This is a genomic window from Halorientalis marina (assembly GCF_023028345.1).
GTDB lineage: Archaea > Halobacteriota > Halobacteria > Halobacteriales > Haloarculaceae > Halorientalis > Halorientalis marina.
This window is the reverse complement of record NZ_CP095487.1, coordinates 108596-216627: the sequence shown is the minus strand read 5'-3', so window position 1 is coordinate 216627 and position 108032 is coordinate 108596. Positions and strand designations below refer to the sequence as shown.

At 68.6% G+C, this 108032-nt stretch carries 117 protein-coding genes (2 of these 117 running past the window's edge); 56 read left to right on the top strand and 61 right to left on the bottom strand.

Features of this window, described 5'->3' with window-relative positions; translation table 11 throughout:
* Nucleotides 1-1735, bottom strand: the 5' portion of a protein-coding gene (argS, locus tag MUG96_RS01200) for an arginine--tRNA ligase (RefSeq protein ID WP_246985763.1). Its footprint begins 23 nt before the window's first position; the window shows 1735 of its 1758 coding nt (coding positions 1-1735); its start codon is at nt 1733-1735; the stop codon falls past the left edge of the window.
* An 81-nt stretch (nt 1736-1816) separates the two neighbouring features.
* Here argS and MUG96_RS01195 point away from each other — a divergent pair, with 81 nt between their 5' ends.
* Entirely contained in the window at nt 1817-3364 is a 1548-nt protein-coding gene (locus tag MUG96_RS01195) for an extracellular solute-binding protein (RefSeq protein WP_246985762.1), read from the top strand.
* 3 nt (nt 3365-3367) lie between these two features.
* Here the strand turns inward: MUG96_RS01195 and MUG96_RS01190 are convergent, their stop codons facing one another.
* The gene (locus MUG96_RS01190) at nt 3368-3868 is read right to left on the bottom strand and encodes an HTH domain-containing protein (protein ID WP_246985761.1); all 501 of its coding nucleotides are present in this window, start codon (nt 3866-3868) and stop codon (nt 3368-3370) included.
* Between the two features lie 188 nt (nt 3869-4056).
* Here MUG96_RS01190 and twy1 point away from each other — a divergent pair, with 188 nt between their 5' ends.
* The 4 genes from twy1 (at nt 4057) to ribB (ending at nt 7388) form a co-directional block, all read left to right on the top strand.
* Complete coding sequence (gene twy1 / locus MUG96_RS01185) at nt 4057-5052, top strand: 4-demethylwyosine synthase TYW1 (protein WP_246985760.1); 996 nt, start codon at nt 4057-4059, stop codon at nt 5050-5052.
* Nucleotides 5053-5221: 169 nt separating this feature from the next.
* On the top strand, nt 5222-5821 hold the full coding sequence (locus MUG96_RS01180; RefSeq protein ID WP_246985759.1) for a DJ-1/PfpI family protein: 600 nt from the start codon (nt 5222-5224) through the stop codon (nt 5819-5821).
* Between the two features lie 207 nt (nt 5822-6028).
* Nucleotides 6029-6730: a DUF120 domain-containing protein gene (locus MUG96_RS01175; RefSeq protein WP_246985758.1), complete on the top strand. Its 702-nt coding sequence runs from the start codon at nt 6029-6031 to the stop codon at nt 6728-6730.
* A complete protein-coding gene (ribB, locus tag MUG96_RS01170; protein ID WP_246985757.1) occupies nt 6714-7388 on the top strand; it encodes a 3,4-dihydroxy-2-butanone-4-phosphate synthase in 675 nt (224 codons plus the stop codon). The genes MUG96_RS01175 and ribB overlap by 17 nt, the downstream gene beginning before the upstream one ends.
* Nucleotides 7389-7404: 16 nt before the next feature.
* Here the strand turns inward: ribB and MUG96_RS01165 are convergent, their stop codons facing one another.
* Complete coding sequence (locus tag MUG96_RS01165; protein WP_246985755.1) at nt 7405-7806, bottom strand: hypothetical protein; 402 nt, start codon at nt 7804-7806, stop codon at nt 7405-7407.
* Nucleotides 7807-7953: 147 nt separating this feature from the next.
* Between MUG96_RS01165 and MUG96_RS01160 the strand changes: the two genes are divergently transcribed.
* Nucleotides 7954-8151: a hypothetical protein gene (locus MUG96_RS01160; RefSeq protein WP_246985753.1), complete on the top strand. Its 198-nt coding sequence runs from the start codon at nt 7954-7956 to the stop codon at nt 8149-8151.
* On the opposite strand, the gene MUG96_RS01155 is transcribed toward MUG96_RS01160, so the two are convergent.
* The 4 genes from MUG96_RS01155 to MUG96_RS01140 form a co-directional block, all read right to left on the bottom strand.
* Nucleotides 8148-8840: a TMEM165/GDT1 family protein gene (locus tag MUG96_RS01155; protein WP_246985751.1), complete on the bottom strand. Its 693-nt coding sequence runs from the start codon at nt 8838-8840 to the stop codon at nt 8148-8150. The two genes, MUG96_RS01160 and MUG96_RS01155, sit on opposite strands and share 4 nt — an antisense overlap.
* Nucleotides 8833-9567, bottom strand: a complete 735-nt coding sequence (locus MUG96_RS01150; protein ID WP_246985749.1) for a metal-dependent transcriptional regulator — start codon at nt 9565-9567, stop codon at nt 8833-8835. The genes MUG96_RS01155 and MUG96_RS01150 overlap by 8 nt, the downstream gene beginning before the upstream one ends.
* A 200-nt stretch (nt 9568-9767) precedes the next feature.
* Nucleotides 9768-10004, bottom strand: coding sequence for a hypothetical protein (locus tag MUG96_RS01145; protein WP_246985747.1), 237 nt, complete (start codon nt 10002-10004; stop codon nt 9768-9770).
* Between the two features lie 226 nt (nt 10005-10230).
* Nucleotides 10231-10518, bottom strand: a complete 288-nt coding sequence (locus MUG96_RS01140; RefSeq protein WP_246985745.1) for a hypothetical protein — start codon at nt 10516-10518, stop codon at nt 10231-10233.
* Nucleotides 10519-10689: 171 nt separating this feature from the next.
* Here MUG96_RS01140 and MUG96_RS01135 point away from each other — a divergent pair, with 171 nt between their 5' ends.
* On the top strand, nt 10690-11535 hold the full coding sequence (locus MUG96_RS01135; RefSeq protein WP_246985743.1) for a cytochrome c oxidase subunit 3: 846 nt from the start codon (nt 10690-10692) through the stop codon (nt 11533-11535).
* A gap of 48 nt (nt 11536-11583) precedes the next feature.
* A complete protein-coding gene (locus MUG96_RS01130; RefSeq protein WP_246985742.1) occupies nt 11584-12111 on the top strand; it encodes a PKD domain-containing protein in 528 nt (175 codons plus the stop codon).
* A 39-nt stretch (nt 12112-12150) separates the two neighbouring features.
* Here MUG96_RS01130 and MUG96_RS01125 read toward each other — a convergent pair whose 3' ends face one another.
* Nucleotides 12151-12666, bottom strand: coding sequence for a DUF7979 domain-containing protein (locus MUG96_RS01125; RefSeq protein WP_246985740.1), 516 nt, complete (start codon nt 12664-12666; stop codon nt 12151-12153).
* Entirely contained in the window at nt 12663-14939 is a 2277-nt protein-coding gene (locus MUG96_RS01120) for a DUF6789 family protein (RefSeq protein WP_308220112.1), read from the bottom strand. The genes MUG96_RS01125 and MUG96_RS01120 overlap by 4 nt, the downstream gene beginning before the upstream one ends.
* A 153-nt stretch (nt 14940-15092) precedes the next feature.
* On the opposite strand from MUG96_RS01120, the gene coxB reads away from it, so the two are divergent.
* Nucleotides 15093-15827: a cytochrome c oxidase subunit II gene (gene coxB / locus MUG96_RS01115; protein ID WP_246985738.1), complete on the top strand. Its 735-nt coding sequence runs from the start codon at nt 15093-15095 to the stop codon at nt 15825-15827.
* Between the two features lie 19 nt (nt 15828-15846).
* On the opposite strand, the gene MUG96_RS01110 is transcribed toward coxB, so the two are convergent.
* From MUG96_RS01110 to MUG96_RS01095, 4 genes are all read right to left on the bottom strand, one after another.
* Complete coding sequence (locus MUG96_RS01110) at nt 15847-16194, bottom strand: thioredoxin family protein (RefSeq protein ID WP_246985736.1); 348 nt, start codon at nt 16192-16194, stop codon at nt 15847-15849.
* A gap of 67 nt (nt 16195-16261) precedes the next feature.
* A complete protein-coding gene (locus MUG96_RS01105; RefSeq protein WP_246985734.1) occupies nt 16262-16966 on the bottom strand; it encodes an energy-coupling factor transporter transmembrane component T family protein in 705 nt (234 codons plus the stop codon).
* Entirely contained in the window at nt 16960-17658 is a 699-nt protein-coding gene (locus MUG96_RS01100) for an energy-coupling factor ABC transporter ATP-binding protein (protein ID WP_246985732.1), read from the bottom strand. Before MUG96_RS01100 ends, MUG96_RS01105 begins: the two co-directional genes overlap by 7 nt.
* Complete coding sequence (locus MUG96_RS01095; protein WP_246985730.1) at nt 17658-18239, bottom strand: biotin transporter BioY; 582 nt, start codon at nt 18237-18239, stop codon at nt 17658-17660. The genes MUG96_RS01100 and MUG96_RS01095 overlap by 1 nt, the downstream gene beginning before the upstream one ends.
* A 158-nt stretch (nt 18240-18397) precedes the next feature.
* Here MUG96_RS01095 and MUG96_RS01090 point away from each other — a divergent pair, with 158 nt between their 5' ends.
* Nucleotides 18398-18922 (top strand): hypothetical protein, encoded by a 525-nt coding sequence (locus MUG96_RS01090; RefSeq protein WP_246985729.1) that lies wholly within the window; start codon nt 18398-18400, stop codon nt 18920-18922.
* A gap of 60 nt (nt 18923-18982) precedes the next feature.
* Here MUG96_RS01090 and MUG96_RS01085 read toward each other — a convergent pair whose 3' ends face one another.
* Nucleotides 18983-19399, bottom strand: coding sequence for a hypothetical protein (locus tag MUG96_RS01085; protein ID WP_246985727.1), 417 nt, complete (start codon nt 19397-19399; stop codon nt 18983-18985).
* Nucleotides 19400-19760: 361 nt separating this feature from the next.
* On the opposite strand from MUG96_RS01085, the gene MUG96_RS01080 reads away from it, so the two are divergent.
* The 4 genes from MUG96_RS01080 (at nt 19761) to MUG96_RS01065 (ending at nt 24181) form a co-directional block, all read left to right on the top strand.
* A complete protein-coding gene (locus MUG96_RS01080) occupies nt 19761-20849 on the top strand; it encodes a Brp/Blh family beta-carotene 15,15'-dioxygenase (RefSeq protein ID WP_246985725.1) in 1089 nt (362 codons plus the stop codon).
* A gap of 44 nt (nt 20850-20893) precedes the next feature.
* Nucleotides 20894-22450, top strand: coding sequence for a bifunctional phytoene desaturase/3,4-desaturase (gene crtID, locus MUG96_RS01075; RefSeq protein WP_246985723.1), 1557 nt, complete (start codon nt 20894-20896; stop codon nt 22448-22450).
* A 48-nt stretch (nt 22451-22498) separates the two neighbouring features.
* Entirely contained in the window at nt 22499-23101 is a 603-nt protein-coding gene (locus MUG96_RS01070; RefSeq protein WP_246985721.1) for an IMP cyclohydrolase, read from the top strand.
* Between the two features lie 420 nt (nt 23102-23521).
* Entirely contained in the window at nt 23522-24181 is a 660-nt protein-coding gene (locus MUG96_RS01065) for a metallophosphoesterase family protein (RefSeq protein ID WP_246985719.1), read from the top strand.
* Between the two features lie 23 nt (nt 24182-24204).
* On the opposite strand, the gene MUG96_RS01060 is transcribed toward MUG96_RS01065, so the two are convergent.
* The gene (locus MUG96_RS01060) at nt 24205-24684 is read right to left on the bottom strand and encodes a pyridoxamine 5'-phosphate oxidase family protein (protein WP_246985717.1); all 480 of its coding nucleotides are present in this window, start codon (nt 24682-24684) and stop codon (nt 24205-24207) included.
* A 59-nt stretch (nt 24685-24743) separates the two neighbouring features.
* Nucleotides 24744-25934, bottom strand: coding sequence for an aspartate kinase (locus MUG96_RS01055; RefSeq protein WP_246985715.1), 1191 nt, complete (start codon nt 25932-25934; stop codon nt 24744-24746).
* A gap of 190 nt (nt 25935-26124) precedes the next feature.
* Here MUG96_RS01055 and MUG96_RS01050 point away from each other — a divergent pair, with 190 nt between their 5' ends.
* Nucleotides 26125-26544, top strand: a complete 420-nt coding sequence (locus tag MUG96_RS01050; RefSeq protein ID WP_246985713.1) for a hypothetical protein — start codon at nt 26125-26127, stop codon at nt 26542-26544.
* Nucleotides 26545-26566: 22 nt separating this feature from the next.
* On the opposite strand, the gene MUG96_RS01045 is transcribed toward MUG96_RS01050, so the two are convergent.
* Together MUG96_RS01045 and MUG96_RS01040 are read right to left on the bottom strand one after the other, a co-directional pair.
* Nucleotides 26567-26908 (bottom strand): DUF7344 domain-containing protein, encoded by a 342-nt coding sequence (locus tag MUG96_RS01045; protein WP_246985711.1) that lies wholly within the window; start codon nt 26906-26908, stop codon nt 26567-26569.
* 78 nt (nt 26909-26986) lie between these two features.
* Nucleotides 26987-28633, bottom strand: coding sequence for a DNA-directed DNA polymerase II small subunit (locus MUG96_RS01040; protein WP_246985709.1), 1647 nt, complete (start codon nt 28631-28633; stop codon nt 26987-26989).
* A 179-nt stretch (nt 28634-28812) separates the two neighbouring features.
* Between MUG96_RS01040 and MUG96_RS01035 the strand changes: the two genes are divergently transcribed.
* The gene (locus tag MUG96_RS01035) at nt 28813-29499 is read left to right on the top strand and encodes a S26 family signal peptidase (RefSeq protein ID WP_246985707.1); all 687 of its coding nucleotides are present in this window, start codon (nt 28813-28815) and stop codon (nt 29497-29499) included.
* Nucleotides 29500-29505: 6 nt separating this feature from the next.
* On the opposite strand, the gene MUG96_RS01030 is transcribed toward MUG96_RS01035, so the two are convergent.
* On the bottom strand, nt 29506-31053 hold the full coding sequence (locus tag MUG96_RS01030; RefSeq protein ID WP_373222126.1) for a Cdc6/Cdc18 family protein: 1548 nt from the start codon (nt 31051-31053) through the stop codon (nt 29506-29508).
* 1394 nt (nt 31054-32447) lie between these two features.
* On the opposite strand from MUG96_RS01030, the gene dipA reads away from it, so the two are divergent.
* The 4 genes from dipA (at nt 32448) to MUG96_RS24080 (ending at nt 34465) form a co-directional block, all read left to right on the top strand.
* The gene (gene dipA, locus MUG96_RS01025; protein ID WP_246985705.1) at nt 32448-33089 is read left to right on the top strand and encodes a divisome-positioning GTPase DipA; all 642 of its coding nucleotides are present in this window, start codon (nt 32448-32450) and stop codon (nt 33087-33089) included.
* A gap of 6 nt (nt 33090-33095) precedes the next feature.
* Complete coding sequence (dipB, locus tag MUG96_RS01020) at nt 33096-33479, top strand: divisome-positioning protein B (RefSeq protein WP_246985704.1); 384 nt, start codon at nt 33096-33098, stop codon at nt 33477-33479.
* Nucleotides 33479-34210, top strand: coding sequence for an OapC/ArvC family zinc-ribbon domain-containing protein (locus MUG96_RS01015; protein WP_246985703.1), 732 nt, complete (start codon nt 33479-33481; stop codon nt 34208-34210). Before dipB ends, MUG96_RS01015 begins: the two co-directional genes overlap by 1 nt.
* 123 nt (nt 34211-34333) lie before the next feature.
* Complete coding sequence (locus tag MUG96_RS24080; protein ID WP_256465415.1) at nt 34334-34465, top strand: hypothetical protein; 132 nt, start codon at nt 34334-34336, stop codon at nt 34463-34465.
* A 70-nt stretch (nt 34466-34535) separates the two neighbouring features.
* On the opposite strand, the gene mdh is transcribed toward MUG96_RS24080, so the two are convergent.
* Nucleotides 34536-35450 carry a malate dehydrogenase gene (gene mdh / locus MUG96_RS01010; RefSeq protein WP_246985702.1) on the bottom strand — a complete coding sequence of 305 codons (915 nt, stop codon included), beginning with the start codon at nt 35448-35450 and terminating at the stop codon, nt 34536-34538.
* 152 nt (nt 35451-35602) lie between these two features.
* On the opposite strand from mdh, the gene MUG96_RS01005 reads away from it, so the two are divergent.
* Complete coding sequence (locus MUG96_RS01005; protein ID WP_246985701.1) at nt 35603-36343, top strand: Sjogren's syndrome/scleroderma autoantigen 1 family protein; 741 nt, start codon at nt 35603-35605, stop codon at nt 36341-36343.
* Nucleotides 36344-36730: 387 nt separating this feature from the next.
* On the opposite strand, the gene MUG96_RS01000 is transcribed toward MUG96_RS01005, so the two are convergent.
* Nucleotides 36731-39373: a DEAD/DEAH box helicase gene (locus tag MUG96_RS01000; RefSeq protein WP_246985700.1), complete on the bottom strand. Its 2643-nt coding sequence runs from the start codon at nt 39371-39373 to the stop codon at nt 36731-36733.
* Between the two features lie 285 nt (nt 39374-39658).
* On the opposite strand from MUG96_RS01000, the gene MUG96_RS00995 reads away from it, so the two are divergent.
* Nucleotides 39659-39823, top strand: coding sequence for a hypothetical protein (locus MUG96_RS00995; RefSeq protein WP_246985699.1), 165 nt, complete (start codon nt 39659-39661; stop codon nt 39821-39823).
* A 206-nt stretch (nt 39824-40029) separates the two neighbouring features.
* Here MUG96_RS00995 and MUG96_RS00990 read toward each other — a convergent pair whose 3' ends face one another.
* Genes MUG96_RS00990 through MUG96_RS00980 form a run of 3 tightly spaced genes read right to left on the bottom strand, consistent with a single transcriptional unit; the run spans nt 40030 to nt 43249 of the window.
* Nucleotides 40030-40608 (bottom strand): diacylglycerol/polyprenol kinase family protein, encoded by a 579-nt coding sequence (locus MUG96_RS00990; RefSeq protein WP_246985698.1) that lies wholly within the window; start codon nt 40606-40608, stop codon nt 40030-40032.
* The gene (gene glyS, locus MUG96_RS00985) at nt 40608-42404 is read right to left on the bottom strand and encodes a glycine--tRNA ligase (protein ID WP_246985696.1); all 1797 of its coding nucleotides are present in this window, start codon (nt 42402-42404) and stop codon (nt 40608-40610) included. Before glyS ends, MUG96_RS00990 begins: the two co-directional genes overlap by 1 nt.
* Nucleotides 42401-43249, bottom strand: coding sequence for a CBS domain-containing protein (locus MUG96_RS00980; RefSeq protein WP_246985694.1), 849 nt, complete (start codon nt 43247-43249; stop codon nt 42401-42403). Before MUG96_RS00980 ends, glyS begins: the two co-directional genes overlap by 4 nt.
* Before the next feature lie 214 nt (nt 43250-43463).
* Between MUG96_RS00980 and MUG96_RS00975 the strand changes: the two genes are divergently transcribed.
* The 6 genes from MUG96_RS00975 to glmM all read left to right on the top strand — a co-directional run bounded on the left by MUG96_RS00975 (nt 43464) and on the right by glmM (nt 52749).
* Nucleotides 43464-43619, top strand: a complete 156-nt coding sequence (locus MUG96_RS00975) for a DUF7556 family protein (RefSeq protein WP_246985692.1) — start codon at nt 43464-43466, stop codon at nt 43617-43619.
* 84 nt (nt 43620-43703) lie between these two features.
* The gene (locus tag MUG96_RS00970) at nt 43704-44126 is read left to right on the top strand and encodes a PPC domain-containing DNA-binding protein (RefSeq protein WP_246985690.1); all 423 of its coding nucleotides are present in this window, start codon (nt 43704-43706) and stop codon (nt 44124-44126) included.
* On the top strand, nt 44127-49820 hold the full coding sequence (gene polC / locus MUG96_RS00965) for a DNA polymerase II large subunit (protein ID WP_246985688.1): 5694 nt from the start codon (nt 44127-44129) through the stop codon (nt 49818-49820).
* A gap of 302 nt (nt 49821-50122) precedes the next feature.
* Nucleotides 50123-50416: a DUF7130 family rubredoxin-like protein gene (locus MUG96_RS00960; protein WP_246985686.1), complete on the top strand. Its 294-nt coding sequence runs from the start codon at nt 50123-50125 to the stop codon at nt 50414-50416.
* A gap of 2 nt (nt 50417-50418) precedes the next feature.
* A complete protein-coding gene (locus MUG96_RS00955) occupies nt 50419-51309 on the top strand; it encodes a ketopantoate reductase family protein (protein WP_246985684.1) in 891 nt (296 codons plus the stop codon).
* An 84-nt stretch (nt 51310-51393) separates the two neighbouring features.
* Nucleotides 51394-52749, top strand: coding sequence for a phosphoglucosamine mutase (gene glmM, locus MUG96_RS00950; RefSeq protein ID WP_246988724.1), 1356 nt, complete (start codon nt 51394-51396; stop codon nt 52747-52749).
* Here glmM and MUG96_RS00945 read toward each other — a convergent pair.
* Together MUG96_RS00945 and hisI are read right to left on the bottom strand one after the other, a co-directional pair.
* The gene (locus MUG96_RS00945) at nt 52746-53882 is read right to left on the bottom strand and encodes a DUF7118 family protein (RefSeq protein WP_246985682.1); all 1137 of its coding nucleotides are present in this window, start codon (nt 53880-53882) and stop codon (nt 52746-52748) included. The genes glmM and MUG96_RS00945 overlap by 4 nt on opposite strands.
* 8 nt (nt 53883-53890) lie before the next feature.
* Nucleotides 53891-54262 carry a phosphoribosyl-AMP cyclohydrolase gene (gene hisI, locus MUG96_RS00940; RefSeq protein ID WP_246985681.1) on the bottom strand — a complete coding sequence of 124 codons (372 nt, stop codon included), beginning with the start codon at nt 54260-54262 and terminating at the stop codon, nt 53891-53893.
* 200 nt (nt 54263-54462) lie between these two features.
* Between hisI and MUG96_RS00935 the strand changes: the two genes are divergently transcribed.
* Both MUG96_RS00935 and MUG96_RS00930 read left to right on the top strand, forming a co-directional pair.
* Entirely contained in the window at nt 54463-55008 is a 546-nt protein-coding gene (locus MUG96_RS00935; RefSeq protein WP_246985679.1) for a hypothetical protein, read from the top strand.
* A 40-nt stretch (nt 55009-55048) separates the two neighbouring features.
* Nucleotides 55049-55279: a hypothetical protein gene (locus MUG96_RS00930; protein WP_246985677.1), complete on the top strand. Its 231-nt coding sequence runs from the start codon at nt 55049-55051 to the stop codon at nt 55277-55279.
* Here MUG96_RS00930 and MUG96_RS00925 read toward each other — a convergent pair.
* The 3 genes from MUG96_RS00925 to MUG96_RS00915 form a co-directional block, all read right to left on the bottom strand.
* A complete protein-coding gene (locus MUG96_RS00925; protein WP_246985675.1) occupies nt 55276-56355 on the bottom strand; it encodes an A24 family peptidase in 1080 nt (359 codons plus the stop codon). The two genes, MUG96_RS00930 and MUG96_RS00925, sit on opposite strands and share 4 nt — an antisense overlap.
* Before the next feature lie 52 nt (nt 56356-56407).
* Complete coding sequence (fer, locus tag MUG96_RS00920) at nt 56408-56797, bottom strand: ferredoxin Fer (protein WP_246985673.1); 390 nt, start codon at nt 56795-56797, stop codon at nt 56408-56410.
* Between the two features lie 118 nt (nt 56798-56915).
* Nucleotides 56916-58112, bottom strand: coding sequence for an inorganic phosphate transporter (locus MUG96_RS00915; RefSeq protein WP_246985671.1), 1197 nt, complete (start codon nt 58110-58112; stop codon nt 56916-56918).
* 106 nt (nt 58113-58218) lie between these two features.
* Here MUG96_RS00915 and hisA point away from each other — a divergent pair, with 106 nt between their 5' ends.
* On the top strand, nt 58219-58995 hold the full coding sequence (gene hisA / locus MUG96_RS00910) for a 1-(5-phosphoribosyl)-5-[(5-phosphoribosylamino)methylideneamino]imidazole-4-carboxamide isomerase (RefSeq protein WP_246985669.1): 777 nt from the start codon (nt 58219-58221) through the stop codon (nt 58993-58995).
* 36 nt (nt 58996-59031) lie between these two features.
* On the opposite strand, the gene MUG96_RS00905 is transcribed toward hisA, so the two are convergent.
* Nucleotides 59032-59214 carry a hypothetical protein gene (locus tag MUG96_RS00905; RefSeq protein ID WP_246985667.1) on the bottom strand — a complete coding sequence of 61 codons (183 nt, stop codon included), beginning with the start codon at nt 59212-59214 and terminating at the stop codon, nt 59032-59034.
* A gap of 154 nt (nt 59215-59368) precedes the next feature.
* On the opposite strand from MUG96_RS00905, the gene hisB reads away from it, so the two are divergent.
* Nucleotides 59369-59956 (top strand): imidazoleglycerol-phosphate dehydratase HisB, encoded by a 588-nt coding sequence (hisB, locus tag MUG96_RS00900; protein ID WP_246985666.1) that lies wholly within the window; start codon nt 59369-59371, stop codon nt 59954-59956.
* Here hisB and MUG96_RS00895 read toward each other — a convergent pair.
* A complete protein-coding gene (locus MUG96_RS00895) occupies nt 59953-60348 on the bottom strand; it encodes an acyl-CoA thioesterase (RefSeq protein WP_246985664.1) in 396 nt (131 codons plus the stop codon). The genes hisB and MUG96_RS00895 overlap by 4 nt on opposite strands.
* 100 nt (nt 60349-60448) lie before the next feature.
* Here MUG96_RS00895 and trpY point away from each other — a divergent pair, with 100 nt between their 5' ends.
* Together trpY and MUG96_RS00885 are read left to right on the top strand one after the other, a co-directional pair.
* A complete protein-coding gene (gene trpY, locus MUG96_RS00890; protein WP_246985662.1) occupies nt 60449-60952 on the top strand; it encodes a TrpY family transcription regulator in 504 nt (167 codons plus the stop codon).
* 2 nt (nt 60953-60954) lie between these two features.
* Complete coding sequence (locus MUG96_RS00885) at nt 60955-61332, top strand: 2Fe-2S iron-sulfur cluster-binding protein (RefSeq protein WP_373222026.1); 378 nt, start codon at nt 60955-60957, stop codon at nt 61330-61332.
* Nucleotide 61333: 1 nt separating this feature from the next.
* On the opposite strand, the gene MUG96_RS00880 is transcribed toward MUG96_RS00885, so the two are convergent.
* Nucleotides 61334-62713 (bottom strand): ATPase domain-containing protein, encoded by a 1380-nt coding sequence (locus tag MUG96_RS00880; protein ID WP_246985660.1) that lies wholly within the window; start codon nt 62711-62713, stop codon nt 61334-61336.
* Between the two features lie 82 nt (nt 62714-62795).
* Between MUG96_RS00880 and MUG96_RS00875 the strand changes: the two genes are divergently transcribed.
* Entirely contained in the window at nt 62796-63395 is a 600-nt protein-coding gene (locus tag MUG96_RS00875; RefSeq protein ID WP_246985658.1) for an IMPACT family protein, read from the top strand.
* Here MUG96_RS00875 and MUG96_RS00870 read toward each other — a convergent pair.
* The 3 genes from MUG96_RS00870 to MUG96_RS00860 form a co-directional block, all read right to left on the bottom strand.
* The gene (locus MUG96_RS00870; RefSeq protein WP_246985656.1) at nt 63392-64372 is read right to left on the bottom strand and encodes a TAXI family TRAP transporter solute-binding subunit; all 981 of its coding nucleotides are present in this window, start codon (nt 64370-64372) and stop codon (nt 63392-63394) included. The two genes, MUG96_RS00875 and MUG96_RS00870, sit on opposite strands and share 4 nt — an antisense overlap.
* A gap of 178 nt (nt 64373-64550) precedes the next feature.
* The gene (gene upp / locus MUG96_RS00865) at nt 64551-65231 is read right to left on the bottom strand and encodes a uracil phosphoribosyltransferase (protein WP_246985654.1); all 681 of its coding nucleotides are present in this window, start codon (nt 65229-65231) and stop codon (nt 64551-64553) included.
* Between the two features lie 120 nt (nt 65232-65351).
* Nucleotides 65352-66038, bottom strand: a complete 687-nt coding sequence (locus MUG96_RS00860; RefSeq protein WP_246985653.1) for a type 1 glutamine amidotransferase domain-containing protein — start codon at nt 66036-66038, stop codon at nt 65352-65354.
* A 113-nt stretch (nt 66039-66151) separates the two neighbouring features.
* Between MUG96_RS00860 and MUG96_RS00855 the strand changes: the two genes are divergently transcribed.
* A complete protein-coding gene (locus tag MUG96_RS00855) occupies nt 66152-66892 on the top strand; it encodes a DUF5828 family protein (protein WP_246985651.1) in 741 nt (246 codons plus the stop codon).
* Nucleotides 66893-66921: 29 nt separating this feature from the next.
* On the opposite strand, the gene MUG96_RS00850 is transcribed toward MUG96_RS00855, so the two are convergent.
* Entirely contained in the window at nt 66922-67068 is a 147-nt protein-coding gene (locus MUG96_RS00850) for an FmdB family zinc ribbon protein (protein ID WP_246985649.1), read from the bottom strand.
* 238 nt (nt 67069-67306) lie between these two features.
* Here MUG96_RS00850 and MUG96_RS00845 point away from each other — a divergent pair, with 238 nt between their 5' ends.
* Nucleotides 67307-68491, top strand: coding sequence for an inorganic phosphate transporter (locus MUG96_RS00845; RefSeq protein WP_246985648.1), 1185 nt, complete (start codon nt 67307-67309; stop codon nt 68489-68491).
* On the opposite strand, the gene MUG96_RS00840 is transcribed toward MUG96_RS00845, so the two are convergent.
* Both MUG96_RS00840 and MUG96_RS00835 read right to left on the bottom strand, forming a co-directional pair.
* Nucleotides 68488-69339, bottom strand: coding sequence for a phosphatase PAP2 family protein (locus MUG96_RS00840; RefSeq protein ID WP_246985646.1), 852 nt, complete (start codon nt 69337-69339; stop codon nt 68488-68490). The two genes, MUG96_RS00845 and MUG96_RS00840, sit on opposite strands and share 4 nt — an antisense overlap.
* Before the next feature lie 78 nt (nt 69340-69417).
* Nucleotides 69418-70836 (bottom strand): hemolysin family protein, encoded by a 1419-nt coding sequence (locus tag MUG96_RS00835; RefSeq protein WP_246985644.1) that lies wholly within the window; start codon nt 70834-70836, stop codon nt 69418-69420.
* Nucleotides 70837-71054: 218 nt separating this feature from the next.
* Between MUG96_RS00835 and MUG96_RS00830 the strand changes: the two genes are divergently transcribed.
* The 4 genes from MUG96_RS00830 to MUG96_RS00815 all read left to right on the top strand — a co-directional run bounded on the left by MUG96_RS00830 (nt 71055) and on the right by MUG96_RS00815 (nt 73072).
* Nucleotides 71055-71330 (top strand): glutathione S-transferase N-terminal domain-containing protein, encoded by a 276-nt coding sequence (locus MUG96_RS00830; RefSeq protein ID WP_246985642.1) that lies wholly within the window; start codon nt 71055-71057, stop codon nt 71328-71330.
* Nucleotides 71330-71923 carry a redoxin domain-containing protein gene (locus tag MUG96_RS00825; protein ID WP_246985640.1) on the top strand — a complete coding sequence of 198 codons (594 nt, stop codon included), beginning with the start codon at nt 71330-71332 and terminating at the stop codon, nt 71921-71923. The genes MUG96_RS00830 and MUG96_RS00825 overlap by 1 nt, the downstream gene beginning before the upstream one ends.
* A gap of 34 nt (nt 71924-71957) precedes the next feature.
* A complete protein-coding gene (locus MUG96_RS00820) occupies nt 71958-72545 on the top strand; it encodes an L-threonylcarbamoyladenylate synthase (RefSeq protein WP_246985638.1) in 588 nt (195 codons plus the stop codon).
* 104 nt (nt 72546-72649) lie between these two features.
* Nucleotides 72650-73072, top strand: a complete 423-nt coding sequence (locus tag MUG96_RS00815; protein WP_246985636.1) for a CBS domain-containing protein — start codon at nt 72650-72652, stop codon at nt 73070-73072.
* Between the two features lie 142 nt (nt 73073-73214).
* On the opposite strand, the gene citZ is transcribed toward MUG96_RS00815, so the two are convergent.
* Entirely contained in the window at nt 73215-74351 is a 1137-nt protein-coding gene (citZ, locus tag MUG96_RS00810; protein ID WP_246985634.1) for a citrate synthase, read from the bottom strand.
* A gap of 269 nt (nt 74352-74620) precedes the next feature.
* On the opposite strand from citZ, the gene MUG96_RS00805 reads away from it, so the two are divergent.
* Entirely contained in the window at nt 74621-75868 is a 1248-nt protein-coding gene (locus MUG96_RS00805; protein ID WP_246985632.1) for a potassium channel family protein, read from the top strand.
* Here MUG96_RS00805 and MUG96_RS00800 read toward each other — a convergent pair.
* The gene (locus tag MUG96_RS00800) at nt 75865-76200 is read right to left on the bottom strand and encodes a DUF7536 family protein (RefSeq protein WP_246985631.1); all 336 of its coding nucleotides are present in this window, start codon (nt 76198-76200) and stop codon (nt 75865-75867) included. The genes MUG96_RS00805 and MUG96_RS00800 overlap by 4 nt on opposite strands.
* Nucleotides 76201-76393: 193 nt before the next feature.
* Here MUG96_RS00800 and MUG96_RS00795 point away from each other — a divergent pair, with 193 nt between their 5' ends.
* The gene (locus MUG96_RS00795; protein ID WP_246985629.1) at nt 76394-77350 is read left to right on the top strand and encodes a succinylglutamate desuccinylase/aspartoacylase family protein; all 957 of its coding nucleotides are present in this window, start codon (nt 76394-76396) and stop codon (nt 77348-77350) included.
* Nucleotides 77351-77611: 261 nt separating this feature from the next.
* Here the strand turns inward: MUG96_RS00795 and MUG96_RS00790 are convergent, their stop codons facing one another.
* Nucleotides 77612-79030 (bottom strand): tRNA(Ile)(2)-agmatinylcytidine synthase, encoded by a 1419-nt coding sequence (locus MUG96_RS00790; protein WP_246985627.1) that lies wholly within the window; start codon nt 79028-79030, stop codon nt 77612-77614.
* A 146-nt stretch (nt 79031-79176) separates the two neighbouring features.
* Here MUG96_RS00790 and MUG96_RS00785 point away from each other — a divergent pair, with 146 nt between their 5' ends.
* On the top strand, nt 79177-80148 hold the full coding sequence (locus MUG96_RS00785; RefSeq protein WP_246985625.1) for a transcriptional regulator: 972 nt from the start codon (nt 79177-79179) through the stop codon (nt 80146-80148).
* 461 nt (nt 80149-80609) lie between these two features.
* Here MUG96_RS00785 and MUG96_RS00780 read toward each other — a convergent pair whose 3' ends face one another.
* From MUG96_RS00780 to MUG96_RS00740, 9 genes are all read right to left on the bottom strand, one after another.
* Nucleotides 80610-80861 (bottom strand): glutathione S-transferase N-terminal domain-containing protein, encoded by a 252-nt coding sequence (locus MUG96_RS00780; RefSeq protein ID WP_246985623.1) that lies wholly within the window; start codon nt 80859-80861, stop codon nt 80610-80612.
* Nucleotides 80862-80927: 66 nt separating this feature from the next.
* Entirely contained in the window at nt 80928-81470 is a 543-nt protein-coding gene (gene pyrE, locus MUG96_RS00775; RefSeq protein ID WP_246985621.1) for an orotate phosphoribosyltransferase, read from the bottom strand.
* A 55-nt stretch (nt 81471-81525) separates the two neighbouring features.
* Nucleotides 81526-82554, bottom strand: coding sequence for a lysylphosphatidylglycerol synthase transmembrane domain-containing protein (locus tag MUG96_RS00770; RefSeq protein WP_246985619.1), 1029 nt, complete (start codon nt 82552-82554; stop codon nt 81526-81528).
* 12 nt (nt 82555-82566) lie between these two features.
* Nucleotides 82567-84102: a sulfatase gene (locus tag MUG96_RS00765; protein ID WP_246985617.1), complete on the bottom strand. Its 1536-nt coding sequence runs from the start codon at nt 84100-84102 to the stop codon at nt 82567-82569.
* Nucleotides 84103-84225: 123 nt separating this feature from the next.
* On the bottom strand, nt 84226-84597 hold the full coding sequence (locus MUG96_RS00760) for a NifU family protein (RefSeq protein WP_246985615.1): 372 nt from the start codon (nt 84595-84597) through the stop codon (nt 84226-84228).
* A gap of 84 nt (nt 84598-84681) precedes the next feature.
* Complete coding sequence (locus MUG96_RS00755) at nt 84682-85080, bottom strand: RidA family protein (protein ID WP_246985613.1); 399 nt, start codon at nt 85078-85080, stop codon at nt 84682-84684.
* Nucleotides 85081-85119: 39 nt separating this feature from the next.
* Nucleotides 85120-85437, bottom strand: coding sequence for a DUF5783 family protein (locus tag MUG96_RS00750; RefSeq protein ID WP_246985611.1), 318 nt, complete (start codon nt 85435-85437; stop codon nt 85120-85122).
* Nucleotides 85438-85473: 36 nt separating this feature from the next.
* Complete coding sequence (locus tag MUG96_RS00745; protein ID WP_246985610.1) at nt 85474-85773, bottom strand: hypothetical protein; 300 nt, start codon at nt 85771-85773, stop codon at nt 85474-85476.
* Nucleotides 85739-86359: a hypothetical protein gene (locus MUG96_RS00740; RefSeq protein ID WP_246985609.1), complete on the bottom strand. Its 621-nt coding sequence runs from the start codon at nt 86357-86359 to the stop codon at nt 85739-85741. Before MUG96_RS00740 ends, MUG96_RS00745 begins: the two co-directional genes overlap by 35 nt.
* A 100-nt stretch (nt 86360-86459) precedes the next feature.
* On the opposite strand from MUG96_RS00740, the gene MUG96_RS00735 reads away from it, so the two are divergent.
* Nucleotides 86460-86753, top strand: coding sequence for a hypothetical protein (locus MUG96_RS00735; protein ID WP_246985608.1), 294 nt, complete (start codon nt 86460-86462; stop codon nt 86751-86753).
* A 241-nt stretch (nt 86754-86994) separates the two neighbouring features.
* On the opposite strand, the gene MUG96_RS00730 is transcribed toward MUG96_RS00735, so the two are convergent.
* Nucleotides 86995-87750, bottom strand: coding sequence for a crotonase/enoyl-CoA hydratase family protein (locus tag MUG96_RS00730; RefSeq protein WP_246985607.1), 756 nt, complete (start codon nt 87748-87750; stop codon nt 86995-86997).
* Between the two features lie 227 nt (nt 87751-87977).
* On the opposite strand from MUG96_RS00730, the gene MUG96_RS00725 reads away from it, so the two are divergent.
* Nucleotides 87978-88658, top strand: a complete 681-nt coding sequence (locus tag MUG96_RS00725) for a TVP38/TMEM64 family protein (protein WP_246985606.1) — start codon at nt 87978-87980, stop codon at nt 88656-88658.
* 5 nt (nt 88659-88663) lie between these two features.
* On the opposite strand, the gene recJ is transcribed toward MUG96_RS00725, so the two are convergent.
* A complete protein-coding gene (gene recJ, locus MUG96_RS00720; protein ID WP_246985605.1) occupies nt 88664-90175 on the bottom strand; it encodes a RecJ family nuclease in 1512 nt (503 codons plus the stop codon).
* 256 nt (nt 90176-90431) lie between these two features.
* Nucleotides 90432-90722 carry a hypothetical protein gene (locus MUG96_RS00715; RefSeq protein WP_246985603.1) on the bottom strand — a complete coding sequence of 97 codons (291 nt, stop codon included), beginning with the start codon at nt 90720-90722 and terminating at the stop codon, nt 90432-90434.
* A gap of 103 nt (nt 90723-90825) precedes the next feature.
* Here MUG96_RS00715 and MUG96_RS00710 point away from each other — a divergent pair, with 103 nt between their 5' ends.
* A complete protein-coding gene (locus MUG96_RS00710) occupies nt 90826-91461 on the top strand; it encodes an IS6 family transposase (RefSeq protein ID WP_246985601.1) in 636 nt (211 codons plus the stop codon).
* Between the two features lie 98 nt (nt 91462-91559).
* Here the strand turns inward: MUG96_RS00710 and MUG96_RS00705 are convergent, their stop codons facing one another.
* The 3 genes from MUG96_RS00705 to hemC are packed head-to-tail and all read right to left on the bottom strand — an operon-like array spanning nt 91560 to nt 94314.
* Complete coding sequence (locus MUG96_RS00705) at nt 91560-92297, bottom strand: uroporphyrinogen-III synthase (protein WP_246985599.1); 738 nt, start codon at nt 92295-92297, stop codon at nt 91560-91562.
* Complete coding sequence (gene cobA, locus MUG96_RS00700) at nt 92294-93142, bottom strand: uroporphyrinogen-III C-methyltransferase (RefSeq protein ID WP_246985597.1); 849 nt, start codon at nt 93140-93142, stop codon at nt 92294-92296. Before cobA ends, MUG96_RS00705 begins: the two co-directional genes overlap by 4 nt.
* Entirely contained in the window at nt 93139-94314 is a 1176-nt protein-coding gene (hemC, locus tag MUG96_RS00695) for a hydroxymethylbilane synthase (protein ID WP_246985595.1), read from the bottom strand. Before hemC ends, cobA begins: the two co-directional genes overlap by 4 nt.
* A gap of 114 nt (nt 94315-94428) precedes the next feature.
* On the opposite strand from hemC, the gene MUG96_RS00690 reads away from it, so the two are divergent.
* The gene (locus MUG96_RS00690) at nt 94429-96093 is read left to right on the top strand and encodes a sensor histidine kinase (protein ID WP_246985593.1); all 1665 of its coding nucleotides are present in this window, start codon (nt 94429-94431) and stop codon (nt 96091-96093) included.
* Nucleotide 96094: 1 nt separating this feature from the next.
* On the opposite strand, the gene MUG96_RS00685 is transcribed toward MUG96_RS00690, so the two are convergent.
* A complete protein-coding gene (locus MUG96_RS00685) occupies nt 96095-96643 on the bottom strand; it encodes a CDP-2,3-bis-(O-geranylgeranyl)-sn-glycerol synthase (RefSeq protein WP_246985592.1) in 549 nt (182 codons plus the stop codon).
* A gap of 157 nt (nt 96644-96800) precedes the next feature.
* On the opposite strand from MUG96_RS00685, the gene MUG96_RS00680 reads away from it, so the two are divergent.
* Nucleotides 96801-97475: a DUF502 domain-containing protein gene (locus tag MUG96_RS00680; RefSeq protein WP_246985591.1), complete on the top strand. Its 675-nt coding sequence runs from the start codon at nt 96801-96803 to the stop codon at nt 97473-97475.
* A 1-nt stretch (nt 97476) separates the two neighbouring features.
* On the opposite strand, the gene MUG96_RS00675 is transcribed toward MUG96_RS00680, so the two are convergent.
* Both MUG96_RS00675 and MUG96_RS00670 read right to left on the bottom strand, forming a co-directional pair.
* A complete protein-coding gene (locus tag MUG96_RS00675) occupies nt 97477-97698 on the bottom strand; it encodes a hypothetical protein (protein WP_246985590.1) in 222 nt (73 codons plus the stop codon).
* Between the two features lie 174 nt (nt 97699-97872).
* Nucleotides 97873-98802 carry a branched-chain amino acid transaminase gene (locus MUG96_RS00670; protein WP_246985589.1) on the bottom strand — a complete coding sequence of 310 codons (930 nt, stop codon included), beginning with the start codon at nt 98800-98802 and terminating at the stop codon, nt 97873-97875.
* Nucleotides 98803-99089: 287 nt separating this feature from the next.
* On the opposite strand from MUG96_RS00670, the gene MUG96_RS00665 reads away from it, so the two are divergent.
* Nucleotides 99090-99575 (top strand): Lrp/AsnC family transcriptional regulator, encoded by a 486-nt coding sequence (locus MUG96_RS00665; RefSeq protein ID WP_246985588.1) that lies wholly within the window; start codon nt 99090-99092, stop codon nt 99573-99575.
* Here the strand turns inward: MUG96_RS00665 and MUG96_RS00660 are convergent.
* Nucleotides 99572-100588, bottom strand: a complete 1017-nt coding sequence (locus MUG96_RS00660) for an amidohydrolase family protein (protein ID WP_246985586.1) — start codon at nt 100586-100588, stop codon at nt 99572-99574. The two genes, MUG96_RS00665 and MUG96_RS00660, sit on opposite strands and share 4 nt — an antisense overlap.
* 147 nt (nt 100589-100735) lie before the next feature.
* Between MUG96_RS00660 and MUG96_RS00655 the strand changes: the two genes are divergently transcribed.
* The 6 genes from MUG96_RS00655 to MUG96_RS00630 all read left to right on the top strand — a co-directional run bounded on the left by MUG96_RS00655 (nt 100736) and on the right by MUG96_RS00630 (nt 107635).
* On the top strand, nt 100736-101413 hold the full coding sequence (locus MUG96_RS00655; RefSeq protein ID WP_246985584.1) for a carbonic anhydrase: 678 nt from the start codon (nt 100736-100738) through the stop codon (nt 101411-101413).
* A 189-nt stretch (nt 101414-101602) separates the two neighbouring features.
* Nucleotides 101603-103090 (top strand): proton-conducting transporter transmembrane domain-containing protein, encoded by a 1488-nt coding sequence (locus MUG96_RS00650; RefSeq protein WP_246985583.1) that lies wholly within the window; start codon nt 101603-101605, stop codon nt 103088-103090.
* Nucleotides 103080-105494 carry a DUF2309 domain-containing protein gene (locus MUG96_RS00645; RefSeq protein WP_246985582.1) on the top strand — a complete coding sequence of 805 codons (2415 nt, stop codon included), beginning with the start codon at nt 103080-103082 and terminating at the stop codon, nt 105492-105494. Before MUG96_RS00650 ends, MUG96_RS00645 begins: the two co-directional genes overlap by 11 nt.
* 315 nt (nt 105495-105809) lie before the next feature.
* Nucleotides 105810-106067 (top strand): DdfA family disk-determining factor, encoded by a 258-nt coding sequence (ddfA, locus tag MUG96_RS00640; protein ID WP_256465413.1) that lies wholly within the window; start codon nt 105810-105812, stop codon nt 106065-106067.
* A gap of 62 nt (nt 106068-106129) precedes the next feature.
* Nucleotides 106130-106324 carry a hypothetical protein gene (locus MUG96_RS00635; protein ID WP_246985580.1) on the top strand — a complete coding sequence of 65 codons (195 nt, stop codon included), beginning with the start codon at nt 106130-106132 and terminating at the stop codon, nt 106322-106324.
* A 36-nt stretch (nt 106325-106360) separates the two neighbouring features.
* Entirely contained in the window at nt 106361-107635 is a 1275-nt protein-coding gene (locus tag MUG96_RS00630; protein WP_246985579.1) for a PQQ-dependent sugar dehydrogenase, read from the top strand.
* On the opposite strand, the gene MUG96_RS00625 is transcribed toward MUG96_RS00630, so the two are convergent.
* Nucleotides 107636-108032: the 3' portion of a cupin domain-containing protein gene (locus MUG96_RS00625; protein WP_246985578.1), read on the bottom strand. 56 nt of this gene lie beyond the right edge of the window; 397 of the gene's 453 nt are visible here — the last part of the coding sequence; its start codon lies beyond the right edge, outside the window; its stop codon occupies nt 107636-107638.

Below are 108032 nucleotides of genomic sequence, written 5' to 3'. Positions count from 1 at the left end.
CGCCGAGCGCGTCCAGGGCGTTGGCGACGGTGTGGCGTGCCGCGACGACCAGCGCCAGCCGCGCGTCCCGGGTCGCCCCCTCGGCGGAGAGCACCGGACACTCCCGGTAGAAGGCGTTGAACGCCTCCGCGAACTCGCGGGTGTAGGTCGCGACGACGTGGGGTTCGTGGTCGTCGGCCGCCGCCTCGATGACGGCCGGGAACCGCGCGATGGTGCGCAGGAGGTCGCGGGCCTCGGCGGTCTCTAGGGCGTCGGCGTCCACCGCGGCCGGTTCGGGCACGTCGTGACCGGCCTCCCGCGCTTCCCCGACGATCCCGCACGCCCGCGCGTGGACGTACTGGACGTAGGGGGCGGACTGGGCCTCGAAATCGAGCGCCCGCTCCCACTCGAAGGTGATGGCCTTGGCGGGCTGTTTCGAGACGATGTCGTAGCGGACGGCGCCGATGCCGACCTGGTGAGCGATGCGCTCGACGTCGTCTTCGTCGAGGTCGTCGTCCCGGAGACGGTCTTCGAGGCGGTCCTCGACCTCCTCGCGGGCGCGGTCGATGGCCTCGTCGAGCAGATCGTCGAGGTCGATGCCGGTCCCCTCCCGGGTGGACATCTTCCCCTCGGGGAGATTGACGTAGGAGTAGATTACCTGGTCGAGCCCGTCGGCGTCGTGGCCCAGCAGGTCGAGGGTGGTCCGAAGCTGGCGGGCCTGGAGCTTGTGGTCCTCGCCCAGCACCGTGACCGCGCGGTCGTAGTTCTCGAACTTCCACTCGTGGTGGGCCAGGTCGCGGGTGGCGTAGAGTGAGGTCCCGTCGGCTCGCAGATAGACGAGGTTCTTGTCGATGTCCGGCAGATCGAGTTGCCAGGCGTCGTCCTCGTAGACGGCGGCGTCCAGTTCTTCGAGGCGGTCGATCAGGTCGTCGACCGAGCCGTCGCGCATGAACCGGGTCTCCTTGACGAACTCGTCGAACTCGGCGGGGAGCCGGCCGAGACACACCTTCATCCCCGAGAGGACTTGATCGACGACCTCGCTGACCCGTTCGTAGGTCGCCTCGTCGCCCGCCTCCAGCCCCTGCATGATGGACTGAATCTCGTCTTCGGCGGCCTCGACCTCGGCTTCGGGCGCGTTTTCGAGGAACTCGTTGCCTTTGCGGTAGTAGCGCACGAGGTCGTACTCGATACGGTCCCGTTCGGGTTCGGGGAGGTCCTCCTCGTCGAAGGTCTCGTAGGCCCACGTGAACACGGCCATCTGCCGGCCGGCGTCGTTGACGTAGTAGTGGCGGTCCACGTCGTAGCCGGCGTACTCGAGGACGTTCGCGACGGCGTCGCCGATGATGGGGTTGCGGGCGCGGCCGACGTGGACCGGCCCCGTGGGGTTGGCGCTGGTGTGTTCGACGACGACGGACCGGTCTTTCGGGGGGAGTTCGCCGTAGGAGTCGTCACCCGCGGCCCGGAGCGTCTCGGCGAAGTAGGCGTCGCTCGGCAGGAAGTTGACGTAGGGGCCCTGCGTCTCGACGGCGGCGACGTAGGTCAGGTCGCCGGGATCGATCTCGGCGGCGACGTCGGCGGCCACCTCGGGCGGGGCGGCGCCGACCTCGCCGGCCAGCCGGAAGGCGACGCTGGAGGCGAGGACGGCGTCGACGTCCGCCGGCGGCTCCTCGATACCGAGGTCGTCGGTGGGGAGATCGAGGCCCGCGAGGGCGCTCGCGAGGGCGTCTTCGACCTCCCGGCGGGCGGAGCGGAACATACACCCCCGTTTTCGAGCGCCGGGTATAGGCCTGACGAGTTTCACCGGGCGTTTTATCCGTCACTCGTCCGAGGGGTCTGCATGGATCGACGGCGTTACCTCGCGCTGGTCGGAGCGGCCGCCGCGGTGGCCGGCTGTTCGGGCGGCGGGGAGGAGACGACGACCGGCGAGACGGACGCGGCGACCGACACCGACGCGGCGACGGCGACCGACTCACCGACGGCGGAACCGACCGCACCGCCGACGGACGCGGCGACGGCGACCGACACCGAGACCGCGACGGCGGAACCGACCGACACCGAGACGGAGGACGAACCGGCCGAGCAGGTCACGCTGACGTTCGCGGCCGCGCCGGTCGAGGCCGACGCGATGGGCGCGCTCAACGACGCGCTCCAGGCGGCGGGGTTGCGCGAGGACGTGACCCTCGAACTCCGGGACACGGACGAACGAGGGCTTCGCCAGCAGGCCCGGGAGTGGACGGCCGGCGGGCGGTCCGCGCCGGACCTGATCGTGACGGACGCGGGCTGGACGCGCTCGCTGCTGCGGGATAATCTGGGCGTTCGACTGGACGCGCGCTCGGAGTTCCCGGACTCGGCCCGAGAGCGGGTCAGGGGTGGTTTCGACGCGACGGTCGAGACGGTGACCGACGACGCGGGCGCGATCCGCGCGGTGCCGCTGCACGTCGGCGTGCCGACGATCGCCTACCGACAGGACCGCTTCCAGGAGGGCGGCCACGGGCAGGGCGCGGACCGGGCGACGACGCCGATGACATGGCAGGCGTTCGGGGACGTCATCAACGACGTCGTGAATCAGACCGGGGTTCCCCTCGGCTTCGGCTTCCGGGCGGCCCGCACCGACGAGCTGGCCTGCTGTCTGTTCAACGAACTGCTGACTTCGTGGGGCGGGGCCTACTTCGGGCGGCCCGACAGGCTCCTCGAACGGTCCGGCGGGCGGCCGGTGACCGCGGGCAACGAACCCGCCCGGAACGCGATGTCGATGCTCCGAACCTTCATGTACGACGACGACCCGCAGGCCCTGGACGAGTACGCGAGCGAGATCGCCTCGCCGGACGTACTGGACTGGAGCGGGTCGGAGCCGCGGTCGCGGCTCGAGCGGGGGAACGCGGCGGCGATCCGGGCGGAGCCGGACGAACTGGCCGCACTGGCCGCGTCCTCGGTCGGGTCGAACGTCGGCGCGATGCCGCTGCCCTACGCCGTGACGGAAAACGAGGCCGCACAGCGGGGGGCCGGCGGCTCGTCGCCGTCGATGGGCGGGTGGAACGTGCTCGTGAACCCGCGGAGCGACGACGTGAGCGCGGCCGTCTCCGCCGCGGCGGCGATGACGACCGACGAGTTTCACCTCGCCATGCTCGAACGTTCGAACTTCGTGCCGCCGCGGGCGGCGCTGCTGGAGACCGACCGGGCGCGGAACGCCGACCCGCTCGGGGAGTACCTCCCCACCCTCCAGTGGTCGGCGGAGAACGCCATCCCGCGGCCGTCGAACCGCCGATGGTACGACCGGATGTCCGACGTGGTCGAACGCGAGGTCCACGACGCGCTCTCGCAGGAGCAGAACCCGACCGAGGCGGCCCGGGGAATGGCGAGCCGGCTTCGCCGGTTCGAGGGGTAGGCGTCAGAGGTTCTCGGCGGCGTCGCCGTCCGCGAGCGCACCGAGCCCGTCCTCGATGCTCTGGTGGACGCCGTCGTTCCAGCAGGGGTACAGTCCGGTGAGGTCACCGTCACGGCGGATCGTGAGACAGATCACCGGAAAGACGATGATCCGCGAGGCCGAGGGGCCCGACGAGAGCAGGCCGCCGACGGCCTCGCGCGATTCGAAGAACGGTTCGAGCCGGAGGCCTGCCTCGTCGGCTGCCGCCTCGAACTCCTCGAACAACTCGACGGCACCGGCGTCGCTGTCACCGGCCTGGACCGGCACCGAGACCTGCGCGCTCCAGCGTTCGATGGTGAGGTCCGGGACCACGTCGTGCTCTTCGAGCTCCCGGAGCCGGTCGAGCACGACCTCCTGTCGCCGTACCGCCGGCGTCGACGGGGCCGACCGCAGATGGACCGTGACGGTGACGCCCTCGACGTCGTCAGCGCTACCCCCTTCCGTGTCAGGGGTTGTCAATGACATACCTATACTTGCGAAACATACGATAAAAGTCTTCGTGTTCAGTCAATCATTTCTGTTTTGGGCCTCTAATACCACATTCGTATTTTAATGCTTTGTAGAATAGTGGTTCGTAAATCCACTCTTGACAGTGAGGTGGGGCGCGGGCGGACACCGGGGGCTTTTGACGCTGGCTCGTCGAAAGAGTGGGTATGAGCGACAGCGAGTCCGGGGGCGGGGACGACGGGCCAAAGCAGGTGTCGGACCCGAACTACCACAGCGAGGATCACACGGCCGTCCAGACGTGTGGCTGGACGAAAAACGCGATGCGCGGGGAGGGGCGGTGTTACAAGAACGTCTGGTACGGGATCGAGTCCCACCGGTGTATCCAGATGACGCCGGTCGTCAAGTGCAACGAGCGGTGTGTCTTCTGCTGGCGGGACCACCAGGGCCACGCCTACGAGATGGACGACGTGGAGTGGGACGACCCCGCCGCCGTCGCCGACGCCTCCCTGCAACTCCAGAAGAAGTTGCTCTCCGGCTTCGGCGGCAACGACGAGGTCCCCGACGAGGTGTTCGAGGAGGCGATGGAACCCCGCCACGTCGCCATCTCGCTCGACGGCGAGCCCTCCCTCTATCCCTACCTCCCGGAACTCATCGAGGAGTTCCACGACCGCGACATCACCACCTTCCTCGTCTCGAACGGCACCCGCCCGGAGGTGCTGGCCGAGTGTGACCCCACCCAGCTGTACGTCAGCGTCGACGCCGCCGACCGGAAAACCTTCGACGAGGTCGTCAAAGCCGTCGAGGGCGACGCCTGGGACCGCCTCATCGACACCCTGGACGTCCTCGCCGAGAAGGAGGAGACCCGCACGGTCCTGCGGACGACCTGCATCGAGGGGCTGAACATGGACCACCCAGAGTGGTTCGCGTCGATGTTCCAGCGCGCGAAGCCCGATTTCGTCGAACTGAAGGCGTACATGCACGTCGGCCACTCGCGGGGCCGGCTGGACCGGGATTCGATGCCCGAACACGAACGCGTCCTCGAGTTCGCCGAGGAAGTCATGGAGCATATGCCCGACCACGACGTGCTGAAGGGCGTCCCGCCCTCGCGGGTGGCGCTGCTCTCGAAGACCGAGGACACCTGGGTCCCGAAACTGAAGAAGGATTCCGAGTTCTGGGAGCGGGACCCGGTCACCGGCGACTGACTCGCCCAGCGAGGGGCACACAGTGTCCCGAGCAGCGAGGCGGTCGCCGCTTCGCGACTGATGCACCCAGTGAGGCCGACAACGGCGGCCGAGCCGTGAATCGGTCGGCGCTGGCGACTGACGCACGCGGCGGCCGAACCGTTTTGTCCCCGCGCGCAGACGAGGGGCCATGGACATCGCCATCGTCGTCTACGACGGCTTCGACGAACTGGACGCCATCGGCCCCTACGAGGTGTTTCGGAACGCCGCCGACGCGGGCGCGGACTGTTCGGTGACGCTCCGGACCATCGAGGCGACCGACCGCGTGACGGCGAGCCACGACCTCCGGATCGAACCGGACGGCGTCCTCTCGGACGCCGACCCGGACCTGCTCGTGGTCCCGGGCGGTGGCTGGAACGACCGGAGCGCCGCGGGCGCGTGGGCCGAAGCCGAGCGGGGAACGATTCCCGAGGCCGCCGCCGACCTGCACGGCGCCGGCGTCACCGTCGCTGGCGTCTGTACCGGCGGGATGTTGCTGGCGCGGGCCGGCGTCCTCGACGGGCGGCCGGCCGTGACCCACGGCGGAGCGCTCGACGACCTCCGCGAGACGGCCGCCGAGGTGGTCGACGCACGCGTCGTCGACGACGGCGACGTGCTGACCGCGGGCGGGGTGACCTCGGGACTCGACCTGGCCGTCTACCTCGTCGAGCGCGAGTTCGGCGAGGAAGTCGCCGACCGCGTCCGCACCGAGATGGAGTACGAACCCCGCGGGACGGTCGTCCGGGGCTGATCGGCCGCCGGAACCGCCGACGACCGGACGTCGGGGGCCGGCCGCAGGACGCCGACCCCGGCGACCGAACGCGTTCGAGGCAACACCTTTAGGCGGCCGCCCCATCGTCTTCGAGTAGGAAACGTCGGTTCCGTTCCTTTGCGTTCCAAATCCGTTACGCATCTCATATTCGGTACGCTTATCCGCGACAGTCCCTTACCGTCGGGTATGGCACAGACGACGGGGCGAACGGTGGGCCACGACGAACTGGCGACGCTGAAGCTGCTGGCGCTCGAGGGGGCCATCGAGGGTCAGCAGAAGGTGTCGTGTTCGGCGCTGGCCGCCGACCTGGACGCCTCGAACCAGACCGCGTCGCGACGCCTGCAGGGACTCGACGACGAGGGCTACGTCGAGCGGGAGATCGTCAGCGACGGGCAGTGGGTCGAGATCACGCCCGCAGGCGAGTCGGCCCTGCGCCGGGAGTACGCCGACTACCGCCGGGTGTTCGAGCGCGACGCCTCCATCGAACTCGCCGGCTTCGTCACGAGCGGCATGGGCGAGGGCCGCCACTACATTTCCCTGCCGGGCTACATGGAGCAGTTCATCGACAAGCTCGGCTACGAACCGTTCGCGGGGACGCTGAACGTGGATTTGACCGCCGAGAGCGTCCGCGCTCGCGCCGGCGTGGCCGCGCTCGAACCGGTCCAGATCGAGGGCTGGGAGGACGACGAACGAACCTACGGGCCGGCGTACTGCTACCCGGCGACGGTCGCGTCGGGCGACAGCATCTACGAGCCCGCCCACGTCATCACGCCCGAGCGGACCCACCACGACGAGGATCAGCTGGAAGTGATCGCCCCGGACAAGCTCCGGGACGAACTCGGACTCGAGGACGGCGACGAGGTGACCGTCGATGTCACGGAGCGATAACATGCAACGAACTACGAGCGGTATCGACGCGGCACTGGCAGCGTTCCGGGCCGGCGAGCCCGTGCTCGTCCACGACGCCGCCGACCGGGAGGGCGAGACGGACCTGATCTATCCGGCCGCGGCGGTGACGCCCGCGGCCGTCGCCCGGATGCGCAACGACGCCGGCGGCCTGGTCTGTACGGCCCTCTCCTACGAGGTCGCGGAGGCGTTCGACCTCCCGTTCATCCAGGACGTCGTCGACCACCCGGCGGCCGCCGACCACGACCTCGCGTACGACGAGCGGTCATCGTTCTCGCTGACCGTCAACCACCGCGAGACGTTCACCGGCATCACCGACGAGGACCGCGCCCGCACCATCACGGAACTCGGCCGGGCCGCCGCCGCCCCCGACGCGACCGACTTCGCCGCCGAGTTCCGCACGCCCGGCCACGTCCACGTCCTCAAGGCCGCGCCGGACCTGCTGGGGGACCGACTCGGCCACACCGAACTCGGGATCTCGCTCGCGGCGGCCACCGACCAGGCCCCCGCAGTCGTGGTCTGTGAGATGCTCGACGACGAGACAGGCGAGGCACTCCCGCCCGCCGCCGCGCAGGCATACGGCGAGCGGACCGGCATCCCCTACGTCGAGGGCAGCGAGATCGTCGACCGCCTCGGGTAGCGCCCGACCACCCCGATCAGCGGATCGAGACGTTCGTCCGGTTGAGGTAGGCGTTGAACGTCTCGGCGTCGCCGGTGACGATACGGCCGAGCGTCGCCTCGTACGCCGAGATGGAGAAGGACCCGTCGTCCTGTGACTCCCGTGGCTCGGGGATGTGCGCCCGGCCGTCGTCGACGCTGACGACGACGTGGTACTCGACCGGGGAGGACCCGTAGTAGACGTAGTAGCCAAAGCGGGCGTTCCCGCCCTGAATCTGGTTGGTCCAGGGCATCTGGTAGCGGCTGTCGATCTGTTCCTCGCGGCTGATCCGGAGGTTCACGTCCGGCTGGTACGTCCAGGTTCCCCGGTTAGTGAAGGCGATCCACTCGTGAAAGGCCGACCCCGCGACCGTCGCCTGCACGTCGTCGTACGCAGTCATTCACGCAGGCCGATAGGTCACCGGTCGTAATAAATCGGCAGGGGATTTCGGGGACAGTGACGGCGCTCTGACCGCCCGTCGGTTTCGTGTCGAACCCCTCTGAAAGATAGGACAGGACACATATGGGTCGGCCAGAGACGTGGGAGTATGCTCCGGGACCGCTCGGCCGCCGCGCTGGCAGCCCTCCCCGAGGCGTACGTCTATCCGGTCCTCATCGTCGTGTTGACCGTCGGCACGGCGGCCGCGCTGGCGACCAACCGTGACCTGCTCGGCGTCGTCGGCGTCGTGGCGCTGTCGGTCGTCTCGCTCGCGTACGGCGCGATGCAACGGCCCGAGGACTTCTAGACGAGCCCCACGAGAGCGGTGCTGATCGCACCGACGAGGTGCTCCCAGATCGAGTAGCCCACGGTCAGCGACAGGACCGTATCGAGCCCGAAGAAGGCAAAGAGGCCGGCGCCGAAGAAGTGGGCCTTCCGCACGTCGAAGTCCTGGGCGAAGCGGTAGAAGAACACGGCGTTTGCGATGCTCACCGGGATGATGGCGAGCATCTCGCCGACCCAGATGGCCGGGTTCGCACCGTACTGGAGCGCGAGGCTGATCGTCACCAGCTGGGTCTTGTCGCCGAACTCGCCGACGGCCATCATCCCGAAGATGGGGACGAAACCGCCGAGGAACTCCGGGGGTTGCCCGACGACCGGCAGCTCGAAGTCGTCGATGGCCGCCATACCGCCGTCGGTGTCGACCGCCGGCTGACCCGGGGCCGGCGCCGACCGGAAGAGCAGGTACGCAAAGAGCAGGAACATCCCGGCGGTGAGGACGTCGAGCAGGGTCGGATCGAGCGCGCCCTTGACGGCCTGCCCGAACCAGATCTCGAGGGCGGTCCAGCCGGCGAAGGACGCCCCGGCCGCCGAGACGACCACCGCGGGGTGGTAGTGCGTCGACAGCCCGGAGATCAGGAACTGGACCTTCTCGCCGGGCAGGACGGCTAGCTGGGCCGTCATGGCGACGACCATGACTGTCAGGAAGTCACTCACGACCGCTCACCTCCGCGGGGCGGCCCGCGTCGTCCTCGTGCTCGGTCCGGGGTTCGTCATCGGCTCCGCCGTCCACCGGGCGGGCCCGGATGGTCTCGGCGACGCCCTCGGGCAGGCCCTGGCGGCCGTCCTCGTGGACGACCGTCACCATCCCGATGGGTGCCTTCTCGACGAGTTCGAGCGTCCGTCCGGGGACGATTCCCGCGTCGGAGAGGTAGGTGAGTTCGTCCTCGTCGCGGTCCCGGACCCGGGCGACGACGACGCGGTCGCCGACCTCGAACGCCGAGAGCGGGGCGGTGTCGTCCTCGGCCGGCGGCTCCAGGGTTTCTCCCGGGATGGGGTCACCGTGGGGATCGACCCGCGGGTCCCCCATCCGCTCGGCGATCCGCGCCTCGAACTCCTCGCTGATGTGGTGTTCCAGCACGTCCGCCTCCGCGTGCACGTCGGTCCACTCGTAGTCGAGGTGGTCGACCAGAAACGCCTCCAGCAGGCGGTGGTGGCGGATGATCTCGATAGCCACCGTCTGTCCCTCGTCGGTCAGTTCCACGCCCTTGTACTTCTCCCGGACGATCAGCCCCCGGTCGGCCAGTTTCTCCATCATGCTCGTGACCGTCGGCGAGGTCACGTCCAGGTACCCCGCGACCTTCGAGGTCCCCACCGGCGCCCCGTGTCCGCGCTGGAGCTCGTAGATCGCCTTCAGATAGTCCTCCATGACGTCGCTCAGCATTCACCCGGAATTAGACGCGTCTAATTCTTAAGTCTGCCCCTTCGAACAACTGAAGTGGTAGCTGCCGAATCCAGGTGTGACTGGGGTGTAGCGAGGTGCTGGCGGGCATCGGGACCGGTGCGGGAAGTCAGCGGTGTCGCTGAGACGGGAGTCTGCAGTCCGGCGGGAGGCGGTCGTGGGTGAAACGCAGGGAGCGTGAGTTACCAGTCAGTCGGGCGACCGGCGGCGGCGCCCGCGAACTCGGGTGTCCACTCCTCGACGTGGTCGCCACAGGCGGGACAGGTATCCCAGTCGCGGACCGACGGGAGGAACGCATCGACGGTGGACGCGTCGAACACGCCGGCCTGTAGCTCGAAGTCACAGTCGTCCGCGACACAGCGGACGGCAATCTCGTGTGAGACGACGCCCCCAGCGTCGGCCCCCCGGTTCTCGCTCATGACGGAACGGACGCGCTCCAGGAACTTACATCCCCTGCTCATTGACTTCCTCCCACCCGTGAACAGTAGTTGCTGATTCGGCTGCTATCTCTGTTGACGAGCGAACTCACAGAACGTGAGATCGCCGTGCACCTGGTGCACGGCTCTCAGAACCGGTATGAATCGGAGTGGAAACTAGCAACACTCCTACTTCAGCAACTACTGTGAAGGGGTGGGCTTCCGCTCGCTACGTGTCAGTGCCGTCGGGTTCCCCGCCCCAGTCGAGGTCGGCCCCGAGTTCGAGATGGCCGGTGGAGTGGAGAACGGCCGCGGTCCCGATGCCGATCAGGACCGCGCCGGCGAGCATTCCGGCGCCCAGCAGCGACATGGCCGTCAGCGACGCGACCTCTATCGACGGCGAGTACGTCGCGAGCGCCCACGCGAAGTCGCCGAGGAATACCCCACCCGCGATCATCAGAATGAACCCCAGCAGGCGACTCGGCGTCCCGGTCGCCGGCTTGTCCCTGATACGCATACGATACGGTTCGGACCGCGCGTGGTTATGTGTTTCTCCCGCTACGGCCGTCGAAAGCAATTGCGCCGTCCGCGTCGCCTCCGTGTCCGGTCGTCCCCGCCGCGGCGCCGCCCGGCTCGCGGGGCCGTGACGATGGGATTTTTAGTTCGCTCGGGCCAAGCGCCGACCAGGATGTCGGGATCGACCGTCGACGAACGGCGCGGACGGGGGGGCAACGGCCACGGGGACGGCGGCGACCACGAGGAACACCGCAGCCGCTGGCCGTTCGTCGCCGCCATCGGCACGGGCGCGCTCTACTTCGGTGCGGCACTGACCTTCCTCGCGGCCAGCGCCGGCGTCCTCCCGTCGGTCGTCGGCCTCTCGCTCGTCGGCCTCGGTGCGGTCGGCATCGTCGCCGGCCTCGCCGGCTGGGTCTACGAGGGCTTTCTCGCCGGCTACTGGGACCACCGTGTCTCGCCGGCCCGCCAGCGCGCCTACCGGACCACCACGATCCTCTTTCTGCTGACCGACGTGGCTACCTTCGGCGCGGGCTTCGTCTACTACTTTTTCGTCCGGGCCGGCGCGTGGCCGCCGAGCGACCTCCCGCACCTGCTCGGGTCGCTCGTGCTCGTCAACACCGGCCTGCTCGTCGCCAGCAGTGTCACGCTCCATTTCGCCCACACGTCGCTGGAAGCCGGAAAGCGCCGACGGTTCCTCGGCCTGCTCGGCGCGACCCTCGCACTCGGCGTGACCTTCGTCGGCGGCCAGTTGCTGGAGTACTACGAGTTCGTCGTCGAGGGGGGGTTCACGCTCACGAGCGGGGTGTTCTGGAGCGGGTTCTACGGACTGACGGGGCTGCACGGCTTCCACGTCCTCGTCGGCGTGGTCTTCATCGGCGTCGTGTTCGCGCGGGCGCTCCGGGGCCAGTACGACGCCGAGCGCGACACCTCGGTCGCGACCGCCTCGCTGTACTGGCACTTCGTCGACGCCGTCTGGCTGTTCCTCGTCGCGGTGCTTTACGTCGGCGCGACGGTGTAGCACGCGGACGGACGACACGCTCTTGGCCGTCGCCACACACCGGACACCATGGACCGTCGTGAGTTCGTTCTGACCGCCGTCAGCGCGGGCGCCCTCGGGACCGCCGGCTGTGCCGGGAGCGACGACGCGTCGCCGGACGGGGCCACCACGACTGCACGCGGCGACGGGACCGCCACGCCGGCGGAGACGAGCCGAGAGACGAGCCGAGAGACGACCCGGGCAGATACCACACCGACGGAGTCAGAAACGACGACCCCGGCCGATGGAACCGACGACGACGTCACGGAGACTCCGGTCGGGGAGCCCCCGGAGGCACGTATCGACGCGACGCCGACGCGGGGGCCGGCCCCGCTGACGGTCGCGTTCGACGGGCGCGGCTCCGTCGACCCGGACGGGGAAATCGTCGAGTACATCTGGCTGTTCAAGGACATGCGGCCGCCCGTGACCGGGCCGACCGCGGAACACATCTTCACGAGCGACGGGACGACGCGGGCCGTCGAACTCATCGTCACCGACGACGACGGGAACACCGACCGCGCGACGGTCGAGATACGGATCGACCCCGCCAGCGCGTGAGGGGGCCGCGACCGGACGGGATGGAGTCCGTCGGGTCCGTCAGGCCCCGCCCTGCCGGCGCTCGAAGGCCAGGTACCACCGGTACAGCGGCGGGGTGAGGACGCCACCGATGCCGAGCAGGATGCCGACGACGCCCAGCGGCAGGAGAAGCGGGTCGGCGGCGAGACACTCGTTGTCAGACGCGAGCGTCGTGTAGTAGGCCTCGCCGTCGGTCGTGACGAGCACGCCCCGCTCGATGGCCTCCCGGTTGGGGAAGGCCCCGTCGACCTCGCCCTCGCGGGTGCTCGCCTCGCGGGCCGCCTCGAAGGCTTCGCGTTCGGCCGCGCTCAGGTTCGACAGGGGGATGCGGTCGAGCGTCGGGCCGCCCTCGCCGTAGCCGTCCTGGAGGCGCTCGGTGTCCTCGGCGGTCTCGACCGTGACGATGGGGTTCCCACAGAGACCGAGTTCTGTCTGGACGACGCTGTAGCCGCCGACGACGCCGCCGGCGATGCCAAGGGAGAGGAGGACGGCCCCGAGGAAGGGCGCGCCGTAGGTGAGGACGGCGTCGGTGTTCATGTCGCCTCCCGGGCCTGCGAGCGGCGGTACTCGGCGTACCGGAGCACGCCCGAGAGCCCGAGTCCGTACAGCCAGTGGCCGACGAAGACGAACACGAGGTAACCGAGCAGTTCCAGCCCGGACTGGCCCGTGTAGAAGGCGATGGTGAACCCGAGGGCGATGATCGTCGCGTAGGAGAGCCCGGTGACGATGAGCATGCGCCCGGGCAGGTACTCCGCGAGCGCCCGAAAGAGGATGGCCCAGGTGGTCATTCCGCCGAGGAAGAAGACGGCGAAGCCGATGGGGACGTTCGCACCGAGTCCGACCAGCTCCGAGAGTTCGCCGAAGGCCGCGAGGTCGATGACGCCGACCGCGACGCCGGAGAGGAGCACCGCCGACATGAGCGCGGTGCCGAGAAAGCCACCGAGCGCGCCGTAGAGCGTGTCCGAGACGATGGAGCGGGCGAGGCCGCGGGGGTCACGCAGGAACTGCGGACTCCCCTTCTCGGGGTCGGTCGTCTTCGAGGGGCGGACGCTGTCGGGTTCGGTCGGCTCGATGGCGTACTCGCGTTCGAGGCGGCGCTCGAAGTGCTGCCACTCGGGCGTGAACTGGTCGGTCTCCTTGAGGTCCCACACGTCGGCGTCCTCGACGGGGTCGCCGTTCCAGTACGACCAGAGCATGTTGTACAGCCACAGCAGGGCGGCGACGCCGACGAGGAAGGCCCCGACGGAGGCGAACTGCTGGAGGCCCGCGAACTCCGCCGGGTAGTTCGCGTACCGCCGCGGGAGTTCGAGAAATCCGAGGACGATGAGCGTCCCGAACGCGGCCACCGAGCCGACGATGAGCAGGGCGGACTGGAACTTCGCCAGCCGGCGGTCGTACATCCGCCCGGTGAGGATGGGATACCAGTAGTAGGACGCGGCGATCATCATCATCGGGATGATGCCGACGACGATCATGTGGAAGTGCCCGACGACGTAGTAGGTGCCGTGGTAGACGATGTCGACCGGGATGGCCGCGAGGAAGACGCCGGTGACGCCGCCGACGACGAAGGTCCCGATGGAGCCGATACAGAGGATACCCGGTGCCGTCATGCGAATCCGCCCGTCCCAGATCGTCGTGATCCAGTTGAATATCTTGATGGCCGAGGGGACGGCGATGGCGATGGAGATCGCCATGAAACTCGCCCGGAGCCGCGGGTCGAGCGCCGTCGTGAACATGTGGTGGGCCCAGACGCCGAAACTCATGACGGCGATGGCGAGCGTCGAGTAGACGATGTAGCGGAAGCCGAACAGTTTCCGGCCGACGAACTTCGGGAGGATGGTGCTCATCAGCCCCGTCGCCGGGAGAAAGAGGATGTACACCTCCGGGTGCCCCCAGAACCAGAACAGGTGTTGCCAGAGGATGGGGCTGCCGCCCTCCACCGCGTAGAACGTCGTCCCGAGGTTCCGGTCCATCAACAGCATGACGAGGGCACTCCCGAGCAGGGGGAAGGCAAAGAGGGCGATCGCGCTCGTGGTGAGGATGTTCCACGAGAAGATGTCGAGGTCGGCCCAGGAGACCGACTCGTCGCGTTCGTGGAAGATGGTGACGACGAAGTTGATCGCGCCGATGGTCGTCGCGATCCCCGAGAGGTGAAGCCCCAGCAGCAGGAAATCGATCTGTGGGTTGCCCTGCGTCGTCGACAGCGGCGTGTACATCGTCCAGCCGATGCCCGGTTCCTCCAGCGCCTGGAAGAAGGCCACGAGCGGGCCGGAGGTGACCGCGCCCAGCACCTGCGCGAAAATCTGGGCGAACAGGCCGAAGCGGGCCAGGAGGAGCGCCGGCGGGAGCAACCAGAAGCCGATGGCGTTCAGGCGGGGGAAGGCCATGTCCTCGGCGCCGACCAGGAGCGGGATGAAGTAGTTCCCGATGCCGAAGAAGACGGGGAGGACGAAGAAAATCAGCATCGTGATGCCGTGCTCGGTAAAGAGGGCGTTGTAGGTGCGCTCGGTCCAGATGTCCGCGGCGGGCGTCAGCAGTTCGGTGCGGAGCATCATGGCGTCGACGCCGCCCCACAGCGCGGCGACGGTCCCGAAGACGATGTAGAGGATACCGATCTCCTTGTGGTCGACGGTGGTCGTCCACCGCACCAGCTGTTCGTAGAGAAACGAGGGGTCGAAGATGGACCGGTCGTGTCCGTACCCGCCGTCCGCGCGGGCGTCGGCCCCCGCCCGGCGCGCCCGGCGGACGAACAGGAGGACGGCGGCGAGGAGGGCGACGAGTGCCGTCAGTTCGGCCGCACCCCGGTTCATGCGTCCCACCACCGCCGTCGGGGGACGGCTCGCGGTTCCAACATACTCGCCTCGTGCGCGGGCGGTGTCTTAAATCGGCCGGGATACGACCGAAATGAACACGACGGGACCGAGTCAGGGGTTATTTATTCCCGTCTCGTGTGGGGTCGGATAATGCGGCTCCGCCGTGTCGCCCTGGCCGGCTGTTCGCTGGTCGCGCTCGTCTGGCTGGCGTCCAGCCCGGCGGCCGCCCAGTCGGTCAACCGGAACCTCATCGACGAACTCAACACCCAGCTGCTGTACGTCGCGCTCCCGCTGACGGTGTTCGTCGAGGTCATCCTCGTCTACGCCGTCGTCCGCTTCTCCGGCAACGACGACCCGAAACCGACCATCGACGTGCCCTCGCTGGAACTCACCTGGACCATCGCGACGGCGATCGTCCTGCTTTTCGTCGGCCTCTCGGCCTACGTCGTCCTCACGAACCCGTACATCTCGCCGGGGCAGGCCGCTGCGACCGTCGACGGCGACGACGAGCGCGTCCAGGTCACCGGCTACCGCTACGGCTGGCAGTTCACCTACCCCGAGGCGAACGTCACGACGCGGAACGAGTTGGTGATTCCCGCGAACCGCAGCGTCACGCTGAACATGACCTCGGCGGACACCCTCCACGCCCTGTTCGTCCCGCGGCTCGGCGTCAAGAAGGACCTCTTCCCCGGGGAGTACACCCGGATTCGGACGAACGCCACGCGGTTCGGCGAGCACCGCGCCTACTGTACCGAACTCTGTGGCGTCGGCCACTCCCGGATGCGCGCGACCGTCACGGTCGTCAACGAGACGGCCTACCGGACCTGGCTGGCAGACCACGCGGGCCAGCACAGCGTCACCGAGGCACCGCCGGTGCCGGAGTAAGGGCCTCGGGGTTTCCGATTCACGCGGTTTCGGCGTCGATCCAGTCCACCAGTTCGCCGGTCCCGACGAACCCCTCCGCGCGGCGGGCGACCGGTTCGCCGTCGACGAACAGGACCAGCAGGGGGACGCTCCGCACGTCGAACCGCTCGACCAGCGGCGGGTCGTCGCGGGGGTTCACCGTGGCGACCGCGGCGTCGGTCGCGCGGGCGACGTTCCCCAGGACCGGCTCCATGCTCCCACAGATCGTACACCCGTCCGTGTAGAACTCCACGAGCGCGAGGTCGGTGTCGGCGACGAACTCGTCCAGCGCGGCCGCGTCGTCGAGATCGACGGGGCGAGCGGACGGGCCTGGGGCGGATTCTGACATGGTCGGTCGTACGCGCTCTGGACACTTAACGAGCGGCCGGGACGCGGTCGCCGCGCACGGCCGCCCGTCAGAGCGCCACGGACGCCACGAGACCGAGAGCGAAAAGCAGTACCGGGAGGTCGCGGGCGGCGAACGCGAGCGGCGGGAGCGTCGGGTTCCACGCGAAACAGCGGGCCCGGAGCGCGAGCGCGAGGGTGTCCGAGCGGGCGAAAGCCCGGCGGAGGCCCGCGGTGGCGACGAGACGCATCCGCTCGGCGAGCGGCCGCTCGGTGCCGAGGCGGGCCTGCATGGCCTCGCGGGCGCGCAGGAGGTCGTCCCGGAGGACCGGCAGGAAGCGGAAGACGAGCGCGACGCCGGTCGCCAGGAACTGGCCGGGTTTGCCGGGGACGAGCCACTGGATCGCCGCCCGCGACTCCCGGACCGGCGTCGTGCGGACGTAGGCAGCACTGACGAACAGCAGCAGGAGGACGCGGTAGCTCGCCAGCGCCGGGAACCGCGCTTCGGCCACCGAGAACCACGGCGGCCCCAGGGTCAGCCCCTCCAAAAGCGGCGCGGCGACGAGGAAGGGCAGGGCGACGCGGAGGTCGACCGCGGCCGCGAGCGGCGAGGTCCGCGCGGCGCCCAGGGCCGCGAGCGTGACCCCGGTGAGCACGGCCAGCCCCCGCGGGGTCGTGTGGGCGAACGCGGCCGCGGCGAACCCGAACTGGAAACAGAGTTTCGACCGGGGGTCGAGCCGGTGGGCGGGCGACGCACCCGGGTCGTACCTCAGCATGGCCGGACGCCGTACTCGGGGAGGTCCGCGCGGACCGCGTCGGGCGGGCCGTCCCGCACCACCGCGCCGTCCGCCATCACGACGACGCGGTCGGCGAGGTCGGCCAGGTCCCGGAGGTCGTGGGTGACGACGACGACACCGGTGCCGTTGCCCTTGAGCGCGGCCAGGCGGTCGACGACGGACTCGCGGGCGGGATAGTCGAGGCTGGCGAGCGGCTCGTCGAGTACGAGGTGGTCGGGGGCCATCGCCAGCGCGCCCGCGATGGCGACGCGGGCCTGCTCGCCCCCGGAGAGCCGGTCGATGCGCTCGTCACCGCGGCCCGCCAGCCCGACGGTTTCGAGCGCGTCGGTCACGCGCTCGTCGATGGCTTCGCGGGGCAGGCCCAGGTTCTCGGGGCCGAAGGCCACGTCGGCGCGGACGGTGGCGGCCACGAACCCGTCGCGCGGGTCCTGGAACACCATCCCGACGGCGGTCCGGGCGGCGACGAGGTCGTCGGCGACCGGGCGGTCGTCGACCAGGACCTCGCCCGAATCCGGTTCGAGCAGGCCGTTGAAGTGGCGGACGAGGGTCGTCTTGCCCGCGCCGTTGGGACCGACCAGGAGGACGAACTCGCCGTCCGCGATGGTCAGGTCCACGCCGTCGAGGACGGGGTCGTCGCCGTAGCGGTGGCCGAGCGCGCGCGTCTCGATCATCACTCCGCCATCAGGTCGTCGTTGCGGACGATGCCGACCGCGGCGGCGATCTTGAACGCCTCGGCGGGGATGAACGCCGCGGCGCCGACGAAGAAGGCCTCGACGACGCCCATCCCGAGGACGACGACGAACCCGGCGATGCCGAACACGTAGATGACGGCCGTGCCGACGACCATCGCGACGACCAGCCTGACGAGGCCGGCCTCCCGGGGGTCACCCAGTCGGAGACCGCCGTGGACGAGGAGGCCGACGGCCGCCGCCGCGATGGGGTACGACCAGAGGTAGCCGGCGGTCGACCCGACGAGCGCGCCAAAGCCCGCGGAGCCACCCTGGAAGATCGGCGCGCCGACCGCGCCCGCCGCGAGGTAGAGCACGAGCGAGGCCCCGCCCCACAGCGGGCCCAGGAAGATGCCCGCGAGGAAGACGCCGAGCACCTGTAACGTCACCGGCGCCGGCGAGAAGGGGTTGGGGAAGCTCACGTACGCGAACGCCCCGACCAGCGCCGCGAACAGCGCCGCCCTGCCCACGTTCACGACGACGTCCTCCCCGACGAGTTCGACGTTCTCCGTCTCCGTGCTCACGGTGACCACCCGCCAGTCCGTGTCATATCCCCGGTATCGCCCAGCCGACCGTTCAACGCTTCGGTTCCCCGTCGCTCGTAGCGACGGAGTCGACCGGCGACCTCGCCCCGCCACACCGGAGCACAACGCAGTTAGTCGGGGCGCCCGACGGCCCCGGCATGGAGGAGTTCGTCGCGGAGTACCTCGACTACTACGAGGAGACACAGGGCGTCCTGCCCGAGCGGCTGGCCGAGTTCGGCGAGGCGTACCGCGAGCAGGGCCACCTGACGCGGGACCAGCTGTACGACATCGCCTACGAGTCCTCGACGCGGAGCGCCTACCACGTCGAGACGAATCCGCCCGAGCGCTGTCGGGAGGTGACCGAGAACGTCCTCGCGGTGACGGGCGATTTCTCGAAACTCCAGTTACTGACCGGCCTCAGCGGGTTCAAGGCGCCGACGGCCTCCTGCATCCTGGCGGCACTGGACCCGGAGCGCCACGCCGTCGTCGACACGCGGGTCTGGGCGAGCCTCGACCGGCTCGGCTACCTCGACGGCCGGAAGGAGTCGTTCGACGCCGCGGACTACGTGACGATGATCGAACCCATCCGGGAGATCGCTACCGAAACGAGCTACACCCCCGCCGAGGTCGGCTACGCGCTGTTCGCACACGACGACGACGTGCGGGAAGGGCGGCTCCACTGACGCGACCGAGGCGTGGCGGCGAAGCGAGTGGTGGGGCGGTGATGCGAGCGATGGCCCCGCTCAGTTCGTCCGAAAGGCGTCGCCGGTGTCGGACGGCGGCGAGGCCGCGACCCAGTTGTCCTCGTCGAGGACGATGACCGAGACCGTCGCCGCGACCTCGCGGGCGCCGTCCTCGCTGTCGAAAAAGGAGAGCTGTCCGAGCGAGTCCCCGATGGAGCGGCTCACCTCGGTCGTTTCCCGGTCGTCGTCGCCGACCAGCCCCTCCACGACGCGGGTCACGCGCTCGTCGAGTTCCGACACCGCCGGCTCGGAGAGCTGGGCGCCCGCCGGCAGGAGGTCGTAGGTGATCGCGTACCCCTCCTCGTAGCGCTCGATGGCGAAGAACGGCCGCTCCGCTGCCTCCGCGGCCGCGTACTGCTGTTCGACGGTCGCGCGATCCCCGTAGAGCGGGACCTCCGATGGCTCGTAGCCTGGCACGCCTCATCGTAAGAGTCTGTGCGGTATCAACCTTGTTCCGTGCCGCGCGGGCCCGTGCGTCGGTCCCGGCGCGAGAGACCGGTGCGAGAGACCGGCGCGAGAGACCGGTGCGTTCGATAGAATGAAGTTATCTCGACCCGAAACGAAGGGTGGCGCAGTCGGCCGTTCCGCTCCGTGACTGTGCTACCCATCGGTGGCGCCCCGGACCGGCTCGAACATGGCTATCACCGACCCGCCAGGCGGCGTCACCGTGGACTCACCGACTACTCCACCACTCGTCCCGACAAAAAAGTTGTGGCGTGATACCACGACACGGGAACGCGGGGCCGTTCTAATTCAGCCTGGTCCCTAGTCACGCCCGATGCGTGGATACACGTCACGGCTCGGCACGGCGGTCGGTCCGGGAGCGAACGTAAACACGCCACTGGCGGTCTCGCGGCTCGCACTGGCGGTGCTGGCGGTCCTGTTCGGCCTCGTCGCGCTGGCCGGGATCACGATCCCGCTGTCCGTCCAGGCAGGGGTCTACCTCGTGGGCATGGTTGCGATGAACCTCCCACACGGCGGGTTCGAGCACTTCGACAACCTCCGCCGGCGGGCGAGTTCGTTCCAGGCGACGTACATCGCCCTGTATCTCGGCGGGATCGCGGCGTTCACCGCCCTCTTTTTCTTCGCGCCGGTCGCGGGGCTGGCGCTGGCGCTCTGTGTCGCGATGGCGAAAGGCGGGCAGGGCGACCTGCACGTCCTGGACGCGACGACGGGGACGACCCACCTCGACGGGCGAGGACAGCGCGCGCTCGCGGCTGCCGTCCGCGGCGGCGCGGTCATGCTCGTCCCCATCGTCTTCCAGCCCGGGGTTTTCACCGCGTTCAGCACCTACATGGTGAACATCTTCGAGCCCGGTGCGCTGGGTGCCGTCGCGGGCTACTTCGAACTGACGCGGTGGGTCGTCGCCGGCGGCTACGGCCTGCTCGTCGTTGCTCACCTCGGCCTCGGCGCCCTGCGTGGCGCGGGCACCGACTCGTTCCGCGCGGACGCGGCGGAGACGCTCCTGCTGATCGGGTACTTCGCGGTCGTGCCGGTCGTGATCGCCGTCGGACTGTACTTCCCGTTCTGGTACTCGGCGCGACAGGTGGCCCGCACGACTGCGGTGGACGAACCGCCCGAGACCGTCGACCCGGACAGCGCCGGCGAGGGGCTGCTGGGCTTTCTCGACAGCGGCGACCCACAGGTCGTGGCGCTCGGCTCGTGGGGCGTGCTCGTCGTCGGCGCGCTGGCGACGTTCGGGCTGGCGGCCGGGCTCTGGACGGTCTCGCCACAGCCGCTCGGCGGCGCACCCCTGCTGTTGGGGCTGGTCGCCTTCTGGAGCGTCTTCATCAGCATCGTCGCCTTGCCCCACGTCGTCGTGGGGTCCTGGTTCGACACCGGCCGCGGTATCTGGTACGTTCCCTGAGCGGCGGTCACCCCCTCCGACACACCTCCCCACACACGACAGCCATGATCGACGGCACACCACTCACGGACGACCGCATCGGTATCGTCGGCGGCGGCTTCGGCGGCCTCGCGACCGCCTGCTACCTCGCGGACGCCGGCGCCGACGTGACAGTGATCGAACGCAACGACCGGCTCGGCGGCGTCGCCAACCAGCTCGAACGCGACGGCTTCGTCTTCGACACCGGCCCCACCTGGTATCTCATGCCCGACACCTTCGAGCGCTTTTTCGGACACTTCGGCCGGTCCCCCGGGGAGTTCTACGACCTCGAACGGCTCGACCCCCACTACCGGGTGTTCTGGAAGGAGGGGGCGACGCCGCCGACCCCGGGCGCCGGCGACTACGTGGAGACCCGCCCGGACCACGAACACAACCGTGCCGTCTTCGAGGCGCTCGAACCCGGCGGCGGCGAGACGTTCGAGGCCTACCTCGACGAGGCCGAACGCACCTTCCGGCTCGGCATGGACCGGTTCGTCTACCAGGACCGCTCGCGGCTCCGGGACCTGCTCGATTTCGACGTGATCCGGAGCGTCGAGGCACTGGGCTACGCGAAGTCGATGCAGTCCCACGTGGAGCGCTACTTCGAGGAGCCGACGGCGCAGCAACTGATGCAGTACACCCTCGTCTTCCTCGGTGGCTCGCCGCACAACACGCCCGCGCTCTACAACCTGATGGCCCACGTCGACTTCGACCTGGGCGTCTACTACCCGGAGGGCGGGATGTACAGCGTCATCGAGGCGATGGTCGAACTCGGCCGGGACCTCGGCGTGGACTACGAGACGGGGCGTGCGGTGACCAGCATCCGCGAGCCGGCGGCCGGCGGGGGGCTGGTGCTGGAGACCGAGGACGGCCCCGAGCCGGTCGATACCGTCGTCGCCAACGCCAACCCGGCCCACGTCGAGCGGGACCTGCTGGCCGCCGACCACCGCGACCACGACCCGGGCTACTGGGACGAGCAGACATACGCGCCCGCCGCCTTCCTGCTGTACCTCGGCGTCGAGGGGGACGTGGACCCGCTGGCACACCACACGCTGGTCTTCCCCGAGGACTGGGACCCACACTTCGCGGATATCTTCGAGCATCCCGCCTGGCCCGAGGATCCGGCCTACTACTGCTGTGTGCCCTCACAGACTGACGACACCGTGGCACCCGAGGGGCAGCACGCGGTCGTGGTCCTCGTTCCGGTCGCGCCGGGGCTGGACGACGACCCCGAGCGCCGCCGACAGTTCCGCGACAAGGTGCTCGCGGACCTCGCACGCGACACGGGCGTCGACTTCCGGGACCGGGTCGTCGTCGAGGAGACCGCCTGCGTGTCCGAGTTCGCCGAGCGCTACAACAACCCCCAGGGGACGGCGCTGGGGCTGGCACACACGCTGACCCAGACGGGGCCGCTCCGGCCGGGCCGGCGCTCGCGGGCACTCTCCGACCTCTACTACGTCGGCGGGTTCACGGCGCCGGGCATCGGCGTCCCGATGGCGCTGATCAGCGGCGAGCAGACCGCCGACGCCGTGGCCGCCGGCCGGCGCGAACGCGACGGCGTGCGGTCGCTGTTGCCGGTGTGAGCGCGCGGAATCGACACGCCCTTACTCCCGAGCGGGTGACGGAGGCATATGTACCTCGGACGCTTCGTCGTCGTCGCACCGGACCGCGCGGCCTACCGCGTCTCCTCGCGTTCGTTCCCGAACCGACGGATCGTCGACCGTGACGGGACCCTCACCGTCGTCCCCACCGCCGAGGCCGAGGAGACGGACAACCCCTACGTCTCCTACAACTGCCTGCGCGAGACCGACCGGGGCGTCGTCGTCGGGAACGGCTCCCACGTCGACCCCATCGCCGAGAAACTCCAGCTCGGCTACCCCGCCCGCGACGCGCTCGCGGAGCCGCTGCTGGCGCTCGACTACGAGAAAGACGACTACGACACGCCCCGGATCGCCGGGATCGTCGGCGGAGAGCGCGCGAGCACCGACGGCACGGGCGAACCCGAGAGCTACATCGCCACCGTCCGCCGGGACGCCCTGCTGGTCGAACCCGTCTCCGAGCCGACGCTCGTGGCTACCTACGAGACGGACAGTCCCGAACCACACGCCCTGGACGGTTCGGACGCGGCCGGCGTCGCGAGCGAGGTCTACGGACTAGAGTACGAACACGCCGTCTGTGCGGCGGGTGTGACCGTCGATGGCGGCGTCGAGACGGCCATCGAGAACGGCGACTGATCGCGACGCGTCGTGACAGGGGAGACCGGCCCGGCGGACGGCGAGACGAGGGTACTCGCGCCCGTCCAGGGCCGGTAAAGGAGAGGAACAGTGTCGTCCGTCGCGTCGAACCCACCACAGCGGCCCGGAACGAGGGGGACCGGGCCGTCAGCGGGTGTCGAGCGCGCACACGGTCGTCTACGGGATTCGGTTGTCAGAGTCCGGTCGTCGTCACAGTCAGTCTCGACCGTGTGCTACCTCGGGCTTCTCGCCCCGGACCCTAATACTTTACTACCAAAGCGAGGGTGTCGATAAATTATTCGCCCGGGTCGGGACGGCGGGCGTCAGGGGTCCGCAGCGGCGTCGGGGCAGTCTCGGAGTGGGGCGACGGTGGCGGTCGCGAGCGGGAGATTTACCGGGGCGGGGCGCCTGCTGTCGGGTATGGACGTGGGCGTCATCTCCGACATTCACGGGAATAGAGTGGCCTTCGAGGCCGTTCTCGCGGACATGCCAGCGGTCGACGCGTACCTCTGTGCCGGGGACGTGGTCGGCTACGGACCCTGGCCGGGCGAGTGCGTCGAGACGGTGCGGGACCTGGACGCCCCGACGGTGCTGGGCAACCACGACCGCGCGGTCGCAAAAGCCACCGGCTTCGCGTTCAACAGCATGGCAAGCGCCGGCGTCGAGTACGCCCGCGAGCACTGCACCGACGACCAGATCGACTGGCTCGATTCCCTGCCCATCGCCCGCCGGGAGTTCGACGACCGGGTGAAGATCGTCCACGGCCACCCCGACGACCCCGACCGGTACACCTACCCCGCGATGTTCGACCGGAGCCTCCTCGGCGACGAGGACGTGCTGATCATGGGCCACACCCACGTCCAGGCCAGCAAGGTCTACGACGAAGGGATCGTCATGAACCCCGGGAGCGTCGGCCAACCCCGCGACGGCGACCCCCGTGCAGCCTACGCCGTGCTCCACCTCGATTCCATGACCGTCGACGACTACCGCGTCGAGTACGATATCGAGGCCGTCGAGGAGGCTGTCGCCGAGGCGGACCTCCCGGAACAGATCGGCTCCCGGCTCCACCAGGGGCGATAACCGGTCGCGCGGCGTCGTCCGCGTCAGGGCTCGATGTTCTCGCGAAAGCCAGGCGCGAGACCGGTCTGGCGGATCCCCGTCGCGTCCTCGATGGCGAACTCGTAGACCGCGACGCCGCCCGACGTGGTCGCGCTCTGGAGAACACTGGGCCGCCACGCGTTCGACGGCAGGACTGACAGGTCGTCCCACTCGTCCTCGGGAACGACCGACAGCTCGCCAGTCAGCACGACGCTCTTCCAGGTGAACGTCGTCTCGACCTCGTAGACGAGAAAACGCGCCCGGGCGGCGCGGTCGGTCAGGTCCTGCTTTCGACTCGTCTCGCCGAGCAGGTACGTGAAGTAGAGGTGCTCGTCCTCGTCGAACACGTACGACAGCGGTAGCATGTACGGCAGGTCCTCGGTCGGGAGCCCCAGGATGCCCGTCGACTGATCGGTCAGGAACGCCTCGATCGCGGCGGCGTCCATCCGTTCCATCCCGTACTGCTCCAGTTCGTCGATGGTCATACGTACTCCTACGACGGGGAAAGGCAATAGTCTAGCCTCGACGCGAGGAGCGGGACGTCTCAGTCCTCGAAGACGTCCTGAATCAGTCCGAGGGCGTCCTCGCCGTTCTCCCAGTCGACGAAGACGGCGACGGAGGTGGCGGAGGTGATGACGTCCTGGACGTTGATGTGTTCGGCCGCCAGCGGCGCGACGATGTCGTTGACGATGCCGGGTTCGGCCTGCAGGTCGCCGCCGGTGATGCGGACGACGGCGAAGGGGTCGTCGACGGTGATCGAGGAGAGGGTCTCGCTGCCGATGATCTTCTCGTGGAGGAGCGCCTCGGCCTCCTCGGCGACGTCGGTGGCGACGTAGAAGGTGATGGAGTCCATGCCCGAGGAGACCGCATCGATGTTGATGTCCTCCTCGGCCAGCGCCGTCGAGAGTTCGGAGAGGATGCCGGGTCGGTTCCGGATGGCGCGGCCGGCGACGGTGACACAGGAGAGGCGGTCCTCCTGGAGGTCGATGAGGTTCTCGAACTCGCCCTCGATGGAGGTGCCGCCGGTCATCAGGTCGCCGTGCTGGTAGTGGACGACCCGGACCGAGAGGTCGCCCTCCTTGTAGGTGAGCGCGGAGGGGGCGACGACCTCGGCGCCGCGGAAGGAGAGATTGCGGAGTTCGTCGACGGTGATCTCGCCGACGTTGCGGGCACCCTCGACGACGCGGGGGTCGCCGGTCATGACGCCTTCCACGTCGGTGACGATGACGACTTCGTCGGCGTCCATGTAGCTGCCGAGCATGACGGCCGTCGTGTCGCTGCCGCCGCGGCCGAGCGTGGTGATGTTGCCGGCGTGGTCCTGGGCGAGGAAGCCGGTGATGACGGGCACCACGTGGTCGTTGTGCATCTGCTCGGCGAGGGCCTTCGCGCGGCGGGTCGATTCCTCGACGTCGACCTCGCCGTGTTCGTTGGTGATGACCGGCCAGTCGTCGCTGCCGGGTTCGAGGAAGACGGCGTTGACGCCGCGGGCCGACAGCGCCCCCTTGAGCATCCGGACGGACGTGCGCTCGCCCATGGAGACGATCTCGGCGCGGTCGGCTTCGTCGGCCTCGTACTGGATCTCGTCGAGCAGGAAGTCGGTGGTCGAGCCCATCGCGCTGGCGACGACGGCGACCTCGTGGCCGTTCTCGACGGCGGCCGTGATGGAGTCGGCGGCCCGCTCGACCCGGTCGCCGTTCCCGAGGCTCGTCCCGCCGAACTTCGCGACTACGCGCATCGCACCACCCCGTGTGTGCGGTTCTGACTCATGTCCCGACGGTTGATTAGCACCCGGGATAACCCTGTCCATTTTTCGTGCCGTCCGCTATTGGCAACGGTCGTTCGCCGCCACCCCCGACCGCCCGCTGCCGGTCCGCCGTCCCCCAGGAGGAAACTGTTTTACCCGTGTGGGCTTTTACCATGCCCGTATGCAGATTCGCGACGCCGTCGAGGCGGACGCCGACCGGATGGCGGAACTCGCCGACGGGCCGCCGGACGTGATGCGCAACCTCGTTCACGACCGGACGGTCCGCATCGCCGAACGCGCCACTGACGACAGCGACGCCGACGACGACAGCGAGAGCGGAGAGATACTGGGCTTTGTCAGTTTCGACGCGCGCGAACGGACCGTTCACGTCACCCAACTGGAGGGGGACCCCGAGGTCTGTGACCGCCTGCTCGAAGAGCCCGTCCGCTTCGCGAGAGGGGAAGGGATGGCCGTCGAACTGCTCGTTCCCGAACCCGAGGACGCGATCCGGACCGCGGCCGCCGACGCCGGCTTCGACCAGGTCGGCTCCGGCCCCCGCTTCGACGGCACCCCGACTATCAAGTACCGCCTCGAAGGGTAACGGCACGTCCCGCTGGGGCCCGCTATCCCGGATAGCCGAACAGTTCCAGGGCCTTCGTCAGGAGGTACCGTGCGTCGTCGTGTCCGTGGTAGACGATGGTCTCCGTCCGTTCGTCGTACTCGACCAGCCTGCACTCCGCGAGCCGTGGCACGTGCTTGTGGACGAGTCCCAGTCGGATACTCGACGGCTCCGCCACCTGCCGACGCCGCGCGAGGTAGGCGGTGAGACCGGCGACCGTCTCGGTGTCGTCGTCCGCCACGCACTCGAAGTAGTAGACGATCTCCCGGCAGGTCCTGTCGCTCAGCACCTCGAAAAACGGGTCCATATCGGGCACGGCGGCCGGGTGGGGTCCTTCGCCGGACACGGTTTCTTTTTTTGCTCTGAACCATCAAAAATCGTTCGTAGCAGCCACACGGCGGCCGTCGCGGGCACCGCCGACCGCTTACGCGAACTTCCGGATGGTCAGGTCGAGCGTCGAGAGGTCGACGATGGGTGCCATCGCGGTGTCGGGGTCGATGTTGACGCTCTCCTGGAACGCGGTCTGGGCCTGCCAGCACCCGGAGTTGATGGTGAGGACGTTGTGGTACTTCCCGTAGCCGAACTTGTGGACGTGGCCGGCGTGGAACACGTCCGGCGGCTCGTCGATCACGAGGAAGTCCTCCGCCTCGGGGGCCAGTCGCGTGTGCCCGCCGAACTGCGGGGCGACGTGGCGCTTCTTGAGCAGCTGGTACATCGCCTCGTGGGGTTCGTCGTAGCTGGCCTTCTCGTCGGGCAGTTCCGCGATGACCTCGTCCAGGGAGACGCCGTGGTACATCAAGATCGAGACGCCCTCCACGTCGACGGTGGCGGGGTTCGAGGCGATGCGGGCGTCGTGGGCGGACATGATCGCACGAAGCTCCTCGTCGAACGCCGGCTGTGGCTCCGCGAGGCGGACGGCGTCGTGGTTGCCCGGGATCATGACGATCTCCACGTCGCCGGGCACCTCCTTGAGGTGTTCCGAGAACTGCTCGTACTGGTCGTAGATGTCCACGATGTCCAGTTCCTCGTCCTGGTCGGGGTAGACGCCGACGCCCTCGACCATGTCGCCGGCGAGCAGGAGGTACTCGACGGACTCGCCCTCGGCGGTGTGGAGCCAGTCGGTGAAGCGGCCCCAGGCGTCGGCCATGAACTCCTGGCTGCCGACGTGCACGTCGCTGACGAGGGCGGCGCTGACCTCCCGGTCGGCCGTCGAGGGCTGATGTGTGCGGGGGATGTCGGGGAAGTAGAGGGCGTCGACGAAGAGGATGCCGCCGTCGTCGGCCAGCGTCCCCTCGACGGCGATGACCTCGTCGAAGAGGAGTTCGTCCACCAGGTCGGCGATGTCCCGGTCTTTCATCACCAGACAGGGGAACACGCCGTTCGTGTCCTCCAGTTCGATCAGCCAGTGACCGCTGGCCGTCGAGCGGATGTCGGAGACCACCCCGACGATTGCCGCTTCCGACCCGCCGCTCATAGCGTCGAGCGTGTCCGTCGGCCGGTGGTTGACCCGCCCGCGGAGTTTCGACGAGAGCCGCTCGTAGCGGTCCCGGAAGACCGAGACGAAGTCGGACAACTCCCCCGTCCCCGTCGAGTACTCCAGTTCGGCGACGATATCGAGGGCCTGCCGTGTGGGGTCCCGCGAGGCTGCCCCGGCGCCGGCCCGGTCGGTCCCGGACTCGCTGCTCGAATCGACCGCCGCCTCCGCCGCGGAAGACCCCCCCGTTTCGACTGGAGTCGTCCCGCCACTATCCGTCGACGAGCGGGGCTCGGTTCCACTCGAAACAGAGGGGTCCTGGGAGGCAGGAGATGTCGTCGAAGGCGGGCCGTCGGCAGCGCCGTCGACGGCGGTGGGCTCAGCAGTCCCCTCTTCGGGTTCGGTGGGCTCTCCGACCGCGGATCGGACGTGGTCGGTGGTGATCACCAGGGCGTCGTCGGGGATCGTTTCGAGTGTGCGTTCGATGGCCGTGGCGGAGTCGGTCGCGTTCGCGAGCAGGGTCACCGCCTCGCGTTCGGCGTTGTAGCCACGGCTCGTGAGTTCGCCCACGATGCGAGCCGGCGTCTCCAGTGGCACAGTCGGTCATCGCCGTCCGACAGCAAAAGGGTGTCCCACCGACGCCGGCGGGCCCGTTTCGCCGGGGCGGACGTGTCGGGCACCGGACGTTCCTGTACGGGACGGGCACCGGACGTTCCAGTGGAATTAGCTCACGCACAGCGGAAGGTTCAAATCGCGGCCTCCACAACGAGCGGGTGATGAAACGGCGTCGCGGTGGGCCCCAGGGGAGCGACCGGCGGAGGCGTCGGCCGGACGAGCGGGGGAACTCGTTTCTGGACGACTTCCTCAGTAGCATCCTCGCAGTACTGGGGATCGGCATCCTCCTTTTCGCCGTCAGCGGTGTCTGGCCGCCACTCGTCGCGATTCAGAGTGGCAGCATGGAACCCAACATCATGACCGGTGACCTGGTGTTCGTGATGGAGGAACACCGGTTCGCGAGCCAGCACCAGATCCAGAGCACCGGCGTCGCGACCGCCCGCGGGACCGTCGGGACCGGCTACGAGAAGTTCAACCTCCCGGGCGATGTCATCGTGTACGAACCCGACGGTGACGAGAACGCCGTCCCGGTGATACACCGGGCAGCGTTCTGGGTCAACCAGAGCGAGGACTGGTCCGACAAGGCACAGGGACGATTTCTCTCCGAGGCCACGAGCTGTGCACAGATGTCGAACTGTCCGGCACCACACGACGGCTTCATCACACTCGGTGACGCCAACGGCCGGTACGACCAGGTCGGCGGGCGACCCACCTCCGCGCCCGTCAAACCCTCGTGGGTGATCGGCACCGCGGAGTTCAATCTCCCGAGCATCGGCTTCCTCCGGCTCAGGGCCGGGGCGACGGCGCCGGCGACCGGGACCGCGTCGGCACAGGTCGCGGCGAACTGACCGGACTTAGTTGTCGAAGCGGGCCTGCACGAACGGCTGGACGTCCTCGATGTCGCCGAGCCGCGAGTCGCTGAGCAGGACCGCCTCGGTCTCCTCGACGGGGACCGAGAGGCTGATCTCCTTCGTGCGGCCGTACCGTCCCTTCGAGACGACGACGGCGTTGACGATGCCGAGCATGTCGAGTTCGGAGATGAGGTCGGTCACCCGGCGCTGAGTGAGGACGTCGGCGTCGATCTCGCCACAGAGGCGCTTGTAGATGTTGAACACTTCGCCCGTGTTGATGTTGTGGACGCCGTTCTTTTCGAGGAGGATGATGGCGAAGAGGACGACCTTCGACTGGGTGGGGAGGGTCCGGACCACCTCGACGACGCGGTCGAGTTCGATCTTCTCCTGGGCGCGCCGGACGTGGTCCTCCTCGACGCGCTCGGTCTGTCCGCGCTCGGCGAGTTCGCCCGCCGTCCGGAGGAGGTCGAGCGCGCGCCGGGCGTCGCCGTGTTCCTGCGCGGCGAAGGCGGCACAGAGCGGGATCACGTCGTCCGAGAGGGCGTCGTTCTCGAAGGCCTCGCCGGCGCGGTGGGTGAGGATATCCCGCAGCTGGTTCGCGTCGTAGGGCGGGAAGACGATCTCCTCCTCGCCGAGGCTCGACTTGACGCGGGGGTCGAGGAAGTCGGTGAACTTCAGGTCGTTGCTGATGCCCATGATGGACACGCGGGAGTTCTCCAGTTCGGAGTTCATCCGCGAGAGGTTGTAGAGGGTGTCGTCGCCGCTTTTCTCGACGAGCTTGTCGATCTCGTCGAGCATGATGACGACCACCCGCTCGTGGTAGTCCACGGCGTCGAAGAAGCTGTTGTACACGCGGTCGGTCGGCCACCCCGTCATTGGGACTTCCTCGAACTCCTCGCGGTCGGCTTCGAGATCGGCGATCTCGTCGTCGAGGGCCTCCACGTCGTCGTACTCGGTGTCGTCGAGTTCGCGTGCGTCGTCGCGGGCGCGCTCGCGGAGGTCCCGGAGGTCCGCGATGCGCTCGTCGATGACGTCGCGGTTCTTGTCGATGAACTTGTTCGCGAGCTGGGCGAGTACGCGGTACTGTGTGTCGGTCACCTCGCAGTTGATGTACTCGACCTCGCAGGGGACCTCGTACTTCTGGGAGGTGGTCTCCAGTTCCTCGCTGACGAACTTCGCGCTCGCGGTCTTGCCCGTCCCCGTCTTCCCGTAGATGAGGATGTTCGAGGGCGTGTCCCCGCGGAGCGCGGTGACGAGGATCGTCGCCATGTTGTTGATCTGCTCCTCGCGGTGGGGGAGCTTGTGCGGCGTGTAGGAGGGGCGGAGGACCTCCTTGTTCTCGAAGATGGGCTGGCCGCTCAGGAGGTCGTCGAACAGTCCACGCGAGGCTTCGTCCGGGTCGTCCGCGCCCTCGATGTCGTCGAGCACCACCTCGTCGAGGGGTGGCCCGTCCGCGCCGTCCGACGTGAGGTCTCGCTGCCCGCTTCCGAGGAGGTCCTCTCCGGCGTCGCCGTCGGTCTCGCCCGTGTCCGATGTCTCGGATTCATCCATATCGTCTGTCACGTTCGTACCCCTCTGTTTCGGGTGGAAAGCAGCCCGCGCGCCCCGGTACACGTACGGAACGGGTTGAAACACCCGACTTCGTCCGAATCGGGCCGGTAGGGGCTGTCCAGTTGAACCACAAGAACCCGTGGTTGACTCGATAATAAATATTTCGGTTGTTGAACGCTCGGGAGCGGTCGGAGTACTCGAGGTGAGATCGTATTCAACCAGTAGAGGGCTTCAATCCGTCGTTTTCGATCAAGCGTCGGGAGAACGGATCGGGGTCACCCGTATCGTGTGAGTCCGAGACAGGGGTGTTTCGGCTGGAGTCGGCGGCGGAGGGGTGTTTCGGCTGGGTCGTGGGCCGACCCACGACGGTTCGAGGCCCCCGAAGCGAGGGGGAGGGTGAAAAAAGAGGAGTTCCGGACAAGACGGACGGCGACGAGGCGGTAGCGGACGGCATCTGGGACGTGGCCCCAGGTGGGGATGGCAGAGAACGGGAAGGGAGGAACGGTGCGGCGAGAGGGCGGATGAGAAATAGAGGGGAACGGAACGCGAGGAGGGACGGAACTACTGGACCAGGACCGGCGGAAACAGCGTATCGGACCGACCCGATCCACACACGAGCCGACGAGGAAGACGGTCGGCACGAGTGGTCGGCAACCACCCAACCCCCCCACCCCTTTGTTTCGGGTGGAGCGGGTTGAAGGAGGGGGTGGGGGTGCGAGAGCCGGCAAGACTTCTAGCTCGGGAAAGCTATAAGTGGGATACCATTCAACAGTATCCGCACTAGAAACTAAAACGAATAAGAGAGGTTTCTTTTCTAGTAGTCTAGCTTTCTAGCGGTTTCGGCCGAAACACCTCACGATCCCTAGTAGAAACCCTCTCTAGGCGAATCTCGCTACAGTCTCCTCGCTCGCTTCGTTTCCCCCCATCCCCTCCTGTGTGGCGTTCCACTCGAAACAAAGGGGTGGGGGGCTATCACCCCTCCTCGTCGGTATCCACTCCGGTTCCAGTCCGGCCCTCGTTCCGGTTCCAGTCCGGCCCTCGTTCCGGCTCCGGTCCGACCCTCACAGTCCGGTTCCAGTCTAACTCCCGTCGTCCCCCACCCTGGTTCCGATTCCCGTGACGGTCCAGTCGTCGCCGCCCCGTTCTCCAACTTATCTCCCTCTCTTGCTCAACGGTGCCGCTCGATCCACCCTGCCCCACCTCCTGGCTTCCGCTCGCGGCATCCGTTCTCGCCGCATCGCTTCTGGTCCAGCCCGTCCCGCCGCTGTCCCCTTGTTTCGGTCGTCCCCACGGCGAAAACATCGGAATATTTATGTATGTCTGACGTACACTTAAGTAAATTCGGTCGGCACGTAGGCGCAGAGGCCCTCTTTACCGAGGGCAGGAGGCCCAGGATGGGACTGATCACGGAGATTCGAGACAGTATTTCACGGGCGGCATCGTCGCTGTTCTCGGCGGAGGACCCGAAGCGGATCGGGATTTACGGTCCGCCCAACGCCGGGAAGACGACGCTGGCGAATCGTATCGCGCGCGACTGGACGGGTGACGCAGTCGGTCCGGAGAGTCACATTCCACACGAGACGCGGCGCGCGCGCAGAAAGGAGAACGTCGAAATCGAGCGGGACGGCAAATCCGTCACCATCGACGTCGTCGACACGCCCGGCGTGACGACGAAGGTCGACTACACGGAGTTCCTCGAACACGACATGGAGAAAGAAGACGCCGTCCGTCGGTCCCGCGAGGCCACCGAGGGCGTCGCCGAAGCGATGCACTGGCTCCGCGAGGACGTCGACGGCGTCCTCTACGTGCTCGACTCGACGGAGGACCCGTTCACGCAGGTCAACACGATGCTCGTCGGTATTATCGAGAGTCAGGACCTGCCCGTCCTCATTCTCGCGAACAAGACGGACCTGCCGGAGTCGAACATCCGGCGCATCGAGAACGCCTTCCCGCAACACGAGACGATTCCGCTGTCGGCACTCGAAGGCGACAACATGGACGAGGTCTACGACAAGATCGCGGACTACTTCGGGTGATCACCGATGCCTGAAATCAAGCAGCCAGACGACGACGGCGTGCAGATCGACCTGATAAGCGGTGAACGCCTCGAAGGAATGGCCTCGATGGAGAAAATCAGGATGATCCTCGACGGCGTCCACGACGGAAACATCGTCATCCTCGAGGAGGGACTGTCCCCGGAGGAGGAGTCCCGGCTCATCGAGGTGACGATGACCGAGATCAGTCCCGACGAGTTCACCGGGTTGGAGATCGAGACCTACCCGAAATCCGGGGGCTCCGACGGCCTCCTGAACCGGCTGATGGGGAAAGAACAGACCAAGAAACTGACGGTGATCGGGCCGGCCAACCAGATCGAGACGCTGCACAAAGACGAGACGCTGATCTCCGCCCTCGTGTCACGGAAATAATGCCCCACCAGTGTACGAACTGCGGTCGGGCGTTCGACGACGGGTCCAAGGAGATGCTGTCGGGCTGTCCCGACTGCGGTGGCAACAAGTTCCAGTTCCACCCCTCGGAGACGGACGTGCCCGACGAGCCCGACGCGGCCGCGGAGCCGCCGGACCCGCCGACGCCCGAGGGCTCCGTCGCCCGGACCGTCGGGTCGGCCGCCGCGACGGTCAAGGACCTGGTCGGCCGCGGCTCGGACGCGCCCGACCCGGAGCCTGCCCCCGAGGGGGAACCGACCCCTACCGACGCGACGGAGCCGAGCCCCAGTCGGGCCGGGACCGGCGAGTCAGCCGCTGCCGAGACCACCGTCGCCGAGGACGCCGCACAGGCCGACGCACGCAGTCAGGTGGTCAGCCCCGACGAAATCCCCACCGGCGGCGACTGGCCCGAGGACACGGCCCCCACCGCCGACGGTGCCGACGGAACGGCCGGTGGACCCTCCCCGACCGGCGACGCTCCGACCGAGACCGGTGACGTGCCGTCCGAGACCGCCGACCAGCCAGCCGAGGAGCGGCCGGACCTCACGGAACTGCGCGAGGAACTCAACGACCAGTTCGAGAGCATCAAGGTCCTCAAACCGGGCACCTACGAACTCAACCTCATGGAGCTGTACGACCGCGAGGAGTACATCATCGCACTCCAGGAAGACGGCCGCTACACCATCCAGGTGCCCGAAAACTGGCACGATTGAGCGGACGCGTCCTCACCACTGACACGACTGAGCGGGTGCGTCCCTGCCGGCTCCGCCCCGTCGGTGCGCCGACGGCCGGCACAACGATTATATAATATGCCGGTTATGTCCCGCCTGAAGAGCATGCGACATCGGAAACGACTCTGTGAATGGGCGGACCTCGTCGACGCGGACCTGCCCGAGGAACTGGCCTGTGATGACGAAGGGGCTGGCTCCACTGAGGAGTTCCTCGTAGCCGAGGAGTCGGGACGCTGACGACGCGGCGGCGGTGACAGCGGACGCTCGGGGATTCCGACGCCGAAAAAACGGGACGATGTGAGGCTGGTCAGGCGATTTTCTCGTACTGGTCGGCCAGCTTCTCGGCGGCGTCGTCGAGCAGGTCCTGTTCGTGATCGCTGAGGTCCCACTCGACGACTTCCTCGACGCCGTTTTCCCCGAGGCGGACGGGGACGCCGAAGGCGGTGCCCTCGTAGCCGTACTCGCCGTCGAGCTTGATCGAGGCCGGCAGGACCTCGCCCGTATCGCGGAGGACCGCTTCGACCATGTGGGCGACGCCCGTGGCGGGGCCCCACTCGGTCGCGCCCTTGCGCTCGATGACGTTCATGGCGCTCTGCTGGAGGTCCTCGAGGATTTCCTCCTTCTCGTCGTCGGAGAACTCGGGGTCACGGCCGTCGACGCGGACCTTCGAGAACACGGGGACCTGCGCGTCGCCGTGTTCGCCGAGGATGGTCGCCTCGACGTTGCCGACGGGCACGTCGAAGCGCTCGGAGAGGACGTACCGGAACCGCGCGGAGTCGAGTCGGCCGCCGAAGCCGATGACCTGGTGGCGGTCGCGGTCGCCGACCTCGAACTGGTGGCGGTTCAGCAGGTCGACGGGGTTCGAGGTGGTGATGGAGACGAAGTCATCGGAGTGTTCCTCCAGCGACGAGATGATGTCGTCCATGATCGGTGCGTTGTCGCCCGCGAGGTCGATCCGGGTCTGACCGGGCTGACGCGGGATACCGGCCGTGATGACGACCACGTCCGAGCCGGCCGTGTCCTCGTACTCGCCCTGCCGGATGGTCGTGTTCGAGTCGTAGGCGACACCGTGATTGGTGTCGGCTGCCTGGCCGATCGTCACGTCTTCCTGGTCCGGAATGTCGACGTAGACGAGTTCGTCCGCGATGTCGCGGAGCGCGATGTTGTACCCCGCCGCTGCACCGACGGTGCCCGCCGCACCGACTATGCTAACTTTCGTCATATCGGCTGCAACTGCTCCCGGAAAGGAATTAAACGCTTCCTTTTCGCCACGCCGGGCTCAGACGAGGCCGAGCCACGAACGTCCAGTTCGACCCGACGTGTCCTGCCTGCCGTCCCGCAAGGAGTATCCGGTGCGACCGTCTGGATACGCGTATGAGCGACTTCGACAAGGAAGCCGAGCGCGAGAAGTTACGGGAGAAATACGAGCGCGACGAGGAGAAACGCGAGGCGACCGAGCAGATGAGCGAACTCCTGCTCAAGGGCGCCACCATGACCAACGCCCACTGCGGGACCTGTGGCGACCCCATCTTCCGCTACGACGGCCAGGAGTTCTGCCCCACCTGCGAGGAAGTCGTCACAGAGGGGCAGGCGGCCGGCGGGACCGCCGACGGGGAGGAAAACGCCGCTGCGGACGCGGACACGAAGGCGGCCGACGCGGAGTCGACTGCAGCCGACCCCGAGGCAACCGAGAACGACGCGGGCGCTGTGGCCGACGCGGACGCCGGAGCCTCGGCGGCCGACGAGCGGGCGTCGGCGGGCCGTCCACCTCGGACCGACGCCGCCGCGACGGCCGACCAGGCCGCACCCGAAGCGGGGGGCTCCCGAGCGAACGCGGCCGCGCCGGCGCCCGACTCCGGAACCGACCGTGACGTGCCCTCGGCCGACCCCGGCCGAACCGACACCGAGACGACCGGGCGTGTGTCAACCCCACCCGAAACGGCCGCCGAGGCTGACACGTCCCTCGCGACCGCCCGCGCGTCGCTCGCCCGGACGGTGACGAAACTGGCCCGAGAAGCCGAGGAGAGCCCCGATCTGGAGCGTTCGAGGGCGTACCTCGCCGCCACGGAGGAGGCCGCCGACGCCCTCGCCGCGGTGAAGCGCGCCGACAGGTAACCCCCTCGTTTCACTTCGAACCACCCCATCGACGGACCGACTTCCTCCCCTGCCGCCCGGCCGACGACGAGTCCCACTGACACCGACACCTCGACGACACACACGAACTCCCGCCCCTGACCACCGCTTCTAGTCGTTTGCCGAACCCCCTCGTTTCCACTCGAACTCCCTCGCTCACAGTCGCTACCCCTCCGTTTCCACTCGAACGTCGACCTCTCACTCAGCGTGACAGTGTCTGACGCCCGTCATATCCATCCGTGGTTCGGCAAACGACGTGAACCCCTTCGTTTCAACTGGAACGGGCCGCGGTACCGAGTCACGAACCGGCAGAGGGGGCGGCCGTGACGGTGGTCTGGGTGGCGACCGTCGGCACGGTGACGGTCCAGGTCAGCCCTCGTAGTCGCTGCCGACGACCTCGCGAATCCGCTCTGCGGTCACGTCGCCCACACCGTCGACGGCGAGGAGGTCGTCCTCGGTGGCGGTCATGACGGCCTCCACGCTCCCGAAGTGGGCGAGCAGGGAGCGGGCCGTGACCGGCCCGACCTCGGCGATGGCGGCGACGACGTACTCCTGCTGTTCGGTGAGGGTCTTCGAGGCCTTCTCGCCGTGGACGCTCACCTCGCGGTCGGCCGTCTCCTGTTCCCGGCTGGCGATGACCTCGAGCAGGTCCGCGGTCTCGTCCTCGTCGGCCGTCCGGAGGACGCTCGCGCCGAAGTCGACCGCCAGCGCCGACAGTGCCCCCCGGATGGCGTTGGGGTGGACGTTGCGCTCGCCGTAGAGGTCCTCGCCCTCGATGACGACGACCGGGCGGGCGTAGTGGCGGCCGGCGTCGCCGACCTGCTCGAACATCGAGCGGTCGCCGCCGGTCAGCGTATCGAGAAAGTCCGCCACCGACTTCCGCTCGACGACGACCCGGTCCGAGAGGACGTAGTCGCCCACCGAGAGCGTCTCCAAGCGTGTCTCGATCCCCTCGCGGGTCGAGAGGTCCCGCGCGATGGTCGAGTCCAGTTCCCGCTGGTCGGCGACGATCTCGACCGTCCCCTCGTCGGGGGCCGCCGTCGCGACGATTCCCTCTTCACCGCCGCAGTCACCCTCGCCCCCACCGCCGCCGTCGTCCGCCGCCCCCTCGACGCTCCCGTCCCCGCTTCCGCCCGCCGTCCCGTCGTCGGCATTGTCCCCGGTTTCGCCTGCGAAATCGGTGAGCCCCTGCTGTCCGGCCGCCGTCGCGCCGGCCGACGCGTCGGACCCCTCCGTTTCGCTTGCAGTTCCGCCCGCCGCGGTGTCGTCGCCGTCGGTGTCGTCACCCCCGCTGCCCGCGCGCCCGCTGTCGTCACCGTCTCCGCCGTCGCCGGCACCACCGCCGGCGCCGACACCACTGCTGTTGCCGGCACCACCATCCCCACCACCGCCGTCGCCGTCAGCACCATCCCCGCTCGCGTCGCCGTAGTCCTCGATGTCGGCCTGCTCGCCGAGTTCGGCCTCGATCTCGCCGGCCACGCCCTTCAGTTCCCGCAGTTCCGACTCCATTCGCTTCTCCTCGTTGCGGGACTTCCAGAAGTAGGCCTCGTCGCGGGTATTCTCGGCCAGGAGGACCACGACGCTGCCCTCGGTCTGTCGACCGGTCCGGCCCTGGCGCTGGATGGAGCGGATCGCCGTCGGCACCGGCTCGTAGAAGAGCACGAGGTCGACCTCGGGCACGTCCAGCCCCTCCTCGGCGACGGAGGTCGAGACCAGCACCTCGAACTCGCCCGCCCGGAACTCGTCCAGGGTCTCCTGTTGCTCGTTCTGGGTCATCCCGTCGCTGCCCTCGGTGTCGCTCTGCCCGACGAACTTCCGGGTCTCGAAGTGCTCGCCGAGAAAGTCGGTGAGGGTCTCCGCGGTGTCCCGGGACTCGGTGAAGACGATGACCCGCTCGCCGTCGTTCAGCCCCAGCGTCTCCGCCAGGAGGATGCGGGCCTGCCGGAACTTCGGGTGGAGGTCGTCGTACTCCTCGGCCCGGCGTATCGACTCCCGCACCTTGGGGTCCGAGACGAGCCGCTGGTCGGCCTTCGACGCCCCCGACGAGCGGGCAGCCTCTTTCAGCCGCTCGAAGTACCGCCGTAGCGACTCGACGCTCTGGGTCTCGACGTAGTTGACCGCCGTGTTGAGTTTCCGAATCTCGGCGTGGAAGCTCATTCCCTCGTACCCCTCCGACTGGTCGTTGTTCATCAGTTCACGCAGGCGGCCCTGAATCTGCACCAGTTCCTTCTCCGAGAGGTCCGGGCTGGTCTTGTTGGTCACACCGAGTTCCTTGAGCTTGCCCAGCCGGTCCGAGATGACGTCGTTCAACGCGTCGCGGATCTCGATCACCTCGTCGGGTAACTCGACGCGTTTCCACTCCAGGTCCGTCTCGTGGGTGTACTCGGCCACGTCGGCGTCGGCCTCGGTCATCACCTCCACCTCGTCGATGCCGAGGTTCTCACAGACCTCGAGGATGGCCTCCTCGTCGCCGCCCGGAGAGGCACTCATCCCCGTCACGAGCGGCCGTTCGGCGTCCGCGTGGTAGCGCTCGGCGATGTAGTTGTAGGCGTAGTCGCCGCTGGCGCGGTGACACTCGTCGAAGGTCAGGTGGGTCACGTCCGCGAGCGACACCCGGTTGCCCACGAGGTCGTTCTCGACGACCTGGGGCGTGGCGATGACCACGCGGGCCTCGCCCCACAGCGCCGCGCGGTCGTCGGGCCGGACCTCGCCCGTGAAGACGACGATCTCGTCGTCCGGGATTTCGAGGGCCTCGCGGTAGAAGTCGGCGTGCTGATTGACCAGCGGCTTCGTCGGCGCGAGAAAGAGCGCCTTCCCGCCGACTCCGTGGAGGCGGTCCGCGGTCACGAGCAGGGAGACGGTCGTCTTCCCCAGCCCCGTCGGGAGACAGACCAGCGTGTGCGCCGAGCCGGCGGCCTCGGCGAGCTGGAGCTGGTACTCCCGGTTTTCGAGCAGCCCTTCGGTCAGGAGGGGATGCTCGATGTGCGCGTCGACCTCGTCGGTCGCTGCCATCGCCCGCCGGTAGCCGGCGACGGCGGTTAAGGGTTCGCGTAGCGGGGTGGAAGTGAAGCGGGACAGTATCAGTCGTCGGCCGGTGCCCGCCGCTGCACTCCCGCCCCGGGCCCTTATGAATGGGGTCCGAACATATTCAGTCAGGTTCGCACCCGCTGGGAACGTCCTCGCGGGTTCATAACGGTCCGGCGGGTAGATCGGCGTAGGAGGGACCTGTATGCGAAAACCGACCCGGCGGGCGCTGATCGCTGCCGGCGGAACCATCGCCGCCGTCTCCGTCGCGGGATGTACGTCGGGCTCCTCGTCCTCGGTGCGACCGTCGCCATCGCCGTGGGCCGCGACGCCCTGCTCGACTGGCTCGCGGGTCGGCGGTCGACGCTCAACCGCGTCGCCGGCGCGATGCTCGTGCTGGCAGGGATCGGCCAGCTGATCGTCGCCGTCCCCGTCTGAGCCCGCCGTCGGTCGGGACGGATTTTCGCCGCCGACCTTCCCGCTCACGTGACGGTCTACGAGACGGATACACGACGGCCGCCGAGAGATGTTCCGCCGGCCCGACGCCGACAGCGAGAAAGTGTTCGACACGACGAGCCACAGACCCGCAACCTCGGGCCGATCCCGGCGGCTCGGGAGAGTCACGGCCGCACGGCAGCCCTTCCTTACAGCCCCACGGCCGGCAGATACGTGACGCCGACGAACATCGCGGTCGCGGCGACCAGCGGAATCGAGAGGTTGTCGTCGATCACGACGCCCCGGATAACGGGCTTGACGCCGTCGGCCAGCATCGCCGCTAGCCCGCCGAGGAGCGCCGCCGGGGGGGAGACGAAGAGGGCGGCGATGGTCGCACAGAGTGCGAACATGGCCGCGAGCACGCGACCCCGCTTGACGGTCCGGAGTTCGTTGTCGCTGAGCAGGCCCGCGACGGGGTCGGCCAGCGTCAGCATCAGCATCGCGGGCACGGCGATCTCGGGGCGGAAGACCAGCCCGGTCAGCGACCCGCTGAAGACGTAGAGCGCGTAGCCGGCGGGGTTGTCCTGCTCGTACTCCCGGGTGAGCTTCTCGAAGACGATCCACTCGATCCCGACGACGAGCCGGAGGAACTCCAGGAGGACGGCGGCGGCGACGCCACCGAGGAGGACGTACCGAATCTGCCCCCACGTCAGGAGGTCGGCGAGCCACAGCCCGGGGATGGCGGCCCCGCTGGCGTGGACCAGGCGGCGGACGACCTCGTTCGCCATCAGAAGTCGGCGACGGTTCGGTCGCCGGTCAGGAGGTCGCCGATGGTGCCGGCGAGGTCGTCGGTCCCCACCCGTGCCTGTGCGGTCGTGTCGCGGTCGCGGACGGTGACGGTGCCGTCCTCCAGCGTGTCGTAGTCGACGGTGACACAGAACGGCGTCCCCACCTCGTCCTGCCGGCGGTAGCGCCGGCCGATCGACCCCGAGTCGTCGTAGGCCACCTCGAACCCGGCCGCCCGGAGCCCCTCCGCGATCTCGCGGGCGCGCTCGTCCAGCCCGTCCTTGTCCATCAGGGGGAAGACCGCGACGCCTGTCGGCGCGACCTCGGGCGGGAGCGAGAGGACGGTCCGTTCTTCGCCGTCGTCGGCTTCCTCACCGCTCGGTTCCGCCCCACTCCCGCCGCCCTCGTCGACGGTCTCCCCCGCCTCGTCCGTCCGCAGGCCGTGTGCGAGGACGGTGTACACGATCCGGTCGACGCCGAAGGAGGGTTCGACGACGTGTGGCGTGACGTGTTCGCCGGCCTCGGTGACCTCCTCGACGGCGAAGCCGGTCTTCTCGACGGGGACGGTCCGGTCCTCGCCGTCGACCGCGACGGTTACTTCGTCACTCTCGAACGCCGACCGGTCGCGCTCGGCGAGGTCTTCCAGTGCGTCCTTCACCGCCCCGGCGTCGCCGCCGAACTCCGGCCCGAGATAGCTCATGTCGGGGTCGACAGTCGCCGTCTCGACGGTGACGGGGTCGTCGTACTGCTTGAAGATCGTGAAGTCGTCGTCGCCGTACTCGGCGTGTTTCGAGAGGTCGTAGTCGCCGCGGTAGGCGAAGCCGGTGATCTCGATCCAGTCGCCGCCGACCTCGGCCTCGGCGTCCCAGCAGTCCGCGGCGTAGTGGGCGAGTTCGCCCGACTGGTGCTGGCGGTAGCGAAAGCGGTCCATGTCGACGCCGACCCGCTCGTACCAGCCCTGCGCGACGCCGAGGTAGTAGGCCACCCAGTCGCTCCCGACGACGCCCGCATCGACGGCCTCGCGGACGGTCATCGTCCGCGGTTCGCCGTCGGCGTCTTCCTGCTCGGCCGCGGAGTACAGCGTCACCTCGACGTCCGCGACCCGTTCGAGCGGTGGCTCGTCGGTCTCGGGGTCGACGAAGTGTTCGAGTTCGGCCTGTGCGAACTCCCGGAGGCGGACCAGCCCTTTCCGGGGGCTGATCTCGTTGCGGTAGGCGGCGCCGATCTGGGCGACGCCGAAGGGGAGTTGCCCGCGCGCGTACTCCTTGAGCCGCGGGAACTCCACGAAGATTCCCTGCGCGGTCTCGGGGCGGAGATAGCCAGGCGACGAGGAGCCCGGGCCGATGTTCGTCCCGAACATGAGGTTGAAGTCCTCGACGGATTCGCCCGCCAGCGCAGTCCCGCAGGACGGACAGACCAGGTCGTGCTCGGCGATGAGGGCCTCGATGTCGGGGATGGCGATGGACTCGGCCTCCTCGATATCGGTCTCGTCCTCGACGAGGTGGTCGGCGCGGTGGGAGGCGCCACACTCCGGGCACTCGACGATCATGTCGTCGAAGCCGTCGAGGTGGCCGGAGGCCTCGAAGACGGGTTCGGGCATGATGGCGGGGGACTCGATCTCCATGTGACCCTCACGGCGGACGAACCGGTCGCGCCAGGCGTCCTGCAGGTTCTCCTTCAGCGTCGCGCCCTCGGGGCCGTAGACGTAGAAGCCGGCGACGCCGCCGTAGGCGCCGCTGGACTGGAAGAAAAAGCCCCGACGCTTCGCCAGCTCGGTCAGGCGTTCGTCCTCGCTCATACCAGTGCTTTCAGGAGATCGATGTCCTGGACGATACCGGACACGGAGTCGCCGCTGACCAGCGGTATCTGTTCGATACCGTTGTCGAGCATCAACTGGGCGACCTCCCGGGCTGTCCGGTGGCCGGAGACCGTCACGAGGTCGTTGCTCATGAAGTTCCGGACGGGTTCGACCGGGATCTCGACGTTGCGGGTGGGCATGTAGCTGTTGCCGACGGCCTTGACCGACTCCCACTTCCAGTCGTCGTCGTCGTCGGCGATGGACTCGCCGGTGTCGGCCTCGCCCTCGACGACCCGGGCCACGTCCAGCACGTCGACCTCGGTGATGATGCCACACATATCGCCGTCGTCGTCGAGGACGACGGCGTAGGGAACGTTCGCGTGGGAAATCTCCCGTTCGGCGACGGGGAGGGGTGCCTCGATCCACACGCAGTTGATCGCCCGGGTGGCGAGGTCGCCGACCTCGCTGTCGCCGTCGACGTTGCCCTCCGCGATGGCCCGGACCACGTCGGTCACGGTGATGATGCCCTCGAGCTCGTCGCCCACGACCGGCACTCGGCGCGCCCCTTTCTCGACCATCAGGGTCGCCACGTCGGTGATGTCGGTGTCGGCGGTCGTCGTGGGGACCTCCTCGACCAGCAGGGCCAGCTGGTCCTCGTCGGGCTGTTCGATCAGCGCGTCACGCGAGACGATGCCGCGGAACTCCTCGCCGTCCTCGGTCTCCTTGATGACCGGCACCGACGAGAATCGGCGCTCCTGGAGGTACTCCAGCACGTCGTCACGCGTCCCCGGGATCTCGACCGTGACGACCTCTGAGCGTAGCGTCATGGCGTCTGCGACGTTCATATTGCCTCCATCTCCTGCCCCCTGCTACTAAGTCCTTGCACTTCGGTCTTCGTCCCCCCATCGCTCGCCGCCCCCGTTCTCCCTCGGCGGTCCCGACCGCCGCCCGTACCACTGTCCATGCGAACGCATACCAATGGCGATTAACTCACAACTGTGTTAGACAACCCCGAACGCTTCCGGCACGTTTATATGTGCGTGTGTACCATTCTCACACATGGCGCCGGAATCAGCTGCCACGGATTCGGTCGCGGAGTGTGAAGCCATGGCCTCTGTCGATAGCGACGAGTTCATCATCGCCTATCCCTGCCAGGACGACGCCTGGCTCGCCACACCGCTCGGCAACGCCCGCTCGCTCGACGAGTGGCGGTAAGGTCCGGCCCCTTTCGTTTTGCCACCTCGCCAGCGCGGCGACGATGACTGAAGCTTTTTGACCGCTCCCCGCCTGGACCTCGATATGGATTACCTGGAAGTCGACGGTGCCCGGGAGTACGTCGCCCGGCTCGACCACGGTGTTGGCTGGCGCGAGCAGATCGAGGCCTTCGCCGACGAGGAGGGCATCGACGCCGCCTTCTTCGTCGGTCTCGGGGCCGTCCAGGACGCGACGCTTTTCTTCTACGACCAGGACGACCAGGAGTACTACGACGTCGAGTTCGACGAACCGTTCGAGGTCGTGCCCGCGGTCGGGAACATCTCGTGGCTCTACGACGAGCGGTTCGCGCACACGCACATGACCCTCTCGCGGGAGGACGGCAGCGTCGTCGCGGGCCACCTCGACGAGGCGACGACCTTCGCGGGCGAACTGTACGTCCGGGAGTTCGACGCGAAACTCGAACGGGAGCACGACGAAACGACCGACCTCGACCTCTGGACGCTGTAGATGCGCGAGGCCGACGAACGCTACTTCGAGCGACTGGAGACCGAACTCGATACGGCCTTCGACGTGGCCGAGCGGGCCCGCGAGCGCGGCGGCGACCCCGCCGAATCCGTCGAAATCCCGACCGCCCGGGACATGGCCGACCGCGTCGAGAACATCCTCGGGATCGAGGGCGTCGCCGAGCGCGTCCGCGAACTCGAAGGCGAGATGAGCCGCGAGGAGGCCGCCCTCGAACTCGTCGAGGACTTCGTCGAGGGCACCGTCGGCGACTACGACACCAAGGGCGGCAAGGTCGAGGGCGCGGTGCGGACCGCCGTTGCCCTGCTCACCGAGGGGGTCGTCGCAGCCCCCATCGAGGGCATCGACCGCGTCGAGGTACTGGAAAACGACGACGGCACCGAGTTCGTCAACGTCTACTACGCCGGCCCCATCCGCTCGGCGGGCGGGACCGCACAGGCCCTCTCCGTGCTCGTCGCCGACTACGCCCGCGCGCTCCTGGGCATGGACGAGTACCAGGCCCGCGACGACGAGATCAACCGCTACGCCGAGGAGGTCGACCTCTACGACCAGGAGACGGGCCTGCAGTACTCGCCGAAGGACAAGGAGACGAAGTTCATCGCCGAACACGTCCCGATCATGCTGGACGGCGAGGCCACCGGCGAGGAGGAGGTCTCGGGCTACCGCGACCTCGAACGCGTCGACTCGAACTCGCCCCGGGGCGGGATGTGTCTCGTCCTCGCAGAGGGGATCGCCCTCAAGGCGCCCAAGATACAGCGCTACACCCGCAACCTGGAGGAGGTCGACTGGCCCTGGCTCCAGGACCTCATCGACGGCACCATCGGCGAGGACGACGAGGGTGACGAGAGCGACGACACCGACGACGAGGCGGCCGAGGATGGCGAGGCGGACGCTGACGAGAATGAGGGCGACGGGGCCGACGACCCGGCCGGCCCGCCGCGCGCGGAGCCCAACGGGAAGTTCCTCCGGGACCTGATCGCCGGGCGGCCGGTGTTCGGCCACCCGAGCGAAGCCGGGGGCTTCCGGCTGCGCTACGGCCGCGCGCGCAACCACGGCAACGCGACGGCGGGCGTCCACCCCGCCACGATGCACCTCGTCGACGACTTCCTCGCGACGGGCACCCAACTGAAGACCGAACGCCCCGGGAAGGCCGCCGGGGTCGTCCCCGTCGACTCCATCGAGGGGCCGACCGTCAGGCTGGCAAACGGCGACGTGCGCCGCATCGACGACCCCGAGGAGGCCCTGGAACTCCGCAACGGCGTCGAGCGGATCATCGACCTCGGGGAGTACCTCGTCAACTACGGCGAGTTCGTCGAGAACAATCACCCGCTCGCCCCCGCCTCCTACGCCGTCGAGTGGTGGGAAGGCGAGTTCGAGCGCACCGACGCCGACGTCCAGGCGATGCACGACTCGGTCCGTGTCGACCTCGACGATCCCACCCCCGCGGAGGCCGTCGAGTGGGCTACCGAGTACGACGCCCCCCTCCACCCGAAGTACACCTACTGCTGGCACGACATCTCCGTCGCGGAGTTCGCGACGCTCGCGGACGCCGTCGAGGCGGCGAGCGTCGCGGCGACCGACGGCGCCGTCATGGACCGCGACGATGACGACGATGCCATCTCGGGCGACGACCTCGTCATCCCCCGTCGGGACGGCGTCGCACGAATCGTCGAGGACCTCCTCGTCGAACACCACCGGACCAAGGAGTCACTGATCGTCGCCGACTGGCGCCCGCTCGCGCTCTCGCTGGGCTTCGACGAGGACCTCGACCGCGACTGGACGCATGACTCCCTCTCCGTCCACGCTCGCGAGTTCGCCGACGGCGAGAACGCCATCGAGGCCGTCAACGAGGTCGCGCCCTTCACCGTCCGGGAGCGCGCTCCCACCCGCATCGGCAACCGGATGGGTCGCCCGGAGAAATCGGAGTCCCGCGAACTCTCGCCGGCCGTCCACACCCTCTTTCCCATCGGCGAGGCCGGCGGCAGTCAACGCGACGTGAGCAAGGCCGCCTCGGCCGGCGACCAGGTCGACGGCACCCGCGGCGAGGTCGAGGTCCAGGTCGGCCGCCGCCGCTGTACCGACTGTGGCGCCGAGACCTACCACGCCCGGTGCCAGGAGTGCAACGGCACCACCGAGGCCGTCTACGTCTGCCGGGACTGCGACATCGAGGTCGAGCCCGATTCCGCCGGCCGCGCGGAGTGTCATCGCTGTGAGTCGCTGGCCTCCCCCGTCCGCAGGACCACCGTCAGCGTCCGCGAGGAGTTCCACGACGCCCTCGAAACCGTCGGCGAGCGCGAGAACGCCTTCGACGTGCTCAAAGGCGTCAAGGGGCTCTCCTCGAAGGAGAAGACGCCCGAGCCCATCGAGAAGGGCATCCTCCGGGCCAAGCACGGCGTCTCCGCGTTCAAGGACGGCACCGTCCGCTACGACATGACCGACCTCCCCGTCACGTCGGTCCGCCCCGCCGAACTCGACGTGACCGCCGACCAGTTCCGCGGCCTGGGCTACGAGACGGACATCCACGGCGACCCGCTCCGCCACGACGACCAGCTCGTCGAACTGAACGTCCAGGACGTGATCCTCTCCGACGGCGCCGCAGAGCACATGCTCAAGACCGCCGACTTCGTCGACGACCTGCTGGAGTCCTACTACGGCCTCGACCCCTACTACGAGGTCGACGACCGCCAGGACCTCGTCGGCGAACTCGTCTTCGGAATGGCGCCACACACCAGCGCGGCGACAGTTGGCAGAATTGTCGGCTTCACGTCAGCTGCGGTCGGGTACGCGCATCCGTACTTTCACGCCGCGAAGCGGCGGAACTGCTTCCATCCGGACACGGAGATTCGGTACGAGGATGAGAACGGGACGTTGCGATACGAGTCGGTCACGCGGTTCGTGGAGCAGCGACTCGATGACCCGAAAACGGACGACTTCGGCGTCGAGGTGGCGGACCTCGACGAAACCGTCCGTGTCCAGTCGCTCGACGCCGACGGCAACTGGGTGCGAAAACCGGTCGACGCGGTCTCGAAGCATCCCGCACCCGACCATCTCGTCGAAATAGAAACCGAGAGCGGGCGGTCCATCACTGTTACGCCCGACCACTCCATGGTCCGCTGGGGTGATGGCGTCGAGACGGCCGACGCACACGAACTCGAAGCCGGGGACGCGATTCCAGTACCCGAGGACACCGCGACCACCACCAGTACTGCCGAACGAACTGCAGTCGGTGACGGTGGGACGAACGTTGAAGTAGTAGACCGGGTCGAATTTGTCCCGTCGGATGTCGAGCACACGTACTGCCTCACGGTCGCGGACACGAACAGAGTCGTCGCGAACGGCATGGCCGTCGCCCAGTGTGACGGTGACGAGGACTGTGTGATGCTCCTCCTCGACGGCCTGCTGAATTTCAGCAAGAAGTACCTCCCGGACAAACGTGGCGGGAGCGTCGCCGAGGACTCGCGGCTCGTCGCCGTCGACCCGGACGACAACGTCCGCTTCCTGAGCTTCGACGAGTTCTGGAGCGAACTCGACGCCCCGCTGGCGGTCGACGGGAAGTTCCGGAAGCGGACCTGCGCGATGGAGGGCTGGCGAACCTACGCCTTCGACGAGAACCACGAGGCGTCGCTCCAGCCGATCGAGAAGGCCATTCGGTACCGCGCGGACGACGACGAGGAACTCGTCCGGGTCGAGACGCAGCTCGGCCGGTCGCTCGAACTGACGAAACAGCACAGTCTGTTCCGGTACGACGACGGTATCGAGGAAGTCGCCGGTGCGGACCTCTCGGAAGGCGACCTCGTCGTCGCGCCCCGAAACCTCGCCGTCGAACCGGAACGGACCACCATCGACGCGGTCGGGGCCGTCGACGACCCGTACGTCGTCATCGACGACCACGTCGAGGACCTGCTGACGACCGCGTGGGAGACGACCGACCGCGGGAGTCCGACCCACGAGGCGTTCAAGTCGGGACTCGCCTACCGCTTGAACAAGGGGAAAATACCGTTCGAGCGGTTCGAGCGCATCCTCGACCGTGCTGGATTCGAGGTCCCACGAGACGTGCAGATTGGTCTCGAAGGGTCCTCGGATGGCATCACACGTCAGTTCGACATCGACGAGGACTTTGCCTGGGTACTCGGGCTGTTCGTCGCCGAAGGCACCACGTCGACGGTCTGTCCGGCGATCCACAATGCCGACGAAACCCTCGTCGACCGCGCAGCCGAGAGTATCGAGGAGACGCTCGGTACCGAACCGGGCCGGCGCTGGTCGAACCGTGCGTACGAACTGCGCTTCCCGGCGGTGTTCCGGGACGTGCTGTACCACCTCGGATTCGAGAACGCCGATTCGTACGATTCCAGTGAGAAGGTCGTACCCGAGTGCATCCTGCACGCGCCGCGCGAGATCGTCCGTTCGTTCCTGCGCGGCTTCATCGCTGGCGACGGGAGCGACACATCGGACGACAACGTCACCACCGTCGGTTTCCACACGACGAGCGACGACGTGAAAGACGGGCTCGTCTTCCTCCTCCACCGCCTCGGACTGGTCGCGAACGTCTCCGAGCGGACGGACCGGGCGGGCAACAGACAGGACATCTACACCGTCACGGTCTCGGGCGGTGCCGACGACAATCCGCTCCACCGCGTCCTCGACGGCGAGGACCCCTACCACCCGGAGAGCCTCGTCGTGACGATTCCCGACGCGTTGATGGAGATTCGGGAGATGGACATCGAGGGTGTCGAGCAGCTGATCCCGAAGTACCTGAAACGCCGGGACAACATCTCACTGGAGAAACTGCGAGAGATCGTTCGGGAACTCGAATCCCGTGACCTGCCCGATGGTGCCCCGGAGCGACTCGACGACCTCCGCCCGCTCGTCGACGGTGACCTCTCCTACCTCCGGGTGAAAGAGGTCGAGACGGTCGAGTACGACGGCTACCTCTACGATCTGCAGGTCGGGGGCGAGCCGATCTTCACCGCCGACTGGCTCTACGCACACAATTCCATGGACGCGCCCCTGGTCATGTCCTCCCGGATCGACCCCTCGGAGATCGACGACGAGGCACACAACATCGACATCGACCGGGAGTACCCGGTGGAGTTCTTCGAGGCGACGCGGGAGATGGCCGACCCCGAGGACGTCGAGGATCTGGTCACCATCGCGGAGTCGACCCTGGGGACCGACCGGGAGTACACGGGCTTCGGGCACACTCACGACACGAGCGACATCGCGCTCGGCCCGGACCTCTCGGCGTACAAGACGCTGGACGACATGATGAAGAAGATGAACGCCCAGCTCGAACTCGCCCGGAAGCTGCGGGCCGTCGACGAGACGGACGTGGCCGAGCGCGTCATCGAGTACCACTTCCTGCCCGACATCATCGGCAATCTCCGGGCGTTCTCCCGGCAGGAGACGCGCTGTCTCGACTGCGGCGAGAAGTACCGCCGCGTCCCCCTGACCGGCTACTGCCGGGCCGAGACCGACGCCGGCGGGCAGTGTGGCGGCGAGCTCACGCTCACCGTCCACCAGGGGTCGGTCAACAAGTACATCGAGACCGCCCTCACCGTCGCGGAGGAGTACGGTGCTCGCGAGTACACCAAACAGCGTCTGGAGATCCTCAAACAGTCGATCGAGCGAGTGTTCGAGAACGACAAGAACAAACAGAGCGGCATCTCCGATTTCATGTAACCACCTTTTTCCGCTCGGGTTCGCGCTCCGCGCGAACCGCTCGCGCAAAAACGTGGGCGAAAAAGGCCGAACTCGCGCCGACGGCGCGAGTTCGGTGTCCTCGCGAGTGACCGCAGGGAACAAGCGAGGGCTCGGAAGTCGCAGCCCGCGAGCGACCGCGGGGAGCGAGCGGGACCGTCTTCCGGCGAACCGCGGCGCTTCGCGCCGCGGATGCTTACTCCCCCGCTCCGTCCACTTCCTCCACTCCGCGTCCACGACAACCGCCACCCATTTTTATCGCCTCGCCGACCGAAGGTTCGGGTATGTCATCGGAGGACACACAGCCGACGTTCGGACAGACCGTCTACGACGACGAGGGGAACGAACTCGGCCGCATCCGCGGGTTCGACGAACACGGCTTCTACGTGACGCTCGACGACGGCATCGAAGCGTTCTCCGAGGAGCACATCGTCGCGGGCCACGAGTTCGGTGAAGCCGAACTGATGTGGCGCTGCTGGGAGTGCGGCGAGATGGGGCGACTCGACGACGACCTCCCCTCGGCCTGCCCCTCCTGTGGCGCGAGCAAAGAGGACCTCTACTACTGGACCGAAGACTGAGCGTGGAGATTCTGGTCTTCGGCGCGGGCAGTCTCGGCTCCCTGCTCGGTGGCCTACTGGCCCGCGAACACGACGTGACGCTGGTCGGCCGCGACCCCCACGCCGCCACGGTCGCAGCGGAGGGCCTGCGGGTCACCGGCGCGGTCGAGACGACCGTCCAGCCCCGGGCCGTCACCGCCCTCCCCACGGACTGCCGCGCCGACCTCGCCGTCGTGACGGTCAAGGCCTACGACACCGACGAGGCCGCCCGGGCGCTTTCGGACTGCGATCTCGACGCCGCACTCTCCCTCCAGAACGGACTGGGCAACGAGGCGACGCTGGCGGCCCACCTGGACTGCCCGGTACTGGCTGGCACCTGCACGTACGGGGCGATTCTGGAGGACCCGGGCCGGGTCGCCTGTACCGGCGTCGGCGAGGTCGTCCTCGGCGCACGCGGGGGTGGCGCGTCGACGACGGCCGACGAGGTGGGGGCGGCCTTCGACGCGGCGGGGGTCGAGACGACCGTAGCGACGGACATGCCCCGCCGGCTCTGGGAGAAGCTGGCGGTCAACGCGGGCATCAACGCGACGACCGCGCTCGCCCGCGTCGAGAACGGCGCGCTGCTCGACGGGCCAGCCCGGGAGGTGGCGGCCGACGCCGCCCGCGAGACGGCCCGTGCGGCGCGAGCGGCGGGCGTCGACCTCGCCGACGACGAGGCGGTGGCGGCCGTCGGGCGGGTGGCGGAAGCGACGGCGGCGAACACCTCCTCGATGCGCCAGGACTGCCAGGACGGGCGGCGGACGGAGGTCGACGCCATCAACGGGTACGTGGCCGACCGTGCCGAACGGGCGCCGGTCAACCGCACGCTCGCGGGGTTGCTCCGTGCCTGGGAGCGGGCCCGTGACCTGCGGTGAGGCGCTGGGGCGCGGCCGGCCGTTGGCGAGGAGCGCAGTGAAAGGTGGAAAGGTTTAGTGGCGCGGGGGGCCGAGACGCTGGTGATGGAGATTTTCGGGTCGAGCGGCGTCCGCGGGGTCGCGAACGAGTACCTCAACCCCGAGTTCGTCACCCACATCGCCACGGCCGCGGGGTCGGTCTGGGACGCCGATCGGGTCGCGCTCGCCCGTGACACGCGCGCGACGGGCGAGATGCTTAGCAACGCCGCCGCGGCCGGCCTCGCGAGCGCCGGCTGTGACGTGGACCGCCTCGGCGTCCTCCCCACGCCGGGGCTGCAGGCCTACTGCGAGGCCGAGGGCACTCCCGGGCTGATGGTGACGGCCTCGCACAACCCGCCGGCGTACAACGGCGTAAAACTCGTCGGTGCCGACGGGGTCGAACTCCCGACCGGGACGCTCGAACGCGTCGAGGAGCGCCTGCTCACCGAGGAGTTCGAGACGGTCCCCTGGTCCGAGACCGGCGACGAGCGCCGCGTCGAGGACGCGGCCGACCGCTACGTCGACCAGCTCCTGGCCGCCGTCGACGGCGAGCGCATCGCCGATGCCGACCTCACCGTCGCGCTGGACCCCGGCCACGGCGCGGGCGCGGCGACCAGCCCCCGGGTTTTCCGCGAACTCGGCTGTGAGGTGATCACCGTCCACGCCCAGCCCGACGGGCGGTTCCCCGGGCGCGACCCCGAACCGGTCGCGGAGAACCTCGCGGACCTCGGTCGCCTCGTGCGGACGACCGACGCCGATCTCGGGGTGGCCCACGACGGCGACGCGGACCGCGCCATCTTCTTCGACGAGACCGGGGAGTTCGTCGAGGGCGACTCCGCGCTGGCGGCGCTGGCGGCGCAAGAACTCTCCGCCGGCGACGTGGCGGTCTCGGCGGTCAACGTCTCACAGCGGCTCGTCGACGTGGTCGACACCGTCGGCGCCGACCTCTCGCTGACGGCCATCGGGAGCACGAACATCATCACCCGCATCAGGGACCTCCAGGAGGCGGGCGAGCGCGTCCCCGTCGCCGGCGAGGGCAACGGCGGGATCCTCTTTCCCGACTACCGGCTGGCTCGCGACGGCGCCTACACCGCGGCGCGGTTCTGCGAACTCATCGTCGACCGACCGGCGAGCGAGGTCGTCGCCCCCTACGACGACTACCGCTTCCTCCGGATGGACGTGGAGTACGACGGCGAGACGGAGCGGGAGGCCCTGCTCGACGCCGTCGAGCGGGTCGCTCGCGAGGCCGACGCCACGCTCGATACGACCGACGGCTACCGGCTCGATTACGGCGATTCGTGGGTACTGGCGCGGCCGAGCGGGACCGAACCCGTCGTCCGCGTCTACGCCGAGTCGGCAGACCCCGAGCGGACCGCGACGCTGGCCGAACGGATGCACGAGGCGATGACCGACGCCACCTAGGGGGCGGGCAGTTCGTCGAGGCGGTCGGTCAGCCGCTCGCGAGCGTCGCGAGCGCGGTCGAGTTCCTCGGCAACTGCGCCGGACGCCAGCCGATCCCGTTCCGCGTCGGTGAGCTGGCTCCGTGCCCGCGCGCTCCGGCGCAGGCGCTCGTAGTCGGTCTCGGCCGGGAGACCGCGGACGGTCCGGAGGGCGACCAGTACGTCGTCGTCGGCGAACCGGCCGGCGACCTGGATCAGTTCGCGGACGCGCCACCCGAGCACGTCCGCGGCCGGCGGCGGCCAGTCGACGGTCAGCGGCTCGGCGTCCAGCCGCCGGAGGTAGGTCTGACTCGTCGCCACGGCCCGCTTCAGCGCGTCGGGGTCGTCGACGTAGTGGGAGAGTTTCGAGGTCGAGAAGTCGGCGTACTCCAGCAACTGGGGGATCGGCTCGGTCCCCGGTTCGTGGGTCTCGACGTACTCGACGAGGTCCTCGGGGGGGTCCCGGAAGCCGACCAGCGGGAAGGCGGTCGTCCGGGCGACGAAATCGAGCACTTTGCGGGCGCCCGCCTCCCGCTTGAACTCCCCGAAGGCCTCGGTGACGGCGTCGTTGTAGGTCTCGATGGGCTCCCGCAGGCGCTCGACCGGGGCGTCGAGGTCGGCCTCGCCGAGTTCCTGGAGGTCCGCCAGGTCGGCGATGTGTTCGTCGAGGTCGCGGATGCGGCTCCGGGCGCGTTTCCGGAGCTTCCGGTACCGTTCCTCGGTCGCGCGGCGTTCCTCTAGGAGCCCCACCTCCTCGGCGACGGGGTCGATGGCCTCGCGGGCGCGGGCGAAGTCCTTCTCCGTGAGGCGGCGCTGTTGCATCACGTCGTCGACCTCCTCGAAGCGCTCGCGCTCGTCGAGGTCCTCGGGGAGCCGCTCGATGAACGTCGCCATCGCCTCCTGGAACTCGATGAAGATCTTGAAGTCGCCGTCGCCGGTGGCCTGCTCCTCGTAGCGGTCGAAGAGGTCCGTAAGCTCCTCGTAGTGGTCGGCGAGGCGTTCGAGGCGCTCCTCCCCGGCGGACTCGACCCGCTCGCAGGCGCGCTCGTGGGCGCTGGCCGCCCGGTCGAGGTCGTCGAGCAGGCCGTCGACGGCGGCGAGGTCGTCCCCCTGCATGGCTGGCGTCACTCGTAGACGTCCTCGGGGTCGAACACCTGCTCGCCGACCGTCTCTCCGTCGATGGTCCGGTAGAAACACGACTCGTAGCCGGTGTGACAGGCCCCGCCCGTCTGTTCGACGAGGTAGAGCAGGGCGTCGCCGTCGCAGTCAACCCTGATCTCCTCGATTTCCTGCGTGTGGCCGCTCGATTCCCCCTTCTGCCAGAGTTCCTCGCGACTCCGCGAGTAGTAGTGTGCCAGCCCCGTCTCCCGGGTCCGCGCGACCGCCTCCGGCGTCACGTACGCGAGCATGAGGACCTCGCCCGAGTCGGCGTCCTGTGCCACCGCCGGCAGGAGGCCCGCCTCGTCGAACGCGAGGTCGACACCGTCCGTGTCCATACCCCCTCCCACGCCCGTCCAGCCGATATGTCTTGTGTCACGCCCATCCAGCCTACTGATATCGGAACTGAAAATCGGGTGGAGTGACGTATTCGAAACCGATTCTCGGGCCGATACACTCGCTTTTTGTTTCTGAGACGGTTTTCAGAAACTGTAATTTCGGGCGTGCGTTGATATACGGGGCGTCGAGAGGGTGTGATATGAACCGACGGTCGTTCCTTAGGCGGGCCGGGGTCGGGGGAACGGTCGCGGCGGCCGGCTGTCTCGGCGGCGGGGGGGAGGTCGTCGCCAGCGAGACCGGGACGGTGACAGTCGAGCCGTACTCGGCGTGGGTCGAAGAGATTCCGGACGTGAGCGACGACGGCGGGACCATCTCCTACACCGCCGAGTGTGACCGGAAGTTCGACGTGTACTTTTTCACCGGCGAGGAGGCCCTGGCGGCCTACGAGGACTACGTCGAGCAGAAAGCGTCCGAGCAGACCCCCAGCGCGGCGAGCGCGGATATGCCGAAAGGCGACCAGTCCATCGGGCAGACGGCGACCGAGGGCTCGGACGGCCGCTACCGCGCCGCCACGAGCGACGGCGGCGCCCGCCAGGAAATCGACGGCGCCGGTCCCTACTACTTCGTCCTCGACAACTCGAACTACCCCGCGGCCGGCGGCGCCTTCCTCGACGACCCGCCCGAGACCCGGTGGATCGAACTCGACCTCACGGTCACCGAAAAACAGTTCAGCCTGCCGGTCTGACTCGGAACCGACAACACCGGGCCGCCGCCCGTACTCACCCATGGGATTTCTCGCCGACCTCCGTGACTCCTTCGGCACGCAGCCGGTCTTTACGCTCCTGTATCTCTACAGCCTCGTCGCCGCGGTCGTCCTCCTCCCCGCGACCCTCCTGCTCGCCGTCCAGGGCGTCACGCCGGGCAACGAAGTCCTCTGGATCGCCGTCGTCGCGGTCGGCGTCAGCATCTCGGCCGTCTGGACCGTCGCCTACCCCGTCTACGACCAGGTCGTCTAGAAGAGCCCGAGCGCGCCCAGGGCGCTGACGAGCAGGTCGCCGTAGACGAAGGCCACGACGATCCCGGCACACACCGGGACGAGGAAGGGGATACCCGGCGTGACCCACACCGCCTCTTCCTCGGCCACGTGGTCGAGGCCGTGCCGGAGCGTCTCGGGCATCGTGCCGTAGGCGTCGGTCGTCTCGAGGAACGCCTCCGCCCCCCAGGGGTCGTCGTACTCGCCCGTCTCACCGGCTTCGAGGTCGCTCACCGGCGGCACGTCGCCGCCGCTGCCGTCACCGGCCAGCGAGTCCCCGCCCACGTCCACGGCGGCGTCGGCCGTCACCGCGCCGTCGGTTGGCGGGTTGGGGTCGTCGGGGAGCGTCGACGGGTCCCGGTAGTGGGCAGGCGCCCGCCGGAGTTCCGACAGCGTGAGGCCGCGCCACCGGAGGTACATCCGGAGCGCGTCGAGGTCGAGCCCGCGCCGGCGCGGGACGACCGCAGTTACGAGCCGGTCGCCCAGTCCGCCGGATTCGCGGCTGCTCATCAGTTTCCCGTAGGTCGTCGGCAGGTCCGTGACCGGCACGCTGAGCCCGGAGAACATCTCCCGCGAGACGGTTCCGCCGGCCAGGTTCCGGACCGCGAGGACGAACGGGTACGCGAGCCCACAGACGATGGCGTTCGAGAGGACGGTAAAGGAGAACACGGGCAGTGGCGCCTGTTCGAGCGGGAACAGCGTCCGCGCGACCGTAATCTCCGGATAGACGGGAAAGAGGACGGCGATAGTCATCAGCGCACGGGCGTCGGCGCCGCCGAACGCGCCGATGTAGTGAAAGAGGAAGCCCAGGGGAATCAGAAACCCGACGCCGAGCGCCGTCGACACGAGGAAGGTCTGGTAGTTGAGGCCGCCGAGTGCGGCCGCCTGTTGCCAGTCGAGATAGAGGAGGACGGCGCCGAGCGTCGTCAGCGGCGCCCAGTAGATACTCGGCACTCGACGGGTCTTGATGTCGCGCCAGGCGATGGCGGCGAACACGGGGATCGTCGCGAGTCGGACCAGGTCCGTGGCCGACGCCGTCAGCGGACCAACGTCTACCACGTTCGTCGTTCGCGGGACCGACCCAAATAACCGTTCCGGCTACGAAACCGCGTTAGATGACGCGGTTCTGGAGGTAGTCGAGGTGCTTGGCGTTGTAGACGATCTTGACCTCGTCGGCGTCCGGACTGCCGATGCAGGTCAGGCGAACGTTCTTGTCCTCGACCTCTTCGTCGCTGAGGATCTGCTGCATATCCATGTCGATCTCGCCGTCGACGACGATGGCTGCGCAGTTCGCACAGGCACCGGCGCGACACGAGAAGGGCCAGTCGTAGCCCTGGGCCTCGGCGGCTTCGAGGATGTACTCGCCCTCGTTCACGTCGAGGGAGCCGTAGTCCTCGTCGTCGAGGCCGGCATCGGCCGCCTTCTCGAACGTCTCGTCGTCGTACATGTCCCAGCCGTGGTCGTCCAGTACTTCGTAGTTAAGATATTCAACCGTGGGCATCAATGTGACTGTTAGACCCCCTTACAATTAGACCTTGCTGTTCTCGCGTGCGTTCACCGTCTATCGTGAAGGATCACGCCTCGTGTGCTGGGCGGCCGACCGACACGACGGGCGCCGTCTATAACCAGGGGGCGTACCGGAAGACGACGAACGCCGCGGCCGTCGCGATGGCCGGGACGACGTTCTGGAGCAGGATGACGCGGGCGGTCGTGCCCGGCTCGAACAGGTCCGATGCCTCGGGGATGTCCTCCGTGCCCTCCTCGCCGATGGGTTCGGTCTCGATATCCGGATCCGTCCGTTCGCCGCCGACCGTCGGCGCGTCCTCGGCCGCCAGCGCCCCCACGGACACGTCCGGGGGGTCGTCCCGCACGGCGTCTGATATCGTCGCCGTCCGGGTCGCACGCCCCCAGCCCAGGCCGACGATGCTCATCGTCGCGACGATGACGAAACTCGCGGGCACGCCCAGCTCCGAGAGGATCGCCACCACGGTCGAACTCACCACGGCGACGATCAGCGCCGCCAGCAGGGGCAGTTCGGTCAGGTCGTTGCCGACCGTATCCAGCGTCCGGCGGGCGATGGTGAAGGCCCCGAGACCCAGCCCCGCCGCGCCGAGCAGGATTCCCTGGTTGACCGTCAGCACGTCACTGCCCACGAGCGGCGCGACGGCGTTGGGCACGTTCGAGGCCCCCGCCGAGAACGCCATGTAACAGGCGATACCGACGACCAGCGAGGTACCGACGAACTCCCGGCGGGTCGTGTTCGGCCCGAGCGTCAGCCACGGGAAACCGGCGTCGTGGGAAACGGTGACGAGCGCTCCCTCGGTCTGGGTGACGGCGAACCACTCCACCAGCCGGGGGTAGAGATAGCGGCCGATGACGCCGCTGATCCAGAAGGCGATGAGCGGCGAGACGATCCACCAGGTGACGATCCGGCCCATCTCCCCCCAGTTCAGCGAGTTCGTCGCCAGGCCCAGCCCCGCGATGGCACCGACCGCCGTCATCGACGTGGAGGCCGGGACGCCGACGACGTTCGAAAGAAAGAGCGCCATCCCGACGAAAAAGAGGACGACGATGCTGATTTCGAGCGTGAAGGTGCCCTGCGGGACGATGCCCTCCGAGAGGGTCGTGATGACGTTCCGGCCGACGGTGGCGCCGCCCAGCAGGGCGAACCCAGTCATTAGCGCCGCCGCGCCGACCTTCGAGATGGTCTTACTGCCGACCGCCGGGCCGAAGGCGACGCTCGTCGACGAACCGCCGATGTTGAACCCGACGAAAAGCGAGATGAGGAGTCCCACGACGAGCAGCACGGCGACCATATCAGTTCGTTCACGTGTGGCCGACGTAAGCCCCTCGGAAGCGGCACGCCGTACCGCTCGCGGCGGGACCCGAAGGTTTTCCGCCCGGCCGCACCCAGCCTCTGGCATGTTCCCCGAGTTCGAGGTCGTTCCGGCCGTGGACATGCAGGACGGGCAGGTCGTCCAGCTGGTCGGCGGCGAGCGCGGCACCGGCAAGGAGTACGGCGACCCCGTCGAGGCCGCCGAGCGCTGGGTCGAGGCCGGGGCGCGGACGCTCCACCTCGTCGACCTCGACGGCGCCTTCGAGGGCGAACGGCAGAACGCCCCCGCCGTCGATGCCATTCTGGACGTTCGTGACGCCTGGGCGTCACGAAGCGGCCAGTCGCCGACGGCGTCTGGCAAGCCTGTCGACGTCTCCGTCCAACTGGGCGGGGGCATCCGCACCGTCGACGACGCCGTTGCCCTGCTCGACCGCGGCGTCGACCGCGTCATCCTCGGCACCGCCGCCGTCGAGACGCCCGAAATCGTCGCCGACATCAGCGAGGAACACCCCGGTTCCGTCGTCGTCAGCCTCGACGCGAAGGATGGGGAGGTGGTCGTCTCCGGCTGGACCGAGGGCACCGGGCTCGACCCCGCCGAGGCCGCGGCCCGCTACGCCGAGCTCGGGGCCGGCGCTATCCTCTTTACCGACGTGGACGTCGAGGGGCAGCTGGAGGGCGTCCGCACCGACCCGGTCCGCCGCGTCGTCGACGCCGTGGACATCCCCGTGATCGCCAGCGGCGGCGTCGCCACCCTCGACGACGTGCGCGACTTACAGGCCGCCGGCGCCGCCGCCGTCGTCGTCGGGAGCGCGCTCTACGAGGGGCAGTTCACGCTCGAAGACGCGATGGCCGCGGTGGAGTGAGGGCCGCTCACGCCGCCCCGGTCTCCGCCCGTCGCCTCACGTCCGCCGGCCACGACCCGCGCGGTCGACTGCCGGCCCGTGCCCGTCGAGATAGGGCAGGGCGAGCAGGTAGCCGCCGACGACCAGCAACAGGACCGCGAACGGGAGCGTCGCCGTCGCCGTCGACATGAGTCCGCCCGTCACGAGCGCCACCAGTGCCAGGACTTCGCGTTTCGACATACCTTCGTGTGTGGCAGTCGCACACTAATAACTCAGTCAGACGGCCGTCATCGTCGCGTCCGCGTTCGGCCGCGAACGGGCCGCTCGGGGGCCCGCGAACCCGTTCTCCGACCCAGCCGCAATCACCTTATGCGAGGGGCGTCTTCCCCGAAGTATGACCGAGCGGACGGCGGCCGTGACCCGGGAGACGGCCGAGACGGAGATCGAGGTGACGCTCGACATCGACGGCGACGGGGAGTCGACGGTCGACACCGGCATCGGCTTTTTCGACCACATGCTCGACTCGTTCGCCAAGCACGGCCTGTTCGACCTCACCGTCGCCTGCGACGGCGACCTGGAGATCGACGACCACCACACCGTCGAGGACGTGGCGATCACCCTCGGCGAGGCCGTCCAGGAGGCGCTCGGGGACAAGCGGGGCATCCGTCGCTTTGCCGACCGCCGCGTCCCGCTTGACGAGGCCGTCGCCGGCGTCGTCGTCGACGTGTCCGGCCGCCCGTACTTCGTCTTCGACGGCGAGTTCGAGCAGGACCGGGTCGGGGAGTTCACGAGCCACATGGCCCAGCACTTCCTGCGCTCGCTCGCGACCAACGCCGGCCTGACCCTCCACGCCGAGGTCCGCGGCGAGAACGCACACCACCAGATAGAGGCGCTGTTCAAAGGGCTGGCCCGGGCGCTGGACGACGCCACGCGCATCGACGAGCGCCGGAGCGACACGCCGAGCACGAAAGGCGAACTCTAGCCGTCGACCGCGTACGGCGAAAGCGCCTCGCGCCAGTCCTCCGGGAGCGGTTCCGGGCCGTCGTCGCCCAGGTGGACCGAGACCGTCCGGCCGGTGGCGACGACGCTGTCGCCGTCGGCGATTTCGTACTCGATCGTGAAACTGCTCCCGCCCACGTCGATGGCCGTGAGCGCGACCGTCACGGTGCGGTCGGGGTCGATGGGCGCGCGGTAGTCGACTTCCAGGGTCCGGACGACTGTCGGCGCCTCGGCCAGCGAGATGCCCAGGACCTCGTCGAACAGCCGCCCTTTCGCCTGCTCGAAGTAGGACGCGTAGACGACGTGGTTGACGTGCGAGCGGGTATCGAGGTCGCGGAACTGCACCTCGATGTCGTGGGTGTATGTCTCGGGCATACCGGAGCCGAGGACCGTCCGGGATTTGAATCCACGCTTCGGCACCCCGTCCCGATCCGCGACCCAAAAACCGAAACGCACCGCCCTCGATGGTTTCCGTATGTTCGACGAGATCATGGAGAAGTTCGAGGGGAGCCCCTCTCAGCAGGCGGTGATCCGGCTGCTCCTCGAACGCGGCTTCTCGGTCAACGACGAGGGCCGCGTCGTCTCCGGCGGGATCGAGATCCCGAACACGGGTATCGCCCGCGAGATCGACGTGGACCGCCGCGTCGTCGACTCCACGACCGACGCCATCCTGGACGACCCCGAACTCCGCCGCATCTTCCAGAACATCTCTCAGATCCCTTCGCTGATGGACCTCGCGCCCGTGCTCGACCTCTCCGTGCTCACCGTCGACGTCTACGACACCGAAGAGCCGGGCATCGTCGCCGAGATCACGGGCCTCATCGCCGACCGCGGTATCTCGATGCGACAGACCGTCTCCGAGGACCCCGAGTTCGCCGTCGACCCGAAACTCTACATCATCACCGAACGCCCGCTCCCGGGCGACCTCCTCAACGACATCCGGGACCTGGACTACGTCCGGCAGCTCGGCCTGCAGTGACCGTGCCCGACTCCGAGCCCGTCACCGTGACCGTCGTCGCGACCGACGGCCGGCCCGGTGACGACCCCGCGGGTGACGCCGGGGCCGTCGAGACGCGCCTGACCGTCCCCCGCGGGACCGTCCTCCGCGACGCACTGCTCGACGCCGGCATCTCCCCGTACACGCGCTACACCGAGCGGCTCAACTGCGGCGGTCGGGGGCTGTGTGCCACCTGTGGGGTCCGGGTGCTCGACGGCGACCACGACCCCGACCACTGGCACGACCGGCTGGCCGCCCGTTTTGGCTACCCGCGGCTCTCCTGTCAAATGCGCGTGACCGAGGACCTGACGGTCGCCATCCCGGACAAGCGCGTGTGGGGCGAGCGCCGCCCCGAGGACTGAGTCAGCGCAGGCGGACGTACGGCGGGTCGGCGATGGGCTCGACGACGCGCGTGTAGCCCGGACTGCCGGCCGCGGAGCGGGGGATCGAGAGGTACTGGAGGCCGTCGTCGGCGCGCCAGGTGCGGACGACCTGGTCGGCCGCGCCGGCGAAAAAGCCGGCCAACTGCTCGCCGCTGGCCGTCGGGTCGACCGTGAGCGCGAGCGTCAGTCCCTCCTCGGCCTCCAGGACGCTCCCGGTGGCCCAGTAGAACAGCTGGCGGGACTGCTCGGCCGACACCAGGTGCTGGAGCGACGCGTGTTCCAGCACGGCGACGACGTCCTCGCCCCGCAACTCCCCGACGAGCCGCCGGATGGCCTCCTGGACGCCCCCTTCGACCTCCTCCAGGACGACGTTGGCCTCGGGGAGGTCGGCCAGCGCCGGCACGTCCATCGACCGGCTCACCGGGTCGATCAGGTACAGGCGGTCCCGCTCCATCAGCTCCCGGACCGTCCCCACGCGGTCCGCGAGCAGCTCCTCGACGCGACCGCGGAGCCGTCCGGGGGCCGTGACGAGGACGACCCGCTGGCCCGCCTCGATGGCCCGCACGCAGAGCGCGGTCGAGAACGGCCAGTGGTCGGTCGCGCCCTCGTGCTGGAGGACGGTCGTCCCGCCGCGGACGAACCCCCCTGCGAGGGCGTCGAACCCCGGAATCCCGGTCTCGAAGGAGTCGACCGCCGTCGCCGCCTCGCGCCGGGCGACCGAGACGCCGTCGCCGTCGTGGCCGAGGACGTGCCGGCGGGTGTCGTGGTCCCGGTCGCGGAGCTTCCGAACCTGGACGTATCGCACCTCGTCGCCCTGGAGTTCCGTCCGCCAGCAGTCGACGACACCGCCGACGACGCGGTCGATATCGTGGTGCTCGCTCGGCATCGCGGTGAGCAGACAGGTCGCCGCGTGGGCGTCGAGGCGTTCGAGCATCGTGTGGAGGCCGCGCCGACCGGCCTCGTCGTCGGCCGCGAGGTCCGCCAGGCCGGCCACGCCGTCTATCACTACCCGGTCCCAGTCCGGGGACGATAGCTCCTCGATCAGCGTCCGGAACGAGACCGTGCTCTCGTCGTCGCCGGTGGCGAACCGGACGCCCCCCTCGCCCGTGGCGGGATCGACGGCTGCGATCGTCAGCCCGGGCGTCTCCGGCAGGGCGAGGTCGGCGGCGGCGACCCGGCGTGGCTGGTCAGTTGCCACGAACAGACAGGTTTCGTCGGCGGCCAGGCCCGCCCGACAGAACTGGGCTCCGAGGCGGCTCTTGCCGACGCCGGCCGGCCCTCGGACGAGCAGCGTCCGCCCCTCGGGGACGCCGCCAGCCAGCATCTCGTCGAGCGTTTCGTCACCTATCGAACACGACATACCTCCTCATCTACGACTGACGGATAATAAACCCCGCCGGCGACCGCGCACGTATATGGATCGGCGGCACGAACGACCGGCCGTGACCGAGACCTACCGCACGCTCGCGGGCCGGGGGCAGGCCGCCTTCGAGGTGCAGGGCTCGGAGTTCATCGGCCACGCCCGACCCGTCACGACCGTCGCGGCCGCCGAGACGTTCGTCGCGTCGGTCCGCGAGGAGTACGCCGACGCAACCCACAACGTCCCGGCTTACCGCGTCCGTGCCGAGCCGTTGCGGGAGTGGTCGAGCGACGCCGACGAGCCCTCCGGCTCCGCCGGCAAACCCGCGCTCAACGTCCTCCAGGGCGAAGAACTGGAGAACGTCGCGGTCGTCGTGACCCGCTACTACGGCGGGACGAAACTGGGGGTCGGCGGACTGGCCCGCGCCTACGGCGAGGCGGTCAAACGCGCCGTCTCCGACGCCGGTATCGTCACGGAGCGGCCTCACGAGCGGTTCACGATCACCGTCGCGTACGACGACTCGGGGACGGTCCGGGGACTGCTGGAGTCGAGCGACTGCGAGTTCGAGGCCAGCTACGAGGCGACCGTCGAGTTCGTCGTCCGGGTCCCCGTCGAAACCGGCGCATCCCTCCGGGACCGCATCCGGAGTGCGACCAGTGGCCGGGCCGAGATCGAGCGCTAACTGAACATGATGACCTCGGCCGCGCCCTCGTGGAGTTCCACGGGGACGCCCAGCTGGGCGTTCAGGAAGGTGTCCTCCCCGCTCTTCTGGATTCGCTCCGGAAGATAGGCGTTGTGGGTTCGGATCTGGTCCCGGTTGTCGAAGAACGCGGCGGTGGCGCCGGCAACCATGCCCTTCGGCGTTTCGGAGTTGACGACGAGCAGCGTCATCAGCGAGAGGGTATCGACGACGTAATCGATCCCTGGGTACACCGACGCCGGGATCGAGCCGTACGGCGGTTCGTTGATCAGCCACTCGTTTTGCACGGCCGTCTCGACGACCGTGGGGTTCAGCGAGAGCAACTTGAGGTCGGCGCTCTCCGCCGCCTCGACGATTCCGGGGATCGGCCAGTCGCCGCGCGCGACGGTCGCGTCCAGTTCGCCGGCGACGATCCGGTCGAGCGCCTCCGAGAGCGGCAGGTTCGCGGTGCTGAACTCGATATCGAGCGGATTGACGAGCTGGATCGCGTTCGTGTTCAGCGCCGTCCCCGGCTCGCCGGTGTTGATCGTCGCGCCGTCGAGCTCGTTGATGTACTCGGCGTCGAAATCGCCCCGGGCGACCACCGTCAGCGGCAGCGGGTACAGCGGCACGACGTTCCTGACGCGCCCTTTCTCGCCGTCGATGGCCTCGATACCGGACCCCTGCTTACCGAAAAAGACGATGTCGGCGGGTATGAGCGCCATGGCGCCCTCGTTCGCGTTGACCGTCTGCAGGTTCTCGACGCTCGATCCCCCCTGCTTGAGGACGGTCTCGATTCCATGGGCGTTGACGACCGCCGCGATCTCCCTGGCGATCTGCTCGTTCATGTCCCCGTAGTGGAGCACGAGCCGGTCCGTTCCGCCGATGGCACTCCCGCCGCCCCCACACCCCGCGAGGCCGACCGCAGCAGCCGCCCCGGCGGACGCGAGTAACCGCCGTCGCGTCGTTCCCCTCGGCATACACCCACCCGTTTTTCGCTCGGACATATATACTATGTGGGACTGACACCCTGACCTGCCCCGTCCGACAACCCCCATTTCGACTGGAATAAAAAGCGCACGACAGAGTGTGTGTTGGATACGAAACGGTGGGGTTTCACGAGCGCGCGTGGGCGGGCGCGACGGCAACTCGGGGCGCTCAGGTCGTCCGGAACGCGCGGTCGCCGGCGTCGCCGAGGCCGGGGACGATGAAGCCGTCGTCGTCGAGGCGGTCGTCGATGCTGACGGTCAACAGCCGGGCCTGGGGGAACCGGTCGGTGACGCGGGTCACGCCCAGCGGTGCGCTGACGGCCGAGAGGACGATCAGCCGGTCCGGTTCACCCGCTGCCAGCACCCGTTCGAGGACGGCACACATCGTGCTCCCCGTCGCGAGCATCGGGTCGGCGACGATGACGGTGTCATCGGAGGTGATGTCGGGGAGTTTCTCGTAGTCGACGCTGATGGGGAACGAGCCGGTCTCGTCCATGCCCGCCTCCTCGTCGCGGCTGGCGCTAATGACGCCCTGTCGGGCCGTGGGGAAGGCCTTGAGCAGCCCCTCGACGAACGGCGTCGCCGCCCGGAGGACGTTGACGATCACCACGTCGTCGAGCCCCGTCACCCGCTCGCCCATGGTCGTCGTCAACGGCGTCTCCACTTCCACGTACTCGGTGTCCAGCAGGCCGTCGATGATGTCGTAGCCACAGACCCGGCCGAGCTTCACCAGCCCCTTCCGGAAGGCGACCTGTTCGGTGTCGGCACTCCTGAGTTCCGAGAGGGTGTGGCGAGCGAGGGCGTGCGTGACTTCCGCGGCGTCGGTATCGTCGCGTTCCTCGATTGGCATACCGGAGTGGTTGGCCCCCGGTCGCTTAATTCTCCGCGTCCCGGCGGCGGGTGCCGTGGTCGTTCGTCCGGCCGTTTCCAGTCGCCAGCCGTCGACGCGGACTGCCGCCGAGACCAGCCGTCAGTAGTCGACGCCCATCTCGTCGAGCAGTGTCAGCGCCGCCTCGTGGGAGGACGGCGGCCCACGCGCGGTCACGAGGTCGCCGTCGACCGTGACGGACGTGTCGGCGTCGAGGTCGGCGTCCCAGTTGCCGCCCGCTACTTTCACCTCGTCCTCGACCCAGTAGGGGAGCTTCCGCCCGTCGGGCATCCGGTCGTGTTCGTCGACGATGCCCTCCTCCCAGGCGTTCGGGAAGCCGGTCACGTCGCGGCCGTCGACCAGGAACTCGCCGTCCGAGTCCCGAGTGAAGGCGAGAATCCCGACGGCGTGACAGACGACCAGCGCCGTCGTGTCACCCTCCTCGACGGCGGTCCGGAGCGCGCCGCGGGCGTGGCGGTCCTGGGTCACGTCCCACTCGGTGCCGTGGCCGCCGGGGAAGACGACGGCGTCGTACGCGCCGGGCTCGACCGCGGCCAGCGGCTCGGGGTCGTTCAGCCGCTCGTCGCTCTCGTGGACCTCCCGGACGTGTGCGGCGGTCTCCTCGCCGACCTCCTCGGGGTCGACCGAGCGTTCGTCGATGACCGGTGGACTCCCGCTCGGCGTCGCGACCGTAATTTCGACGCCGGCGTCGGTCAGCGTCGTCAACGGCTCGATACACTCCTCGCCCCAGTACCCTTCTTCGCTCACGATGAACAGTGCTGTTTGCATACCCGCCGGCGTACGAGTCCGAGCCGTTTGAACGCCGCGCTCCCGGCGTGTCACTTAACAGGACGCGTCGCATACCGGCCAGTCAGCGCGGGCACGAGACCCGCGAGGTACTAATGGAAGAGAGCGTCTCCGGATTCAAGACGCGGGGCAGCTGGGTCGACATCGTCGAACACGGCGAGCGCATCGTCCGCGCGCTCAAGGACATCGCGGCCGACGCCGACGTCGACGCCGCCGTCGACGAGTCAGCACTCACCGACTTCGACGAGTGGCGGCCCAAAAGCGACGAACGACTGGACGAGGACGTCAACGAGAAGACCGCCGACCAGGCCAGCGTCGGGGAGGGCCAGGGCGAGAAGGCGGGCCAAGAGCCCGACGAGGACCTCCAGAAAGCCGGCAAGAAGCTCAGCGAGTCCTACGAGAAACTGGACGACCCCGACGAGGCCGTCGGCAAGTGGGGCGAGTCCCTCGATTACGTCGCCCGGGCCGCCGACTCCGCGGGTCGGAAGGCCCTCCGGGCTGTCGAGGGGGCGGTCTACAAGAACGTGATGACACAGATCGCACCCTACTACTTCGACAACGAACTCGTCTCGGCGAACCTCAAGCGGGTCGGCCGTGACGAGGCCCCCGAGTACGTCTTCGAGGTCAACGTCAACGACGACGACCTCAAGATCCGCGTCTCGAACCGGCTGGCCGACTACGAGTCCTCGGTCGACCGCTGGCACGTCGACACGCCGAAAGCCACGGACAACGTCGAGGCCGTCGAGGGCGTCGAGACCCCGCCGCCCGCCGAGGACCTCGACGCCCACAACAACGAGTCCGACGAGTCGATGAACGAACCGCGCGAGGACACGTAGCGCCGCCGCCAGCGACGGGTCCCCTCTCCCTACCAGTCCCGCCGTTCGATGTGGTAGCCGCCACACGCCGAACAGACCTGTCGCTGCGCCTCGAACGCGGTCCCACAGGCTTGACAGACGTACTCCGGGCCGGGGTCGTCGGTCCGCCCCGCGAGCCGTTTGAGTCGCTGTAACACTCCAGTCCCTCCCAATTCGTGTCCGGACCGTCAACGCCCGCATCATTAATCCTTCCGGTAGGGGTGGGAATGAAACGAACCGACCCCCGTGGCGGCGGTCGCGGGCCGGTCGGCGACACGACGACGCGGCGTGGCGGCGGACGCCGTGACGGTGGCCGTGGCGGCCGGTCGGCGACGCCGTCGACGGGACGCCATGCGGCAGGTTCTTACGCTCCGGCATCCGAACCCTCGACAATCGATGGTTGGTGCGGGCACGATAGCGACGTTTCTGGTCGCCGGAGGAGCGAGCCTGTTCATGGCCTGGGCCATCGGGGCCGGCTCCTCCGGGTCGACACCGTTCGCGCCGGCGGTCGGCGCCAACGCGATCTCCGTGATGCGGGCCGGCTTCTTCGTCGGCCTGCTCGGGCTCGCCGGGGCCATCCTCCAGGGCGCGAACGTCACCGAGGCCGTCGGCCGCGAACTCGTCCTGAACGTCACGCTCTCGCCGCTGGCCGCGACGGTCGGCCTCATCACCGCCGCCGTCCTCGTGGCGATCGGCGTCTTCGCCGGCTACCCCATCGCGACCGCGTTCACCGTCACCGGCGCCGTCGTCGGCGTCGGGCTGGCGATGGGCGGCGCGCCCGCCTGGGGCAAGTACCAGGAAATCCTCACGCTGTGGGTCGCCACTCCCTTCGTCGGCGGCGGCGCCGCCTTCGCCACCGCCCGCCTGCTCCGCAACGAACGCGTCCCCGAGATCGTCGCCGTCCCGCTACTGGCCGGCCTCGTCGGTGCCATCTTCGCCAACGTCGAGTTCGTCCTCCTCGGGCCGGCCGGCGAGGCCGCGTCGCTGGCCGCGACCGCCGCGGCCGGCCTCGGCGTCCCCACCCTCGCCGGTCGCCTCGGCGTGACCGTGGGTTTCGCCGCCCTCGTCGCGCTCGCACTCCGCTGGGATATGCGGGGCAGTCCCGCCGACGGCCAACGGCACTTCCTGCTCGCGCTCGGCGGCCTCGTGGCCTTCTCCGCCGGCGGCAGTCAGGTCGGACTGGCGCTCGGGCCACTGCTTCCCCTCCTCGACTCCTTCGAGTTTCCGCTCGTCGCCCTGCTGTTCGGCGGTGGCTTCGGTCTCCTGCTCGGCTCCTGGACCGGCGCACCGCGGATGATCAAGGCCCTGTCCCAGGACTACTCCGCGCTCGGCCCGCGCCGCTCCATCGCCGCGCTCATCCCTTCCTTTGCCATCGCCCAGACCGCCGTCTTCTTCGGGGTCCCCGTCTCGTTCAACGAGATCATCGTCTCGGCGATCATCGGCAGCGGCTACGCCGCCGGCGGCAGCGACGTCAGCGGCGCGAAGATGGGCTACACCGTCCTCGCGTGGATCGGGTCGCTCGTGCTCGCCTTCGGCGTCAGCTACGGCGCCTTCTTCGTCCTCGATACGCTCCTGTTCTAGGCGCTCGACCCCGCCCGGCGTTCGTCCGCGACCGCCCACACCCGGTCGACCACCCAGGGCATCCCGACGATTCCGGCCACGAGGACGGCGTCGTCGACGCCAGCGAGCAGCCCCGTGAACGCGTCCCCGACCGCCTGCACAGCGACGAGGAAGACCAGGCCGGCGACGACCAGCGCGACCGCCTCCGCCCGCGAGCCGAACCGCGGAATCGCGTCCATGTCCCACGTCGCCACGGCGCCGCCGAGACAGGCCCCGACGATGCCCAGCACCTCCGGGACGACGGCCCCGTCACCCCACGTCGTCGACAGCGCCGCGAGACCGAGGACGCCGGCCGTCCCGAACGCCACCGCCGGCCGTCCGTCGGCGGCGTAGTGGAAGGCGACGAGCAGCGCCGTCCCCAGCGCCAACCCCGCCAGGATGTCGCCGAGGAAGTGGACGCCGAGCACGACCCGCGAGAGGGCGATCAGGACCGCGAGTCCCGCCAGCGGCGCCGCCCGCGCGAGCGAGTCGACGCGGTCGAACTCCAGCGCGATACCCCCGTAGACCACCGCCGCGGCCGTCGCGTGCCCGCTCGGGAAGCCGTACCCACTCGTCTCGATGACCCACACCGCCTCCGGCGGGCGCGGCAGCGTGAAAAACCACTTCAGCCCCAGCACGACCGCGTACCCGCCGAAGGCGTAGGCCACCACCAGCGCCGTCCCCCGCCTGTCGGTCAGCCAGTACAAAACCGACAGTCCGAGCATCAGTCCCGTTACGCCCCCGAGGTGGGTGACCGCTATCGCGAGCGGGTCGGCCGCCGCCGGGAACGCCGCCCGGAGCGCCCGACTCGCCGCTTCGAGTCGCACCATATCCGATAGCTGTCCACCCACCACAAAAACGTTCGTGTCACGCGAGGGACTCGACGGTGTGTGACCGTCTCCGGGCGGTCAGTCGTCCGTCGAGGGCGTGTCGGTCTCGGCCTCGTCGGTGCCGCCCTCGCCGTCCTCGCCGTCGACGTGCCCCGAAGTCGTCGCCGGCCGCGTGACCCGGGCTTTCATGATTCGCGTGTTCTCGACCTGCTCGACCCTGATTTCGACGCCGTCGTACTCGATGACCTCCCCGGTCTCGACGAGGCGGCCCGCGCGGTTGAAGATAAAGCCCGCCAGCGTCTCGAACTCCTCGCCCTCCGGGAGTTCGATGTCGAGCGCCTCGTTGACCTCCTCGATGTTGACCTCGCCTTTCACGATGGCGGTGTCGTCGCCGACGAACTCGACCGGCTCCTCCTCCTCGCCTTCGAGGATTTCGCCGACGATCTCCTCGGTGAGGTCCTCCATCGTGACCAGGCCCTCCGTGGTCCCGAACTCGTCGATGACGACGACCATGTGCATCCGGTTTTCCCGCATCTCCGCGAGCAGTTCGTCGACGTTTTTCGACTCCGGGACGTGCAGGGTCGGCTCGATGAGGTCGTCCAGTTCGAGGTCCTCCGTGCCCGCCTCGCCGAAGTCCCGATCCCGGACGAGGTCACGGATGTGAACGACGCCGATGATGTTGTCGAGGCTGCCCTCGTAGACCGGCACGCGGGCGTGGCTCGACTGGACGCAGGTCTCGATGGCCTCCTCGATGGAGGCGTCGACGGAGACGGCGGTCATATCGAGCCGCGGGGTCATCACCTCCTTGGCGATGGTGCGGTTGAACCGCAGGGTGCGGTGGAGCATCTCGCGTTCTTCCTCGTCCAGCACCCCCTCGCGTTCCCCGGTCTCGATGATGTCCCGGATTTCGTCGCGGGTGATGTAGGAGGTCTCGATGGCGGACTGGCCGCCGGTGATGCGGTTGACCTGCTGGGTGAGGAAGTCGAAGACGACGATCAGCGGCAACAGGAGCCGCTCGGCGAACTTCAGCGGTCCGGCGATCCGGAGCGCCCACGACTCCGTGTTCTCGACGGCGTAGCTCTTCGGGGCGCTCTCGCCGAACAGCAGGACGAGAGCGGTGATGCCGAACGTCGAGACCGCGACCGCGATGCCCTGGGAGAAGTAGATGGCGAGCAGCCCCGTCGTGATGGAGGTCATCGCGATGTTGACGAGGTTGTTCCCGACGAGGATGGTCACCAGCAGTCGGTGGGGGTCGTCCTTCAGCGCCTTGAGCGTCCGGGCGCCGGGCACGTCGTCCTCGACCAGCGTCTCCAGGCGGTGGGGCGCCAGCGAGAACATGGCGATCTCCGAGGAGGAGAAAAACGCCGAGAGCAAGAGCAGGACGAGGACCACGACGATCCCGAAAGTAGCCACGAGACCGTCGGATATCTCCACGCCGAACGGGCCAGTCGCCAGCGTGGACGCGAGCAGGGCGACTGGGGCCGAAACGATACCCATTACTTCCCGTGTTTTGCCATCGCCGGGATTAAGACTTGTCATAGCCGAAAAAAGCCACCGAGAACCGGACGGAGACGACTGGTTTCGACCGTCCTCGTCCGCCGTCGTGTCGACCGCCGCGAGTACCGTCCGCTCGTCACGCTCGCCCGTCGGCGCCGATGCTCACCGCCCGGATACGCCCGAAGGGCTTACCCCGCTCTCGACACAATACACGGGCGATGAGCGACCCAGCGATCACACTCTATCGGCTCCAGGCCTGTCCGTTCTGTGAACGCGTCGTCCGCGTCCTCGACGAGTACGGCCTCGACTACGAGTCGCGGTTCGTCGAACCGATGCACTCCGACCGCGACGTGGTCAAACGCGTCTCCGGGAAGCGGACCGTCCCGGCCATCGTCGACGAGAACACCGGCGTCACCATGTCCGAGTCCGCCAACATCGTCGCCTATCTCCACGGCACCTACGGCGAGGGCAACGCCGAGAGAGGTGCTGCCTGATGGAACTGGACTTCGAGGTCGTCGAACTCGACCCCGCCGACCCGCCCGCCGAGGGCGAGCAGGCTCCCGACTTCGAGCGCCCGCTCACCAACGCCGAATACTGGGAGGACACCGCGCTCTCGGAACTCACCGCCGAGGGACCGGTTCTGCTCGCCTTCCACACTATGGACGGGGCCTTCCCCACCACCTACATGTGGAACGAGATCCGCGACCGCGGGTGGGGGCAGGGCGCGGCCGACCAGGAGGAGGCCGCGGAAGACGCGAGCGGGGAGGGACGACCCGCGAGCCGCGGCCACGACGACAACCTCCAGGTCGTCGGCCTGTCGATCTCCTCGCCGTACGAGCACAAGACGACCATCGCGGAGCGTCGCATCGACGACCTCGGCTACCGCCTCTTCTCCGACCCCGGCAACGACGTGGCCGAGCGGTACGGCATCGCCCACGACCTCGACGGCATGGCCGGCGTGAGCGAGCCACGGCCCGCCGTCTTCCTCCTCGACGAGGAGCGGGTCGTCCAGTACGCCTGGGTCGCCGACGAGTGGCCCGACTTCCCGCCCTACGACGAGATCGAGGCCGCCATCGACGCGCTCTGAGAAGGTTTTTCCCGCCGCCGGCCCACGGTCGGGTATGACCGACGACGCCCTCGCCCGCGCCGCCGACGCGCTCCGCGCCGGTGACCTCGTCGTTTACCCCACCGAGACGGTGTACGGCCTCGGCGCCGACGCCACCGACCCCGACGCCGTCGAGCGGGTCTTCGAGACGAAAGGCCGGGACAGGGACAAGCCGGTCTCGCTGGCGGTCCCGGACGCGGAGGCCGCCCTCGAATACGCGAACCCTACCGCCCGCGAGCGGCGGTTCATGCACGAGTTCCTCCCCGGCCCCGTCACCGTCGTCGTCGAGCGCGCCGGGTCGGTGCCCGACGTCCTCACTGCCGGCCGCGACCGCGTCGGCGTCCGCGTCCCCGACCACGAGACGGCACTCGCCCTGCTGGAGCGGTTCGCGCCAGTCACCGCTACCTCCGCGAACGTCTCCGGGACCGGGAGCGTCCGCGACCTCTCGGAACTGTCAGCGGACGTCCGCGAGGCCGTCGCCGTCACCGTCGACGGCGGGCGAACCCCCGGCGGCGGGAGCACCGTCGTCGACGTCGAGGCCGGCGAGATCCACCGCCGCGGCCAACTGGCCGACGAGATCGAGGACTGGCTGGCCGGTGCGTGAGCACCGCCCCGTCGACGGCACGGCGCAACGTTTGCGGCGGACAGTGGCTTTTTACCTACATCATCTTTAATTATATTCCACGGGCACGACGCCCGACGGTTCAGATGGACGTGGAACGACTGGAACGACCCGTTAGCGAGATCATGACCAGTCCGGCGCGGACGGTCGACCCGGAGATGGCGGTGACCGACGCCGCACGGATCCTCTGGCACGAGGGGATCGGTGCGCTGATCGTCGAGACCGACGAAGTGGCGGGGATCGTCACGGAAAGCGACGTGGTTCGAGGGGTCTGTGCGAGCCACGACCCCGAACAGCTTCGAGTACGCGAACTCATGACCGACCTCGTCATCACCGTCGGCCCCGAGGAGACGATCCGGGACGCCAGCGTCCGGATGCAGGACAACGACATCAAGAAGCTCCCCGTCGTCGACGACACGGGCACGCTCGTCGGTGTCGTCACGACGACCGACATCGCGGAATCGATCGCTCCCTCCTTCGACGACGTCCTCGCCGAGTTCGCCGAGTGAGGCCGTCACACCGACGGTGGGGCAGTCCCCGTGGCCCTGCCGGCCACCACTCGCGCAAAAACGTCCTCGCGAGAGCTTCGCTCTCGCGGACGTGGGCGAAAAAGGCCGCTCTCTCACTCGGTTCGCTCGCGGTCCAGGGCTTCTACCGCTCGTCGATGGCCGGGAACTCCTGGTCTTCCGGACCGATGTAGCGACCGCGCGGGCGGATGAGACGGTTGTCGTCGTACTGTTCGAGGACGTGGGCGATCCAGCCGCCGACGCGGGACATCGCGAAGATGGGGGTGTAGATGTCGACGGGGATGCCCATCTGGTAGTACGTGGAGGCCGAATAGAAGTCGACGTTCGGGGCGAGGCCCTTGTTCTCGGCCATCCACTCCTCGATGTCGGTGGAGTACTCGAACCACTTCAGCGAGCCGGCGGCCTCGCCGAGGGCCTTGGACTTGTCCGAGAGGATGCGGGCCCGCGGGTCCTTGACGTTGTAGACGCGGTGGCCGAACCCGGGGACACGCTCGCCGGCGTCGAGCTGGTCCTCGACCCACGTGACCGGCTCCTTGCCGGACTCGTCGAGGTCGAGCAGTGCCTCCATCACGTCCTGATTGGCGCCGCCGTGGAGCGACCCGGAGAGCGCGCCGATGCCCGCGGGGATTGCCGAGTGGAGGTCCGCGAGCGTCGAGGAGACGACCATCGAGGAGAACGTCGAGGCGTTCAGTCCGTGGTCGGCGTGCAGCACGAGCGCCATGTCGAAGGTCTCGGCGAGCACGTCGTCGGGCTCCTCGCCGTTGAGCATGTAGAGGAAGTTCTCGGCGTGGCCGAGTTCCTCCCGCGGTGCGACGGGGTCCTGTCCGTCGCGCAGACGGGTGAACGCCGCGACGATGGTCGGAATCTTCGCGGTGATGCGCCGCCCTTTCCGGAGGTTCGCCTCGCGGTCCTGGGGATCGGCGCCGGCGTCAGGGTCGTACGCCGACAGCGCGGAGACGGCGGTCCGCAGCGCCGCCATCGGGTTCTCGTCTTGCGCCGCGAGGTTCTCGATCAGCGCGAGCACGTCCGCGTCGAGTTCGCGCTCGGCGCTCATCTCCCCGCTGAAGTCGTCCAGCTCCGACCGATCCGGGAGGTGCCCGTGCCACAGCAGGTACAGGACCTCCTCGAAACTGGCGTCGCGTGCCAGATCGTCGATGGTGTAGCCCCGGTAGACGAGTTCGCCCGCGTCACCGTCGATGTAACTCAGCTCCGACTCGGCGACCAGGACACCCTCGAGTCCCTTCTGGAGTTCGTCGGACATACCCTCCGATTTACTACCGGCCGCTAAAAGGATTATCTTTCGAGAGGGATGTGGCACCACCACATGGCGACACGATTGGACGGATGCACACTCGCACCGACCCTTTTCGACGCTTTTCGACGGTCCATCGGACACTGGGTGGAACGCTACCCCGGCCACTCGCACGTCCGCCTGTGGCCAGGTGAGCGACCGCTCGGGGGATGCTCGGCCGTCCGGCCGAGGACCGGTGCGGGCAACGTTTTTGCCGGACGGCCGCCCAGATAGGGGGGATGGCAGAGGACCTCGAGTACGAGCCGGTCAGCGTCAAGGAGGTGCTGGCGGAGATGAAAGACACCGCGGAGTTGTTGATCGACCTCTCGTACTCGGCGGTCCTGCTCGGCTCCGACGAGGTGGCAGAGGAGGTGCTCGAACTCGAAGACCGGATGGACGTGCTCCAGTTGCGGGCCCGGATGAGCCTGCTGATGGCCGCCCGCAGTCCCGAGGACGCCGAAGGGCTCGCACCCGTGCTCGGGATGGTCGGCGCCGCCGAGAAGATTTCCGACGCCGCCGGCGACATCGCCAAGATCGTCCTGGAGGACATCGGCCTGCCCGACGCGATGCGGGCCGCCCTCCCCGAGGCCGTCGAAACGCTCGTCCGCGCCCGCATCGTCGCCGACTCGCCGTTCACCGACCGCACGCTCGTGGACATCAACCTCGAAACAGAGACGGGCGTCCGCGCGCTCGCCATTCGCCGGCGCGGCGACTGGCTGTTCAACCCCGGCCCCGAGACCGTCCTGCGGGCCGACGACGTGGTCCTCTTTCGCGGCCCAGAGGAGGGAATCGACGCCGTCTACGAGGACGCCACCGGCGCGGCGTACGAACCGCCGAACCCGCCCGCCGAGGGCATCGAGGACCTCGAACGCGCCGTCGACGCAATCGTCCACATGAAAAACATGAGCGAACTCGCGGTCGACCTGGCCTACGGAGCCGTCCTCTTCGACTCCGACGAGGTCGCCGCGGAGGTGCTCGAACTCGAAGCCGAGGTCGACGCCCTCCAGTCCCGCTTCGAGGCCTGGACCCTCCAGGCCGCCGGCCGCATCGACGACCCCGTCTCCCTGCGGGGGCTCGTCCACCTCGCCACCGCCACCGAGGTGATCAGCGACGCCGCTCTCGAAATCAGCGAGGGCGTCCTCCGCGGCCTGGGCACCCACCCCGTCGTCCAGGAGGCGGTTCTCGAGAGCGACGAGGTGATCGTCCGCCTGACCGTCGCCCCCGACAGTGACCTCGACGGAGCCACGCTCGGCGGCGAGACGGTCAAGACCCGGACCGGAATGCGTGTCATCGCCGTTCGCCGGACCCACGCCGCCGCCGACGACGCTCCCGACGGCGGACTCCGGCCCGACGCCGGCGACTGGATCGTCTCGCCCGGGCCGGACACGCGCCTCCACACCGACGACGTACTCATCGCGAAGGGGACCCGGTCGGGCGCCGGCCGCCTCGCCGCGCTCGTCGGCGACGACGTCGATATCGAGGGCTAGAGGTCCTTCGAGAGCCGGTAGGCGCTGACGCCGGTCAGCACCGCGGTCGCGAGCATCCCTAGCGTGATCGCCAGCACGAATCCCAGCCCGAGGTAGTAGTACGACGACCGGGTGGTCGCCCCGGGGTCGATGACGAAGATACCGACCACGGCCAGCGTAAAGAGGACGCTGAACCCGAACCCGCGTTTCGCGTTCGTCGGCACGTTCAGCGCCTGTACGAGCGCTCTCCCGCCGCCCTGGGCCTTCTCGACCGGCGGCCCGCCCTCGGCACCGGCCCCGTCGGCACTCGCTGCGCCCTCGACGCCGTCCGTGCCGTCGTGTTCGGATGCCACATCCTTCCTACGGGCGGGCGACCCAAAATCGCGTCGGTCGGGCCGTCCGCCGTCCCGGACGGTCGTTCTCGGGTGACTCGCCCCCGCAGCACTCGTCCACCGCCCCCGCAGTACCCGCTTTCCGCCTCCGGATCCCGGCAGGGAGTGAGGCATATCGAACCGCCTAAGAGTGTGCAACCGCCGGGTTGAAACAATGACGAGTCTCGGGACGGCGGACGCAGCCCCCGGTACGGTCGACACCGGGCGACTCTACGTCGGTGAGACCCGCGACGGAGCCGATATCGGCCTCCCCGTCGCGGTCGTCAACGGCGCCGAGAGCGGGAAGACCCTGTACATCCAGGCCGCCAGCGACGGCGACGAACTCAACGGCGTCGGCGTGATCCAGCGCCTCGTCCCGCGGCTCGACCCCGACGACCTCGCCGGCACGGTACTGATCGTCGGCATCGTCAACTACCACGCCTTCCAGGTCGCCGAACACCGCAACCCCGTCGACGACACGAAGATGAACCGGACCTACCCCGGCGACGAGCGGGGGACCTCCTCCGAGCGCATCGCGGCCGCCACCTTCGACGCCGCGACCCGCGCCGACCTCGTCCTCGACCTCCACCAGGGGTCGACCTCCCGGATGATCGAGGAGTGCCGGGTGCGGTGTGGCCCCCGCCACCGCCTCCACGAGCAGTGTCTCGAACTCGCCAAGGTATTCGGCTGTGGTCACATCCTCGACCAGAAGGGGCCCGACGGCCAGCTCGCCCGTGCCGCTCCCGACGAGGGCGTCCCCACCATCGACCCCGAACTCGGCGGCTGTGTCGGCTGGGACGCCGACTCCATCGAGATCGGCCTCCGCGGCGTCGAGAACGTCCTCGCGTACTACGGGTTCACCGACGAGACCCACGTCCCCGAGCCACAGACCCGCGCGACCGGCTTCGAGCAGTACGGCTCGCCGACCGGCGGCCTCGTCACCTATCACGCCGACCTCGGCGAGCGCGTCGACCGCAACGACCTCCTGTTCGAGATCACCGACGTCTTCGGCGAGAACAAGGCCCGCGTCACCGCCGACTCCCCCGGCGTCTTCTGGCGCTCCCGCCGCCTCCCGCAGGTCGCCACCGGCGAGTACGTCTGCTCCGTCGGGACCGACCTCGATTCCTACTAACCCACCTTTTTCCCGCTCGGGTGCGCCTACGGCGCACCACTCGCGACAAAAACGTGGGCGAAAAAGGCCGAACTCGCGCCGTCGGCGCGAGTTCGGTGAACCGCGGCGCGAAGCGCCGCGGATGCTCACCCGACCGCACCGTTCCCGTGAGTGACCGCAGGGAACGAACGGATGCTTGTCAGAGTTTGCTCTGACGGTGACCGCGCTCCCGCCGGTCGCGCGGATGCTCGACCGCCACCGCACAGCACCGCTCCGCCCCGCTCACCGCTCGGGATGGGTCGGTGCGTCGAAGCCGCCCCGCACCAGCGGCTTCGCGATGTGCCGGCGCGCACACGGCGGCACCTCGTACCACCCGCGTTCGAGGTCCCGGTCCAGGGGCCGTTCGACCTTCCCCGGCGCGCTCGTCCCGCAGTCACGACAGCGGTAGCCCGCGTCCGCGCCCGCGCTCCCCATCGACCGCCCACACTCGGGGCAATCCGGCGTCACGCGCTCGGTCGTTCGCAGGTCCCGGACCGCGAACTTCTCCAGTTTCAGCGTGCCGTCGGCGACCTCCCCGCAGACCGTCACCATGTCGCCGACCCGGAGGTTCCGAACGCGGTCGCGGAACCGCTTGGTCGGCTCGAAGGCGACACACGGGAGCGCCCCCTTCGTTTCACCTCCGCTGACCGACAAGAAAACGTGGCCGCCGGCCCGGGTCTCGGGGGGATCGACGACTTCGGCGGGCAGGCGGTACGCGCGGCCGTCCCGAGGGTTGGCGTCGGGCGGTGGGGGACGGAGATGTACGTCCGTCCCCTGGTTCGTGACGAACGTGGCGCGGCGCTCGACGGGTTCGCTCTCGATGGCTCGGGCCGCCTGCTCGACCGTCTCGCGGTCGTCGCCGCGGATGCCGTGGAGGACCGGCCCGGGCGTGTTCGGGACGCAGACGGCCTCGCCTTGCTCCGCGGCTCCCTTCGCTCCGCGGCTCCTTTCGTCGCCGCTCCGCAACGAGGCTTCCCTTCGGTCACCCTCGCAGCGCTCGCCGCTTCGCTTCGAGGCCTCCCGCCGGTCGCCCTCGCTTTCCCCGCGGTCGACCGTGTCCCAGATGGCCGGGTAGTGCTCGTCCGCGACGGCGAACACCGAATCACGGTCCACGTCGCGGTCGGTCCCCCAGCGGTCCCGCTCGCGGTAGGAGATACACTCGTAGGTCCAGTCGGCGGGCCAGTCCGCGGCGCGGAACCCCTGCCAGGCGCCGACGGCGGCCGTGGCACCGACGAGGCCGCGCCCGTTGCCCCACCCCTCGTGGCGGTACCCCTCGGCGGCCAGGCGCTCGCGAACCCGCTCGTGGTCGAGGCGGTCCCGGACGGCGGCGCGTGCGACCGACTGGACCCACGACGGCGCGGCGTCGAGGTCGCCGTCGGTCGCCACGACGCCGGGATTCGTCCGGGGGTCGCCCGTCGCCGCGCGCGAGCCGACGATGTCCGTGGCGATGGCGAACGCCCGGTCCGGGGCGAGGTCGCAGTGGACGGCCAGCGCGGCGTTCCCGCGGGTCTTGTGCTCGACGGCGGGGTTCAGCCGGACCAGCACCAGTCGCTCGACGCTGCCGCCGGCCGCCCGCACGCGGTCGGCGAGCAGGGCGGCGGCGTAGGTGGTACACATCCCCTCGGTCCGGGAGTCGGTATCGTCCAGGCCGACGACGGTCACGTCCGTCGGTTCGAGGGTCCCGGCCGTACGCCTTTCGCACCCGTCTTCGTATAAAACGATTTCGCCCACCGATTCGCGGAATCGACGGACGACGCGTGTGGCCCCGTCACAAACGTTTTATACGAGGATGGGTTAAAGATACCCTGATGACACGGTCCGCACTGGTCGGCAACGTCACCGCGATGCTCGAGGACGCGGGGTTCGTCGTGAGCGACCGGTGTGCGATCCGCCCGAAGAGTTTCGACGTAGCCGCCCGCAGAGGCGAGGAAATCCTGCTGGTAAAGATTCTGGGCAATATCGATGCATTCGACGCGGTGACGGGTGCCGAGATGCGCCGCCTGGGCCAGTACCTCGACGCGACGCCGATGGTGATCGGGCTCCGCACCCGGGACGAGGAACTCAAACCCGGGGTCACCTACTTCCGGCACGGCGTGCCGGTGCTCTCGCCCGATACCGCCCTCGAACTGTTCGTCGAGGAGGTGCCGCCGCTCATCTACGCCGCGCCCGGCGGCCTCTACGTCAACATCGACAGCGAGGTGCTGGAGGGCGCCCGCGAGGACCGCGACTGGTCGCTGGGCCGCCTCGCGAACGAACTCGGCGTCTCCCGGCGCACCGTCTCGAAGTACGAGGACGGCATGAACGCCTCCGTCGAGGTCGCCACGCAACTGGAGGAACTGTTCGACGCGCCGCTTACCTCCCCCGTCGACGTCCTCGACGGCGCCGACGAAGTCCGCGACGGCGAACCCATGCCCGACGACCCCGAGGTCGACCCCGACGACGAACCCATCGTCCACGTCCTCACGCGCGTCGGCTTCGACGTCCATCCGACCGACCGCGCGCCGTTCAAGACGGTCAGCGAGGACGAACACCGCGAGTCGCGGATGCTCACCGGCCACTCGGAGTTCACCGAGACCGCCGAGAAACGGGCCCGGATCATGGCCTCCGTCGGCCGGGTCACCCGGACGACCTCGATCTACGTCGTCGACCGCGCTCACCACCGGGAGTCGGTCGACGGCACCGCGCTCATCGAGCGCGACGAGATCGAGAACGTCCGCGACGTCGAGGACCTCAAAGACCTCATCAAAGAACGGGCCGAGGAACGCGGATCCCCGGCCTGAGAGAGTCCCACCCCCATCGACGACCCACCACCCCAGCCGTCGCGCGGACCGACCGCTGGCCGGTCACGCCTCGCGAAAGGGGGGGATAGGGGGATGCCAGCACGGGGGGTGCCGGCTGTCACGGACCACGAGAGCGTTCAGTCGGTACGACAGACGCCGAGGGGCCCGTGACAGCTAGTACATTACACTCGGCTATAATGAACCTTCCAAAACTCCGATGGAGTTGTCGATGGAAAATCCTGTTATTCAATTCGGATATTCGCGACCAGTCGGTCGTCACGAGCGGCGAAAACCATTCACTCGCGTCGCTCGTGACCGGGAGAATTACGCGGCGCCGTAGGTCTCTTCCAGGTACTCGACGCCACCTTTTTCTCCTCGGGTCGCTCCCGGTGGTCGCGACCACTCGTCGAAAAACGTGGGCGAAAAAAACCGTCCACTCGCGTCGCTCGTGACCGGGAGAATTACGCGGCGCCGTAGGTCTCTTCCAGGTACTCGACGATGTCGTCGGACTCGGGCATCCCTTCGACGCCGTTGTCCGGGTCCACGAGGACGGGCACGCCGGTCTGTCCGGAAACGTCCTTCACCTCGGTCCGTTCGCCGTGCGAGCGCGGGACCATGTGGGACTCGTACTCCAACTCGAGGTCGTCGAGCTTGTCGATCACTTTCGCACAGTACGGACAGCCTTCGAGTTCGTACAGTTCGAGGTTTGCCATCACCGTTTCGTAGACGCGCGACGCTCAAGAGAGCACCGGTAGTTGCATCAGGCGCGCACAGCCGCGCTACCCGTCGCGGTCGGCCAGCAGTTCGGAGGCGGTCACCAGCGCGTGTAGTTCGAGGTCGTGGTCGGCGAGGTTCTCGCGGCCGCCCTCCTCGCGGTCGACGACGACCAGCACGTCCTCGACGACGGCGCCGGCCTCCCGGAGCGCCTCGGCGGCGTCGACGGCGCTCTGTCCCGTCGTCGCGATGTCCTCCAGCACGACGACCCGCTCGCCCTCCGCGAGGGCGCCCTCGATGAGGTTTCCGGTGCCGTACTCCTTTTTTTGCTTGCGAGCGATGACGTAGGGCGTGCCGGTCTCGACGCTGGCGACGGCCACGAGCGGGACCGCACCGAGCGCAACGCCGGCGAGTTTCGTGTCGGCCTCGCCCATCTCCGCCAGGCGGTCGGCGAAGGCCTCGGCGATCAGGGCGAGACAGTCCGGGCTGGTCTCGAAGACGTACTTGTCGACGTAGTAGTCCGAGGTACCGCCGTGGGACAGTTCGAACTCCCCGAACCGGACGGCGTCCGCGTCCCGCAGCGCGTCGATGAGCCGCTGGTTTGTCATGGTGGGAGTGGCGAACGCGGGGGACTAATACCCGCCGACTCGGCGCGCAGCCGTGCTACGTTCGGCCGACGACGTAGATCGCGGCGAGGCCGCCGACGAGGATGGCGAACCAGTAGCTCGCGACCCGGTAGACCAGCGAGACGGCGTAGGCGTCGGCCTCCGACAGCCCGACGAGCGCGATGAGCAGGCCGGTCAGCGCGAGCTCGACGCCGCCGAGACCGCCGGGCGAGGGGACGATGCCCGCGATGGTGCTCGCGGGCACGATGAAGAGGATCAGCAGGGGACCGATGGCGATGCCGACGGTCCGGCCGGCGAAAAACAGCGGCGCGGCGAAAAAGACCCAGCCGACGTACGAGAACACCAGCGCCCGGGCGAGGGCGCGGGGGTCGCTCGCGATGCGGTCGAAGGCGGCCCCGAGGTCCCGCATTCGCTCGCGGATCCCCGCGACCGTGAGCCGCGGCGTCCGGCGGGCGACGGGGGCGACGAGGCGCAGGACGCCCGCGGCGAGGCGCCCGCGGAACCGCCAGCCGACCATCGCGAACGCGGGGACGCCGACGGCGAGCGCGAGCAGCCCCATCGCCAGCGGGCGCGCGGCCGTCGGCAGGTTCGCCTGCCAGAGCAGCCAGCCCATCCCGACCGCCGCGAAACTGAAGAAAGGGAGGAGGTTGAGCAGGTCCGCGGTCACGACGCTGGCGAGGCTCTCCTCGTAACTGGCGTCGGTGTCCCGCGAGAGGACGTAAGCGATGAACGGCTCCCCGCCGGCCTGCCCGAGCGGCGTCACGTAGTTGGCGAAGGTGGCCGCGAAATAGGTGACCACGAGCCGGCGAAACGGCTCCCGGATGTCCGCCACCTCCAGGACCACCTGCCAGGCTTTCCCCCACGCGACGAGGCCGACGAACGTCGACAGACAGCCCACTGCGAGCCACCGGAGCTGTGCGCCCGCGAACGCCCGCGAGAGGTCCTCGGTCCCGATGCCGACCGCGACCAGATAGAGGATGATGGCGGCGATCCCGAACCCGACCCCGATCCGGACGAGCGTCTTGCGGGTCGCGAAATCGAGGACTGCGCGACCGTCGTGGGACACGACTGGGGCCTCCTAGTCGATGTACCCCAGGTCACGCAGTCTGTCCTTGGCCTCGCCGCCCATCCCCTCGAGGACGTCCCCGTCGCCCACGTCCGACCACTCGCCACCGACGGTGCCCTCGAAGGCAGTCAGCGCCGCGGCCGTCTCGGCGATGACGGGATCGTCGCTCTCCTCGCCACCGCCGAGGACGTTCTCCGTCTCGCCGGGGTCGTCGTCGACCCGGTAGGCCTCGTCGGGGATGCGCTCGTTGCGAACGTACTTCCCGTCCGGGCGCCGGGCGGCCCGCATCCGCGAGTAGAAGCGGGAGTCGGGGTCGAGTTCGATGCCGGCGCTCTCGGCTTTTCCCTCCAGCTGGCGGAGTTCGACGACCGGCTGGTGGTACTCGACGAAGCCGTACGCGCCCCGGTCGTCGAGTTCCAGGCCCGTCCGCTCGTCGACGCCGTCGAAGTCGCGGTACCCCTCGCGCAACAGCGACCGCGCGGGGTCCAGGTCGACCCCGCCACCGGCCGCGTCGACACCCGCGTGGTCCAGCACGGTGTGATAGAGATCCATCAGCTCGACCGTCGTCTCGTCGTCGCGCTCGCCCGCGTCCAGGTCGGGGTGTTTGACCATGAGCGGGACGTTCACGAGCGGGTCGTAGATGCAGAACTCGTGGCCGTAGAGGTCGTGTTCGCCGTGGAGTTCGCCGTGGTCGGCACAGACGACGACGAGGGTGTCGTCCCACTCGCCCTGGGCCTTGAGCCAGCCGAAGAGGCGATTGAGCTGGTCGTCGATGTGACGGATTTCGGCGTCGTAGAGCCCCACGATGTCCTCCCACTCGTCGTCGCCGATGTCGCGGGCACCGCAGTTGTACTCCTTCGAGTTCTGGCAGACTGCCGTGGAGTCGACGCCGGGGGCGAACTCGTCGGCGTACTCCTCGGGCGGGTGGTAGGGGAGGTGGGCGTCCATCAGATTGATGAACTGGAACCACTCGCCGTCGGCGTCCCCGACGAACTCCATCGTCGAGTCGACGACGGCGGGCGTTTTCGTGTCGCCGCCGCCGCCCGACGCGAGGTGTTCGTGGACGGTGTTGCCGGCCTTGACGAGCCAGTCCGCGACCGAGCGCAGGCGGTCGTCGTCGTTCATCTTCTTCCAGGCCGTCGCCAGCGGCCCCGAGAGGAACTCCCCGGGCATGATCTGGAAGAAGTTGTCCTGGTCGTCGAAGCCGTCGGTGAGGTGCGTGTACGGCGTGATCCAGGCGTTCGAGGAGTAACAGGCCGTGTCGTAGCCCGCCGCCGACAGCGATTCGGCGAGCGTCGTCGCGCCCTCCAGGTAGGGGTTCTCCTGTGTCGCACCGTGCTCGCTGGGGTACAGCCCGGTGAACAGCGAGGCGTGGACCGGGAGGGTCCACGGCGCCGGCGCGACCGCCTGCTCGTAGACGGTCGCCTCCTCGGCGAACTCCGCGAGGTGTGGCGTCGTCTCCCGGTCGTAGTCGTAGACCGACAGGTGGTCCTTCCGGACCGTGTCCAACACGACGAACAGCACGTTCGCCGCCTCGGTCGTACTCATTACCCTACGTCCGGCGGTCCACCGGGTTAAAGACCCTGATTCACGCCCGTCCCCCCGTCCGGTTGCGGTTCGTGGCGGCCGCTCCCGGTAGTGCGGCCCGAAAAAGCGCGGCTCGTCGTCGTCTCAGAACGGGGCTTCCGGCCCTTCGTCGTCGTCGCCGTCCTCGTGACCGGGGAAGGAGGGGCTCATGCCACCGCCACCGCCGCCACCGCCGGCCATCCCCTCGTTCCCGCCCATCTCGCCCGTGTGGGCGTTGACCGACTCGACTTCGGGAATCTCCTTGACCATCCGGGTCTTGATCGCCTGGATCGTCATCGGGGAGATGCCACAGCCCGAACAGGCACCGCCGAGCTGGATCGACACCTCGCCGGTCTCGCGGTCGATGTCCTGGATGGCCGCGCTACCGCCGTGCATCTGGATCTGCGGGAAGTTCCGGCGCAGGAAGTTGGCGATCTGCTCGCGCAGTTCGTCGCCACTTTCGGTTTCCGTGCTCATTGTGGCCGGAGATAGAGCGCCACCGGTCATTAGCCTTTGGTCTCACATGGTCGGCGCGTAACCACGACTCCTTTCGCTGGCGGCTCAGTCCCGCTCGTGGTCGACTTTCGCGACTACCTCGACCTCCACGACGAGGTCGGGGTCGATCAACGCCTCGACTTCGACCATCGTCGCCGCCGGGCGCACGTCGCCGAAAACCTCGCCGTGGGCGCGGCCGACCGCCTCCCAGTCGTCGATGTCGGTCACGTACAGGCGGGTTCGAACCACGTCGCCGACGCCCGCGCCGGCCTCGTCGAGGGCCTCGGCCACCAGCCCGAGCGCGTGTCGGGTCTGTTCGTACGGCTCGCCGGGGGCGACCGGCTCGCCGTCGTCGTCGGTCGCGGTCGTCCCCGCGACGTGGACGGTGTCGCCCGCCCTGACCGCCCGCGAGTAGCCGACCTGCCGTTCCCACTCGGTCCCGTCGGAGACCAGTCGCCGTTCCATGCCGTCCCTCCCGACCAGCGCGGTGAAAAAGGCCGCCCCCTACTGGAGGCCGAACGTGCGCTGCAGTTCGCCCTCGATCTCGTCGACGTAGCGGTCCAGGAGTTCCTCGAACTTCTCCTCGGCGACGACGACGCCCTGGAGGCGGTCGTAGGGGTCCGCGGGGAGTTCGATCCGGAACTCGCCGTCGCCCTCATAAAACGGCTCGCTCTCGTTGAGGACGAACTGGTCGATGGCGTGAATCAGCTCCGAGTCGTAGCGGTCGTTCATCGTCTCGAACGCCCGCTTGTAGGACTGCTGGAGCTCGGGGAAGTAGTTCGCGTACTTGTCCTCGAACTTGTCGGGGTCGAACTCGGTCATCGCCGGGTCTTGGTCGGCCAGCCTAAAAGTCGGTCGCTATTCCATCTCGGGGTCGGGGTCGTCATCGGTGAAGAGGGCGCCTTCGCGGAGCGCCAGCCCGCGGTTGGGCAGGGCGAGAACGTACAGCGCGATCCCGACGGCACCGGCGAACGCGACCGCGGCGGCGATCGGGAGGACGATGGTCGAGGAGAAGACCGTGCTCAACGTCACCGTCTCCGGCACGACGGCGGCGAACACGAGCGCGAGGATCAACAGCGCGAACATCACGCCGAACACGAAGCCGGCGCCGAAGATGAGGCGTTCACGCTCGGTTCGCTCGTCGGCCTCCTGATTCATACACCCGGCTTTTGACTACCCGGATAAAGAGTTGATGGCCGTTTCGACCCTCGAACGGTCGATTCTCCTCACTGCGGTTCCTCGTCCGCCCCCGGCACGCCCGCCGAGACGAGCCGCCCTTCGATCCGGCGGAGATGCTGACCTCGACGCTCGCGAACGCGCGGGTCTCCGCGATCCGCTCGCTCAGTTCCGCCCGCGGCCCCGTCTCGACGATCTCGATGGTCGCCGGATCGTGCCGGAGATACCGGATCGGGAACGACACCGAGACGCCGAACGACCGGTGGACCGACAGCACCCGCTGGAGCGTCTCGCCCGGCCGGAGCCTGATCTGGGCGACCAGCGGTTCGTCCGGCCGGTCGCCCCCCTTCGTGATCGCGTAGTCGACGACCTTCCCGCCGCCGTCGCCGAGGACCGACTCCCGCCGCGCCGCCGAACAGTCGAACTCGTAGACGAGCACGACCGTCCCGTCGGCGACGAACTCCAGCGACCGGATCGCCTGCTGGGAGATACCCGCCCGCCACAGCGCCCGCTCCCCCCGGTCGAAGTGCCCCTCGTCCGGCGTGATGGTGTACCCGATCTCCCACACGTCGCCCCCTCTCGTACGACCTGTTCGCGGGAAATTATAAAGATGTGGTCATGACCGCACCAAGATACACCCGCGATACCCCGCACTGTTCGGGTGCAGTATGGGAACGGACGACACTACGGGTGAATCGGACGGACGAACGACGACGAGTAGACGCCGGGTCCTGCGTGGACTCGGCGCGGCGGCGGTGGCCGGGACGGGCGCCAGTGCCATGGTCGGAGCGGCCGCCGCGCAGTCGGTATCGGTCGACGTGATCGCCGCGACCGGGAGTGTGGGTGGGCACCGCGAGTACCTCGGCGACGAGGCCGTCGGCACGGACCTCGCGAACGCCATCCATGAGGCCGCGCTCGGACACACCACGCTCACTCTCGATCCACGCAGCCTCCCGCTGTAGTCCCCCCGACTGCAGCACCCAGCACCACGCTGCAGGACCGGCACTGCAGCTCCCCCTCGTAGCTCTGCCGGCTACACGTTTTCCCCGTTCCCCAACGGGGTTTCGCGACGGCGCATGGCGAGCGGCGGCGCCGATTCGCTGGCCGGGGCGCCCCGGTTTCGTATCGCACTCCGTGGTGTACAGCGTCAGACGCCGGTCGCGGCACCCGAGCGACGGCTCCCCGCTGAAAAGAGCCGCTCCCCTACGATTCCGGGTCTTCGACGCCCTCGCCGCCGCGGCCCTCGCCGCCGGCGAAGCGGTCCGCCCCCTCCATCGCGGTCGCCAGCGCGCGGGACCCGTGCCAGGCCTCGATCTTCAGTCCCTGCTCCATCGGCTCGCCGAGGCCGTCGTAAACCGCGGCGCGGTCCGTCCGGACCGTCTCCTGTGGGAAGCCGGCGATCAGCTCGGCCACCTCGACGGCCCGCTCTAGCGCCTCGCCCTCGGGGGCGAGGCGGTTGACGAGCCCCCACTCCTTCGCCGTCTCCGCGTCGAGGGCGCGCCCGGTCAGGATCAGGTCGAGCGCGCGCCCGAGGCCGACCACTCTGGGTAGCCGCTGCGTGCCGCCGTCGACGAGCGGCACGCCGAACCGCCGCTCGAAACAGCCGAACTCGGCGGTCTCGGCCGCGACCCGGAGGTCACACCAGAGCGCCATCTCGATACCACCGGCCACGCAGTGCCCCTCCACGGCCGCGACGGTGGGCTTCGAGACCTGCATCCGCGAGAAGCCGAGGTACCCCTCGGGGTCGTCCTCCAGGTCCATCGCTTTGAGGTCCGCGCCCGCGGAGAAGGTACCGTTCGCACCCGTGAGGACGCCCACGTCGACGGCATCGTCCTCGTCGAACCGTTCCCAGGCCGCCCGGAGCGCGAGGGCCGTCTCCCTGTCGACCGCGTTGCGCCGCTCCGGGCGGTCGACCGTCACCACTGCCACCGAGCCGCGTCGCTCGTACTCGACGCTCATACCGTGGCGTTCGGCAGCTCCTGGCAAATATCCCCGGGTGGGCGCGGTCGTCGCCGACGTTCGGTTTCCGGGGGCTGTGCGGTGCGATTTCGGCCGTCTCCGCGGACCGGCAGGAAAGAGCGGCGTCTGACGCTGTACACCGCGGAGTGCGATACGAAACCGGGGCGCCCCGGTTCTGCCGGGGACCGAGCGGTGCCTTTTCGGGCCGGCGGCCGTATCGGCAGTCGATGGGGGTTTTCAGTTCACGGAGCGCGCGGCGGACGGCCCTGCTCGCCGCGCTCGTCGTCGTGGTCGCGTTCGGGGCACTCGCCTTCCTCGTCCGGACGTACGCGCCCTTCCTCACCACAGGGGCCGGGATTCGGGAGTTCGTGGCCGGCTTCGGGGTCTACGCGCCGCTCGTGTTCGTCGCGCTCCAGGTCCTGCAGGTCGTGGTCGCACCCATCCCCGGACAGGTGACCGGCTTCGCCAGCGGCTACCTCTTTGGCTCGCTCTGGGGCTCGGTGTACAGCATCCTCGGAATCGGGATCGGGAGTGCCATCGCGTTCTGGCTCTCCCGCCGGTACGGCCGTCCCTTCGTCGAGCACGTCGTCGACGACGAGGCACTCGACCGATTCGACGACTTCGCCGCTCACGCCGGCATCCCCGGTCTCTTCATCGTCTTCTTCGTCCCCGGCCTGCCCGACGACGTGCTCTGTTTCGTCGGCGGGCTGACCGAGATCGACCTCTGGAAACTGGTCACTATCGCCGTCGTCGGCCGTGCGCCCGCCTTCGTTCTGGTGAACGTCTCCGGCGCGGGCTTCGCCAGCGGGAACGTCGGACTGGCGGTGGTCGCGCTCGCCGTCCTGGTCGGGGCGTCGCTGTGGGGGTATCTCAACCGCGATCGACTCCTCGCGCTCCTCGATAGCTGAGCCGCTCACCCCAGCTGGTCGCCGACGATTTCGTCGGCACGGTCGATGAACGCCCGTTCCTCGCCGGCGGGGATGGTCGCGCCGGCGGCGACGTTGTGGCCGCCACCCCCGCCGCCGACCGCCTCGCTCGCCTCGCCCATCACGACCGACAGATCGAGGCCCTGCGCGACCAGCCGGCCGGTGCCGCGGGCCGACACCTTCGTCTCCTCGTCGCTCTTTCGCGCGAAGGCGACGATGGGCGTGTCCGGATCGACGCCCTCGACGCCGACGGCCATCCCGGCGACGATGCCGACGATGGTCTCGCGGATCGCGTCGCCCGCGTCGAACCACTGGAGGTTGTCCTCGCGGGTGACGCCCTCCGATTTCACCCACTGGAGCCCCTCCGAGAGGTTCCGCCGGTGGGTCCGGAGGAGTTTCCGCGCCCGTTCCAGTCCCGCCTCGCGGTCGCCGAGACAGACCGCCAGCCCCACGTCCGCCCGCTCGTACCGCGCGGTGGCGTTGAGGAGGGTCGAGAACTCGCTGGCGTCGCGCAGCTCCGTCCCCTTCGGCTCCGCGGTGAGCGTGTAGGTCGTCGCCACGAGTCCGTCCACCTTCTCGGCCGAGACGCCGCGCTTGATCGCCCGCTGGACGAGCGAACTCGCAACCGTCTGCCGTTCCTCGTCGGTCAGGTCGACCCAGCGGCGCCACTCGCCCCCCTCTTTCAGGTCGAGCCCGAGGCCGTCGAGGAAGGCGATAGCCCCCGATTCGTCGTTCGAGATACCGGGAATCCGCACCTCGCTTGAGTACTCCAGGAGCTTCGGGAGCGGCCGGGTCTGTTTCCCGTAGAGCGCGAGGTCGGTCCCCTCGTCGAGGACCCCGGCCGCGACGCCCTCCGCGACGATGTTCGCGTTCGCGCCGTGGAGTTCGCCGCCGACGGCCTGCATGTCCCCGACCGCGCCGACGACGGCCAGCCCCGCCAGGTCGCGGTTGTCCGCGACGCCCTCGACGCCCGCTCCCGCCGCGCCGCCATCGGCATACTCCGACGCGGGCACGCTCCCGTCGTTCGCCTGCCCGCCGTCGGTCGCCGCGCCGTCGCTCGTCTCCGCGAGCGCCCGCGCGAGGACGTAACTCGCGCCCGCGCCGGACAGTTCCGAGGCGCCGTCGATGCCCTCCAGCAGGGGGTTGAGGTGGTACTCCGTCCCTGTATCGGCGGGCTGGTGGTGGTCGGCGATGACGGGCGTGAAGTCGCCGGCGGCCTCGTGGTCGCTGATGCAGTCGAGCTGGCCGCTCCCGAAGTCGGTAAAGAGGACGGTGTCGTACTCGCGGGCGGCGATGGAGGCGATCTCCGCGTCGTCGAGCTGGTTTTTGAACACGACCTCGAAGTCGAGTCCGGCCCGTTCGAGCGCCGTCGCGGCGATGGCGGCGCTGGTCAGCCCGTCGGCGTCGATGTGGGACGCGAGCAGGACGCTGTCGGCCGCTCGCAGGCGCTCGGCACACGCCGCGGCACGCTCGTCGAGGGCGGGAACGGGTCCGGCCATACACGGTTTCGTATCGCGCTCAGGGATATAAACTTCCGGACGATGGGGCTGGACCGGGCGCGACGCGGAGACGGCGCTCCGTCGACATTAGCAGTGGGTGACCGGAGCGCCGTGACGAAGACAGCGGCTGGATGCGCACGACAGGGGAGCCACTCGACGCACCGGATCTCGGCTTCGAGTTCGGCGTTGATCGGCGGCGCTCCGGGATGGGTATCGGTGGCGGCACCGTGGCCGGCATCGAACGACGGCCGGCCGCTCACGCCGTGTCGCCGTCCGGCGCCGCTTCGAGAGGCTCGACACGAAACACGTAGTCTGCGTAACTGCCATCGAGGTTCGCGGGACTCTCTTCGGTCGTATGCTCCCGACAGAGAACGGCCTCCGCCTCGACGGCACCGTGCCCCGTTTCTTCCTGATATCGTTCGAGGACGACGAACCGCGCTCGCTCGGTGCAGCCGCGACGGTGGCACTCGGGCAGCGAGTCCGGCACTCCGTCCTCGCGTCGGTTCTCGTCGGCCGCCTGCTCCCGTTCGTTTTCCGTGTCTGCCATCCTCGCTCCGTAGGGGCAGCAAGCGAAATAATGCTGTGGTCGCCCCAGCTGGCGGTGTTCAGATAAGGATGAAGAGTGAGGCGGTGTGTTTTCTGAGTGGTCTATGCCCGAAAATACACGCCTCGGCAGTAGTATCGCCCAGATCGACTTAGAGTTTGTTGAACGCGAGGCGACACCGCGACTGCTGATGAAGCTCGGTATTCAGTTGCATCTCGCTGGTCTTTCGCTTTCGAATACAGTTTCGATTCTTGAGGTATTCGGTGTCCAACGAGCGCGATCCACCGTCCATAATTGGGTTCACAAGGCAGATCTACAGCCCGAAACTGGACGCTGCCCGGATCACGTTGCGGTCGACGAGACTGTGATCCGACTCAACAACGAGCAATATTGGCTGTACGCTGCAGTCGATCCCGAAACGAACGAATTACTCCATACAAAGCTTGAGCCGGTGAGAACAAACGCTCTCGCTCACGCGTTATTTGCTGAACTCCGCGAGAAACACGACGTGGACGACGCCGTGTTTCTCGTCGATGGCGCAGCACCGCTGAAAGACGCCTGCCAGCAACACGGCCTCGATTTCAGATACGAGCGCCACGGAAATCGGAACAGCGTCGAACGTGTCTTTCGTGAGGTAAAACGACGTACTTCTTCGTTCTCAAACTGTTTCAGCAACGCCGAGCGGGACACAGCTGACGACTGGCTCCGATCGTTCGCCTTCGCATGGAACCAGCTAATCTGAACACTACCCCCCGGCTCTCGGTGTGCACGCTCCCTGTCTTCAGCGCGGCTCTCGACGCCGCACTGCGCGAGCGTTTCCACGGACGGAAAAACGGCCTCTCAGCGGTCGCGAACCGCCGCGACGCCCGCCCGCGCGAGCGCCTCGAAGTCGGCCTGCTCGGGGACCACGTCGACGGCGATACCGAGTTCCGCGGCGGTCTCGCGGGTCGGCTCGCCGATGACGGCGACGACGGCGTCGTTCAACCCTTCGAGCGCCGCATCGCGGACGCCCCGCTCGGCCGCCGCGTCGAGGAAGTACTCGACGGTCAGCGACGAGGTAAAGAGCGCGGCATCCAGGTCGCCCGCCGCGGCGCGCGCCGCGGAATCGCCGGCGCCGTCGGGCCGCACGAGCCGGTAGAGCACCGTCTCGTGGACGTACGCGCCGGCGTCGTTCAGACCGTCGGTCAGTACCGCGCTCCCGTGGTCGCTCCGGGCCACCTCGACGCGCGCCCCCGCGACCGCGTCGTCGAGGGCCGTCACCAGGCCGGCCGAGGAGAACTCCTCGGGGACGAGGGACACGGCGTAGCCCGCCTCGCGGAGCGCGTCCGCAGTGGGGTCGCCGATGGCACAGACCGCCGTCTCGCCGGGGTCCCAGTCCGCCTCGCGGGCCAGTTCCGCGCCGGTCTTGCTCGTGAGGACGGCGTAGTCGGCGTCGGTCCGGGGGGCCGCGCCGGTCGGCTCGACCGCCAGCATCGGATCCGGGACGGGCTCGCAGTCCAGCGATTCGAGCAGGGCAACGGCGTCGTCGGTGCGGTCGTCGTCCGGGCGGAAGACGGCGACTGCGGGCCGGTCGGTCATTCGTTTGCCTCGCCGTCGCCGGTCGGTTCGACACCCGCGTCCTCGGCGGCCGCCCGCTCCGCGGCCGTCGGCTCGGGCCCGTTCTCCAGCAGCGAGAGGACGCGCTGGCGTTCGGCGGCCACGTCGCCGATGACGGTGATCGCCGGCGGTTCGACCGCCATCTCGTCGCGCGCGTCGACGATGGTGTCGAGGGTTCCCATCGCCACCCGCTGGTCGGGCCAGGTCCCCCGCTCGACCAGCGCGACCGGCGTCTCGGGGTCCATGCCGGCATCGCGCAGGGCCGCGGTGTAGTCGGGCAGTTTGCCGACGCCCATCAGGACGACGATGGTGCCGCCGGTGGCCGCCAGCGCCGCCCAGTCGACGGCCGACTCCTCCTTCGTCGGGTCCTCGTGGCCGGTGACGAACGACACCGAGGAGGCGTGGTTGCGGTGGGTGACGGGGATGCCCGCGACGCCCGGACCGGCGATGGCCGAGGTGACACCCGGCACCACCTCGAAGGGGACGCCGTTCCGGGCGAGATACACCATCTCCTCGCCGCCGCGGCCGAACACGAACGGGTCGCCGCCCTTCAGCCGGACGACCGTCTTGCCCTCGCCGGCGAGTTCCGCCATTCGCTCGTTGGTGTACTGCTGGGAGGTGCGCTCGCCGCGGGCGCGTTTGCCCACGTCTTCGCGGCGTTCGTCGGGGATCATGTCGATGACGTCCGGGCCGGGCAGTTTGTCGTGGAGGACCACGTCGGCCTCGTCGAGCAGTCGCCGGGCCTTGACCGTCAGCAGGTCCGGATCGCCGGGCCCGCTCCCGACGAGATAGACCTTCCCCGGTGCGACGGTGGCGTCGTCGGTCATCGTCCCTCCCGTTTGGCCTCGTCGGCCTCCTCGCGTTTCGCCCCCTCGATCAGTTCCGCCGCGCCCTCCTCGCGGAGGTCGGCGGCGAAGTCCCGGGCCGCCTTCGGGTGGCGCTCGATGGGCAGGTCGCGGGTGGCCCGCACCTCCTCCTCGCCCGCGCGGTCGAGGACGCGAACGACCGTGTGGACGACCCCGCCCTGCACGGTCGCGGCGACGCCGATCGGCGCCACACAGCCGCCGCCGAGTTCGTCCAGGACGGTCCGCTCGACGGTCGTCGCGACCCGCGTCCGCGAGTCGTCCAGCACGTCCCTGAGCTCCTCGGCCAGGTCGCGGTCGGCCGCCGTCACCGCCAGCGCCCCCTGGCCCGGCGCGGGGACGAATCGGTCGGTCGGCAGCCGCTCGGCCCCGACCTGGTGGAGCAGCCCCGAGCGGTCCAGCCCCGCCTCCGCGAGGACGATGGCGTCGTACTCGATCTCGGGCTCGCGCTCCAGCGCCCGGCGCTCGACCTCGTAGAGCCCATCGAACCACTCCTCCAGGGACTCCTCGAACGTGGTCGTGGCGTCGTCGTCCCCCTCGTCGTCCGCCGTCTCGTCCTCGTCGCCGTCGTCACCATCGGGGACCACGTCGTCGGGGAGTTCCGCGTCGTCGGCCGCTTCGAGCCGTTGCTCGTGCTCGCGCTGGAGCGCCGGCGCGAGCAGTTTCTCGACGCGCGTGTCGACGTTCCCGCGGAGCGGCTCGATATCGAGGCCGGGCCGCTCGGCCAGCAGTTGGGCGCCCCGGCGGAGGCTGGAGGTGCCGACGGTCGCGGCCGACGGGAGCGAGTCGAGGTCGCCGCCGTCGGGCGTCACGAGCACGTCGCCGGCCGGCGCGCGCTCGGGGACGCCGGCGACGACGAGTCCCTCGGGCATCTCGGTCGGCATGTCCTTCATCGAGTGGACGGCGGCGTCGAGGTCGCCGTCCAGCACCTTCCGGTCGAGACTGCGGACGAACGCCCCGGTCTTGCCGAGGCGGTGGATGAGGTCGTCCTGGAGCTGGTCGCCGGTGGTCTCGACCTCGACGAGTTCGACCTCGTGCCGCTTGTCCTCGAGCGCCGCCTGCACGGTGGCGGCCTGCCTGCGGGCGAGATCGGACCCCCGTGTTGCCAGCCGGAGCGTCCTGCCGCGGGTACTCATATCCCCCTCTCGTCGGTCCGGGGTGAAAAGCCCACCAGTTCCCGGGCGGGTTCGAACGCCGAGCCACGCCGGGGTGTTTTATATTGCAACGCCAATACGACGCACGAGGGTGGTATGGTTACCGTCGTCGACGTGCTGGGGATCGCGCTCGTGGGGTCGCTGGTGCCGGCCGGGGTCATGTTCTACGCCGGCTGGCAGAACCGGACGAAGCCCGCGGCAGTCCCCTTCGCGGTCATGGCCGTCGGGATCGCCGGGTGGTGTAGCGCCTACGGTGCCAGCCTGATCGTCGACGACCCCGCGCGGACGATCCTCGCCGCCAACGTCGAGTACTTCTTCAACGACGCCGTCACCATCGGCTGGTTCCTCCTCGCGCTCGAATACGTCCGCCGCGAGCGCGTCGCCGCGCGCTGGTACGCCCTCTTTGCCTTCCCGCTCGTCAGCCAGGTCGTCGTCTGGACGGCCCCGGAACTGGTCCGGGAGTTCGCCCGCGTCGACGCTATCGGCGTCCTCCATCCCGTCTTCGGCCCGTGGTTCTACGTCCAGGCCGCGTTCAGCTACACGCTCGCCGTCGCCGGCCTCTATCTGTTCGTCCGCGACTACCGCGGCTCACAGGGCATCCGCCGCACGCAGACCGCGGTCCTGATCGTCGGGGCGATGATCCCCTTCGCCGCCAACTGGCTCTACCTCGCCAACCTCACGCCGTACCCCGAACTCGACATCACGCCGCTTGGCTTCCTCGTCTCCTCGGGCGTGTTCACTTACGGCCTCTACCGCTACCGCCTCCTCGAACTCGTCCCCATCGCCCGGAAGACGATCATGGAGGAGATGCGCGACGCCGTCGTTACCCTCGACGAGGACCGCCGCGTCGCCGACGTCAACCCGCGCGCCGCGCGGCTCTTTGGCGTCCCCGAGGACCGGGCAGTCGGGATGCACGCCCGGGAACTGTTCGGCGACTACCCCGCCCTCGTCGACCGCGTCGAGGACACCACCGAGGCCAGCACCGAGATCGCCATCACGGAACACGGCGAGCAGCGCTACTTCGACCTGGAGGTCTCGCCCGTCGGCGAGGGGACCCAGGTGGTCGACGGCCGACTGATCGTCCTCCGGGACGTCACCGAGCGCAAGGAGCGCGAACAGGAACTCGATCTGCTCAAGCAGGTGCTCTCACGGGTCCTCCGGCACAACATCCGCAACGACGTGACCGTCGTCTCGGGCTACGCGGAGGAACTCGCCGCCGAGACCGAGGGCCGGACCGAGGGGATGGCAGAGCAGATCCTGGAGAAAAGCGACGACATCGCGGGTCACAGCCGGAAAGCCGCGACCATCGAGCGCGTCCTGACCGGCGAGGACACCCTCGTGACCATCGACCTCGCCACGCTGCTTGAGACGTGTGTCGCCGAGGTCCGCGCGGAGTACCCCGCCGCCGACATTACGCTCGACACTCCCGAAGTATGTCGCGTTCAGGCCCACGAGGCCCTCGAAATCGCGCTCTCGAACGTCATGGAGAACGCCGTGCTCCACAACGACGACTCGCCGTCGGTCCACGTGGCCGCCGAGTCCGGGGCGGCCTCCGTCACCGTCACGGTCCGCGACGACGGCCCCGGGATTCCCGAGGCCGAAGTCGACCCCCTCGAACACGGCGAGGAGACACAGCTCAGCCACAGCAGCGGCATCGGTCTCTGGTTGGTCAGTCTCATCGTCGAACGCTCCGGCGGCGAGGTCACCTTCGAGACCACCGAGACCGGGACCGTCGTCTCGATCACGCTCCGGCGGGCGTGAGCTACCAGGGTTCGCTCTTCAGCGAGAGCGCGTAGGCGATGGCGTTCGTCGTGACGTGCAGGATCGGTGTGATGACGAGCACGACCACCAGCACCGCCGGCTCGAACGTGGCCCCGAACCAGTCCGGAGCGACGAGCGCGCTCAGCGCCAGCGCCACGACGACGAAATCCAGCTGGTCCAGCCCGGGCAGTGCGGCCCCGCGGTCCCGTCCCAGCCGCCGTTTCACGAACGAGGCGAGGATGTCCCCGAGCATCGCGCCGGCCGGCAGCGCGACGAGGGTCGTCGCCGGGAACGGCTCCGGCAGGGGCGCCGGGACCGCAGGGTCGAGCACCGGCCGGAGGCGGTTCAGCACGACCGCCAGCAGCGCCCCCGCGGCGATGCCGACGACCGTCCCTCGCCAGGTCTTCCCGTCGCCCAGCAGCCGCTTCCCGCCGAGGGTGCGGCCGCCGTCGATGGGCGGGCCGCCGCCGGCCAGCACCGCCGCGTTGTTCGGGACGTACGCCGGCAACATCGCCCAGAACGCCACGACGAGGGCTTCGAGGGGGTCCATTCGTGCGGTGACTCTCGCCCGTGACCCTTAACGCCCGGGATTCCTGCCGGGTCTTCCGTGCCCGCCGCCGGTCCGGGAACCCGGTGCCGGCGGGACGGAACCGCCCGTCGAACCGTCAGGTACACGGGGATGGGCCGAGAACGCCCGAGCGACCGATATGGCTGCCTGGAAACGGGACGTCGCCAGTGGGCTCATCGTCCTCCTGCCGCTCATCGTGACCGCCTACGTCATCACGTACCTCTACGGGATCCTCGCCAGTTCGGCGCTGCTGGCCGGCGTCTCCAGGGAGCAACTGCTCGAACTCGGCGTGCCGGAGTCGGACCTGCTGATCGAACTCATCCAGGTGAGCATCACGCTCGTCGTCTTCTTCCTGCTCGTGCTCTCCATCGGCTATCTCTCCCGGACGGCCTTCGGCGACGTGTTCGAGGGCGTTATCGACAACCTCGTGAACCGCCTCCCCGGCCTGCGGGTCGTCTACAACGCCTCGAAGATGGCTATCGAGACCGCCGTCTCGGGCACCGACGAACTCCAGACGCCGGTGAAACTGGAGACCTGGAACGGCCTCCGGATGACGGCGTTCAAGACCGGCAAGTCGACCGAGGACGGCCGCGACGTGCTCTTTCTCCCCACCGCGCCGAACATCACGACCGGGTTCGTCATCGAGGTCGACCCCGAGCGGTACAGCGAGACCGACGAGCGCGTCGAGGAGGCGCTCACCCGCATCCTCAGCGCCGGCTTCGGCGAGTCCCGCGACCAGAGCATCGCCGTCGACGTGACCGACGAGATGGTCGACGGCGAGGGCGGCGACGAAGCCACGGCTGAGAACGACTGACTCAGTCGTCCACCTGCTGTTCGGCCGGTTCCTCGATGGGGTCGACGCCGTTCAGGAACCCGACTGCGACGCTCACGAGCAGGTAGAGCACTGCGCCCCCGCCGACGACGACGGCCCAGAGCGCGCCGAACTCCGCGACTTCCGTGCCGATCAGGGCGAGGACGACGACGACGACGGCACCGACCCGACGGACGGTGCGCTGGAGGGCTTCGATATCGTCCATACGCGTGTGCAGTGACGCGACCGATACAAAAGTGGTGGCGGAAAGGCATCCGCGCACCACCGGCGCACGGTTCACCGAACTCGCGCCGACGGCGCGAGTTCGGCCTTTTTCGCCCACGTTTTTGCCGCGAGTGGTGCGCCGGAGGCGCACCCGAGCGGGAAAAAGGTGGGTGGGTTAGATGTAGGTGAACCAGTCGTCGTACTCGTCGAGTTTGCCTTCGATGAGGTCGAAGAACTCCTGTTGAATCTCGTCGGTGACGGGGCCTTTCGTCCCTTCGCCGATTTCGTTGTCGTCGACGGAGCGGATAGGCGTCACCTCGGCGGCGGTGCCGGAGAAAAAGAGCTCGTCGGCGGTGTAGAGTTCGCCGCGGGAGATGGTAGCCTGGTCGTAGACGGTGTAGCCCAGGTCACGGGCGAGTTCGATCACGGTCCGGCGGGTGATGCCGTCGAGGTTGGACTCCGCGAGGCCGCTGGTGAAGATCTCGCCGTCGCGGACGAGAAAGAGGTTCTCGCCGGGGCCCTCGGCGACGTGGCCCTCCTTGTTGAGGAGGATGGCCTCGACGTAGCCGTTGGACTTCGCCTCGAGGGAGGCGAGGACGCTGTTGACGTACGGGCCGGTCGTCTTGGCGTTGGTCGGAATCTGACTGGAGGCGTACTTCCGCCAGGAGGAGACGGCGACGTCGACGCCCTCCTCTAAGGCTTCCTCCCCGAGGTAGGCGCCCCAGGGCCAGGCGGCGATGGCGACGTTGACGGGGCAGTTCGAGGGGTTCAGGCCGAGTTCCTCGTAGCCGTAGAAGGCGATGGGGCGGATGTAACAGGACTGGAGGTCCTGCCGGCGGATGAGTTCGACCGTGGCGTCGGTCAGTTCCTCGGGCTCGAAGGGTATCTCGATGTCGTAAGGCTTCCCCGAGTCGTAGAGCCGCTGGAGGTGTTCCTCCCAGCGGAAGATGGCGGGACCGTCGACGGTGTCGTAACACCGGACCCCCTCGAAGACCCCGGTCCCGTAGTGGAGCCCGTGCGTGAGGACGTGGACCTGGGCGTCCTCCCAGTCGACGAACTCCCCGTCCATCCAGATCGTGTCGACGTCCATTTCGTCGAATCCCATGTGTCCCCGATTGACGCCCCCGCATATCAGTGTTGTCGGTTCGTGCCACCGATAGCCACGCTCTCGGCGGTTCAGGTCGGGCCGCCTCGATACCTGCCGAACGCGACGATAAACCAACAACCGCGATATCGAATCCGGGTTCGGAAACTCCCCGGCGTTCCCGCAGCGTCGGCCAGTTCCCGTCTCTCGTCACGACCGACTGGGACGCACGAACCGAGCGTAGACAGCTCGCCGGAGTAACCGAGCAACATCGAAAGGTAAAGTGCCTCTGTCTCGGAGACACTGGTATGGCTGACGCGGATATCGACGACGTGGACAGAGCGATCCTGTATGCGCTCCAGGAGGACGCTCGAAACATGTCGTCCGGCGATATCGCGGAGCGAACCGGTACCTCGGACAGTACCGTCCGCAAGCGCATCCAGCGGCTCGAATCCGACGGCGTAATCAAAGGCTACCGCGCTAGCGTCGATTACCAGAAATCCGGCTATCCGCTCCGAATGCTGCTTTACTGCACCGCTTCGATACCAGACCGTGGTGACCTCGTCCCGGACATCCTGGAAATCGACGGTGTCGTATCGGTCCAGGAGCTGGTCACCGGGGAACAGAACCTCCTCGTGACTGCTGTCGGCGAGACGGACAGCGACATCACGCCCGTCGCACAGGAACTCCTCGATATGGGGCTCACCGTCGCAGACGAAGTGCTCGTGCGAACCCACGAGACGACGCCTTTCGGTCGTCTCCACTCCGGGATGGACACGGAGGACGATACCTAGACGAGGGCGTGTTTGACGTCCCGCTCGGTCGCGCGCCGGACGACCGCCCGCACCGGATCGACCGAGCCGGCCAGATTGTCCGAGTCGCCGTCGACGACGACGAGTGCTGCCCGTCGGCCGGGAGCGATGACGCCACAGTCGAGGCCGGCGATCTCGGCACCGGCCGTGGTAGCCATCCGCAACACTTCCCGGGCAGTCACGTCGAACCGGTTCGCCGTGTACGCCATTTCTCGGAACATCGACGGGGGATTCAACATCACGTTGTCGGTCCCGAGTGCGACCGTCGTGTGGTCGAGCAGCTCCCGTATCGGTGGCGTGCCGACGTCGAGAACGGTGTTCGCGCGCGGACAGACCGCGACCGGGACTGACTGGTCCGTGACCCGTTCGAGATGTTCCTGGGCCGCGTGTACCATGTGGACGAGGAGGTCCGGCTCGAGATCGAGTGCCGGATGGATGTCGGTCGCGTCCGGTTCCCCGGCGTGGATGGCGAAGGGGCGGTCGCGTTCCGCACACGCAGCACGTTCGTCGGTGAAATCGGCGTCGTTCGCGCCGGAGGCCCCGTACCCATCGGCGACGTCGAGGACGGATCGGTCGCCGCTCCCGAAGACGAACGGGTCGATAGCAACTGCCTGGGCCGCCTCGCGGAGCGCGCGTGCCCCGGCGGTCCCGGATTCCCGGAAATCCAGGCACGAGACCGTGCCGGTTCGCTGCACGAAGCGGAGCGTCCGGCGCATTGCTGACACGAGGTCGGCACGGTCAGCAGCTGCCAATCGTCGGTGTTTCAGACTGTCCGGCGGTGCCACCGCGTCGTCGAGTGACAGGCCCACGGCCGCGTCCTTCGCGACGGAATCCCCCAGGTGCGTGTGAGCGTTGACGAACGCCGGCAGCACGATGTCCGTCGACGTCGTTTCCGTCTCCTCGATAGCTTCGATCCGCCCCGCTTCGACGACGACGCGTCCTCGAATCGGTTCGAACGACCGCCCGACGAGGACGGTCCCCGAAAGCTCTTCCATACCAGCACTCCGCCCTCTGTAACGATATGGTTTTCTGAACGGGAATATCGAACGTTCCGGTAACTCTATTCCGTTCCACGGCCAAACCCGTCACAGCCAATCGATGGTCGACACCGATGCGGCTGAACGGCGGGTGCATGGTGTGCAATGAACGGGGACGATCTCGAAGCTGCCATCGAGTGGGTCCAGGACTGGACCGGGTCCCGGAGCGACTGGCGAGAGGGCCCGGCCGCCCGGTCGGCCCTCGTCGTCTCGTGTTCGATGAGCGACTGTCCCCGGGAACCGCTGTGGCCGGTCGACGCTACCCGAAACGTCGTCGGGGTTCGGACGCTCGGGAATCAGGCGGGCGACCGGAACGGAGACCGGGTCGAACTGGACGGCACTATCGAACACCTCGAAAGACGACACGATATCACGGCAGCACTCGTCGTCGGACACACGAGGTGTCAGGCGCTCGAAGACGCGTACGACCGACGAAAAGGACCCGACCCGGAACTCCCCGCAGGCATCGAAGCGCGGTTGGCGCCGCTTCGGTCGCTGGTCGGCGACGCGTTCGAGGAGGCGGTCCTGAGCCGCTCGATGGCACCGCGGACGATACGGTATCGGCTCGTCGAGTACAACGTCCGCCGACAGGTCGCCTTTCTCAGGCGGGCACTTTCGTCGTCGGTCACGGTCGCCGGCTACGTCCACGACCAGGACGGGGCGTACGGCTCGTTTCCCGACAAGCGGTATCTGGTCGCCCTCGACGGCGCGACGGAACCGACCACGATCCGAACGCGTCTCCCCGACGACACGTCGGTACAGGTCGCGAGCCTCCTGTCCTGATCGCCGTCCCCCGTGTCCGGTCGCGAAACTTCGAGAAACCATAATGTTCTATAATGGCTAATAAGCGAACGATTTGTGAATATAGACAGATTTAATAACCGCTCTGTTCTCAGAGTAAGTCGAAGTCGACCAGGAACGGATACCGGGGTCGCCCCGGTCGCCGGGATGGGTCGTCCGCTGGGCTGAACGATGTCAGGACACAGTTCGAAACCGACGGTCGGAGCGCTCCCGGACACGGCGGCGGAGTCGCCGCTCGTGCCCGTTGCACTGACGTGGCTCGCGTGGTCGCTGTTCGCCGCGAGCGTCGCCGCCCTCGCCGCCCGAGTCCGATTCGGCGGCGCGTGGGACGTCCCCGGCCTGGTTGCCATCGACGGCCTGACCGTTCTGCTGTGGGTGGTCGTCACCTTCTTCAGTGGCATCGTCCACAGCTACTCGCGCCGCTACATGGGCGGGAGCGCCCACAAGACGAAGTTCTTCGCCGCTACGTCCGGTTTCACCGTCGTCGTCATGGGACTGGTCGCGGCCGACCACGTCGGCCTGTTCGCGCTCCTGTGGCTGGCGATGGGGGTGCTGATGGCGGAGCTCATCGGTCTCGTCGCGGGGTGGGACCAGGCACAGGCGGCAGCGACGGTCGCCCGCAAGTATTTCCTCGCGAGTAGCGTCCTCCTCGGTGTCGCACTCACGGCGCTGTGGTGGGCGACCGGCGCGACGACGGTCTCCGGCATCGGCGCGGCCGCGGACACGCTCGGTGGCCCGGTCTGGCTGGTCGCCGCCGGCGCGCTCGTCCTCGCGGCGATGATCCAGTCCGCCCTGATCCCGTTCCAGAACTGGCTGCTCTCCTCGATGACCGCCCCAACACCGGCGTCGGCGCTGATGCACGCCGGGTTCGTCAACGCGGGCGGTATCCTGCTGGTCCGGTTCGCCCCGGTCATCACGGTCGACCCCGCGTTCATGCTCGCGGTGGTCGCCGTCGGCGGTGCCAGCGCCAGCGGGGGGAAGCTCCTGAAGTCGGTCCAGACGGATATCAAGGGCAAACTCGCCTGCTCGACGGTCGGGCAGATGGGCTTTATGATCATGCAGGCCGGCCTCGGCTTCTTCGGGGCCGCGATCACCCACCTCATCCTGCACGGGTTCTACAAGGCCTACCAGTTCCTCAGTTCGGGCGAGCAGGTCGAGCACACGAGCCCGAGCGCCACCACCGAGCACACGGTCGGCCGCGTGACGAGCGCCGTCGGCTTCGTCGTGGCGGTGCTGACCGGGCTCGCCGGCGGCGTGGTGTTCACGGTGTTGACTGGCAAAGGCGCGAGCGTCGACAGCGGTCTCCTGCTGACCGTCTTCGTCGTGTTCACCACGCTCCACGCGGCCCGGAGCGCGATCCAGCATACCTCGCTTCCGACGCTGGCCCGGTACGGGGCCGTCCCGCTGGTCTTTTTCCCGGCAATCGTCGTCTACGCCGTGGTCTACGAGGGCGTCTCGGGACTCCTGACGGTCGGCACGGCGACGACCGAACTGACCCTGCTCCACGGCATCATCGCCGTCGGGTTCGTCGGCATCTACGTCGCCATCGAGACCGGCATCCACGAACACAGCCAGCGGCTCTACGTGGCACTGCTGAACGCCACCCAGCCGTCGTCGGACACCCTACTGACGTCCACGGAGGACTACAATGAGTACTGAATCCGCCATCCGCGACAGCATCGACGACGCAGCGACCACCGTCGGCTCCCTCTGGCCCATCCACTCGTTCGTGACGGCCAACCCCCTCTCCGGGTTCGAGGACCGGCCGTTCGGCGAGGCGGTCGAGCAGGCGGCCGCCCTGCTTGGCGGCCGTGGCTACCCCAGCGCCGCGACGTTCGGAAAGGCGCTGGAACGCGGGCAGATAGACCCCGATATCCTCGAAACGGAACTCGCCGAGGCGGGCTACGAGGGCGACCCGGAGACGCTGCTCGACCGCATGGCCGACGCCGCCGACGCCGCCCACGCCGGGAAGGACGACACGGACACCGCCACGGACCACGTCGACCGGGTGCTGACGAAGTGGCTGTCGGCCTTCCTCGACGAGGGGAGCGCCCACTGGTCCATGCCGAACCGCGAAGCGGGGTTCTACGCCGCCTTCCGCGAGGTCGCTGCCTACGACGGCGAGATCCCCGACGAGGGGGTCGTCGCTGACCTGCCAGAGTCGCCCGTCGCAGCCATCGATGCGGTCCTGGAATCGCACCCCGAGAGCGAGTGGGTGCCCATCCTCGAGGAGCAACTGGCCGCGCTCCCTGGCTGGACCGGGTTCATCAAGCAGCGCGCCGCGGACGAAGGGGTGTGGCAGTCGACGTACCCCATCTCCCTGGACGGCTACCTCGCGGCACGGCTGGCACTGCTGGACGCTGTCGGCGCCGACCTCGACCCCTCGAACGAGGCGGCCAATGTGAACCCGACCGACGAACTCGCCCGGGCGTTCCTCCGCGCGTGGGAGGCGACCTACCGCGACGACCTCGTCGGCGCCGTCGCCGCGGAGAGCCAGTCGCTGGCCGACAGCGACGGGTCGGGCCGCCCGGACGCCCAGCTGGTCTTCTGTATCGACACCCGTTCGGAGGTCATCCGCCGCCACGTCGAGGCGACGGGCGACTACGAGACCCACGGGTACGCCGGCTTCTTCGGCATCCCGATGGAGTACCAGGGATACGACGCCGACGTGTCGGTCGACGCCTGTCCACCGATTCTCGACCCACAGCATCACATCACCGACGTTCCGACCGACGACGACACGCAGGCGCGCCACGACCGCTGGTCCGCCATCCGTGCGGCCGCCGACGAAGTCGTCGAGATACTGGAGGCAAACGCCGCCACGGCCTACGGCTACGTCGAGACCGGCGGGAGCGGCTACGGCCTCTCGCTCGCGGCCCGGACGCTCGTCCCCGGGCGTGTCCGCGACCTGTTCGAGGCGGCCGACGAGACGGTGCCCGACGATCACGAGTTCTGTGCGCCGCTGGACCACCACCAGTACACCTACGCCGGCGACCTGCCGGTGGGGCTGACCACCGAGGAGAAAGTCGAGTACGCCGCGACCGCCTTCGAGTTGCTGGGCTGGGAGGAGTTCGGCCGCCTCGTCGTCTTCACGGGCCACGCCAGCGAGACGGCCAACAACCCCTACGATTCGAGCCTGGACTGCGGTGCCTGTGCCGGCAACCCCGGCGGCCCGAACGCCCGCGTGATGGCGGCGATCTGCAACGACGAGGCCGTCAGAGCCGAACTCCGCGACCGCGGGTTCGACATCCCGCAGGACACGGTCTTTCTCGCCGGTCAGCACAACACGACGACCGACGAAGTGGACCTGTTCGCCGAGGACGTGCCCGAGAGCCACGCGGCGGACCTCGACCAGTTGCGCACGGACCTCGCCACGGCTCGCGAGAACGCGGCCGCCGAGCGCGCCGAGGCGATGGGGACCGACGGGTCGGCGGCCGTCAGCGAGACGGAGCGCCGCGCCGCCGACTGGGCCGAGACACGGCCGGAGTGGGGACTGGCCGGCAACGCCGGCTTCGTCGTCGGTCCCCGCGACCTGACGAGCGACCTCGATCTCGACGGCCGCGCGTTCCTTCACTCGTACGACTGGTCGACGGACCCCGACGGCGACGCGCTGGAAGCGATCTTTACCGGCCCCCTGGTCGTCACCCAGTGGATCAACACCCAGTACTACTTCTCGACGGTCGACAACGCCGTCTACGGCAGCGGGTCGAAGGTGACCCAGAACCCCGTCGGCAACGTCGGCGTCTACCAGGGCAACGGCGGCGACCTGATGACCGGCCTCCCGCTCCAGTCGCTGCTGGCCGCCGACGATGAACCGCACCACCAGCCGCTTCGCCTCTCGGCGGTCGTCCACGCCCCGGTCGAGCGCGTCACCGACGTCCTGGCCGACCACGAGGCGGTGACCGAACTGCTGGACAACGACTGGCTCTCGCTGACGGTCGTCGACCCGACTGCGGACCACTGCGCCTTCCACTACGAGGAGGAACTGGAGTGGACACCGGCGTCCGAACACGCCGAAGCCCATCCGGAGACCACGACCGCTCCCGCCGTCGCGGACGACTGACCGGTCCGTACTCGAATCGGACGGACGCCGATCCGCCGCCGCCCGGACCGACGGTCCCGGACTCCCGTTCCGGCACGATGGCTCGAACAGACGCCTGACGGACTCGCTCCATCCTTTCTCGTCTCGCCGTCACGTCCCGCATTCTGTATCGCGATAATCGGTTTATGGGGTGGTGTTGGCGGTCCCGCACCAGGTGCCCGTCTCGCGGCCGCTTGCCAACGAAATTGGCAGGTACGCGTGTAACGGCCCGTGACGGTACACGCGAAGAAATAAAACTAACATTTAGTACCCGGTACGGACAACGATAAAAAGCGGATGGCTCCACAGAACAACAATACACCGGCGTCAGTGAGCGAACGGGTAGTGGAAGCTGTCGCGGAGGTGGAGGACGAGAGTCCGACGGCGCTCTCCCAACCGCTCAACGAAGTGGTCGACCCGGAGGCACTGGACGCACTGTTCGAGTCACAGCCGGACGGGCGACCGCGGGATGCCGGTCGCGTGGAGTTCGATTACTACGGGTACACCGTCGTCGTGTACGGCGATGGCTCCGTCGAACTCGACGACGCGGACTAGTACCTTCGATGGCTCTTTGAGTCTCGACTGGACTCAAGTGGGTGGCTATCCTCGGAACGAGTATGACCGTGCCGCCCGCGCTCCGCGCCCTCCCGCTGCCAGTCGCCGACTTCGTCGCCGCCGCACTGCTGTACGAACTCCTGTGGCCGTCGGCCGGCATCCTGCTGGCCGCCATCGGCGTCCTCGTGCTGGGGAGTATCGTCTACCGACTTTCCCTCGACGCCGGCCGATACACCGCGCGACGAACCGTGCGGTGACCGGCCGTTTTTGTCGGGCCAGCCCGTACCTGGACCATGCACAGTCGTCGCCGGTTCCTCGCGACGGCCGCCGCCGTCGGGGCGGTCGGCGTCGCTGGCTGTAACGACTCGACGGCCCCCGCGACCGAGGGACTCCCCGAGGCGGCGCCCACCGCGGTCGGGCTGGAGCGTGTCGCCACCGGCCTGCGCGCGCCGCTCGCCATCGCCTTTGCCGACAACCGCCGCTACGTCGCTGACCGCCAGGGCGCCGTCTCCGTCCACGAGGACGGCTCGCTCCGTGACGAACCCCTGCTCGACCTCCGGGAGACGGTCGTCCTCGGCGGCGAGCGGGGGCTGCTCGGCATCGCTCTCCACCCCGACTTCCCCGACACCCCCAGACTCTACGTCCGCTACAGCGCCGAACCGCGAGCGGGGACGCCCGACGGCTACAGCCACACGTTCGTCCTCTCGGAGTTCCGAGTCCGCCCCGACGGTCGCCGCGCCCGCCGCGACTCCGAGCGAACCCTCCTCGAAATCCCGGAGCCACAGAGCAACCACAACGCCGGCGACATCGCCTTCGGCCCCGACGGCTACCTCTACGTCCCCGTCGGTGACGGCGGCGGTGGCGGTGACCGCGGCCGGGGCCACGTCGCCGACTGGTACGACGCGAACGCCGGCGGCAACGGCCAGGACGTGACCGAGAACCGCCTCGGGAGCGTCCTCCGGATCGACGTGGACGGCGGCGACGACCGCCCCTACGCAGTCCCCGACGACAATCCGCTCGTCGGCCGCCCGGGGCTGGACGAACACTACGCCTGGGGTCTGCGCAACCCCTGGCGAGTTTCCTTCGACGGCAACAGACTGTTCGTGGCTGACGTGGGACAGAACCGCTACGAGGAGGTCGATCTCGTCGAGGCCGGCGGCAACTACGGCTGGAACGTCCGGGAGGGCGCCCACTGCTACGACGCGGGGGAGTGTCCGACCGAGACGCCGTCCGACGTTCGTGGGGGCGAACCGCTCGTCGACCCCATCATCGAGTATCCACACGACGGCGACGGTGTCGCCGGCATCTCGGTCATCGGCGGCTACGTCTACCGCGGTTCGGCACTGTCGGGACTCGACGGTTCCTACGTCTTCGGCGACCTCCGTCCCGAAGGACGCCTGTTCGTGGCGACGGAGACCGAGTCGGGCGGGTGGGACCTCGGGACGCTCGCCATCGACGGCGCTGCCCCCCAGCAACTCCTCTCGTTCGGCCGCGACCCCGACGGCGAGGTGTACGCTCTCGGCGCCGGCGAGGACGGCGGCGCAGTGTACCGCCTCGTCCCGGCGTGACTACATCTCGACGACGTTCCCGCAGTCGGGGCAGGTCAGGGTCACGCCGTCGGCGGTCACCTCCGCGGTGTGGTAGTCCGCGCCACACTCGCTACAGGGGAGGGCGGTACGTGTCTCGCCGGCTTCCTGTGGCGCGCCGAACGCGAGCGCGCGGACGCGGCCGTCGCTCTCGTTTTTCCCCTCCTGGTACTCGCCCGGCGCGAACCGTATGACTTCGTTCGCGCCGACCTCGTGGCTCCCCTCCTTCGTGTCGAACGTGGCCGTCCCCTCGACGACGTAGAAGACCTCCTCCTGGTTCATGTGGGTGTGGAGGCCGCCGGAGAAGGACTCGCCGGGTTCGAGTTCGTAGTAGTTCAGCGCCATGTCGGCGAGCGCGAGCGGGTCGGTCAGGTGTTTC

What these genes read in the sequence shown, in the direction of transcription:
- glmM (WP_246988724.1), top strand. Translation starts at nt 51,394, where the DNA reads ATGGAGATTTTCGGGTCGAGCGGCGTCCGCGGGGTCGCGAACGAGTAC.
- MUG96_RS01000 (WP_246985700.1), bottom strand. Translation starts at nt 39,373, where the DNA reads ATGGCAGCGACCGACGAGGTCGACGCGCACATCGAGCATCCCCTCCTG.
- MUG96_RS00655 (WP_246985584.1), top strand. Translation starts at nt 100,736, where the DNA reads ATGAACGGGGACGATCTCGAAGCTGCCATCGAGTGGGTCCAGGACTGG.
- MUG96_RS00765 (WP_246985617.1), bottom strand. Translation starts at nt 84,102, where the DNA reads ATGAGTACGACCGAGGCGGCGAACGTGCTGTTCGTCGTGTTGGACACG.
- MUG96_RS00635 (WP_246985580.1), top strand. Translation starts at nt 106,130, where the DNA reads ATGACCGTGCCGCCCGCGCTCCGCGCCCTCCCGCTGCCAGTCGCCGAC.
- MUG96_RS01050 (WP_246985713.1), top strand. Translation starts at nt 26,125, where the DNA reads ATGCAGATTCGCGACGCCGTCGAGGCGGACGCCGACCGGATGGCGGAA.
- MUG96_RS01190 (WP_246985761.1), bottom strand. Translation starts at nt 3,868, where the DNA reads ATGTCATTGACAACCCCTGACACGGAAGGGGGTAGCGCTGACGACGTC.
- MUG96_RS00715 (WP_246985603.1), bottom strand. Translation starts at nt 90,722, where the DNA reads ATGGCAGACACGGAAAACGAACGGGAGCAGGCGGCCGACGAGAACCGA.
- MUG96_RS01015 (WP_246985703.1), top strand. Translation starts at nt 33,479, where the DNA reads ATGCCCCACCAGTGTACGAACTGCGGTCGGGCGTTCGACGACGGGTCC.
- MUG96_RS00845 (WP_246985648.1), top strand. Translation starts at nt 67,307, where the DNA reads ATGGTTGGTGCGGGCACGATAGCGACGTTTCTGGTCGCCGGAGGAGCG.
- hemC (WP_246985595.1), bottom strand. Translation starts at nt 94,314, where the DNA reads ATGAGTACCCGCGGCAGGACGCTCCGGCTGGCAACACGGGGGTCCGAT.
- twy1 (WP_246985760.1), top strand. Translation starts at nt 4,057, where the DNA reads ATGAGCGACAGCGAGTCCGGGGGCGGGGACGACGGGCCAAAGCAGGTG.
- MUG96_RS00735 (WP_246985608.1), top strand. Translation starts at nt 86,460, where the DNA reads ATGGGAACGGACGACACTACGGGTGAATCGGACGGACGAACGACGACG.
- MUG96_RS00945 (WP_246985682.1), bottom strand. Translation starts at nt 53,882, where the DNA reads ATGCAGGGGGACGACCTCGCCGCCGTCGACGGCCTGCTCGACGACCTC.
- MUG96_RS00935 (WP_246985679.1), top strand. Translation starts at nt 54,463, where the DNA reads ATGAACCGACGGTCGTTCCTTAGGCGGGCCGGGGTCGGGGGAACGGTC.
- MUG96_RS00960 (WP_246985686.1), top strand. Translation starts at nt 50,123, where the DNA reads ATGTCATCGGAGGACACACAGCCGACGTTCGGACAGACCGTCTACGAC.
- ddfA (WP_256465413.1), top strand. Translation starts at nt 105,810, where the DNA reads ATGGCTCCACAGAACAACAATACACCGGCGTCAGTGAGCGAACGGGTA.
- MUG96_RS00970 (WP_246985690.1), top strand. Translation starts at nt 43,704, where the DNA reads ATGGATTACCTGGAAGTCGACGGTGCCCGGGAGTACGTCGCCCGGCTC.
- MUG96_RS01060 (WP_246985717.1), bottom strand. Translation starts at nt 24,684, where the DNA reads ATGACCATCGACGAACTGGAGCAGTACGGGATGGAACGGATGGACGCC.
- MUG96_RS00755 (WP_246985613.1), bottom strand. Translation starts at nt 85,080, where the DNA reads ATGGAACGGCGACTGGTCTCCGACGGGACCGAGTGGGAACGGCAGGTC.
- MUG96_RS01090 (WP_246985729.1), top strand. Translation starts at nt 18,398, where the DNA reads ATGGAGGAGTTCGTCGCGGAGTACCTCGACTACTACGAGGAGACACAG.
- MUG96_RS00650 (WP_246985583.1), top strand. Translation starts at nt 101,603, where the DNA reads ATGTCAGGACACAGTTCGAAACCGACGGTCGGAGCGCTCCCGGACACG.
- MUG96_RS01160 (WP_246985753.1), top strand. Translation starts at nt 7,954, where the DNA reads ATGCTCCGGGACCGCTCGGCCGCCGCGCTGGCAGCCCTCCCCGAGGCG.
- cobA (WP_246985597.1), bottom strand. Translation starts at nt 93,142, where the DNA reads ATGACCGACGACGCCACCGTCGCACCGGGGAAGGTCTATCTCGTCGGG.
- MUG96_RS00705 (WP_246985599.1), bottom strand. Translation starts at nt 92,297, where the DNA reads ATGACCGACCGGCCCGCAGTCGCCGTCTTCCGCCCGGACGACGACCGC.
- MUG96_RS00665 (WP_246985588.1), top strand. Translation starts at nt 99,090, where the DNA reads ATGGCTGACGCGGATATCGACGACGTGGACAGAGCGATCCTGTATGCG.
- MUG96_RS00855 (WP_246985651.1), top strand. Translation starts at nt 66,152, where the DNA reads ATGGAAGAGAGCGTCTCCGGATTCAAGACGCGGGGCAGCTGGGTCGAC.
- MUG96_RS01130 (WP_246985742.1), top strand. Translation starts at nt 11,584, where the DNA reads ATGGACCGTCGTGAGTTCGTTCTGACCGCCGTCAGCGCGGGCGCCCTC.
- fer (WP_246985673.1), bottom strand. Translation starts at nt 56,797, where the DNA reads ATGCCCACGGTTGAATATCTTAACTACGAAGTACTGGACGACCACGGC.
- MUG96_RS24080 (WP_256465415.1), top strand. Translation starts at nt 34,334, where the DNA reads ATGCGACATCGGAAACGACTCTGTGAATGGGCGGACCTCGTCGACGCG.
- MUG96_RS00675 (WP_246985590.1), bottom strand. Translation starts at nt 97,698, where the DNA reads ATGGACGATATCGAAGCCCTCCAGCGCACCGTCCGTCGGGTCGGTGCC.
- MUG96_RS00820 (WP_246985638.1), top strand. Translation starts at nt 71,958, where the DNA reads ATGACCGACGACGCCCTCGCCCGCGCCGCCGACGCGCTCCGCGCCGGT.
- MUG96_RS01030 (WP_373222126.1), bottom strand. Translation starts at nt 31,053, where the DNA reads ATGGATGAATCCGAGACATCGGACACGGGCGAGACCGACGGCGACGCC.
- MUG96_RS00710 (WP_246985601.1), top strand. Translation starts at nt 90,826, where the DNA reads ATGCCCGAAAATACACGCCTCGGCAGTAGTATCGCCCAGATCGACTTA.
- upp (WP_246985654.1), bottom strand. Translation starts at nt 65,231, where the DNA reads ATGCCAATCGAGGAACGCGACGATACCGACGCCGCGGAAGTCACGCAC.
- MUG96_RS00780 (WP_246985623.1), bottom strand. Translation starts at nt 80,861, where the DNA reads ATGGCAAACCTCGAACTGTACGAACTCGAAGGCTGTCCGTACTGTGCG.
- MUG96_RS00760 (WP_246985615.1), bottom strand. Translation starts at nt 84,597, where the DNA reads ATGAGCACGGAAACCGAAAGTGGCGACGAACTGCGCGAGCAGATCGCC.
- MUG96_RS01105 (WP_246985734.1), bottom strand. Translation starts at nt 16,966, where the DNA reads ATGCTGAGGTACGACCCGGGTGCGTCGCCCGCCCACCGGCTCGACCCC.
- MUG96_RS01055 (WP_246985715.1), bottom strand. Translation starts at nt 25,934, where the DNA reads ATGCGCGTAGTCGCGAAGTTCGGCGGGACGAGCCTCGGGAACGGCGAC.
- MUG96_RS00840 (WP_246985646.1), bottom strand. Translation starts at nt 69,339, where the DNA reads ATGGTGCGACTCGAAGCGGCGAGTCGGGCGCTCCGGGCGGCGTTCCCG.
- MUG96_RS01140 (WP_246985745.1), bottom strand. Translation starts at nt 10,518, where the DNA reads ATGCGTATCAGGGACAAGCCGGCGACCGGGACGCCGAGTCGCCTGCTG.
- MUG96_RS00830 (WP_246985642.1), top strand. Translation starts at nt 71,055, where the DNA reads ATGAGCGACCCAGCGATCACACTCTATCGGCTCCAGGCCTGTCCGTTC.
- dipA (WP_246985705.1), top strand. Translation starts at nt 32,448, where the DNA reads ATGGGACTGATCACGGAGATTCGAGACAGTATTTCACGGGCGGCATCG.
- MUG96_RS00630 (WP_246985579.1), top strand. Translation starts at nt 106,361, where the DNA reads ATGCACAGTCGTCGCCGGTTCCTCGCGACGGCCGCCGCCGTCGGGGCG.
- MUG96_RS00860 (WP_246985653.1), bottom strand. Translation starts at nt 66,038, where the DNA reads ATGCAAACAGCACTGTTCATCGTGAGCGAAGAAGGGTACTGGGGCGAG.
- MUG96_RS00660 (WP_246985586.1), bottom strand. Translation starts at nt 100,588, where the DNA reads ATGGAAGAGCTTTCGGGGACCGTCCTCGTCGGGCGGTCGTTCGAACCG.
- ribB (WP_246985757.1), top strand. Translation starts at nt 6,714, where the DNA reads ATGTCACGGAGCGATAACATGCAACGAACTACGAGCGGTATCGACGCG.
- mdh (WP_246985702.1), bottom strand. Translation starts at nt 35,450, where the DNA reads ATGACGAAAGTTAGCATAGTCGGTGCGGCGGGCACCGTCGGTGCAGCG.
- MUG96_RS00795 (WP_246985629.1), top strand. Translation starts at nt 76,394, where the DNA reads ATGACGAGTCTCGGGACGGCGGACGCAGCCCCCGGTACGGTCGACACC.
- MUG96_RS00805 (WP_246985632.1), top strand. Translation starts at nt 74,621, where the DNA reads ATGGCAGAGGACCTCGAGTACGAGCCGGTCAGCGTCAAGGAGGTGCTG.
- hisB (WP_246985666.1), top strand. Translation starts at nt 59,369, where the DNA reads ATGACCGAGCGGACGGCGGCCGTGACCCGGGAGACGGCCGAGACGGAG.
- glyS (WP_246985696.1), bottom strand. Translation starts at nt 42,404, where the DNA reads ATGAGCGAGGACGAACGCCTGACCGAGCTGGCGAAGCGTCGGGGCTTT.
- pyrE (WP_246985621.1), bottom strand. Translation starts at nt 81,470, where the DNA reads ATGACAAACCAGCGGCTCATCGACGCGCTGCGGGACGCGGACGCCGTC.
- MUG96_RS01080 (WP_246985725.1), top strand. Translation starts at nt 19,761, where the DNA reads ATGCGTGGATACACGTCACGGCTCGGCACGGCGGTCGGTCCGGGAGCG.
- MUG96_RS00980 (WP_246985694.1), bottom strand. Translation starts at nt 43,249, where the DNA reads ATGAACGTCGCAGACGCCATGACGCTACGCTCAGAGGTCGTCACGGTC.
- MUG96_RS01175 (WP_246985758.1), top strand. Translation starts at nt 6,029, where the DNA reads ATGGCACAGACGACGGGGCGAACGGTGGGCCACGACGAACTGGCGACG.
- MUG96_RS00730 (WP_246985607.1), bottom strand. Translation starts at nt 87,750, where the DNA reads ATGAGCGTCGAGTACGAGCGACGCGGCTCGGTGGCAGTGGTGACGGTC.
- MUG96_RS00745 (WP_246985610.1), bottom strand. Translation starts at nt 85,773, where the DNA reads ATGAATCAGGAGGCCGACGAGCGAACCGAGCGTGAACGCCTCATCTTC.
- MUG96_RS00995 (WP_246985699.1), top strand. Translation starts at nt 39,659, where the DNA reads ATGTACGTCGGGCTCCTCGTCCTCGGTGCGACCGTCGCCATCGCCGTG.
- MUG96_RS01070 (WP_246985721.1), top strand. Translation starts at nt 22,499, where the DNA reads ATGTACCTCGGACGCTTCGTCGTCGTCGCACCGGACCGCGCGGCCTAC.
- MUG96_RS01065 (WP_246985719.1), top strand. Translation starts at nt 23,522, where the DNA reads ATGGACGTGGGCGTCATCTCCGACATTCACGGGAATAGAGTGGCCTTC.
- MUG96_RS00685 (WP_246985592.1), bottom strand. Translation starts at nt 96,643, where the DNA reads ATGGACCCCCTCGAAGCCCTCGTCGTGGCGTTCTGGGCGATGTTGCCG.
- MUG96_RS00930 (WP_246985677.1), top strand. Translation starts at nt 55,049, where the DNA reads ATGGGATTTCTCGCCGACCTCCGTGACTCCTTCGGCACGCAGCCGGTC.
- MUG96_RS01125 (WP_246985740.1), bottom strand. Translation starts at nt 12,666, where the DNA reads ATGAACACCGACGCCGTCCTCACCTACGGCGCGCCCTTCCTCGGGGCC.
- MUG96_RS00645 (WP_246985582.1), top strand. Translation starts at nt 103,080, where the DNA reads ATGAGTACTGAATCCGCCATCCGCGACAGCATCGACGACGCAGCGACC.
- coxB (WP_246985738.1), top strand. Translation starts at nt 15,093, where the DNA reads ATGCGGCTCCGCCGTGTCGCCCTGGCCGGCTGTTCGCTGGTCGCGCTC.
- MUG96_RS00785 (WP_246985625.1), top strand. Translation starts at nt 79,177, where the DNA reads ATGACACGGTCCGCACTGGTCGGCAACGTCACCGCGATGCTCGAGGAC.
- MUG96_RS01005 (WP_246985701.1), top strand. Translation starts at nt 35,603, where the DNA reads ATGAGCGACTTCGACAAGGAAGCCGAGCGCGAGAAGTTACGGGAGAAA.
- MUG96_RS01135 (WP_246985743.1), top strand. Translation starts at nt 10,690, where the DNA reads ATGTCGGGATCGACCGTCGACGAACGGCGCGGACGGGGGGGCAACGGC.
- MUG96_RS00750 (WP_246985611.1), bottom strand. Translation starts at nt 85,437, where the DNA reads ATGACCGAGTTCGACCCCGACAAGTTCGAGGACAAGTACGCGAACTAC.
- MUG96_RS00815 (WP_246985636.1), top strand. Translation starts at nt 72,650, where the DNA reads ATGGACGTGGAACGACTGGAACGACCCGTTAGCGAGATCATGACCAGT.
- MUG96_RS01120 (WP_308220112.1), bottom strand. Translation starts at nt 14,939, where the DNA reads ATGAACCGGGGTGCGGCCGAACTGACGGCACTCGTCGCCCTCCTCGCC.
- MUG96_RS00905 (WP_246985667.1), bottom strand. Translation starts at nt 59,214, where the DNA reads ATGTCGAAACGCGAAGTCCTGGCACTGGTGGCGCTCGTGACGGGCGGA.
- hisA (WP_246985669.1), top strand. Translation starts at nt 58,219, where the DNA reads ATGTTCCCCGAGTTCGAGGTCGTTCCGGCCGTGGACATGCAGGACGGG.
- MUG96_RS01150 (WP_246985749.1), bottom strand. Translation starts at nt 9,567, where the DNA reads ATGCTGAGCGACGTCATGGAGGACTATCTGAAGGCGATCTACGAGCTC.
- MUG96_RS01100 (WP_246985732.1), bottom strand. Translation starts at nt 17,658, where the DNA reads ATGATCGAGACGCGCGCGCTCGGCCACCGCTACGGCGACGACCCCGTC.
- MUG96_RS01035 (WP_246985707.1), top strand. Translation starts at nt 28,813, where the DNA reads ATGAAACGGCGTCGCGGTGGGCCCCAGGGGAGCGACCGGCGGAGGCGT.
- MUG96_RS00680 (WP_246985591.1), top strand. Translation starts at nt 96,801, where the DNA reads ATGGCTGCCTGGAAACGGGACGTCGCCAGTGGGCTCATCGTCCTCCTG.
- MUG96_RS01110 (WP_246985736.1), bottom strand. Translation starts at nt 16,194, where the DNA reads ATGTCAGAATCCGCCCCAGGCCCGTCCGCTCGCCCCGTCGATCTCGAC.
- citZ (WP_246985634.1), bottom strand. Translation starts at nt 74,351, where the DNA reads ATGTCCGACGAACTCCAGAAGGGACTCGAGGGTGTCCTGGTCGCCGAG.
- MUG96_RS00975 (WP_246985692.1), top strand. Translation starts at nt 43,464, where the DNA reads ATGGCGCCGGAATCAGCTGCCACGGATTCGGTCGCGGAGTGTGAAGCC.
- MUG96_RS00725 (WP_246985606.1), top strand. Translation starts at nt 87,978, where the DNA reads ATGGGGGTTTTCAGTTCACGGAGCGCGCGGCGGACGGCCCTGCTCGCC.
- MUG96_RS00690 (WP_246985593.1), top strand. Translation starts at nt 94,429, where the DNA reads ATGGTTACCGTCGTCGACGTGCTGGGGATCGCGCTCGTGGGGTCGCTG.
- MUG96_RS00990 (WP_246985698.1), bottom strand. Translation starts at nt 40,608, where the DNA reads ATGGCGAACGAGGTCGTCCGCCGCCTGGTCCACGCCAGCGGGGCCGCC.
- MUG96_RS01195 (WP_246985762.1), top strand. Translation starts at nt 1,817, where the DNA reads ATGGATCGACGGCGTTACCTCGCGCTGGTCGGAGCGGCCGCCGCGGTG.
- trpY (WP_246985662.1), top strand. Translation starts at nt 60,449, where the DNA reads ATGTTCGACGAGATCATGGAGAAGTTCGAGGGGAGCCCCTCTCAGCAG.
- MUG96_RS00870 (WP_246985656.1), bottom strand. Translation starts at nt 64,372, where the DNA reads ATGCCGAGGGGAACGACGCGACGGCGGTTACTCGCGTCCGCCGGGGCG.
- MUG96_RS00835 (WP_246985644.1), bottom strand. Translation starts at nt 70,836, where the DNA reads ATGGGTATCGTTTCGGCCCCAGTCGCCCTGCTCGCGTCCACGCTGGCG.
- MUG96_RS00825 (WP_246985640.1), top strand. Translation starts at nt 71,330, where the DNA reads ATGGAACTGGACTTCGAGGTCGTCGAACTCGACCCCGCCGACCCGCCC.
- MUG96_RS01165 (WP_246985755.1), bottom strand. Translation starts at nt 7,806, where the DNA reads ATGACTGCGTACGACGACGTGCAGGCGACGGTCGCGGGGTCGGCCTTT.
- MUG96_RS00880 (WP_246985660.1), bottom strand. Translation starts at nt 62,713, where the DNA reads ATGTCGTGTTCGATAGGTGACGAAACGCTCGACGAGATGCTGGCTGGC.
- MUG96_RS00670 (WP_246985589.1), bottom strand. Translation starts at nt 98,802, where the DNA reads ATGGGATTCGACGAAATGGACGTCGACACGATCTGGATGGACGGGGAG.
- MUG96_RS00915 (WP_246985671.1), bottom strand. Translation starts at nt 58,112, where the DNA reads ATGGTCGCCGTGCTGCTCGTCGTGGGACTCCTCATCTCGCTTTTCGTC.
- hisI (WP_246985681.1), bottom strand. Translation starts at nt 54,262, where the DNA reads ATGGACACGGACGGTGTCGACCTCGCGTTCGACGAGGCGGGCCTCCTG.
- recJ (WP_246985605.1), bottom strand. Translation starts at nt 90,175, where the DNA reads ATGGCCGGACCCGTTCCCGCCCTCGACGAGCGTGCCGCGGCGTGTGCC.
- dipB (WP_246985704.1), top strand. Translation starts at nt 33,096, where the DNA reads ATGCCTGAAATCAAGCAGCCAGACGACGACGGCGTGCAGATCGACCTG.
- MUG96_RS01180 (WP_246985759.1), top strand. Translation starts at nt 5,222, where the DNA reads ATGGACATCGCCATCGTCGTCTACGACGGCTTCGACGAACTGGACGCC.
- crtID (WP_246985723.1), top strand. Translation starts at nt 20,894, where the DNA reads ATGATCGACGGCACACCACTCACGGACGACCGCATCGGTATCGTCGGC.
- MUG96_RS00895 (WP_246985664.1), bottom strand. Translation starts at nt 60,348, where the DNA reads ATGCCCGAGACATACACCCACGACATCGAGGTGCAGTTCCGCGACCTC.
- polC (WP_246985688.1), top strand. Translation starts at nt 44,127, where the DNA reads ATGCGCGAGGCCGACGAACGCTACTTCGAGCGACTGGAGACCGAACTC.
- MUG96_RS01145 (WP_246985747.1), bottom strand. Translation starts at nt 10,004, where the DNA reads ATGAGCGAGAACCGGGGGGCCGACGCTGGGGGCGTCGTCTCACACGAG.